This is a genomic window from Amycolatopsis sp. 3B14, from assembly GCF_050958625.1.
In the GTDB taxonomy this organism is placed as follows: domain Bacteria; phylum Actinomycetota; class Actinomycetes; order Mycobacteriales; family Pseudonocardiaceae; genus Amycolatopsis_E; species Amycolatopsis_E thermoflava.
In genome coordinates, this window is the sequence record NZ_JBHZEN010000008.1 from 1 (window position 1) to 112583 (window position 112583).

Below are 112583 nucleotides of genomic sequence, written 5' to 3' on the forward strand. Positions count from 1 at the left end.
AAGCAAGAGGGGGCAACCGGATTTTTTGAATTTGACGGGGGTTCAAGGGGTGGCCCTTCCGGTCCTCCCCCAACCCCCCCCGCCCCCCCCGGAACCCCCGCGTGACCCCCCCCCCCCCCCCGCCGCGACCGCCCGTCCCGGCGCCGCCGGCTCCGCCCGGCCCGCCGCGCTCCACGCCACCGGCACGATCCCCGCGACCCCCGCCCCGACCACGGCGAACCCGAGCACCCCCACCACCGGCGCCGGCGCCACGAGCACGACCGCGAACCCGCCCACGGCCACCACCGAAGCCAGCCGCAGGAACACCACCGCCCCGATCCGCCCCACGACGCGGTCAGTGCCCAGCCGCACGACGATCATCGTCACCGAGAACGCGAAGTACACCAGCGAAGCGACCGCGGGCCCGGCCGCCGTCACCTCGCTCAGGTACACCGCGCCCCAGCTGTTCACCGCCCCCTCGGCGACGAACCCGCAGAACGCACCGCCCCGAGCGGCACCAGCGCCCGCCCCGGCCACGCGAAAGCTGGCCCGCCCTGGCCGCGGTCCGGCCCGCGGAGGAACCCGCCCAGCACCGCCGCCGGCGCGACCACCAGCAGAACCCCGCCCGCCACCGGGAAATGCACCGCCACCGGCACGTGCCAGGCCTCCGCCAGCGCGTCCGCGCCGGAACCGGCCAGCCCGCCGATGTTCCAGAACGCGTGGAACCCGGCGAAGATCGGCCGCCCGTACCCCTCCTCCACGCGCGCCGCGTGGGCGTTCATCGCCACGTCGAGCGTGCTGTTGCCGACGCCGAGCACCACCAGCGCCGCGACGAAGGCCGCCGCTCCCGGTGCGACCGCGACGAGCGGCAGCCCGCCGCACAACACGACCGCCCCCACGACCGCCGCCGCCCGGCTGCCGATCCGGGTGATCACCGCGCCGGCCAACAGCAACGCGACGACCGATCCGGCCGCCAGCCCGAACAATCCCGCGGCGCGCTGTCCCGTCGTGAGCCCCAGCCGGTCCTGCACCGCGGGCACCCGCGCGAGCCACGTTCCGAACGCCGCCCCGCACGCCGCGAACACCACGGACACCGCGCGCCGGGCACGCACCAGCTCTCCCGTCGTGATCACGACGCTACCGCCGCGGAGATTCATTTTTGCCCCGGTCACCGAGAAGCGGAATTGTTTTCCTCGTTTACCGGGAATGGCGCCGGGTAGTCGCGCGGCACCAAGTGTGGAGGAGGAGGAATGACCCAGCAGACCAGCAGTTCGACCCCGCAGGCCGTGCGCGAGCAAGCCGCGGATTCGGGCAGCCAGGTGACCGGAACCGCCGCGGAACAAGCAAGAGAGGTGGCATCCGAGGCCCAACGGCAGGCACGGAACCTGAAGGACCAGGGCGTCGATCAATTGCGCGAACAGGCCCGCACCAGCCAGCAGAAAGCGGCCGGAAATCTGAATTCGATCGCCGATCAACTGGACCGGATGTCGGAGCAGTCGGATTCCGGAATGGCGCAGGACCTCGTCCGCGAGGTTTCCCAGCGGGCGAAGAAAGTGGCGTCGTGGCTCGATTCGCGGGAGCCGGGCGACCTCATCGACGAGCTGCGTGACTTCGCGCGGCGCAAGCCCGGTCTGTTCCTCGCCGGCGCGGCCGCCGCAGGACTCCTCGCGGGCCGGCTGACCAGAGGCGTCGCGGCGAGCATGAGCGAGCAGAGCAGCGGTGGCGCGCCGCAACCACGCACCTCGACGGAAACGACAGGCACGCCGACGGAGACCGCCGCCCACCCGCCGACCACCGCGTACCCGCCGGAAAGCGCTTACCCATCCGGAGCCACAGTGTCCGGCGGCCAGCACCGGGCGGAGCCGTCATGACGTATTCGCAACCGCCAGGGCAGCGGCCGGACGTCGCCGACGCGTCGGTGGGCCAGCTGATGAGCAACATCTCGCAGGACCTGTCGACCTTGATGCGGCAGGAACTGGAGCTGGCGAAGGCCGAGGTGAAGGCCGAAGCCAAACAGGCTGGCAAGGGCGCGGGCATGCTCGGCGGCGCCGGGTTCGGCGGCTACATGGTGGCGTTGTTCCTGTCGATCGCGCTGTGGTGGGCGCTGGCCAACGTGATGGACCAGGGCTGGGCTGCGCTCATCGTCGCCGGCGTGTGGGCCGTGATCGCGGCCGTGCTGTACGTCATGGGCCGCAGCCGGATGCGCCGCGTCGATCCGGTGCCCGAGCGGACCGTCGACAGCCTCAAGCAGATGCCCGACCAGATGAGGAGGACAACGTGACCACGGACCCCGACCGCCTTCGCCAGGAGATCGAGGGCACGCAACGGAATCTCGGCAGCGACGTGGACGCGCTCGCCGAAAAGGTCAATCCCGGCCGCATCGTGCACCGCCGGGTGCACCGCGCGCGGGGTCTCGCGCAGAACCTGAAGGAGCGGGTCATGGGAAGCGCTTCCAGCGGCGTTCAGTCGGCCACGGACCGGATGCACCAGGCGGCGGACAGCGCGTCGTCGACGGCTTCGTCCGCGGCTTCGACCGTCGCCGAGCAGGTCCAGGAAGCGCCGCAGACCCTGCGTCGTCAGACCGAAGGCAACCCGCTGGCCGCGGGGCTGATCGCGTTCGGGGCCGGGTGGCTGGTGTCGTCCCTGATCCCGGCGAGCAGGCCGGAGCGAGAGCTGGCCGGTCAGGTCAAGGAATCGGCGCAGGGCATGGCGGGCCAGGTCGGCTCGGTGGCGCAGGACATGAAGGAGAACCTGCGCGAGCCGGCGCAGGAAGCGGTCCAGTCGGTGCGGTCGACCGCGACCGACGCCGCGTCGACCGTGGCGGACGAGACCAAGTCCGCGGCGCAGGACGTCAAGCAGACGGCGCAGAACCGGTAGTACGGCGCGATCGGTGCCTGGTGGACGGAGGGCCACCAGGCACCGTGCCGTCCAGGGCTGTCCGTGCCGTTCTGGGGCTACCGCCGCTCCAGCTCCGCGAGGAACCTGTCCACCGTGCCCCGCCGCTGCGCCTCGTCCGTCAGCGGTTCGCCGACGATCCGCTCCGCCAGCTCCACCGCGAGCCGCCGCAGCTCGGGCCGCATCTCGGCGATGACACGACCGCGCTGCTCGGTGAGGTCCGCCTCGCCCTGGGCGATCAGCCTCCTGGCCTCGTCCTGCGCCTCCGCCCGGAGTTCCGCGCGCAGCCGCTCACCCTCCGCGCGGGCCTCCTCCCGGATCCGCGCCGCCTCGGCACGCGCGTCGGCGAGCTGGGCCCGGTAGCGGTCGAGCGCCTCCGCGGCCGCCTGCTGCGCCTGCTCGGCCTTCTCGATCCCGCCGTCGATCTTGTCCGCCCGCTCCGCGAACAACGCCTCGAAGCGCGGCACCGCGAACTTCGCGAGGAGGAACAGCAGCACGAGGAACGCGACCAGGCCGAGGGCCAGTTCGACGATGTCCGGCGCGACCGGCAGGTCCGCGTCGAGTACGCCCATCTCCACCCCCAGTGTCGACGACGGGCCTCCACGCTAACCGAAGAACGGGCCCGGCGGAACTCCCGCCGGGCCCGGTTCCCCGTCCTACTTGTTGGTGCCCGGGGCGAGCACGCTGTCGATGACGAACACGGTCGCGTTCTCGGTCGGGATGTTGCCGCACAGCACCTTGGCGCCGTTGACGGTCATGTTCTCGCCGGAACCCTCGATCTTCACCGGCCCGCCTGCGGTGTTCAGCGTCTGCACGCTGCCCGCTGCTTCCAGCCCGGCGGCGTCGTAGCGCTGCGGGACGACGTGGTACTGCAGGATCGGCGCCAGCTGGCTCGGGTTCTGGGCCAGCTCGGTGAACTTGGCCTCGCCCACCGCTTCGAAGGCGGAGTCGGCCGGCGCGAAAACGGTGATGCCTTCCTGGCTGTTCAGCGTGTCGACCAGGTTGGTGGCCTTGACTGCGGCGACCAGCTTGGTGAGCAACGGGTTCGTGCTCGCGGCGGTGGCGACGGGCTGCGGGCCCATCGAGTCCAGGCTGCCCGGCGCGCTGCCCTGTGGCAGCTGGCCGCACGCGGGGCCGAACACGTCGGCGTTGGTGGTCACACCGTTGCCGCCGGACATCGGGGCGGGCATGGCGCTCGACGGCGCCATGGACGTGCCTGCCGCGCTGGAAGCGCTTTCGCCGTCCGTGCCGCAGGCCGCGAGCGAGAACATTGCCGCGGCGGCGAGACCGGCCCCGGCGATGCGTACAGTCTTCACGAGAATCACTCCATTCGGGATTTCCTGCTGGTGCACGGGATTCGTGGCCGGTTCCGGGCCGGATTGGAATCAGTTGGCGGTGAAGGAAATTCCGTGCCAGCCGGTCGCACCATCGGGCACGGTGCCTGCGCGGTCCTGGCTCTGGGTGTAGCCGGAGCGGTCGGTGGCGCGGCAGGTGACCTGGTGGAAGCCCGGGGAGACCGGCAGGTCCGCGTACCACATGCGCCACGTGTCGGGGTTGACCTCTGTGGACAGTCGCGCGTCCAGCCAGGGGCCGGTGTCCAAGCGCACCTCGACCCGGTCGACGCCGGTGTGCTGGGCCCACGCGGTCCCGGCGACGCGCACCGTCCCGGCAGGCACGGTCGCGAAGCCCGTGGGGAAGTCGATGCGGGACTGCGTCTTGATCGGCGCCTGTTCGGCCCAGCCGCGCCGCAGCCAGTACGCCTGGCGGGCTCGCCAGGTGGTGACCTCGAGGTCGACGACCCATTTGGTGGCGGAGACGTAGCCGTAGAGGCCGGGGACGACGAGGCGGGCCGGGAAGCCGTGTTCCAGCGGCAGGGGCTCGCCGTTCATCCCGAGGGCGAGCATGGCGCCGCGGCCGCGGTCGGCTGCGGCGGCGACGGGCGTGCCGGAGGTCCAGCCGTCGACGCTGGTGGCGAAGAGCTGCTCGGCGCCCGGCTGGACGCCGGCCTCGTCGAGCAGGTCGGCGAGGTCGATGCCGATGAAGTTGGCGGTGGAGGTGTAGGGGCCGCCGACCTCGTTGGAGACGCAGGTCATGGTGATGGTGCGCTCGACGAGCGGGCGGTCGCGGATGTCGGCGTAGGTGTAGCGCTGTTCGGCGCGGACCAGGCCGTGGAGGCGCAACGACCAGTCCTCGGCGCGCAGTTGCGGGACGGTGAGCGCGGTGTCGACCCGGTAGAAGTCGCGGTTGGGGGTGCGGAAGGGCGGCGTGCCGAAGTGCGCGAAGTCCGCGTCGAGCGGGATGGCCGGCGCGGTCCGCGCGGGCACGAGAGGCCCAACCGCGGCCCGGGAGCTCGCCGCGTTCCGTGTCCGCCCCAGCAGTTGTCCCCCAACTCCCGCGAGGACCGCCCCGGCCGCGACGAGCAGGAACGACCGCCGCGACGCGTCGTGGCCCGCGCCGCGGTGCAGGAGCCGGAACACCCCGACGCCGACGAGAAGGCTGACGAGGGGCGCGGTGAGCGCGAGCGTGTTCAGGTCGGGACGTGCGGCCACCGCGGCGACGCCGAGGAGCCCGAACAGCACGATGACGAGGGTCCCCGGCCACAACGACCGCCGCGAGGCGACGCCTGCCCCCGCGGCGACCACCAGGAGGACGACGGCCATCCCCACGAGCAGGACGAGCTTGTCGTACGTACCGAATGTACGTACCGCGAAGTCCTTGAGAGGCAACGGAGTCAGGTCGACGGCGGTGTTGCCGACCGCGAGGTACGGCGAGGCGTTGACGTTGACGACCCCGGCGACGAGATGCCCAGCCGCGAGGGCCGCGACCAGCGCGAGCACCCCGCAAAGCCCCGCCCGGACGAGGGACAGCCGCTCGGGCCGGGTGGTCGTGGTCGTGGTCGCCATACCCCCGATTCGCAGCCGATGGGGGCGGGTATTGGTCCGTCAAGCCACTCGTTTCGGCACCGTGGGCACGCCTAGGGCGTCGCTGATCTTGTCGTCGAACGTCCGGAAGCTGTTGAGCTCGTGGCTTCCGACCGGCCCGACCGGCCCCGGCAGCACGTTGCCCGCGTCGTCGTAGTGGACCTTGCGGCTGAAGCTCCAGAAACAGTGAACCGGCAGAACCTCACCGGCTTCGAGCGGGAGGTTCCCGAGGTGTTCGAAGTAGCCGCGCGACCACGGCAGCCGGTTGATCAGCAGCGGCGGCATGAGCAGCTGCTCGGGACGAAGCAGCTCACGCGGAGGCACGTCCTTGCTCTCCGATCGTGTCTGAAACACGTAGATCAGGATGTTGCGAGTCATCGCATGAATCGGCACGTCGGTCTTGATGACCCGCCCGAACGAGTACAAGTCGTCCGGCATCTGCACGGCGAACACATCGCCCGGAGCCAGCCGCTTCCGGGACGACTTCAGGATGCGGATGTTGGTCGCGACCTCGCGCACACACGCTCCTTCACCCAGCTCCACAGAGCGACCCCCGACGTCGGCACGCGTGGCCCGCTGTCCCCGGCCGCTTCAACCACCATCGCACATACGGGGAAAGCCCCGCCGACCTGTTCTCGCAGGTCAACGGGGCTTTCCCGGTGGTGTGGCGGGTAGAGGATTCGAACCTCTGAAGGCAGTGCCGTCTGATTTACAGTCAGATCCCTTTGGCCGCTCGGGCAACCCGCCATGACCGGGCGTCCCGGTCGGGGACTAGCTTACCAACCCTCCGGCGGGCCTCCGACGGGGGTGGGGGCGGCGCTATGGTGTGGTCAGCCGACAAGCGAAACGACGAGGTAGGACACGTGGCGGATCCGTCATTCGACGTGGTGAGCAAGGTCGACCGGCAGGAGGTCGACAACGCCCTGAACCAGGCGGCCAAGGAGCTTTCCACCCGCTTCGACTTCCGCGGCGTCAACGCCAAGGTCTCCTGGGCCGGCGAGGAAGCCGTGACGATCGAGGCCGACACCGAGGAGCGCGTGAAGGCCGCGGTCGAGGTGTTCAAGGAGAAGCTGATCAAGCGGGGCATCTCGCTGAAGGCGTTCGAGGCCGACGAGCCCGCGGTGTCCGGCAAGACCTACAAGGTGAACGGCAAGATCCTCCAGGGCATCGCCTCCGACAAGGCCAAGCAGATCGCCAAGGTGATCCGCGACGAGGGCCCCAAGGGCGTCCAGGCCCAGATCCAGGGCGACCAGCTCCGCGTCTCCGGCAAGAAGAAGGACCACCTGCAGGACGTCATCGCCATGCTGAAGGACAAGGACTTCGGCATCGCGCTGCAGTTCACCAACTACCGCTGACCCCTCAGGCCAGCAGCAGCGCGACGTCCCACGGGGCCGGGTTGCCCGCGTAGCTCGCCAGCGCCAGCGCCACCCCGGCGGCGCCCTGCAACAACCCGGGCTCGTCGGCCCACCCACCGGTGTGCAGGCGGTGCCGGAAGCCGAACGGCGCCGACGGGTCGAACGCGGCCAGGACCCGGTCGGCGACCCGGTCGGCCGGGACCCCCATCCGCGTGCTGACCTGCAACAACCCGGCATCCCCGTGGCACACGGTCGGGCCCTCCGCTGGGCCCGGCCTGCGCATCGCGGCCACCGCCAGCCCCGCCGCACCCGCGTCGCCCAGCTCGGTGGCCGCCAGGTGCAGCGCGTGCGCCACCCCGGCCGTGCCGTAACACCACGCCGACCGCAACGCCGGCACCGCCGAGCCCCGCACCTGCGCGTCGAACCCCACGCGCGACGGCCAGCCCACCCCGGACTCGTCCGTCCACGACCACCGCAACAACCAGTCGACGACCACCCGCATCGCGTCGGTCATCCCGCCCACCCGCAGACCGTGCCGGTGGGCCAGTGACAACAGTGCGAGTGGACCACTGATGCCGTGCGCCAGGCCGGCGTCGAAGTCGCCCCGGGGGTAGCGCTCGCGGTCCGCGTCCACCGCGTACCGCTCCGGCGCGCACCACCACCCGGGCACCTCGTGCCCGTCCACCAGCACCGGTCGCGTCAACGCGACCAGGCGCTCCAGCACGCCCTCCAGCGCGGTCAGGCACCGGTCACCGCCCAGCGCGAGCAACAACCGCCCCTTGCCGGCGAGCCCGCTGATCACGTCGTAGTCCGCGGCGGCCGGCCGGTCGCGCTCCGGCCAGGACTCGCACACCTCCGCGAGCGCCGCGCCGGCCTTGCGCATCAGCCCGTCGTACCCGCCGCCGTGCACGGCCCGGTGCACCAGGACCGCGGGCACGACCGCCTCCGGCGCGACCTCGCCCGACGCGGCCAGGTGGGCATGAGCGACCGCGGCGCGCGCGGGGTCCCATGCGGACAGTGCCGCGTGCAGAACCGCGAGCCCCGGGTGGCCGTCGAACAGGCCAGGGCCGCGATCACCCACCGAGCGCAGGCGATCGCCCACCTCCAGCGCGATTTCCTGGGCCCGCGCCCGCCGCGTGACGACAGCTGTGCTCACCGCTCCTCCTCGGAAGTCATGCGCTGGGGACAGTTGATCCCCCGCAGCCGCACCCACCGCGCCACCTCAGCCCAGGATCGCGCCCGCCGGGTCGCAACAGCAGTGCTCACCGGTCCTCCTCCGCGGGTCGTCCGCTCGTCGCGGTGCTCATCGGCCGTGCCTCCCGCGGTCCATCCGCAGCGCCAACGCCCCGTGCACCAGCGCGTACACCTCCTGCTCCCGCGCCCGGTCGATCCCGAACACGCGGTTGCAGTGCATGTGCGCCAGGCTCAGCGCCACCCGGCCGTGCCGCTCCGGCGACAGGTGCTCCAGGTAGTCGCCAAGAGCCCGGCTCCGGCGCCTCCACGGTTGGTCCAGTGACGGACGACCGGTGGCGTCGATCGCCGTCGCGAGGGACTCCCGCCGGTCGCGGGGCACGCTTCGCCGCAGGTCGAGCGGCACCGATGCCGCCAGCCAGTCCAGGATTTCCGGCGGCTGTCCGAAATGCCGGACCAGGTCGAGCACGCTCAACGCCACCGCCGGCTCGTCCAGCTCCCGCTCCAGCATCCCGAGCGCGACCAGCGAGTCGGCGTGAAAGACCCGCTCCGCCGCGGCGATCGCATCCGGGCCGCCGTACCGCTCGACCTCGGGGTCGTAGCTGTCCAGCACCAGCCGGGAAGCCAACCCCTGCGCACACAGCCCGGCCGCCCACTCGTGCAGGCGCGGCAACAGCGTCGTCCACAGCGTGTCCGGCTTGCCCGCGAACCGGATCCGGAGGTGCGGATCAGGATCGGCATATCGGACGAAGTGCCAGTCCGCCACACCGGCCACGAGATCGGCCAGGTGCGACTGCAGGATCTGACGCTGCGCGGCGTTCCCCGCGTAGAGCTTGGCGTACAACCAGTCGCCACCTGGGAGGTCCAGCATCTCGGACCGGGTTCGCGTGGCCGGCGCCGGCCGGGCGGCGGGACGCTCTCCGAACAACTGGAACACGACCTCACACGCGTGGCCGTCCAGCCAGCCGTCGCCCTGCGACAGGACCTCCTGCACGACCAGCCGCGGCGTCTTCCGCAGCTCGGCGCGGAAGACCGCGAGGTGCCCGTCGTCCGTCAGGTCGATCGGGATCCGGTTGTCCGAACTGGTCAGCTGCACCCGCCTCGGCACGTCCCAGCGCTGTCGCCACCTCCGGACTGCGTCCGACCAGTCGGACGAGGGGTCCAGCATCTCCCGGCTGGGCAGCCACCGGGCCGGCGCGAGCACGGTCCGGCCGTACCGGACGCGTGGCAGCGCCGGAGCTGTCGACAAGTCGCCCCACCGCCACGGCAGGCACGACGGGTTCTCCTGCTCCCCCAGCTCGAGCAGGAACCGCGCCACCGGCGGGACGTGCCCGCTGCGCGGGTTCAGCATCGACCCGGAGACCGGGACCACCCGCCGCCCGGACGCCAGGTCGACGACGTACAGCTCGTCCTGCGTCGCGCCCACGGCCAGCTGGTCCAGGCGCAGGTCGGGAACGTCCGCGGTGGCCGGGCCGCAGCTCACCGGGATGCGCACCGGAAGCCGCTGCGGCACCGACGCGACGTTCGCCGACCGGATGGTCCGCGGACGGCAGGCCAGCTGCGCGGCACCGGCCGGCGCGCCGTCGCGGACCAGCTCGGTCAGCTCGTCGTCGAGTTCGGGCATCAGGTGCGCGAACCGCGCGATCGTCGACCCGGCCTGCGGCGAGCCCAGGTTCTCACCGACGACCAGCCGAAACTCGCCCGCACACAAGGCGTCCCAGCTGGGCGCGAGCACCTCCGCGCACAACTCCATCGACACCGGCCGTCGCGGAGGCAGGTCCCCGGCGAGCGAATCGACCAGCTCGTCGTCGAGTTCGATCTCGTCGCGCCCCTCGCGCACCGCGGCGAGCAGGTGCTCGATCAGACCACGAGGCCCGGGACGCGAAGGGCCCTGCGAAAACTCCGGCAGCCCGAGGCCGCGGGTGTCGTCGAGCAGTTCCAGCACCGGCACCAGACGGTCGCTGCCGTACCGCTCCAGGAAGCGCTCTCGGTAGGAGTCCGACCAGGACGGTCCCGCCGTGGATCCCAGTCGCCACAACACGTCCGCCGCCCGGGCGGCTTCCGCGCCGAGCTCGGCCGGCAACGTGGCCGACACGTCCAGGCGCAGGTCGGTCTGGATGACGTCGTCCGTGTCGTGCAGCGCCCGCATCCGGGCCACCACCGCGCGCCGACGGGCCCGCCGGTCCGGCACCGCCGCGTCCGCGGCCCGCAACTCGCGCCGGACCGCGCTCAACTCCGCGTGCACCGGGTGCCCGGCAGGCACCCGGCCGAGCACGTGGGCGAGCGGGTCGACGCAGTCCGGCGGCGGATCCAGGTCCGTGAGCAGCACCCCGACCTCGACGAGCTGCCGCAGCACGCCTTCGAAACCAGTGCGCCGGAAGCGACGGCACAACTGCGCCACCAGCTCGGGCCACGGAACCGGCGTACGCGTCATTTCCCGCACCGCGCGCACCAGCGGCGTGAACCGGATCGAGGCTTCCCGGCGATGCGCGTCTTCGTACCGCTCGGGCAGCACGAGCCGGTCACCGCGGATGACGCTGACGTTGTTGGCGACCAGGACCGTGTGCGGCAGCACGACCGGATCGGTCCGCAATCGCCGCAGCACCCCGTCCAGCCACTCGGCGTCCGTCCGGCTGGTCGGACGGTGCTGCCGCCCGATCCGCAGCTCCGGCTGGTCGCCGAGGCGCACGGGCGCGACGCCGGCGAAGAGCCCGAACGGCGTCGGCCTCCCGGTCAGGCGGAGGTGGTACTTGGCGAGGGCGAGCGCGCTGCGCCGGCGGACCTTGTCCTTGACCGGCTCGCCGCGGACCACGCGGAGGACGTCGCGGGCCAGGCTGGGACTGGCCGCTTCGACCGCCTCCATCAGGGTTTCGTCCGCCGCGAGCACCTCCAGCGGCGGGATCGGCCCCGTCGTCCGCGGTCGCACCGCCGCCCGCAGCAGGGCCGGGCCGGCACACGTGAACATCGCTTCGCCTCCCGGCTGGACGGGTGGCGGGCCCCCGCGGACCCGCCACCCGCGGATCAGGTCAGCAGGACGGCCACAGGGTGGCGCAGATGTCGCTGAAGCCCGACTTGTTCGTCAGCAGGTCCCCGTCCTGCGCCGGAGCCGAGATGCGGAGGTCCAGGTCGAAGTCCTCGGGAGCAAGGTTTTCCACGAGATTTGCCTCTCCTTCGTCGTGAACTGTGGCTTGTGCCACTGCCTTCCGAACGTAGGGGATCGTTCAACGATCCGGCAAGAGGTTGATTCTAACGTGCTATTGCGCTACAAAGTTGCCTTTTGTCCACCTTCACAGCCCAGCCGGTGATCACCCTGTGGTCTAATTCCGCTGCTGAGAGTGAAGGGGAGGCAACGGATGCGCCGAATGGCCGCGCTGATGCTCACACTGCTGGCCGCGACGGGCGTGCTGACGGTTCCGGCGTATGCGGCGCAGCGCACCGAACTGGGCGTCGGCGCGTACCCCCGGGTCATCCGCCTGGAACACGCGCCGTTCCGGCGCGGCCGGATCGTCGCGTCCGTGAACAGCTGGGACGGCGGCGGCGCGTTCGCGCGGATCTACGAGAGCACCGACGAAGGCGCGTCGTTCCGCCAGATCGGCGAGGTCCGCGATCCGGCGGGGGCACAGGGCGAATGCTGCGGCAGCATCTACGAACTGCCGCAACGAGTCGGCCGACTGCGGGCGGGCACGCTGCTGTGGGCGGCCTCCTACGGGCAGAACGGCGGCGCCGGCCGTCGCATGTCGATCCGGATCTGGTCCAGTTCGGACGGTGGACGGAACTGGAGCTTCCTGTCCGAAGCCGCCCGCTCGCACAATCACGACGGCGTGTTCGAGCCGGAGTTCACAGTGGACTCCGGCGGGACACTGTGGATGCATTACGCCGACGAAACCGAGGCGCCGCGCCACAGCCAGGTGCTCAACCGCGTCGCGTCCACCGACGGCGTCACCTGGGGCACCAAGCAGAGCACGGTCGCGATCTCGCCCGACCGCGTCCGCCCCGGCATGCCGATCGTGCGGAAACTGCCCGACGGCCGCTACTACTTCGGCTACGAGATCTGCAACTACGGCCAGCGCTACTGCGACCCGTACTTCAGGATCTCACCCGACGGCGCCAACTACGGCGACCCCGCCGACCCGGGCACCCGCGTCGTGACAGCGAACGGCAACTACTTCCAGCACGCCCACAACGTCACGGTCTTCCCCGGCGGACCGAACGGAGTTCGACTCCTGATGGTCGGCCAGATCTACACCGACCGCGCCGGAAATCCGCTGCCGTCCAACGGCCAGGTGTTGCTCGCCAACGACGACTTCGGCGCGGGCAACTGGTACGAGCTGCCCGCGCCGGTGCACGTTCCCCGCGCCTACAACAACTTCTGCCCGAACTACAGCTCGTCGCTGCTGCCCGTGGACGACGGGCGCAACGTCCTCGAACTGGCCGCCGACTACGACGGCGACGTCTGCAAGATCTACTTCGGCAAGGGCTCCGCGTCCTGATAGGCCTTGTCCAGCGCGGCCGCGAAGGTCTCGGTGGACTGGGCGCCGGACACCCCGTAACGGCGGTCGAAGACGAAGAACGGCACGCCGTTGGCGCCGAGCGCGCGGGCCTGGTCGATGTCCGCGCGGACCTCGTCGGCGTACGCGCCGTCGGCCAGCACCCGGCGGACCTCGTCGGCGTCCAACCCGGACTCCGCCGCCAGCTCGACGAGCGAATCCTCGTCGAAGACCGAACGCCGCTCGGTGAAGTAGGCGCGGAAGAACCGCTCGGCGACCGCGTCCTGCAGGCCGCGCTCACGAGCGAGGTGCAGCACGCGGTGGGCGTCGAACGTGTTGCCGATGACGCCACCGTCCAGGTGGTACTCCAGCCCCTCCGCCGCGGCGAGCTGCGTCAGGCGCTCCTCGTTCGCGGCGAACTCCGCCTCGCTGATCCCGTACTTCGCGGCGATCAGCGCCGCCTTCGGCTGCGGCTCACGCGGTGCGCGCGGGTCCAGCTCGAAGGACCGGAAGGTCACCTCGACCTGGTCACGGTGCTCGAACCCGGCCAGCGCGCGCTCGAAGCGCCGCTTGCCGAGGTAGCACCACGGGCACACGACATCGGACCAGATCTCCACCTGCACGATCCCGGCGAACGTCGGGCAGCCCGGCGTTATTCCGCGAGGAGGCCGATCAGCCAGGTGGCGAGCACCTGCTCGGCGTGCGACCTGGCCTGGGCCGGGTTGTCCGCGTGGGTGATCATCAGCGCCGCCTCGTTGACGGCGCTGAGCACGAGCTGGGCCAGCACGTCGACCGGCAGCGGCTTGATCAGGCCCTGCTCGACCGCCTCCCGCAGCACGCCGATGACCAGGCCGAGGCCGTGTTCTGCCTCGATCTCGCGCCACGTGGTCCAGCCCAGCACGGCGGGGGCGTCGATCAGCGAGATCTGCCGGATGTCGGCGCGCTCGCAGGCGTCGAGGAAGGCCTTGAGCGCGAAGAGCAACCCGGTCGCGAGGTCCGGCGCGTCCTTCGTGGCGGCTTCGACCTCGGCGGTGACCTCCAGCTCGAGCTGCTCGAACACGGCGCGGAACAGGCCCTGCTTGTCGCCGTAGTGGTGGTAGAGCGCGCCCCGCGTCACCCCGGCGGCCCGCACGATCTCGTCCGCGGGCACGGCCTGGTAACCGCGCTCGGCGAACAGCTCGCGGGCGGCCGCCACCAACGCGGCCCGGGTGCTCTGGGATCGCTCTTCCTGCGTACGGCGCACGCCCCTAATCTGCCATGACGCCCGCGAACGCCAGGATGTGCCGCACCAGCTCGGCCGGCTGGTCCTCCGGCACGAAGGCGTACGAGTCGGCGACCTCGACCAGGCGCGCGTTCGGCAGGGTCGCGGCGAGGCGCTTGCCGAGGCGCAGCGGGAAGGTCCGGTCCTCGTCCGCCCACACGAGCAGCACCGGCTTGTCGAACGCACGCAGCTTCTCCGCGGCTTCCAGCGTGTACTTCGGGCGCACGCCGCGGAGGAACTTGCGCAGGTCGCGGCGGATGGCGGCGTCCCGGTGCGCCGGCCGGACGTAGGACTCCACGAACTCCGCCGGGATCGGGTACTTGGTGACCCACCCGAACACGAACGGCATCCGGTGCAGCGCCTTGACCTGCAGCAGCGCCGCGACCGGGCGCATCGAGCCGGGGATGTGGGCGAGCGGGACGAGCGGTTGGAACAGGGGCGGGAAGAAGTGGTCGAAGCAGTCCGACGGCGTCAGCACGACGCTGCCGACCCGCTCCGGACGGCGGGACAGCATGATCTGGGTGAGGGCTCCGCCGGTGTCGTTCGCGACCAGCAGGACGTCACGCAGGTCGAGGGCGTCGAGGAAGTCCGCGATCAGGTCGGCGACCCCGGTCGGGCTGAGGTCGGCGTCCGGCCGGAGCGGGACCTCGTGCGCGCCGAGCGGCAGGTCGATGCTGAGGCACCGGAAGCCGGCTGCCGCCAGATCCGGGACGACGTGCCGCCAGAGATCGGCGTTGACCAGGGCGCCGTGGACGAACACGACCGGCCGCCCCTCGCCGCGTTCGAAGTAGCGGACGTCACCGTGGCGGAGGGTCACGCGCTTTTCTTGCCCGAGTGCTGGTGAGCGAGTCATGCCCTCGAAGATACATACAGACTGTATGTATGTGAAGGATGAAGACACGCTAGGGTGGTTCCGGATCGATCCGGAAGGAGCTGGGGACATGAAGGGCATCGTGCTGGCGGGCGGCAGCGGGACGCGTCTGCACCCGATCACCCAGGCGGTGTCGAAGCAGCTGTTGCCGGTGTACGACAAGCCGATGATCTACTACCCGATCTCGGTGCTGATGCTCGCCGGGATCCGGGAGATCCTGATCATCTCGACGCCGGCCGACCTGCCCAACTTCCAGCGCCTGCTCGGCTCCGGCGACCAGTTCGGCCTACGGCTCAGCTACGCCGAACAGCCGAGCCCGAACGGCCTCGCCGAGGCGTTCGTCATCGGCGCGGACTTCATCGGCGACGACGACGTGGCGCTGATCCTCGGCGACAACATCTTCTACGGGCAGGGCTTCTCCGGGCGGATGCAGCAGGAGGTCGCCGAGCTGGACGGGTGCGTCCTGTTCGGCTACCCGGTGAAGGACCCGCAGCGCTACGGCGTCGGCGAGCTCGACGCGGACGGCAGGCTCGTGTCGATCGAGGAGAAGCCCGAGCGGCCGAAGTCCAACCAGGCGATCACCGGGCTGTACTTCTACGACAACCAGGTCGTCGAGATCGCGCGCGGCCTCACCCCGTCGAAGCGGGGCGAGCTGGAGATCACCGACGTGAACCTGACCTACCTGCGGCAGGGGCGCGCGAAGCTGGTCGAGCTGGGCCGCGGGTTCGCGTGGCTGGACACCGGCACGCACGACTCGCTGCTGGAGGCCGGGCAGTTCGTGCAGGTGCTCGAACACCGGACCGGCGTGCGGATCGCGTGCCTGGAGGAGGTCGCGCTGCGGATGGGGTACATCGATCCGGAGGAGTGCCTCGCGCTCGGGCTGAAGCTGTCGAAGTCCGGCTACGGGGACTACGTCGTGGCGTGCGCCCGTGCCGCGGGGGCCGTGGGTTAGTGGCGGTCAGCAGGCTCGTGCGCGCCGAGCTGGCGCGGCACGACTGGGGCCGGCTGCGGTGCGGCTGCGGGCGGAGCGGGGCGCACCTGCCGGGCACGTTCGAAACGATCCTGGAGGCGGCCGAGCCACGCGAAGCCCTCGGCGCGCGGCTGGACAACCACCTGGAGATCAGCGGGAACCTGTTCGAGGTGGCGGTCCCGGCGGTCGAGGTCATCCTGGCCGCGCTGGCCGGTCCGCTGCCGGACTTCGCGCGGGTGGAGTTGCTGGACGTGCTGCCGGTGCTCGTGTCCGGTGACTCCTACGCCGGGCAGCCCGCCGATCTCGGGGAGCACTGCCGGCTCAAGGCGCGCAACGGCCTCTGGACCATCCTGCAGGTGGGCTACGAGCACGAGGCGGAGGCCGTGCGGGACATCCTGTGGGTCGTGGATCCGGACCAGCCGCGCGGCGGTTACCACGCGATGGGGTTGGCGAAGCGGATCAAGCGAAGCCGTCGCTAGCGCGGGCTGCGCCGGGCCGGTCACGGCCGCCGGTGCGGTGGCTCCGAGCGGCAGGACCGGGACGCTCGGAATGGGCCGCGGCCCGGCATGGAACGGTGCCCTCGATCCGAGGATCTCGGGTGACGCGGAAACCGGGCGACCCCAGAGCGGGGACTCGGCCGCCTACAGCGACGGACGGGCGGCGCCGGTCAAGCGGGGCTCAGAACGGGCCGCGGCGGGCCATTTCCTCCAGGCGCCTGATGCGGTCCGCGATCGGTGGGTGGGTGGAGAACATCCGGGAGAACGTCTCGCCGGGGCGGAACGGGTTCGCGATCATCAGGTGCGACTGTGAGACCAGCTGCGGCTCCGGCACCAGCGGCGCCCGCCGGGTGCCGTACTCCAGCTTGCGCAGCGCGGAGGCCAGGCCGAGCGGGTCACCGGTCAGCGCGGCGCCCGACGCGTCCGCCTGGTACTCGCGCGAGCGGCTGACCCCCATCCGGATGATGGCGGCCGCGATCGGGCCGATCAGGATGATCAGCAGCGAGCCCAGCGGGTTGTTGCCCTCGCGGTCGTTACCGCCGAACACGCCGGCGAACATCGCCAGGTTCGCCAGCACGCTGACCATGCTCGCGAGCGCACCCGCGACGCACGAGATCAGGATGTCCCGGTTGTAGACGTGCGACAGCTCGTGCCCGAGCACCGCCCGCAGCTCGCGCTCGTCCAGCAGCTCCAGGATGCCCGTGGTGCAGCACACGGCGGCGTGCCGCGGGTTGCGGCCGGTCGCGAAGGCGTTCGGCGCGACGGTCGGGCTCACGTAGAGGCGCGGCATCGGCTGGCGCGCCGACGTGGCCAGCTCCCGCACGATCCGGTACATCACCGGCTGCTCGGGCTCCGACACCGGCCGTGCCCGCATCGCGCGCAGCGCCAGCGTGTCCGACTTGAAGTAGGCGTAGGCGTTCATCCCCAGCGCGAGCGCGAGCCCGACGAACAACGCGCCACGCCCGAACAGTGAACTGATCGCGATGATGATGGCACTCAGCAACCCGAGCAACAGCGCGGTCTTCAGCCCGTTCTGGTGCCTGTGCACGTGCCCTGCGCCTCCTTACCAACACTCGCTTTCCCAACGCACGAAACGGAAGTGAAGTTCCTTCATGATCTCCGCGCGCGCCGGTGAGCACTCCGGGTTACCGTTCGACCCGCGTACCCCAAACATCGCGGGGAGGTCGGTCATGGGCGCCGCCGGGGTCAGCCGCCGCACGGTGTTCGGCCTGGTCACGACCGCGGCGCTGCTCGGGCTGCCGTCCCCGGCCCGCGCGGCGCCGCTGCTGACATCGATCCCGGTCGGGAGGCGGCCGCAGGCGGTCGCGGTGAACCCGGTCACCGGCGTCTGCCACGTCGCGAACACGGCGGACCGGACGGTTTCGGTGATCGTCCAGGGGCGCACCGTGGCGACCGTCCCCGCCGGGGGCGTCCCGGCCGACCTGGCCGTCGACGAGCGCACCGGCCTGGTCTACGTCGCCAACCGCACGCCGGGCACCACCGCGGTCCTCGACGGCGGGCGGGTCACCAACGTCGTCGCGTCCGGCCCCGGACCCGCGGCGCTCGCCCTCGACCCGGATACATACCGGCTGTATGTCGCGTCCGGCGAGACCGGCGCCGTGCGCGTGCTCGACCTCTTCGGAGGCGCGCTCGCAGCGACCATCGAAGCCCCCGGCCGGGGGTTCAGCAGCGCCGCCATCGACGGGCGGACCGGGTACTTCGCCAGCCTCCACACCGGCACCGTCGAGGTCCTCGACCTGGACACGAGCCGCTTCACCGCGAGCATCCCGGTCGGGGACGGGCCTGCCGGGCTCGCCGTCCACCACGGCACCGGCACGGTGTACGTCGCGAATTCCGGCATCCACCACCTGTCGGTCGTCGACGGCGCTCAGACCCGCACGATCCTGCTGCGCAGCGAGGCGTCCTCGGTCGCGGTGCACCAGGCCAGCCACACCGTCTACGCCAACGGCGGACCGGACGGGCTCGTCCGCATCGACGGCACCCGCGGCGAGATCACCGGCGAACTCGCGCTCGGCATCAACCCGGGGCAGGTCGCCGTCGACCAGCGCACCGGCGCCGTGCACGTCACCGATCCCCTGCACGACCGCCTGCACGTGATCACCGGATTCTGATTTTCCCCGCGCGGCACCGGGTACCAGAAACCCATGAAACTCGGACTGCAGATCCCCGACTTCACCTGGCCGAACGGACCCGCCGCGCTGGGCCGCGAACTCGCCGAGGTCGCCCGCGCCGCCGACGACGCCGGATTCGAATACCTCGCCGTGATGGACCACTTCTTCCAGATCCGCGGCGTCGGCCCCACCGAGAACGACATGCTCGAGGCCTACACGACCCTCGGCTACCTCGCCGCGCACACCCGGCGCGCCAAGCTGCTCACCGTCATCACCGGCGTCCTCTACCGGCAGCCCGGCGTGCTGGCCAAGGCCGTCACCACCCTCGACGTCCTCTCCGGCGGCCGGGCGATGCTCGGCATCGGCGCCGGCTGGAACGAGGAGGAGTCCCGCGGCCTCGGGTTCCCGTTCCCGCCCACCGCGGAACGCTTCCAGATGCTCGAAGAGACCCTGCAGTACGTGCTGCGGATGTGGTCGGACGACGACGGCCCGTTCTCCAGCGCGCACATCGAGGCCGAGCGGTTGCTCAACGTTCCGCAGGCGCTGTCCACACCGCACCCGCCGATCATGGTCGGCGGCAGCGGCGAGAAGAAGACCCTGCGGTTCGTCGCGAAGTACGCCGACGCCTGCAACATCTTCGACGGGCCGGAACTCGAACACAAACTCGACGTCCTGCGCGCGCATTGCGAATCCGAAGGACGCGATTACGACGAAATCACCAAAACCGTCTACCACCCGCTGAACATCGGCCCGGACGGCAAGAAGAGCGGGGAACTCAAGACCGAACTGAGCCGGCTGGCCGGCCTCGGGATCGACGGCGTGATCGGCTCCGTTCCGGGGATTCCGGATCTCCGCCTGATCGACGTCTTCGCCGAGGACGTCATCCCCTTCGCCGAAGCGCTGTGAACCGGCGCCGCGCCGGGCGGTTTCTTCCCCGCGGAAACCGCACCGGGTAAGCGGTTTTCCAGGCGCCGGCCGCCGTAACGATCTCCGCCCGCCCGCCGACCTCTGGGGCAAGCCGGTGGCGGCGGGAGGATTTCCATGAGGATCAGTGTCTTCGGGCTCGGCTACGTCGGATGCGTGTCGGCCGCGTGCCTCGCCGGCGAGGGGCACGAGGTGATCGGGGTCGACATCAACCCCGTGAAGATCGACCTCGTCCGCCGGGGGAAAGCGCCGGTGGTCGAGGAACGCATCGGCGAACTCACCGCCGCCGTCGTGGCCAGCGGCGCGTTGCGGGCCACGACGAACGTCGCGGAGGCGATCGCGGGCAGCGAGATCTCGCTGGTCTGCGTCGGCACCCCGTCCGCCCCCAACGGCAGCCTGTCGACCGCCTTCCTGGAGCGCGTCACCGAGGAGATCGGCGGCGCGCTCGCGGGCAAAACCGGTCGGCATACGGTCGTATTCCGCAGCACGATGCTGCCCGGCACCTGCCTCGACCTGCTGGTGCCGATCCTGGAGAAGGCCTCCGGGCTGACCGCGGGCGTGCACTTCGGCGTCGCGGTGAACCCCGAGTTCCTGCGGGAAGGCAGCAGCGTCAAGGACTTCTTCGACCCGCCGAAGACGGTGATCGGCGAGCTGGACACCGCCAGCGGCGACGCCGTCGCCAAGCTGTACGAGGGCCTGCCCGGCGACGTCTTCCGTGTGCCCATCCCGGTCGCGGAGATGACCAAGTACGCCGACAACGCCTTCCACGGTCTCAAGATCGGGTTCGCCAACGAGCTCGGCGCGATCTGCCGCGCCCTCGGCCTGGACTCGCACCGCGTGATGGACGTGTTCCTCGCCGACCGCAAGCTCAACGTCAGCCCCGCCTACCTGCGGCCCGGGTTCGCGTTCGGCGGCTCGTGCCTGCCCAAGGACCTGCGCGGCCTGGTCTACGCCGCGCACCGCGCCGACGTTTCGGTGCCGCTGCTGTCGCACGTGCTGCCCTCCAACGAGGAGCACCTGCGCCGCGCGTTCGACCTGGTCGCGCGCACCGGCAAACGGCGAATCGGCCTGTTCGGCCTGTCCTTCAAGCCGGGCACCGACGACCTGCGCGAGAGCCCGCTCGTCGAACTCGCCGAACGCCTGCTGGGCAAGGGCTACGACCTCAAGATCTACGACGCGAACGTCAGCCTGTCGCGGCTGATGGGCGCCAACCGCGAGTACATCGAGAGCCGCCTGCCGCACCTCGGCCAGCTGCTCGCCGGCAGCGTCGACGAGGTGCTCGACCACGCCGAGGTGTGCCTCATCGGCAGCACCGACCCGGCCGTGCTCGCGGCGCTGCCCAGGGCGGGCGACCGCACGCTGATCGACCTCGTCCGCCTGCCCGACGCCGCCGTGCGCCGCACCGAAGAAGGATACGTCGGCCTTGCCTGGTAAAGCCCTGATCCTCGTCGAGAACCTGTCCGTGCCCTTCGACCGGCGGGTCTGGCAGGAAAGCACCACCCTGCGCGACGCCGGGTGGGAGGTGCACGTCATCTGTCCACAGGGGACGAAGCGGGACACCGAGCCGGAAGCCGTGATCGACGGCGTGCGCATCCACCGCTACCCGCTCACGGCGGCGACCGGCGGGCCGGCCGGTTACCTGCAGGAGTACGGATCCGCGTTGTGGCACACGTTCCGGCTGGCCCGCAAGATCGGCCCGGTGGACGTCGTGCACGCGTGCAACCCGCCCGACCTGCTCTTCCTCGTCGCGCGGATGCTCAAGCGGCGGGGCGCGAAGTTCGTCTTCGACCAGCACGACCTGGTGCCGGAGCTGTACCTGTCGCGCTTCGACCGCGGGAAAGACCTGCTCTACCGCGGCGTGTGCGCGCTGGAGCGGGCCACCTACCGGGCCGCGGACGTGGTGATCGCGACGAACGAGAGCTACCGCGACGTGGCGCTCACCCGTGGCGGCAAGCGGCCCGAGGACGTGTTCGTGGTCCGCAGCGCCCCGGTCGTGGACCGGTTCCGGCAGGTGCCGCCGGAACCGGAACTCAAGCGCGGCAAGCCGAACATGCTGTGCTACCTGGGCGTGATGGGCCCGCAGGACGGGGTCGACTACGCCCTCCGCGCGCTCGCGAAGCTGCGGGACGACCTGGGCCGCACGGACTGGCACGCGGTGTTCGTCGGCAGCGGGGACGCGTTCGACGCGATGGTCGCGTTGTCGAAAGATCTCCACCTGGACGACCAGGTCGAGTTCACCGGCCGCATCCCGGACGCGGACCTGGTCCGCTGTCTGTCCACAGCGGACGTCTGCCTCGCGCCGGACCCGCTGAACCCGCTCAACGACGTGTCGACCATGAACAAGATCATGGAATACATGGCGATGAGCCGTCCGATCGTGTCGTTCGACCTGCGTGAGGCACGGGTTTCCGCCGGTGGGGCGGCGGTTTACGCGCCCGCCAACGACGAGCTCGAGTTCGCCAAGCTGACCGCCAGGCTGATGGACGACCCGGCCGAGCGGAAGCGGATGGGCGAACTGGGCGCGGCACGCGTGGCGGGACCGTTGTCGTGGGCCAATTCGGCGAAGGCGTTGCTCGCGGCGTACGCCGCGACCGGGCGGTGAATCCCTGACCGGCACCCGCCGCGGCTCGTCGGAAAAACGCCTGGTCGCGTTTTGAACAAGCCGGTAACCAATCCGGGAATCGCCGCGACGTGGTTTGTGAAAGCCCATCCGTTCGCGGACGGGCGGCATCCATGAGAGGGGGACCGGGGCGTTGAACGACGACACCGTCCGTCTGTCCATGATCGGCAGGATCGTGCGCCGCCGCTGGCGTGTCCTCGCCGCCCTCGCCGTCCTCGGCGCGCTCGTTGGGGCCGGCGCCTCATTGATCTTCTCCCCCGGCTACAAAACGACTTCGCAGGTGTTGTTGCAGGGCGCGCCCGATTCCAGCGAGCTGATGACCGAAACGCAGATCGCGACCAGCTCGGTGGTGCTGGACCGCACCGCGCAGGCGCTGGCCTGGGGCATGTCCGGGGCCGAGCTGCACGACTCGGTGAGCGCGGCCGCGGCCGACGGCAACATCGTGGGGATCACGGCCGAGGCGGAGACCCCGGAGAAGGCGCAGCTGCTGGCCGACCAGGTCGCCAAGGAGTACGTCAACTACTCCTCCCAGCTGATCGGCAGCACCGCGGACGCGGCCAGCCAGATCCGCCAGGAGCAGGAGGACGCGCTGCGCCGCCAGGTGCAGGAGACCAACGACCGCATCACCGACCTGTCCCGCCGGGTGCAGGGCGTGACGGTGGAGAGCGTCGAGGTGCGCACCCAGCTGGAGACGCTGCGGACGGCGCTGACCGAGGCGATGGCCAAGCTCGACCAGCTCGACGGCGGCGGCCGCCAGGCGCAGGTGGTCGTGATGGGCTCCGCCGAGCTGCCGGCTTCCCCCGCCCCGCCGACGATGATCCACTTCGTCGCGGGCGGCGCGCTCGTGTTCTTCCTGCTCGGCGTGCTCGGCCACCTGGTCGGCGCCCGCACCGACCGGCGGCTGCGCAACGGGGCCGAGATCGCGGCGGCGGTCGGCGGGCCGCTGCTGGGCAGCGTGGACGTGCCGGTGACGCCGGAGCACGCGCCCGCCCGCCCCGATGCGCGCTGGTGGGCCAGGCTGCTCAAGACCGACGAACCGTGGAACCTGCCGGAGCTCAACGCTTCCGCGGACGCGGCCAGCCGCGAAATCCGGTACCGCCGCGTGCTCTCCCGCCTCGGTGACGGCTCCGGCGTGTTCTCGCGGGTGCTGGTGCTGGCCGCGCAGGACGACCCGGTGGCCAGGACCGCGGTCGCGCAGCTGGCCGCCGCCGGCCACGGCGGACGCCCCGAGCTGCGCGTGGCGCTGATCGACCCCGAGCGGCCGACGGTGCCGGACGACCGCGAGGCCGCCGGTGTCCTCGTGGTGGTGTCCAGCGGGACCAGGACGGGCTGGGAGCTCGTCGCGATCACCGAGGCCGCCGCCGACGCCGGGCAGCGGGTGCTGGGCGCCGTCGTCGCCCAGCGCACGGCCGCGGTTCCCGAGCCGGGCGGCACGCACACCGCAGGTGACGAAGCATTGGCAGGTTCAGCGTGACGACACCGGACAGCAACCAGAACACGCAACCACTGCTCGACCTGCAGCGGGTGCTGATCGCGATCCGGCGACGGCGCCGCCTGTGGCTCTCCGCCGCGGTGCTGGGGCTGCTCGCGGGCGCGGCGCTGGCGGTCGTGTCGCCGACCCCGCCGACGGCGGTGACCCGGCTGCTCGTGCTGCACGCCGAGGACGCCCCCAACGACAGCGGCACGCTCATCAAGACCGACGTGGCCATCCTCGAAACCACCCGGATCGCCGGGGCGGCGCTGCAGCGGCTCGGCTCGCCGGAGCCGCCGGAGAAGTTCGTCAAGTCCTACACCGGCGCCGGGCTGACCAACAACGTGCTGGAACTCCAGGTCACGGCCCGCAGCTACGGCGAGGCCGTCGCCAAGGCGCAGGCGCTCGCGGACGCGTTCATCGCCGACCACGGCCAGCGCATGCAGGCCGCGGCGGACGCGGAGGCGCAGGCCCTGCTGGGGCAACGCGACCAGATCCAGACCGAGCTGACCGAGGTCGACCGGCAGATCGCCTCGTCGGCGAGCCGCAACAGCCAGATCGGCCCGGCCGAGCTGCAGTCGCTCTACGCCCGGCGCGCCGACCTGACCTCGCGGGTCTCCGACTTCACCAACCAGGCCAACGAGGCGAAGATCGGCACGCCGCAGCTGGCCGCGGGCACGCAGATCGTCGACGCGCCACGCGCGGTCGTCGAGTCACCGCTGACCCCGATGGTCACCAACGCCGGCATCGGGCTCGGGTTCGGGCTCGTCGCCGGGCTGGGCCTGGCCGCGGTGATGAGCGTGGTGCGGGACCGGCCGCTGCTGCGGCGGGAGATCGCCACGCACCTCGGCGCGTCCGTCATCGCGCAGCTGCCGAAGCCCCGGCGGGGGCCATGGGGAGGTGGCGCGGCGCAACGGGACCGGGTCGCGGCGACGCTGGCCCGCGCGGTCGGCGAGAGCGGCAACGTGTCCGTCCTCGAACTCGGCTGCCCGCGGGTGGCCGCCATGCTCGCGCTGGATGTGGCCCGGCACCTGGACGGTCCGGTCGTGGTCGTGGACGACCTGCCGCAACGCGACGTCACCGCGCTCTCCGGCGAGGTGGGTGAGGGTGTGCGGGTCGTCGACGGCAGCACGGCCGAGAAGGCCCGCATCGGGGTCGGGTCGGTGTCGCCGGGGACGGCGTGGACCGACCTGCGCCGGCTGGGCGCGGAAACCGTGCTGGTGGTCCGGGCGGGCAAGGCGGACGCGGCGTGGCTGCACACCGTCGCCCGCCAGCTGGCCGACCTGGGCATCCCGATCATCGGCATCGTGCTCGTGGCGCCGGATCCGCGCGACCGCACTGACGGGACGCTGTGGGACGGGCTGCACACCGCGCTGCGCGGCCGGGCGGCGTTCGCCGAGGCGCGGCCCGCCAACGGCAGCGCCAACGTCGACGACCACCCGACGAAGTGGTTCGCGCCGATCCCCTCGTCCGCGGGGCGGGGCGAGCAGACCGTGACGCTCCAGCCGGTGCACGCCGACCTGCCGACGAAGCAGTTCACGCCGGTCGACGCCCCGGAGGCACACGTGAACGGCAAGCTGCCCCTCGATCGCGAAGGCTGACCATGTGCGGTGTCGCAGGAACCTACCGCTGGCCCGACGGTGGCCCGCTGACCGACCGGCTCACCAAGCGCCTGGCCCACCGCGGGCCGGACGGCGAGGGCCGCTACGACCACGGTGACGTGCACCTCGGCCACCGCCGGTTGTCGATCATCGACCTGTCCGAGACCGGCGCGCAGCCGATGGTCTCCGGCAGTCTGGCGCTGACCTACAACGGCGAGCTGTACAACGCGCCCGAGCTACGGGCCGAACTGATGAGCAAGGGCGTGCGGTTCCGCGGCACCTCCGACACCGAGGTCCTGCTGGAGGCGTGGCGGCGCTGGGGCGTCGAGTGCCTGCCGCGGCTGCGCGGCATGTTCGCGTTCGGGATCTTCGACGAGCGCACCGGTGAGCTGTTCCTCGCCCGCGACCAGCTCGGCATCAAGCCGCTGTTCTACGTGCGCCGCGGCGACGGGATCGCGTTCTCCTCGGAGCTGAAAGCGCTCGCCGGTGAGATCGGCGGGCTGCACGTCGACGAGACCGCGCTGGTCGCGTCGCTGCTCTACTACTGGGTCCCGGACAGCCGGTGCGCGTTCCGCGAGGCGCGCAAGCTGCCGCCGGGATCGTGGCTGCGCGTGCGCCCGAACGGCCGGGTGGACACCGGCCGGTACTGGATCCTGCGGGACGTCGCGACCGAGGCCCGGCACGGCCCGCCCGCCGACCTGGCCGCGGTCGTCGAGGACTCCACCCGCAAGCACCTGCTCTCCGACGTGCCGGTGGCGACGTTCCTGTCCGGCGGCCTGGACTCCAGCTACCTGACCGCGCTGGCCGCCAAGTACTCCCCCGGGATCTCCGCCTACACCATCGGGTTCCGCGCCGAGGACGCGAAGTTCGAGGCCATGCCGGACGACCTGCGGTACGCGCGGATCGTGGCCGACCGCTTCGGGGTCGACCTGCACGAGATCGAAATCGCGCCGAACGTGCAGGAACTGCTGCCACACCTGACCTACCACCTGGACGAGCCGATCGGCGACCCGGCGGCGATCAACAGCTACCTGATCTGCCTGGCCGCGCGGGAGGCCGGCGTGAAGGTGATGCTGTCCGGGATGGGCGCGGACGAGCTGTTCGCGGGTTACCGCAAGCACCTGGCGAACCTGATCGCGTTGCGCTACCAGAAGATTCCCGGCGCGGTGCGCACGCCGCTGGAGTCCGTTGTGGACCGGCTGCCGGTGGCGACGTCGAAGCGCGGGTTCCGGTCGGTCCGCTTCGCCAAGCGGTTCCTGTCCTTCGCGACCCTGCCGGAGGAGACCGCGTTCCGGCGCAGCTACACGATGTACGACCGGGACGAGCTGGCCGGGCTGGTCGCGCCCGACCTCGCCGGCGCGGTGGACGACGTGCTCACCGAGCACGCCGACACCTACCACGACAACCTGCTCGACGACTTCGTCAACCGGATGTGCCTCGCCGACGCGCGGATGTTCCTGCCGGGGCTGAACCTGACCTACACCGACCGCTCCACCATGGCCGCCTCCACCGAGGTGCGCGTGCCGTTCGTGGACGTCGAGGTCGTCAAGGCCGCGTTCAGCCTGCCCGGCAACCGCAAGATCGCCGGGCGGCAGGGCAAGGCCGCGCTGAAGGAAGCCGCGCTGTCGATCCTGCCGAAGGAGATCGTCTACCGGCCGAAGGGCCTGTTCAGCGCCCCGCTGCGGGCGTGGATGAGCCGCGATCTGGCGCCGCTGGTGCGCGAGGTCGTGCACGACGGTGTCCTCGTCCGGTCCGGGTTCCTGCGGCGCGAGGCGTTGCAGCGGCTGGTCGACGAGGACGCCGCGGGCCGCGAGGACCGGTCCAAACACCTCTGGCACGTCTTGACCCTGGAGTACTGGTACCGCAGCGCGACCGAAGCCGGTGCGGCCGAGCGAGCAGCGTAAGGAGCCCTGGTGAAGCAGGTCGTACAGAACTACAAGAGCGGCGAGCTGGCGCTGCTGGACGTCGAGGCGCCGGCGTGCAAGCCGGGCGGCGTGCTCGTGCGGACCGCGTTCTCGTTGATCTCCACCGGCACCGAGATGATGAAGGTGTCCGAGGCGAGCATGTCGATGCTGGGCAAGGCGCGGTCGCGGCCGGACCAGGTCGCCAAGGTCGTGCAGAGCGTCGCGACCAACGGCGTCGGCGCCACCTACCGCAAGGTGATGAACCGGCTCGACTCCTACACCCCGCTGGGCTATTCGCTGTGTGGCGTGGTCGAGGAGGTCGGGCCCGGGTTGGAAGGCACCATCGATGTGGGCGACCTGGTCGCCTGCGCGGGCAACGAGCACGCGCTGCACTCCGAGCTGAACTGGGTGCCGAAGAACCTCTACACGCGGGTGCCCGCCGGGGTCGCGCCGCGGCACGCGTCGTTCGCCACCGTCGGCGCGATCGCCATGCAGGGCGTCCGGCGCGGCGAACCGCAGCTCGGCGACGTCGCGCTGGTCATCGGGCTGGGCCTGATCGGGCAGCTGGTCGTGCAGCTGCTGGCCGCGTCCGGCGTGCGGGTGGTCGGCGTGGACCCGGACCAGGAGCGGTGCAAGCTGGCCGAACGGCTCGGCGCGTCGGTGTGCGGGCACCCCGGTTCCGGGGACGTGGAGATCGCGGTCGGTGAGCTGACCGGCGGGCACGGCGTCGACCAGGTGTATCTCGCCGCGGGTGGCAGCACGAACGAGCCGGTCGAGCTGGCCGCGAAGCTCGCGCGCGACCGCGGCCGCGTGGTCGACATCGGCAAGTGCCGGCTCGACCTGCCGTGGAACGCCTACTACGAAAAGGAACTCGACGTCCGGTTCTCCCGCTCGTACGGTCCCGGCCGGTACGACCCGGAGTACGAGCTGGACGGCCGCGACTACCCGATCGGTTACGTGCGCTGGACCGAGCGGCGCAACCTGGAGTGCTTCCTCGACCTGATCGCCCGCGGGCGGGTCGATGTCGAGCCGCTGGTCTCGCACGTCGCGGACTTCTCGACCGCCGTGGAGACCTACCGCAGGCTCAACGAGGGCGAGCTGAAGGCCGTGGCCGTCCTGTTCCGCTATCCGGACGTCGAGACCGGCCAGGACGAGCCCGCCCTCGTCGCGGAAGTCCCGAAGCGCGAGCCGATCCGCACGTCGCAGCGGATGGGCAAGGTGCGCACGGCGTTCATCGGCGCGGGTAACTACGCGTCCTCGATGCTGCTGCCGCACCTGGCCGAACGGGAGGACGTCGAGCTGCGCCGAGTCGTCACCACGTCCGCGCTGTCGGGCGCGAACGCCAAGCGGAAGTTCGGGTTCGCCGAGGCCACCACCGACGTGGACGCCACACTCGCCGACCCGGAGATCGACGCGGTGTTCGTGGTGACCCGGCACAGCTCGCACGCCGAGCTGACCCGCCGCGCGCTGCTGGCGGGCAAGGCGGTGTTCGTGGAGAAGCCGCTGGCGCTCAGCGAAGCCGAGCTGGGCAAGGTGCTCGGCGCGATCGAGGAGTCCGGCAACGACCGGCTGCAGGTCGGGTTCAACCGCCGGTTCGCGCCGCTGCTGCACGAGGCCACCGGCCGGTTCGGCAGGCGCATCGGCGCGGCGTCGGTGCGGTACCTGGTGAACGCGGGCCGCCTGGAGCACGGCAGCTGGTACAACCAGGCCGGTTCGGAGGGCACCCGGTTCGCCGGCGAGGGCGGGCACTTCATCGACACCGTGAGCTGGCTGCTCGGCGCGGACCCAGTGTCGGTCTACGCGTGCGCCACGCCGGACCAGCAGGACCTGCAGGTCGTGCTGCGGTACCCGGACGGCTCGACCGCGACGATCAGCTACGCCACCAGCGGTTCGACCAGCTTCGCCAAGGAGACGCTGGACGTCGTCGCCGACGGCAAGGTGCTGAAGTTCGACGACTTCGCGCGAGCCTCGGTGTACGGGCGCAAGCGGTGGACCAGCTCGCGCCTGCCGAAGGGCCGCGACAAGGGGCAGCACGCCGAGCTGGACGCGTTCGTCACCGCGGTCACCTCGGGCGGGCCGATGCCGGTGCCGCTGGAGTCGCTGGTCGCGACCACGCTCGCCACGCTCGCGGTGCAGACCAGCCTGGCCACGGGCGTGCCGGTCAAGATCGGGACCCCGTCATGACGGACCCCGCCTGGTACCTGCGGCGGCTCTCCCGGATGGGCCCGCGTGAGGTCGCCGGGCGCGCGGCGGACGTGCTGAACCGGCGCAGGCTGCGGCGCGCGCTGCCCAAGGCGTCCGCTCCGCTGCCCGACCGACGGTTCACCGCCGTGCTGCCTGAGGCCGTGCAGGTCCCGGCGGACGCGCGGGCACGCGTGCTGGAGACCGCGGACCGGCTGCTCGACGGCCGCGCCGAGTACTTCGGCCTGCGGCGGCACGACATGGTGAGCCCGGACTGGTCGTTCGACCCGAAGACCGGGCGGCACGCGCCTACCGACACCTTCGCCTTCGACATCCCGTACCGGCACGAGGACGTCGTCGGCGACATCAAGCAGATCTGGGAGCCGTCGCGGCACCAGCACCTCACCGTGCTGGCCACCGCGTACGCGCTGACCGGCGAGGACCGCTACGCCGAGCGGGTCGCCGACCACCTGAAGTCGTGGTGGGCGGCGAACGCGCCGATGACGAGCGTGCACTGGGTCAGCGGGATCGAACTGGGCATCCGGCTGCTGTCCTGGGTGTGGGTGCGGCGGCTGCTCGACGGCTGGCCCGGCGCGCCCGGGTTGTTCGAGGACAACCCCGAGGCGCTGCACCAGATCTGGCACCACCAGCGGTGGCTCGCGACCTTCCCCAGCCGCGGGTCGTCGGCCAACAACCACGTCGTCGCCGAGGCGGCCGGGCAGCTGGCCGCCTCCTGCGCGTTCCCGTGGTTCCCCGAGTCGGCCGGCTGGCGGTCCGCCGCGCTGCGCTCGCTGGACGAGCACCTCGCGGCCAACACGTTCGGCTCGGGCCTGAACCGGGAGCTGGCCACCGAATACCACGGCCTGGTCCTCGAACTGGGCCTGGCCGCGGCGATCGAGGCCGGCCCGGCGGCGCCGGACTCGCTGCGGCGGACGCTGCTGCGGATGACCGACGCGCTCGCGGCCGTCGTCGACGTGCGGCTGCACCCGCCGCGGCAGGGCGACAGCGACGACGGGCACGGGCTCGTTCTCGACGGTGCCGGTGTCAACCGGTGGTCGTCGCTGCTGGCCACCGGGGACGTCCTGTTCGGACGGCTGGACTGGTGGCCGAGCCCGCGCGGTGGGGACGCCCGCACGCCGCTGCTCACCGCGCTCGCCCGCCGGTTCGAGGCCGCGGACCGGCCACGCACGCGGCCGGACCACTTCGCCGACGCCGGGCTGACGCTGCTGCGCACCACGCCCCAGGACGGCCACAGCGAGATCTGGTGCCGCTGCGACGGCGGCCCGCACGGGTTCCTGTCCATCGCCGCCCACGCGCACGCCGACGCGTTGTCGGTCGAGGTGCGGCACGACGGCGTCGACATCCTCGCCGACCCGGGGACCTACTGCTACCACGGCGAACCCAGGTGGCGGGCGTACTTCCGGTCCACGCTCGGCCACAACACGGTGCAACTGGACGACACCGACCAGTCCACGTCGGGCGGCCCGTTCCTGTGGACGCGGCACGCACGCACCCGGGTGCTGTCCCGCCCCGGCGGCGGCGTGCCGCGGTGGTCCGCCGAGCACGACGGCTACCGGCCCGCCGTGCACCGGCGCACGGTCGAGCTCGACCCGGCCGAACGGGAACTGCGGATCACCGACGAGATCACCGACGTCCGGCACCACCCGGCGCGGCTCGCGTTCCACCTCGGACCGCGGGTGAGCGCCGAGCTGACCGGCAACGCGGCGGTGCTGACGTGGACCGCGGGCGGCCGCGACCGGGCGGCGATCCTCGACCTGCCCGCGGGGCTCACCTGGACCGCGCACCGCGGTCAGACCGATCCGCCGCTCGGCTGGTACTCGCCCGGCTACGGCCGCCGCGAACCGGCCACGACCCTGATCGGCAGTGGGCTCACCGGGCGTGCCGGCCCGCTCACCACACTGCTGCGCTTCGCCGACTAGCCGGAGGTTGCCCGCCGTGCCCGCACCAACGACGACACGAGCCCGCTGGGTGGCGGTGTTCCTCGGCGTCCTGGCGCCACTGGCCGCGCTCGCGTGCACCCCCAGCCCGGAACCGGCGGACACCACCGCGACGCTGGCGGGTTCCGGGGCGTGCGGCAACCTGCCGCCCGGCCCCGCGGAGCCACCCGCAGGCGCGGTCGTCGTCGACGCGGCCGTGCCCGGCGACCTCCAGGCCAAGACGAAGGCCAGCCCGCCGGGCACGACGTTCTGGCTGCAGCCGGGCACGCACACGCTCGGCACCAACGAGTTCGACCAGGTCATGCCGAAGGACGGTGACACCTACACCGGCGCCCCCGGAGCGGTCGTCGACGGGCGCGACACGAACCGCTACGCCTTCACCGGCAAGGCGAGCGGGGTGACCATCGAGCACCTCACGGTGACCGGGTTCGACGCGCCGGACAACGAGGGCGTGGTCAACCACGACTCCGGCGCGGGCTGGGTCATCCGGTCGAACCTGCTCACCGACAACCGCGGCGCCGCGATGATGGCAGGCGCACGCCAGGTGATGACGGGCAACTGCCTGAAGGACAACGGGCAGTACGGGCTCAACGCCTGCTGCGGCGATGTCACCGACATCGTGCTGGAAGGCAACGAGTTCGTCGGCAACAACGCCGACGACGTGGAGAGCAAGTACGCCGACGGCTGCGGCTGCACCGGCGCGATGAAGTTCTGGGAGGTCGACGGCGCCGACATCCGCGGCAACTGGATCCACGACAACCGCGGGCCGGGCATCTGGGCGGACACCAACAACAACGACTTCCTCATCGAGAACAACCTCATCGAGAACAACGACGGCGCCGCGATCTTCTACGAGACCAGCTACAACGCGACCATCCGCGGCAACACGCTGAAGCGCAACAACCTGGTCAGCGGGCGCGAGTTCGTCGACCGCGACGACAACTTCCCGTCCGCGGCGGTCTACATCTCCGAGTCCGGCGGCGACGCGCGCGTGCCCGCCCGCACCGACCGGATCGACATCCACGACAACGAGCTCCAGGACAACTGGGGCGGGGTCACGCTGTGGGAGAACGCGGACCGGTTCTGCAACAGCCCCGCCAACACCTCCACCGGCACCTGCACGCTCGTCGTCGGCGACGTCGCGAAGTGCGCCCCGCCGGGCATCGACACCGACCCGCTGCACGGCGACTGCCGCTGGAAGACGCAGAACGTGCAGGTCCACGGCAACCGGTTCGAGGTGAACCCGCGGAACATCGGCTGCCAGGCGATGTGCGCCCGGATGGCGTTGCTGTCCAACTACGGCAGCTCGCCGGACTGGTCGCCGTACCAGGGCGACGTGGTCCCGCAGGCCATCACCTTCGACCAGAACAACCGCTGGTACGGCAACACCTACCTGGGGCCGTGGACCTTCGTCGCGCACGACGCGAGCAGGCTGGTCGAGCAGATCGAGTGGCAGGGCCCGGTCTACCGGCAGGACGCGGGCAGCACCTTCGCGGTGGGGGGCGGCAAGTGATGAGCCTCACCGGCATCCGGCCGCGGACACTCGACGAGGACGACGTCGCCCGAAGCCCGCGCACCTTCCGGATCCTGGGCGCGATCTGGGCCCTGATGATCTTCAACACCCTCGCCACCCAGGGCGTCTCGGCGCTCATCCCGATCCCGCGCCCGGTCACCCAGGCCCTCACGATGAGCGCGGTCGGCATCGCGTTCGCGCTCGCCCTGATCCTCAACCCGCGCGTGAAGATCCGGCCCAGCGCGTTCCTGGTGCTGCTCAGCCTGCTGCTGGTCGCGAGCTTCGCGAGCAGCGTGCGCATGGAGTCCGGCTTCGGCTCGCTGTTCCGGTGCGCCAGGCTCGGGTTGTTCGTCGGGACGTTGTGGCTGATCAGCCCGTGGATGAACGGCTCGATCTGGTTCGTCCGCCAGCACATCAGGGTGCTGACCGTGCTGCTGGTCTCCGTCGCCGTCGGCCTGGTGATCTCGCCCGGTCTGGCCATGCCCGAACTCAACGACGGCAGGCTCACCGGCGTGCTGTGGCCGCTGACCCCGACGCAGATCGGGCAGTACGCCGCGATCGTCGCCGGGCTGGCCGTGCTGCTGTGGATCAACAGGCTCACCGACGCGCGCAGCGTGGTCATGGTCGCCGGCCCGGCGATCGTCCTGCTCGTGCTGACCCACACCCGCACCGCGACCCTCGGCCTGGTCTCCGGGCTCGTGGTCGCGATGCTGTCGATGTGGCTCACCAGCGGCCGCGCCCGCAAGGCGTTCGCCTGGGGCATCGCCGTGGCCGGGATCGGCGCCGTCCTGCTCGGGCCCCTGCTGCAGACCTGGGTCCTGCGCGGCCAGGACGCGGAGAACTTCGGCAACCTCACCGGCCGTGCGAAGGTGTGGGAGCGGCTGCTGTCCGCCCCGCGCACCTGGTTCGAAGAGATCTTCGGCACCGGGCTGTCCAACAAGTCCTTCGACGGCCTGCCCATCGACAACAGCTGGCTGGCCGTCTACCACGAGCAGGGCTACCTGGGCGCCACGATCGTCGTGTTGTTCCTGGTGACGCTCGTCGTGGTGGCCATCGCCCGCCCACCGTCGCCGGGGCGTGCGTGCGCGTTGTTCCTGATCACGTACTGCCTCGCGGCCTCCTACACCGAAGCCGGCCTCGGGGACGCGTCGCCGTACCTGCTGCACCTGGCGGTCGCGGCCGGCCTGCTCGCCGGTACTCCACAAAGGACGGTACCGCGGTGAGCGCCGCGCCCGTAACGGACCAGCGCCCGCGCGCGACCTCAAGACATCGCAGAGAGGTGGTCGAACCGTGAGCCAGCCAGGGGTTCTGCTCGATCGCGACGGCACGATCATCGTCGACAGCGGGTATGTCGGCTCCGTCGACCGGGTCGAGTTCATCGACGGGTCCATCGCGGCGATCGCCGCGCTCAACCGGGCCGGCGTCCCGGTCGCCGTGGTGACCAACCAGGCCGGCGTCGCCCGCGGGTACTACGGCATCGCTGACGTGGAGCAGGTCCACAAGCACATGATCGCCGAGATGGCGCGGCACGGCGCGCACGTCGACCTGTGGCTGTTCTGCCCCTACCACCCGGACGGCATCGTGGAGGCGTTCGCCCGGCGCAGCGCCGACCGCAAGCCGGGGCCGGGCATGGCGCTGGCCGCGGCGGAAGCGCTCGACCTGGACCTGTCCGCGTCCTGGGTGGTCGGGGACAGCCCGGCCGACGTCGGGCTCGCGCGGGCCGTCGGCGCGAAACCGCTGCACGTCGGGCCGCCCGGCTCGGCCGTGATGGGTGTGGACACGTTCCCCGACCTCGCCGCCGCCGTGCGGTTCATCCTCGGCGGCGACACCGCACCGGCGCCGGAGCAGCAGAAGGCGCCCAAGTTCCCGGCCGCGAAGTTCCACCGGGCCGACTCCTACGGCGGCGCCTACGTCGCCGAACTGGCGCGCGCCTTCGCCACCGTGGACCTGGAGCAGGTCAGCCGCGCGGCGAAGATCCTGAACGCCGCCTACGACCGCGATGTGGCCGTGTTCGCCTGCGGCAACGGCGGATCCGCGTCGATCGCCAACCACCTGCAGTGCGACCACGTGAAGGGCGTGCGCAACGGCACCGGCGTCACGACGCGCGTGCAGAGCCTGAGCACCAACGTGGAGCTGTTCAGCGCGATCGCCAACGATCTCGGCTACGAGCACGTCTTCGAGTACCAGCTGCAGTCCCAGGCGCGGCCGGGCGACGTGCTGATCGTCATCTCGTCCTCGGGCCGCTCGCCGAACATCGTGCGGGCACTGGACTGGGCGGCGGCGCACGAAATGCCGACGATCGCGCTCACCGGTTTCGCGGGCGGGCCGGCCCGCCGCCGGGCCGAGGTCTCCATCCACGTCGACTCCGCCAACTACGGCGTCGTGGAAGACGCCCACCAGGCGTGCATGCACCTGCTGGCCCAGTACGTCCGACAGTCGAGGATGACCCCAGATGCCGTTGTCTCGCAGACATTCTGACCGCATGCGCGTCGCGATCAACCTGCTCACCGACGACCCGTTCAACCCGTCGGGCGCGCACTGGTTCTGGACCCGGGTCATCCCCGAGATGACCCGGCTGCTCCGCGACGGCGAGTCGTTCCACCTGATGGTGAGCCCGAAGTCGCGGCCGACACACGACTACGGCCGCAGCGTCGGTTACATCACCTACCCGTGGTCCAACGAGAAGCGCAACCTGCGCACGCTGTCGGAGCACCTGTACTCGCCGCTGCGGCTGCCGCTGAGCGGGATCGACGTGCTGAACACGTTGATGGCGCCGATCGTGAAGTCGGCGCCGAAACTCGTGGTGCACATCAAGACACTGCACGCGTACACGACACCGCACGCGATCTCACCGCCCGCGCGGCTGTACCGCCAGCTGAGCTACCCGCGCACCGCGCGGCTGGCCGACGCGATCATCCTCAACTCACGCAGCCTGGTGGACGAGGTGCAGCAGTACCTGAAGGTGGATCCGGCGAAGATCCGGCTCATCCCGGAGGCGGTGGACCACGAGCTGTTCAACCCCGGCGACCGGGACGAGGCGTTCGCGCACGTCGCGAAGCGGTACGGGGTGCGCGAGAACTTCGTGTTGTTCGTGTCGTCGCTGTGGCCGTACAAGAACTGCGAAGGCCTGATCCGGGCGTTCGCCGCGGCGAAGTCCGACCTCGGCGGCAGGCGGCTGGTCGTCGTCGGACCCGGCCGGGACGTCGAGTACGTCGGCGAGCTCAAGGCGCTGGCCGCACGGCTCGGCGTGGCGGACGACATCGTGTGGGTGGGCGGGGTGCCGCTGGAGGAGACCGTGCACTTCTACCGCGCCGCGGACGTGTTCGTGTACCCGTCGCACAACGAGACGTTCGGCCTGCCGATCCTGGAGGCCATGGCCTCGGCGTGCCCGGTGGTCACCTCGAACGTCACGGCGATGCCGGAGACCGCGGGCGGGGCGGCACTGCTGGCCGACCCGAAGGACGCCGACTCGATCGCCGACCAGATCGTCAAGGCCTGCGGCCCGGAGGGCGAGCGGCTGCGCGCCCGCGGACCGGAACGCGCGGGCGAGTTCACCTGGGCGGCCACCGCCGCGCGGACGCTCGACGTGTACCGGGAGGTGCACGCTCGATGAGGGTCCTGGTCACCGGCGGCGCCGGCTTCATCGGCTCGCACACCTGCGACCGGCTCGTCGAACTGGGGCACGACGTGGTCGTGCTGGACGTGCTGGCCGCGCCGGTGCACCGCGACGGCAGGCCGAACCACCTCACGCCCGGCGTGGAGTTCTACGAGGGCGACGTGCGCAACCGCGACCTGATGCGCAACCTGCTGCGCCGCGTGGACGCGGTCTACCACTTCGCCGCCTACCAGGACTACCTGCCGGACTTCGCGAAGTTCACCGACGTCAACGTCACCTCGACCGCGATGATCTACGAGATCGCGGTCGCCGAGAAGCTCGACCTGCAGCGGATCGTCGTGGCGTCCTCGCAGGCGGCGATGGGCGAAGGGCTGTACCGGTGCGCGGTGCACGGCGAGCAGACCCCGGACATGCGCCCGGAGTCCGCGCTGCGGGCCGGGCGCTGGGACATCGGCTGCGCGGTGTGCGGCGAGCCGATCGAGGTGCTGCCGACGCCGGAGCGCATCGCCAACCCGCAGAACGCCTACGGCATGTCCAAGCACGGCGAGGAGGTCGTGGCGGTCAACCTCGGGCGCCGTTACGGCATCCCGACCGTCGCCCTGCGCTACAGCATCGTGCAGGGCCCGCGGCAGTCGGTCTACAACGCCTACTCCGGCGCGTGCCGCATCTTCAACCTGCACTACCTGCTGGGCGGCGCGCCGACGCTGTACGAGGACGGGCAGAACATCCGCGACTATGTCAACATCCACGACGTCGTCGACGCGAACGTGCTGGTGCTCGCCGACGACCGCGCGGCGGGGCGGGTGTTCAGCGTCGGCGGCGGGACCGGGTACACCACCCAGGAGTTCGCCGAGGTGGTGCGCCGGCAGTACGGATCGGACCGGCCGGGCCGGATCAGCGGCGAGTACCGCTTCGGCGACACCCGGCACATCCTCTCCGACGTCGACGCGCTCAAGCAGCTGGGCTGGTCCCCGAAGCGGACCCCGGCAGACTCGGTCGCCGAGTACGCCGCGTGGTTGCGGGACATGCCGGGCCTGGAGGAAATCCTCGCCGAGGCCGACGCGAAGATGCGCTCGCTCGGCGTGGTGCGCAAGGCGGGGTCGTGAAGGCGTTCCTGCTCGCGGCCGGGCTGGGGACGCGGTTGCGGCCCCTGACCGACCACACGCCCAAGTGCCTCGTCGAGATCGGCGGGCGGCCGATGCTGGACATCTGGCTGGACGCGCTCGAAGCCGCTGGGGTGGACGAGGTGCTGGTCAACCTGCACCACCTCGCACCGCTGGTGTGGGCGCACCTGGCCGAGCGGCGGGGCGGCCCGCTCGTGTGCACCGCCGAGGAGCCGGAACTGCTCGGCAGCGCGGGCACCCTGTCGGCGAACCGGGACTTCGTCGCGGGCGAGGAGATGTTCCTGGCGCTCAACGCCGACAACCTGACCGACTTCGACCTCCGGGTGCTGATCGAGGCGCACCGCGCGGGCGGGGCGATCGCGACGTTGTCGGTGTTCCGGGCGCCCGATCCGACCCAGTGCGGGATCCTCACGGTTGCCGACGGTCTGGTGACGGGGTTCGTGGAAAAGCCAGTCGACCCGCCGGGCGACCTGGCCAACGCGGGGATGTACGCGTTCTCCCCCGCCGTGCTCGACCTGATCGGCCCGCCGCCCCGGGACATCGGCTACGACCTGCTGCCCGCGCTCGTCGGGCACGCTCGCGCGGTCTCCCTCGGCGACTCCTGGTTCCTCGACATCGGCACCCCCGCGGCCCTGGCCAGGGCGCGCGAAGTCTGGCAAGGCAGGCGAGCATCGTGATCATCACCCAGACCCCGCTGCGCATCGGGCTCGTCGGTGGCGGGACCGATCTGCCCAGCTACTACCGCGAACACGGCGGCCGGGTGCTCAACGCGGCCATCGACAAGTACGTCTACGTCGTGGTCAAGCAGCGCTTCGACGACGAGATCTACGTCAACTACTCGCGCAAGGAGATCGTCTCCCGCGTCGAGGACCTCGAGCACGAGCTGGTGCGCGAGGCCATGCACATGACCGGGGTGCGCAGCGGCGTGGAGATCACCACGCTCGCCGACATCCCGTCGGCCGGGTCCGGGCTCGGGTCGTCGTCCTCGGTGACGGTGGGCCTGCTGCACGCGTTGTTCGCCTACCAGGGCAGGCAGGTGACGGCCGAGGAGCTGGCCGACCGGGCGTGCGCGATCGAGATCGACCGGTGCCGCAAGCCGATCGGCAAGCAGGACCAGTACGCGGCCGCCTTCGGCGGGTTGTGCGACCTGCAGTTCGGGCCGGGCGACGCGGTCGGGGTCGAGCAGATCGACCTGCCGCGCGCGGACTGGCGGAAGCTGCAGGACGAGCTGATGTTGTTCTTCACCGGCATCACCCGCAGCGCCGACAAGATCCTCGGCGAGCAGAACGCGAACGTCGGGAACAAGCTCGCCCAGCTGGGGCAGCTGCGCGACCTCGCGGGAGAGGCGGCGGACGGCTTGCGCGGCGGCGAGCTGTCCGCGCTGGGCACCGCGCTGCGCAAGAGCTGGGAGGCCAAGCGCTCGCTCGCGTCCGGGGTGTCCAACCAGCAGATCGACGAGGCCGTCGACGCGGCGCTGTCGGCGGGCGCGAGCGGGGCGAAGGTGACCGGCGCGGGCGGCGGCGGGTTCCTGCTGGTCAGCTGCCCGCTGGAGCACCAGCAGGCGGTGCGCGCCCGGCTCGCCACGATGACGGAACTACCGATCAAACTGGAGCGGCTGGGGTCCCGGATCATCTTCAACGTGCACCGCGACATCTGGAGCTGACCAGCGCCGCGGCAAGACCGACAGCGACGAGCAGCAGATCGACGGCGTCCGCGAGCCGCACGTCGAAACCGGGGATCAGCTTCGTCGAAACAGTGTGCAGGTGCAGCACGACGAGGGTGAGCGCGCCCACCGCGACGCGGTCCGCCGTGCGGGTCAGCTCACCGCGCACCGCCATGCCGATCCCCAGCGCAACCGGCACGAAGAGCACCAGCAGGTCATACGGCGCGTGGTAGAAGCCGATGAGCATCGCCGTCGTGATCCCCGCGGCCACCGCCAACGGCCGCCTGGTGGCGCGCACCACGAACACGACGGCCACGACCGCCAGCAGCGGAACCGCGATCTGCAGCCACGCGGGCGGCTCGGTCAGACCCCAGCGCGCGAGCTGCCCGAGCAGGTCGAAGCGCCGCTGGACGGGGTTGCTCAACCCGGTCGGCGCCACATCGGAACTCAGCACCGCGAGGTCACGCAGAACCGACCGCACGAAGCCGGCGGGACCGCCGGCGGCGATGGTGCACGCGACCACCACCGGAACCGACGCCACAGCCAGCCACAGCACGCCGCGCCAGGCCGATCGCAGCCGCCCGCCGACGGCCGCGGCCAGGGCGAACACGCCGAACTGCACCTTGATCAGGACCAGCGCGACACCCCAGCCGGCGCCTGGCTTCGCGGTTGCCAGTGAGCGGAGGATCAGCACCGCGCCGAGCACGCCGAGGAGGCTGCCCAGTTGCACGGAAATCGCGCCGCGACCGGGATACCAGATGTTGCACCAGAGCAGGCCGAGCGGAACCGCGAAATCGGCCAAGTGCGGCATCGACCATTTCGCCAGAATCCGCAACATCACAACAGCGACACCGATCGACAGGACTTGGAAAAGGGCGACCGAAAAAAGGTAAGGGAGTGGCGCGAGTGGAACCGCGAGGGTCAGCCAGGCCGGCGTGTAGAGCGACATCGGCAGCGCCCACGGGTACGTCGCGAGGTAGGTGTCGGGATCGTACGGGTTCCCGCCGCTGAGCAGGTCACGGCCAGGAGTCCAGACCGTGTCCCGGAAGTCGAGGAAGTACCCCTCCGCGCCCCGGAAGGACTCCCCGGGCCGGATCGGCTGCGCGAACATCACCGACAACCGGACCGCGATGGCGGCGGCCACGAAAGCCCACAACACGAAGACGATCCAGCGCCGGGCCTTCGTTTTCCCAGCGGATTTACCCAGACGAACAGCGACAGCCATGATTACCCCTTCCACATTCCCCGGCGGACAAGTCGGAAGGTCGTTGAACCACGTTACGACAATGGCGTGTGATGCATTCGGCTCACCATTTCCGCCTGCCGGGTGGAAACAATCCGTCGCTTGGCGGCGACTTCCCCACGTGGAGCAGACGAACGTCCCGCGGCCCGCCGTCCCGCCCGTGCTGCGGGCCCCGCTGGCGGCTGCCGCCGTTGTCGCGGGGGTGGTGGCGGTCGCGCTCGGCGTGCTGTTCACCGGTGACGGCGCCGGCTCCGTGCTCGACCAGCGCGCGTACGAGGCGTTGCGGGACAGCGTGCGCGAGCCGTCGTTGTCGTTCGACATCTCGTGGGCCGTCGGGACCGCGGGTGATCCGGCGTGGGCCGCCGGGCTGGTCGTGGTCGTCGCCGCGATCTGCTTCGCCACGCGCCGCCGTCGCCTCGCGCTGCTCGCCGTCGCCGGGCCCGCCGCGACCGGCGTGCTCACCACCGTGGTGAAACCCGTCGTGGACCGGACCATCAACGGCGACCACCTGTCCTACCCCAGCGGGCACACCGCACTGATCACGTCGCTCGGGATGGTCGTCGGGCTGCTGCTCGTGGACCGGTTCCGGCTCGGTCGCGCGGGGCTGCCGCTGGTCTTCGGCCTCGCGGTGCTGTGCGGCGCGGCGATGTCGTGGTCGCAGACCGCCTCCCGGGTCCACTACCTCACCGACACGATCGGCGGGTTCTGCACGTCCCTGGCCGTGGTGGTCGCCGCCGCGCTGGCGATCGATCGAGTAGCCGATCGTGTGAACGCCGGCGGGTAACGGCGCTTTTCGCCCCGACGACTTCCGTAGACGAACACCTTGACGGACGGGGGCGGGGATGACCACGAGGAGCCGGGCGTTCCCGCTCGCGCTCGGGGCCGCCGGCGTCCTCGCACTCGCCGGCGTCGTCGCGGCCGTCGCGCCCGATCCCGGCCCGCCGGCCGTGGTTCCGACCGCGCAGGGCGCCCCCGCCGCTCCCCCCGCACCGCCGGCCGCCGTCTGCGGCAGCCCGGCGCTGACCGGGCCTGCTTCGCCGCCGCCCGGCGCGGTGGTCGTCCCGGCGGGCAGCAACGCGGGCTTCGACTTCAGCACGCCGGGCGCGACGTACTGGTTCGCGCCCGGGGTACACACGCTCGCGCCGGGCGAGTACTCGCAGATCAGCCCCGGCGCGGGCGCGACGCTGCTCGGCGGGCCCGGCGCGGTGCTGGACGGCAACCGCGACAACCGGTACGCCATCACCGGCCGCGCCACCGGCGTCACGATCCGGCACCTGACGATCCGCAACTTCGCCGCGCCCCGCGACGAGGGCGTGGTGAACCACGACTCCGGCGACGGCTGGACCGTCGAGCACAACATCCTGACCCGCAACCGCGGCGCGGCGCTGATGGCGGGCGCACGCAACCGCATCGCCGGGAACTGCCTGGCGGACAACGGCCAGTACGGCCTGAACGCCTACCAGTCCGGCAACCGCATCACCGGTCTCGTCGTCGAGGGCAACGAGTTCACCGGCAACAACACCGAGGACTGGGAGACGCAGCTGCCCGGCTGCGGCTGCACCGGCGCGATGAAGTTCTGGGCGGTCAACGGCGCCGACGTGCGGAACAACTGGATCCACAGCAACCGCGGCACCGCGGTGTGGGCCGACACGAACAACAACGACTTCCTCATCGAGGGCAACCTCATCGAGGACAACGACGGCACTGGCATCTTCTACGAGATCTCGTACAACGCGGTGATCCGCGGCAACACGTTGCGGGACAACGCGTGGCGCACCGGACGCGAGTTCGCCGGCGAGCGCGACCCGTTCCCGACCGGCGCGATCTACCTGTCCGAGGCCGACGGCGACGCGCGGATCCCGGCCCGCACCGCGAAGATCGAGGTCACCGGGAACCTGCTGGAGAACAACTGGGGCGGAGTGGTGGCCTGGGCCAACGCGGACCGGTTCTGCAACTCGTCCGCGTCGACCACCTCCGACTGCACGCTGATCGTCGGCCCGGAGAACACCTCGGCCTGCTCGCCGCCCGCGATCACCCGCGAACCGCTCTACACCGACTGCCGGTGGTGGACCTCGGACCTGGAGATCCACGGCAACACCTTCCGGTTCGACCCGGCCGCGGTCGACGGCGGCTGCCCGGTCGAGTTCTGCGGGCGGATGGCGCTGCTGTCCAACTACGGCAGCTCGCCGGAGTGGTCGCCGTACCAGGGCGACGTGATCCAGCGGCACATCGTGTTCGCGGCGGGCAACCGCTGGCACGACAACACCTACACCGGGCCGTGGCGGTTCACGGTCCCGGACATGAGCACGACGGTGCCGGTTCCGCAGTGGACCGGGGCGCCGTACCACCAGGACGCGGGCAGCACGTTCGACGGCCGCCCGGGACGATGAGCGGAGGGCGGATGGGACGCAGGTTGTGCGCGGAGAGCGAGTACCCGGCGGCGCTGCTCGCCGCGGCGGCGTACCGCCTGCCGGGGAGCGACCGGGCGTTCCCGGCGGAGCCGGTGGCCGCCGAGGAGTGGCCGGGGCTGCTCGCGGCGGCGCGGAAGCACCGGATGACGGGGTTGCTGACGGCGGCGATCACCGCGGGCGCGTTCCCGGCGACCGCTGAGCAGGCACGCGAGGTGAAGTCCGCGCACGCCACCAACCAGATGCGCGTGCTGGTGCTGGAGCACGAGCTGCTGCGGATCCTGGACCTGCTGGACGGGGCGGGCATCGAGGCGCGGGTGCTCAAGGGCACGGCGGTGGCACACCTGGACTACCCCGATCCGGCTCTGCGGTCCTTCAACGACCTGGATGTGATGGTGCGTGCGGCGGACATCGACCGGACCGTCGCGGTGCTGGCGACGGCCGGGTTCCAGCGCACGCTCGCCGAGCCGCGGCCCGGGTTCGACCGGCGCTTCGACAAGGGCATGACGTTGCGCCCGCCCGCCGGGTACGAGCTGGACCTGCACCGCACCTTCGTGCTCGGGCCGTGGGGGCGGCGGGTCGACCTGGACGCGGTGTGGGATGCCGGGCAGGAGTTCTTCATCGGTGGTCGCGCGGTGCGGGCGCTGTCGCCGCCGAACCGGTTCCTGCACGCCTGCTACCACGCGGCCCTCGGCGACTGGCCGCTGCGGCTCGGGTCGCTGCGGGACGTGGCGGAGATGCTGCGGGTGGTGGATCCGGGGCCGGTGCTGGCGCTGGCCGGGTCGTGGGGCGCGGAGGCCGTGGTCGCCGCCGCGGTGGCCGACACGGTGCGCCTGCTGGGGATCAAGGTCCCCGGCCCGCTCGCGCGCTGGGCGGTGGCCTACGTGCCGTCGCCGCGGGACGAATCGTGGCTGGGGTTGCACACGACGCCGGACAAGACGTTCGCGGCGCAGGCCGTGGCCACCCTGCGGGTCCTGCCGTGGCGCGACAAGCCGGCGTACCTGCGTGCTCTGGTCTTCCCGGACGCGGACTACACGGCGGACCGGCACCGGAACCCGTTGAGCCGCTTCACCTACGCGCTGCGCGAGGTTCGGAAGGGCTCGCCGACCGGGACGCGCTGATGGTCAGCGCCGCAGCCGCGCGACCAGCAGGTTCGAGTCGTCGCCCACCAGGTTGGCGCCGTTGGTCACGTAGACCCGGCTCCCCCGCACCACGACGGCCGTGGTGCCCCGCATGCCGTCCCCGGCGTCGAGCAGGGTTTCCCGGGAGCCGTCCGCGCCCACCCGCACGAGCTTGCTGTCCTGGTTGATCGCGGCGAGGATCTCGTCGCCCCGGCCGGTGAAGTCGAAGTCGTCGATGCCCGCGAGCCCGGTGGCCCGGACCTCGGCGGCGCCGCCGGTCAGCGGGATGCGGACGATGGTGCCCCGGTCGGAGTTGCTCGCCCAGACGGCGCCGTCATGGACCTTCAGGCCGTTGACGCCGAAGAAGCCGTCCGGCGCCAGTGCGCGGTCCGCCGACCACACGGTTGCCGCGCCGCCACGCAGCGGGGCCTGCCAGATGCGCCCGCCCGCCGAGTCGGTGATCAGGAAGCGGTCGCCGTCGATGACCAGCGCGTTCGGCATGGTGTCGGCGGGGAGCGGCACGACGAGCCGGGGCGTCCCGGCGCGGACCTGCCAGATCCCGGTCAGCCCGCCCTGTCCCGCGGAGTAGAGGAAGTACACGTCACCGCGGCCCGAGCGGGCCACCCCGGTGACCACGGGGGTCCCGACGACCGGCGTGGTGCCGCCGCCGTCCGGTGGGAGCGGCATCGTGACGAGCACCCGGACGGCTCCGTCCGGCGCGACCCGCACCACCTGCCGGGCGGGGATCATGCCGATGACCGCACCGCCGCCGGGTTCCGGTGCGATGCTCTCGGCGGCCTGGCCCGCGGCCCGGTCGAAGTGGGCGAGGACGCGCACGTCGGCCAGGCGGGTGCCGCCGGTGTCGGCGCTCGCCGGGACGCCTGCGGTGAGGAGGGCGGCGGTGAGCAGGGCGGCGATCCGGTGGGCGGTCATGCTTCTCCTCGGGTGGTGAAGGTCTCCTGGCCGAGCACGGCCAGCAGCTCCAGCTGGGACACCGCGGCGCTGCCCGGCGCGGGTGAGTACACGATCAGGCGCTGGTCCTGCCGGGCCGTCGCCAGCACGTCGAAGTCCAGCTCGACGAGGCCGATCGCGGGGTGCCGGATGCGCTTGCGGTCGCTGCGGCGGACGGCGACGTCGTGCCGCGCCCAGAGCCCGGCGAACTCGGCGCTCTCCGCCCGCAGCGCCTCGACCAGTTGGCGGGCCGCCGGATCGGACGGGCGGGCCGCGAGGGTGGCGCGCAGGTCGTCGACCTGCGCGTGGCTTTCGTGGTCGTGGTCCTCGGCGGGGTGGCGCTCGCGCATCGCCGGGTCGGTGAACCACCGGTAGGTGCAGCTGCGGGCCAGGCCCCGGAAGCGGGTCTGCTCCCCGAGCAGCGCGTCGGCCATCGCGTTCTGGGCGAGCACGACGTTCAGGTCGGTGGCGATCAGCGCGGGCAGGCCCGTGAGCCCGTCCAGCAGCCGGAGGAGGCCGCGGCTGACGTGCTCGTCACCGCCGGTGCGCGGCGGGGCCTGGTGGCCGGCGAGCCGGAAAAGGTGGTCGCGCTCGTCGACGGTCAGCCGCAGCGCGCGGGTCAGCGCGGTGAGCACGGCGGCCGACGGTCGGGGGCCGCGGCCCTGCTCCAGGCGGGCGTAGTAGTCCGGCGACATGCCGGCGAGCTGGGCGACCTCGAAGCGGCGGAGCCCCGGCGTCCGGCGCCGCCCGCCCGACGGCACCCCGACGTCCGCAGGCTGAAGCAGCGCCCGGCGACGCCGGAGGAAGTCCGCGAGTTCGTTCCGTTCCACGTCCCCAGCATGATCCGCGCGTGGTGCGGACAACCAGGACTTGTCGATACCACCTACCGGACGGTGGCCAGCCAGGCCCGCTGCGGAAACGCCAGAGCAGGACCCGGGGCCGGCAGCCGGTCCACCCCCGCGGGAACGCCGGCCCCCGGCACCAGCCGCGCCCTCACCGGCACCACCCGACGGACCGTCGCGAGCCAAGCCCGCTGCGGCAACGCCACAGCAGGACCCGCGGCCCGACGCGGCAACCCGCCCGCACCATCCACCGCGCCGAGGCCAGTCAAGCGTGCTGCGGCAACGTCACAGCACGCCCCGCGGCCCGGCGCACCCGCACCACCACCTACCGGGCCGTCGCCAGCCAAGCCTGCTGCAGCGACGTCCCGCCATGCCGCGCGGGCCGGCGCCGCAACCCGCCCGCACCACCTACCGGGCCGTCGCCAGCCAAGCCTGCTGCAACAACGTCATCGACGGCGCGGGCGGCCTCGCCGACAACCACCCGTCCCGCAGCGCCTGCGCATCCACCAGCTCGTGGTCCACCCCGCGGCCGGTCCACTCCCGCGCGAACGCCCGCGTCCGTTCGGTGAACACCGCGCCCGTGAAGGTCGCCTTCGTCCGGCGTTCCAGGACCTCCCGGGGCAGCAGGTCGCCGAACACGTCGCGCATCGTGGCCGTCCGCCCGCTCCATCCCCAGAACCCGGCGGCCCGCGCGATCGCCGCCACGAAGTCCGGCTCCGCGAACGTCTGCACGTACCGGCAGTCCAGTTCGGACCCCAGCGTGCGCACGCTCTGGTAACCCAGCCGCGCGCACCGCCGCGTCGTGAACTGCCACGCGTGGCGGCCGGCGTGCAGCTCGTACGCCGCCGCGTCGGCCGCGTCCAGTTCGGCGAGCAACTCCGCCGCGGCAGGCCGCAGCCACGGCCGCTGGTGCCGGTTGCGCAGCGCCGCCCGCCGCCGCACCCGCGCCGGGGCCAGCGCACGCGCCGCATCCGGGAACACGCTCGCCCGCACCCGGCCCCGCGCCTTGAGCACCTTCGTCAACGGCGTGATCCGCTTCAGCCCGAACACCTCGTCGCCGCCCTCGCCGGTCAGCAGCACCCCGCCGCGGGCCGCGTCCATCATCCGCCAGGTCGGTGCGAAGTTCGGCGGCCACACCAGCCCGTGCCGCCGCAGCACCGCCGCCGCGATGGGCCCGACCGGGTCGTGCTCGTCGTCCACGGTCAGCACGATCCGTTCGGTGACACCGAGGTGCGTGAGCACGGCGTCCTGCCACGCGGTCTCGTCCGACTCGGGCGCGGCCGGATAACGCAACGTGATCGGCACCGGCAGCGGCAGCCCTTCGCGCCGGGCCAGCGCCACCGCCGCGGCCAGCAACGCGGAGGAGTCCCGGCCACCGGAAAAGGCGACCAGGCACGGTGTGCGGTTCAGGTGGCCGAGCAGCATCCGGTCCAGCACCCGTCGCGGCTCGCCGGGATCGCCCAGCGGCAGCGGGATGAGGTCGTACCCGTTGATCCAGCCACCCGCGATCTCCAGCCGGTCCATTGTGTACAGGGTCACCGGGTGCTCACTTCCGGACAGTCGGCGGACGTGGACAGGTGGTCACGGGCCCGGCGGCCGACCGCCGGGCCCGTGACCGGGAAACGCATCACGAGTAGGCGTCGTTGTCGCCGAGAATCGGGATCGCCCACGTGAGGTTGTCCGGCGAAGAACCAAACAGGTTCGCCTGTGTCAAGTCCGTCACCGAACCCAACAGGGTGATTTCCGGGGTGGTGTAGGGCTCGCGCATGTGTTCACCTCCCCCCGCCACTGGCAGGAACGGGAAAACCGGGGTCACGAAAAGGTCAGGTCCCCGAAGATGGTGCCGGCGGCGAAATCGGCGTCGAGCCGGCTTCCCGACGACTGACCGAGCGTGAGCTCGGACAACGAGCCGATGTCCTCGATGCCCGGGGCGGCGTACTCTTTCTTCATGTCACTCCTTTCCGTTAATCGTCGACGAGCGAGAACCCAAGGACCTCGATCGGGATTCGCCTGATTGCGCCAAGCCGTTACAACCACTCGCCGAATGTACTGGTGACGTTGTCCAACCGGTACCGCCACAATTCTTGGAATACGTTTTCCCGGCGGTACGATTCGACGGTGGGGATCACAGGCATCGCGCGGGCTTCGGCGGCCACGCCACGGCTGATCGCGGCCGCGACGCGCGAGGTCGCCGCGGCCGACCGGTTCGGCACCGTGACCGCGGCGATCTACCAGATCATCGGCGCCGTCGGCGCGCTCGGCGTGGTCGCGGCGAGCAAGCTCACCTTCGACGCGTTGCTGCAACCGGAGAGCGCGCGCTTCGGGCTCACCGTTTCGTTGCTGGCGCTGGCGTTCATGACGGCGCTGACCGGCTCGGTCAGCGCCCTGCAGACCCAGCAGCACCGGCTGCTCGGCGAGCGCGTCTCGCAGCGGGTGTGGGACCGGGTGCTGGACACGACGGCACGCGCCGACCTGGTGACCTACGAGTCCGCCGGGTTCGCCACGTCTCTGGAACGCGTCCAGCAGAACGCGCTCACCCGGCCATTCGCGGTGACCACCGCGCTGCTCGGCCTGACCGGCAGCCTGCTGGGCGTGGTCACGATGTCGGCGGTGCTGATCGGCGTCGAACCGCTGCTGGTGCCGATCCTGCTCGCCGCCGGGCTGCCCGCGGTGCTGCTCGCGCGGTGGGCCAGCCGCACCGAGTTCGCGTTCGCCCACCGGCTGACCCCGCTGTTCCGCCGACGCAACTATCTGCGGCAGCTGCTCACCCAACGCCCGTACGCGGCGGAGTTGCGGGCGTTCCATTCGACGAAGCCGCTGCGCGAGCGCCACCGCGAGCTGAACGCCGGCATCAACGTCCAGCTGCGGCAACAGGTCCGGCGGCGGCAGCTGATCGCCGGTCTCACCACGATCGGCGTCGCGCTGTCGCTGACGGCCGCGCTGCTGGCGATCATCGGCCTGGTGCGCAGCGGCCGCATCGACCTGCCTGCCGCGGGCGCGGCCGCGATCGCCGTGCGGTTGCTGAGCAGCCAGCTCGGCACGCTGTTCACCTCGATCGGCGGGCTGCTCGAATCGGCGCCGTTCCTGGCCGACCTGGAGCGGTTCGTCGCCTCCGCCCCGCCGTCGCCCGCCGCCGGGGAGAAGCGGCCGCTGCGGCAGGGAATCGTGTTGCGGGACATCAGTTTCCGCTACCCCGAGCAGGAGCGGCCCGCGGTCGACGCGGTGGACATCGAGATCGGCGCGGGCGAGGTGGTCGCGCTGGTCGGCGAGAACGGTTCCGGCAAGACGACGCTGGCCAAGATCGTCGCCGGACTGTACGACCCGGACCTCGGCACGCGCCGCTGGGACGGCGCGGACGCCCCGCCCGCCGACATCCGCGCCTCGGTGACGGTGATCTTCCAGGACTTCGTGCGGTACCAGATGACGCTGCGCGACAACATCACGATCAGCGACGGCGACCGGCCGGGCGACGAGGAGTCGGTGCACGACGCCGCCCGGCGCGCGGGTGTCCTCGGCGTGACGCGCGAGCTGCCGCACGGCCTGGACACGATGCTCGGCCGGGACCTGGACGAGGGTTCCGACCTGTCCGGCGGGCAGTGGCAGCGGGTGGCGCTGGCGCGGGCGCTCTACCGGGACACGTCGCTGGTGGTGCTGGACGAGCCCGCCGCGGCGCTCGACCCGCGCGCGGAGCACGAACTGTTCGCCGACGTCCGGGCGATGCTGGGCGGGCGGGCCGCGCTGCTGATCTCGCACCGCTTTTCCAGCACCCGCATGGCCGACCGGATCTACGTGCTCGACGCGGGCCGCGTGGTGGAGTGCGGCACGCACGACGAGCTGATGGCGCGCGCCGGCCAGTACGCCGAGCTGTACCGCCTCCAGTCAGCGGCCTACCGCTGACAGCAGGTCCGCGAGCACCTGGTCGCGGAACGGTGGTCCCCACGGCACGGTCGCCTCGTACACCGGGACCTGCGCGACCAGATCGGCCAGACCCTGGAACGCGAAGTCCATCACGGCCGGATCGCGCCAGCCGAGCACGCGCGGGAACTGGCTCATCCGCAGGAACGCCCGCGTCCCGGTGAGCCGCTCGACGGAAACGTCCACAGCGGACCGGCTCGGCCGCGGGATCACGCACGCCGCCAACGGCAACGCGTCCGCGTACACCGGCGACCGCAGGGCCAGCCGCCCATCCGCGGTGGGCCGCACGTCCGCCGCGGCGGCTCCCTCGGCTAGGCCCCGCGCCGCCATCCGCAGCCGGTTCTCCGTGCTCCCCGGGTGCACGAGCCCGCCGGGGTCCACCCGCAGCACGTCGTCGGCCACCAGGTCGCACCCGTGCCCGCACAACGCCGCGGCCAGGGTGGACTTCCCCATCCCGGACGCGCCGACGAACGCCAGCGCCCGCTCGCCTGCCCGCACCGCGCTCGCGTGCAGCACGAGGTGCGAGTTCAGCGTCAGGTGCACGGCCAGCAGCGCGCCCGTCGCGAGCACGGTCAGCAACCCGTGGTCGGCCGCCGGGTCCAGGTGGTAGGTCACCTCACGCAACAACGGATCGCCGGCGAACTCGCACAGTCCCGGATAGCGCAGCACCGTCCGGTCGCCGTCCGTGGCGAGCGTGTAGAACACCCGCCCGTCCGGTTTCGCCAGCTCGGCCAGGCACCGCCCGGGCAGCGCCGCGCGCGGCACCTCCCGGTCGGCGCCCCGGCGCAGCACCAGGTCCGGCTCGCCGCCGTCCCCGGCGGGCAGCGCCAGCTCGACGTCGCTCCACACGGTCAGCCCGTGCGCCCGGTACGTGAAGTCCATTGTGGTCACCCCGCCGATCCGAGTACCGCGTACCGCCCCGCCGTGGGGTCGAGCGCCCTGCCGTCGATCTCCAGCCAGGAGTGCGCGGAGAACCGGCCGTCGGCCTCGCGCCGCACGCCGATCCGCAGCACCGGTTCCAGTGTCCGCAACCGGTGGCCGATCAGCAGGCACTGCCGCAGGCAGGTGTCGCCGGCAGGCCACCGCGACACCACGAAGTACGAGGCCCGGATCGGCGCCCGCGACCACCGCGGCAGCACGGGCGACTCGTCGGCGGGCGGCGCGGCGCTGGTCAGGTCGCACCGCACTCCGAGCCGTCGGCAGGTTTCCCGCAGGTCGGCGCGCCGCAGGCTGAGCTCGATCCGCACCATCGCCGGGAGCGCGCGCAGCACCTCCCACGCCAGCCGCCGCCTCCTCATGTCGCCAGCCACGCCTGCTGCAGCAGCATCGCCGTGGCCGCGGGCGGCTCGTCGGCGAGCCACGCGGCGCGCAGCGCGTCCGGGTCGACCAGTGCGCCGTCGACGCCGCTGCCGCCCCAGTTTCGCGCGAACTCCCGCGACCGCGGGCCGAACCGGGACGCGTTGAACCGCGCCTTGTCCCGCCGCTGCAGAACCTCCTCCGGCAGCAGCCCGTCCGCCACCAGCCGGGTCCCCGCCGCGCGGGTCATCGGTCGCCCAGCCGCGTAGGACGCCACAAAGGACGGATCGGCGAACGGCTCGACCAGCTCGCAGTCGTACTCCGCCGCGGCGTCGGCCCGCGTCCGGAAACCCACCTCGTACGCGCGCGTCGCCAACGCCGTCCGCACGCTGGTCTCCCACCGCAGCGGGCGGTCCGCGGCCTCACGCCAGACCACGCGCCGCAGGTCCGGCCGCAGCCACGGCATCGGGACGGACCGGCGGGCCACCTCGCGGCGCGCGAACCCGGGCGCCGCGCACACCCCGAACCGCGCCCAGTCCGCCGCGGTCATCCCGCGGCCGCGACGGCGCGCCACCGCACGCAGCGTCCCGAGCCGGTGCCCGCCGAGCACCTCGTCCCCGGCGTTGCCGGTCACCAGGCTGCCGCCCGGCGCGTGCGACGCAAGCAGCATCGTGTTGCCCAGCGCGGCCGGGTAGACCGGGCCGCGCGCCCGCAGCACCGGCTGCACGAGCGGCCCGATCAGGTCCAGCTCCTCACCGATGTCGCGGCGCACCCAGCTGCCGACGCCGACGTGCCGGATCACCGACTCCTGCCAGGCCGACTCGTCGGCGGCCGGGTCGCCGGGGTAGCGGAAGGTGAGCGCGATCGGCGGCGCGACCCCCTCGCGCGCGGCGAGGTCCGCGGCGACCGCCAGCAGCACCGACGAATCCCGCCCACCGGAGAAGGCGATGACGCACGGCTCGCGCAGCAACGCGGGTCGCAGCGCGTTCCGCAGCGCGAGCACCGGATCCGCCGGCTCGCCGAGCGGGAACGGCGCGGCTCCCAGCGGGCGTCCGGCCGCGATGTCCAGTGTGGACAGCCGCGGCGGCGCCTCAGTGGAGGAGCTCGGCATCGCGGAGCCTGCCGAGGAACGCCTCGATGTCGCGGCGCGCGGTGTCCGCGTCGATCTCGTACTCGCTGGTGATCGCGCCGACCAGGTCGTCGAGCGAGCGGTCCTCGGCGAGCAGCTCGAACAGCCGCGTGCCGACACCGGTGATGGTGAAGTACTTCGAGGTCGACAGGCTGAGCACGATCGTCTCGTCACCGATGGTGCGAGCCGAGATGTCGGATGCCCGTACGCGCATGGCGGCCCTCCCGGAGCTGGCGGCTTCACCTGCCAGTCGCCGATGATCATTCCCCTGTTACGGCGAAACGAACCCCGCGGCGGGACCGACTCCCAACGGTGACCACCGCCGTGCTGCCCACGCGAACCGCCCTGCCCGACGCCCTGCGGCGCCCGCTGCTGGCGCTCGCGATCCCGGCCGCGGTGATCGTCGCGGTGCTGGCCGTCCGCGTCGCGGGCGCCGGCTCGGCGAGCGCTCTCGACCGCTGGATCCTGGACGCGTCAGGCGGCGCGATCCCGTACCCGTCGGCGCAGCGGGTGACCGCCAAGGGCCTGGACTTCGCGGGCGAACCGGCGGGCGCGGGCCTACTGGTGGCCGCGCTGGTCGTGCTGTGCCTGGTGCTCGGGCACCGGCGCACCGCGCTGCTCGCCGTGCTCGGGCCCGGTCTGTCGGTGGCCGTCACGACGCTGCTGAAACCCGTGGTGGGGCGGACGATCAACGGCCCGCACCTGTCGTTCCCCAGCGGGCACACCGCGATCGTGACGGCGATGGTCCTGGTGTTCGCGTTCGTCCTGGCCGACCGGCTGCGGCTGCGCCCACCTGCGGCCACGGCGGTCGTGCTCTACGCCGCGGTCACCGCGGGCGCCGCCGAGGCCTGGGCGCAGTTCGGCATGGTCGTGCACTACCCGACGGACACGCTCGGCGGCTTCTGCGTCGCGCTCGTCGTCGTGCCCGTGACGGCCTGGCTGCTCGACCGCGTCAAGCGTAGGGCCGGAACACCGGCTTGACCGACCGGCCGCCGATCCACGGCGTCGGGTCCTCGACGTCCAGCGCCTTCCGGTACACCGCGCAGGCCTGGGCGACCACGTCCACCGTCCGGTCGATGTCGGCCTCGGTCAGCGCGCTGCTCACCACGAACGACGGCCCGAGCACGCCGCCGGCGACCAGCTGGCGCAGGAACAGCGTCCGGTACGGCTGGGACGGCCGCAGCTGCTCGTCGAGCGTGCCGAACACCAGGTTGCTCGCCCGGCCGCGCACCACGACGTGCTCGCCGACGCCCATCGCCGCCGCCACGTCCCGGACGCCGGACGCCAGCCGCTCGCCGAGGGCGTGCAGCCGGGCCGAGATGCCCTCCTCGACGTAGGTGTCCATCACGGCCATCGCGGCGGCCAGCGAGTGCGTCTCCGCGCCGTGCGTGGTGGACAGCAGGAACACCCGCTCGCGGGAGTGCCGCAACCCGCCCAGCTCCATCAGCTCCCGCTTGCCCGCCAGCGCGGACACCGCGAACCCGTTGCCGAGGGCCTTGCCGAACGTCGACAGGTCCGGCGTCACCCCGTAGTAGCCCTGCGCGCCCGCCTCCGACCACCGGAAACCGGTGATCATCTCGTCGAAGACCAGCACCACGCCGTACCGGTCGGCCAGCGCGCGCATCCCCTCCAGGTACCCCGGCGGCGGCTCGACGCCGGTCGCGGCCTCCATGATCAGGCACGCGACGTCGTGGTTCCGCAGGATCTCCTCGGTCGCGGCCAGGTCGCCGTACGGGAAGCGCACGGTCAGTCCGGTGATCTGCGGCGGGATCCCGGCCGGCATGCCGGTGGTGCCGATGAACCAGTCGTCGGTGGAGAAGAACGGGTGGTCGGCGCAGATCGCGACCACCGGGCGCCCGGTCGCCGCACGCGCGAGCCGCACCGCGGCGGTGGTGACGTCCGAACCGTTCTTGGCGAACTTGACCATCTCCGCGGTCGGCACGGTCGCCAGGAACTTCTCCGCCGCGGCCAGCTCGACGATGGACGGCCGCACGAAGTTGCTGCCGCGGTCCAACTCGCGCCGCGCGGCCTCGACCACCCGCGGGTGCGCGTGCCCGAGGCTCACCGCGCGCAGGCCGGAGCCGTACTCGATGTAGGAGTTGCCGTCGATGTCCCACACGTGCGCGCCGCGGCCGTGTGAAATCACCGGCGCCAGCCCCTCGGGGTACTGGTCCTCCCCCTTGGCGTAGGTGTGCGCGCCGCCGGGGACGATCTGGTGCAGACGCTCGTTGACCTCGGTGGACCTGGGCAGGATCTGCGCGTCCATGACTGTCACCTCAGGGTTCTCAGGACTTCGGCGAGCGAGGGCGCGCTTCGGTCGCGGTCGGAGGTCAGGGTCACCGGCAGCGGCCACGGGATGGCCAGGTCGGGGTCGTCGAAGGCGATGGTGACGTCCTCGGACGGGTCGTGCGGCCGGTCGATGCGGTAGGAGACGTCGGCGGGCTCGGTGAGCGCCTGGAAGCCGTGCGCGCAGCCCGCCGGCACGTACACGGTGACCTGAGTGTCCCCAGAGAGCCGGAAGTACTCGGTGTTGCGGAAGGTCGGCGAGCCCGGCCGCAGGTCGACCACGACGTCGAACACCTCGCCGTAGGAGCAGCGGACCAGTTTGGACTCGCCGGCGCCGGAGCGCAGGTGCATGCCGCGGACCACGCCCTTGACCGACCGGGACAGGCTGTCCTGCGCGAAGCCGTCCGGGTCGATGCCGACGGACGCGACGACCTCGCGGTCGAACGTGCGCGAGAAGAACCCGCGCGCGTCCACGTGCGGTGTCGGTTCGAACAACCAGGCCCCGGCGATGCCGGGTACCGGAACGGCCTTCACGTCCGGCTCCCTTCGACGACGGATTCGGACATGATGGCGAACTGGCGCTCCAGCCGCTCGCTCATCACACGATTGCGTTCCTTGAGGACCGCGGTCAGCTCCTCGCGCCGGTCCTCCAGCTCGCGGAACTGCGCCACGAGCCGGTCGAAGTCGGGCTCCCGCGCGGACTGGCAGAACTCGCCGAGGCCCATCGCGGACATCAGCACGTCGTTCTTGCGCGCGTAGCCCAGCGAGATCGTCGGCTTCGCGGTCTTCAACGCGCACAACACGTTGTGGTAGCGGGTGGCGACGACGACGTCGACCTCGGCCATCCGGCGCATGAGGTCCTGCAGCGAGGTCAGCGGTTCGGCGGTGATGTCCGCGCCCGGCACCGTGGCGATGATCTCCGCGGGCACCTCGTCGTCGGCGACGTCGCCGGTGAACAGCCGGATCGGACGGCCCTCGTCGGCCAGCAGGCGCACGAACCGCTTCACCGTGGACAGGTACGCGCGGTTGATGTCGTCCGCGCGGGCCCGGTCGTCGTTGCCGCCGTGGAAGGCCATCACCCCGACCCCGACGGCCCCGGTGGAGGGCCGCGGCTCCGGATCGGCCAGCCCGAACGCGAGGTCGGGGAAGACGGCGTCCGCGCTCACATCGACACCCATGCGCGCCATGGCCTGGCGCGAGTGTTCGTCCCGGTAGGAGCGGTAGTGCGCCAGCCGCGCGGCGCGTGTGATGACCCACCGGGTGGCACGTTTGCGCACCACGTCGGCGCCGACGCTGACGAGCGCGACCCTGGTGCCAGTGAGCCGCGCGGTGGCGCCGAGCCAGAACAGCGAGTACGGCAGCGCCCACGGCCGCAGCGGCAGCGTCGCCTCCAGCACGCCCATCCCGGGCACGATCACCACGTCGTAGTTGCGCACCCAGGCCCAGGTCCGGAACGGGTCCAGCAGCTTGCCCAGCACCTTCAGCCCCGCGGCCCGCAGGCCCGTCGCGTCACCCGCGTGCGGCTCGTACCACTGCAGGTGCGTCGCCGGCGCGCCGTACCGCGCGGTGAGCTGCTCGGGGCCCATCGCCAGGAAACCCAGCTCCGCGTCGGGATATCGCTCTCGCACATAAGTCATTACGGCGTCGAGCGATCCGTCGTTGCCCAGGTTGCCCGAACCGAGGATGCCGAAGAACCCGATACGCGTCACGAAAGCAGACCCACCTTCCGCAGCGGCTTGCCACCGAGCCACTCGCCGAGCACGCCGTAGCAACGCAGCCGCTCGCTCGACGACAGCGGCGCGCGCCGGATCGCGGTGACGTACCCGGCCAGGTATTCGGCGAACAACCGCGCCTTCGACTGCCCCGTCCGGCGCGGGTCCAGGTTCGCGCAGACCTTCTGCACCGAGCCCAGGTTGTCGCCGCGGCCGGGGTGCTCGCGGCGGAAGAACATGACCTCCGGGACCTGCACGAACGTGCCGTATAGGGCGAGTTCGCCGACCAGCTTCCGGCCGGCGTTGTGGTAGCTGTCGTGCGGGGCGATCCGCCGCATCACCGAGGTGCGGATCACGCCGTAGAAGTCGTCGCCGCCCTCGGTGAACATCAGGCTGCGGAACCGGACCGCCGCGTCCGGCGAATCGGTGGCCAGGCCGTAGTCGTAGTTCTCGATGACCTCGCCCCGCTCGTCCACGATCGCCATGTACGAGTGCGCGAGCGCCGCTTCCGGGTGCCGGTCGAGCGCCTGGACGCACTTCGCCAGCAGCTCCGGCGCGAACAGGTCGTCGTGCGCCGCCCACTTGAAGAACTCGCCCCGCGCCGCCTGCACCACGAAGTTGTGGTTGGGCGCGGCGCCGATGTTGCGCGGCTGCCGCAGGTAGCGGATGCGCTCGTCCTTCGCGGCATACTTCTCGCAGATCTCCTGGGTGCCGTCGGTGGAGGCGTTGTCGGAGATGATCAGCTCGAAGTCGGCGAAGGTCTGGGCGAGCAGGTTGTCGATGGCTTCGGCGACGTAGTTCTCCCCGTTGTAGACGGGCAGGCCGATGCTCAGCCTCGGTGCGGTCGTCATGGGGTCCTCGCTTCCTCGGGAACGTGCTCGCGGATTGCGACGTGCAACTGGCTCCACCACACGAACGCACCGGCGAAGGTGGCGCACGCGACGCCCCAGCCGGACCCGACGGCGCCGCCGATCGCCGCACCGGACAGGCCGCCGATCACGTAGAGCGCGGACGCGACGAGCTGGCACCGCATGCTGCGCTTGGCCGCGCCGAGCGCCCGCAGGCCGGTCGCGGCGCCGGTGATGAAGCTCGCGTTAACGACGGACAGGGTGGCCGGGATGATCATCGCCTCGGCGGTGTGCCAGACGTCGCCGAGCACGAGTTCACCGAGACGGTCGTTCAGCACGAGCAGCAGCGCGCCGCCCCACAGCAGCGCGGCGAGCGCCTGGCCCCCGCCCAGGACCAGGCAGAACGTCCTCAGCCGCCGCACGTTGCGGCGCACCACCCTGGCCGCCTCGGGCACCGCGACGAACGCCAGGCCCATCAGCACCGCGAGGAACGGGCCGAGCAGCAGCTCGCCACCGCGCACCGTGCCGACCGCCGCCACCCCGGCGATCGCACCGAGGCCGTACATCCGGATCTGCGAGCCACCGCTGTTGCTGACGTTCTCCACCAGGTAGCGCGGGCCCAGGTCACGCTGGTCGTGCAGCCACGACCGCACCCCGTCGAGGCTCGGCCGCAGACCCGTCTGCAGGTAGCCGTACCCGGCGGCGACCGCGGCCGCGCCACCCCAGGCCAGCAGGAACGCGACGACGCTGCCGTGCAGGTCGGCCAGCACCATCGCGGGGATCATCGCGACGCCCCACAGCGTGTCGTTGACGAACGCCTTCTGCCCCTCGCCGGAGGCAAAGAACGCGAACCGCCAGCTGTCCTGCAGCAGCAGCGCGGGCAGGATGACACCCAGCGCGACGAACGCGGGCCCGAGGCTCCCACCCACCACGATCCCGAACACCACGCTCAGCAGGCCCGCCAGCGCGCCCACGGCCAGCGCGGTCGCCGACGACCGGGCCACCGCCGCCCGCCACACCCCGGTGCCGACGCCGCTGAAGCGCACCATCAGCGGATCGGTCGCCAGGCCACGGGAGATGTTGATCAGAACGCCGTAGGTGACCCAGGCGAGGCTGAAGATGCCGAACGCCGTGACGCCCAGCTCGCGCGCGACGTAGATACCGACCGCGAAGTTCGTCAGGCTCGACACGGCCTGGTCGCCGAGGCCCCACGACAGCCGCCCGGCCATCGCGCGCAGCCCGGAAGGCTTCGCGCCCGATTTGCGGTGGCGGCCGGTGGTCGTCATGCGATCACCCCGCCACCAAACCGGCGTCACGGAGGGCGTCGGCCGCCGCGGCGACCGCGTCGAACTCCAGGCCGGACCGGCGGGTGATGTCGAGCAGGTCGTGGTCGCCGTCGGAGAGGTTCAGGACCCACAGCATCGCCATCTGGGCCTGCTTGGCGTCACTGCGGCCGCCGAGCGAGTCGTAGAGCCCGCGTTTGCCCAGCTGCGGCTCGCCGTACGGGCTCAGGTTCGTGTAGCGGCGGTTGCGGTCCAGCACGGCGAACGCCTCGCGCAGCACGGCGAGCGTGTCCTCCATCGCCGCGGGTGACACGAAGTCCGGGTTGTCCGCCGAGGTGTGGTACTCCGGGTAGCCGGCGTACGGGGTCCGGGTGAGCGAGCCGACGCCGAGGTTGAACCCGGGCGAGCAGAACTGCCGCTCGTCGTAGCCGTACGGCGAGAAGTCCAAGATCCGGTGTGGACGGTCGCGCAGCACGTGCGCCAGCACGCGGTCGATCTCCGCGTCGCCCCGGCGACTGCGCTTGTACGTCAGGTCGCCCCGGTCGCCCGCGCAGGCGAGCACGACCCCGTGCTTGACCCGGTCGACGTCGTTGCGCGCCAGCCAGGTGATCGCGCCGATCGTGCCCGGCATGAACAGGAACCGGTAGGTGTACCAGGGGTTCACCAGCGACTTGGCGACCGCGATCGCGACCGCGACGCCGGCCAGGTTGTCGTTGGCCAGCGACGGGTGACAGATGTGGCAGGACACGATCACCTCGTCGGCGACCTGCCCCGGCACCACGTGCTCGCCATAGCTGAGGTGCCCGTCGGCCAGCGTGGAGTCGATCCGGACCTCGTAGTCGCCCTCCGGGAGCGCGTCCAGCGTCTCCTGCGCGAGACAGAAACCCCAGGCCGGCGAGTAGTAGCTGGTGCGGTACGGGACCCAGGACGGGCGATCCGGCAGCGTGTGCAGGTGCGGCCGCAGCTCCGCCAGGCTCATCGTCGCCGAGACCGGCACGCTGTAGCCGACGACGTGCAGGTTCGACTCGGCGAAGTCGACCACGCGCTTGCCGTCGGCGTCGGCGATCCAGGCGTCCCGGATGTTCCACTCCTGCGGCACGGTCCAGTCGAAGACCTGCGTGCCGGTGGGCACCTCGTGCCGGTCCAGCGGGATGTGCTCGCCGATGATGTCCAGCGTGGCGCGGACGCCGTCGCCCGTGATGCTGCGGCAGAGCGGGTACAACCGCTCCACCAGCGCGTGCATCCAGGCCCCGTCACGCATCACACGAACCGCAGGGTGTCGTCGACCGCGCCGTCCTCGCGGTGCTGCTTGAGCCGGGCGAGCCGGATGAAGCTCTGCTCGAACGAGCGGTGGGTGAGCCCGTGCCGCTGGTAGGCCTCGACCAGCTCGACCGCGCCGTCCTTGACCGACCACTCGCAGGTGAAGCCGGGGACCGCCGCACGGAAGCGGGAGAAGTCGACCCGGTAGGAGCGCGGGTCGGCGCCGGCTTCGCCGGTGATCCGCAGCCGCGAGCCGGGCACGGCCTCGACGACCTGCTCGGCGATCTCCGCGACGGTCACGTTGTTCCGCTCGGTGCCGATGTTGAAGGCTTTGTCGTGCACGGCTTCCCGGGGCGCGACGAGCGCGGCGGTGAAGGCCCGCGCGATGTCCTTCGCGTGCACCAGGGGCCGCCACGGCGTGCCGTCGGAGAGGACCAGCACCTCGCCGGACAGGCACGCGTGCCCGACCAGGTTGTTCAGCACGATGTCCGCGCGCAGCCGCGGGGAGAAGCCGAACGCGGTGGCGTTGCGCAGGTAGACCGGGGAGAAGTCGTCGTCGGCCAGCTCGTGCAGGTCGTCCTCGACCAGCACCTTCGACTCCGCGTACGGCGTCACTGGCCGCAACGGGGCGTCCTCGTTGACCAGGTCCGCGCCGCCGGAGGCGCCGTACACCGAACAGGTCGACGCGTACAGGAAGCGGGACACCCCGGCGTCCTTCGCGAGCCGCGCCAGCCGGACGGCCGCCTTGTGGTTGATCTCGTAGGTCAGCTCGGGGGCGAGCGCGCCCAGCGGGTCGTTGGACAGCGCCGCCAGGTGGATCACGGCGTCCACACCGGACACCTGCGCGGGTGTGACGTCCCGCAGGTCCACCCGGTGCCCCGGCGGGTCCTGCGGCTTCGGGCCGAGCACGCACTCGTCGAAAAGACCGGAGTCGAGCCCGGTCACCTCGTGACCCGCGGCGGTGAGCACCGGCGCCATCACCGTGCCCAGATACCCCTTGTGCCCGGTCAGCAGCACACGCATGACTCAACCCTCCACCCGGAGACACAGCTTCCTGACGTGGAAGGCCTCCGCGTACCGCGCCTGGCATTCGATCCCCCGAATGCGGGCCAGCCCGAGGAACGCCTCCCGGTCGTACCAAGGACGATGTCGCTGCGAGGCGTAGTGCTGTTGCAGCAATTCCACTTTTTTCTCGGCGAGTTCGTCACGCAGCGGGACGTAGGCCGACGGCGTGGTCAGGTCGCCGTCCCACTTGACGATCTCGTAGCCGAGGGTGAGGTGACCGCGGAACGCGGTGGTCACGAGCTCGGCCAGGCCGCGGTGGTCCTGGTGCGCGTCGTCGGTTCGCGGCGCGAGGATCAGGTCCGGATCGGTGCGCGCCCGCAGCTCCTCCAGCGCGTTCTTGGCCTCGTCCCAGTGCGCGGGCAGCCGCCCGTCCGGCATCTTCAGCACGGTCACGTCGAGGTCCGCGCCGGGGCAGAACGCCGCGAGCGCGGCCCGTTCCTCGTCCTCGCGCTCGGTGCCGCCGCCGGAGAGCACCAGCGCGTCCACCCGCAAGCCGGGGCGGCTCAGCGTGAGCAGCGTGCCGCCCGCGCCGATCGCGATGTCGTCGCAGTGGGCGCCGAGCACCACGATCCGCTCGAGCCGTTCCGGAACCAGTCCGATCACGCCGGCACTCGGTCCTTCTCCCACAGCGCCCACGGGCGCACCCCGCGCGTGTAGGCCTCGTCCAGCGCGTAGCGCTCCTTCACGGTGTCCGTCGGCTTCCAGAAGCCGCGGTACGGATAGGCCAGCAGGCGGCCGCGCTTGGCCAGTTCGGCGCACCCGTCGGCGACCAGGTCGCCGTTCTCCGGGATGTGGTCGAACACCTCCTGGCGCAGCACGAAGTACCCGCCGTTCTCCCACAGCGGCATCTCGCTCACCGCGGTGATCGAACCGACCAGGCCGCCCTCGTCCATCTCCACGCAGTGGAACGACGACTGCGGCGGCACGACCATCATCGACGCGCCGGCCTCGGACTTCGCGAACCGCTCGATCATCGACGGCAGCGGCGCGTCGGTGAGCACGTCGGCGTAGTTGGCGAGGAACATCTCGTCACCGTCGAGGTGCTCGCGCACGCGGCGCAGCCGTTCCCCGATCGGCGACTCGATCCCGGTCTGCACGAACGAGATCGTCCAGTCGGCAATGTCGGTGGACAGCAGTTCCGCCTTACCGCCGCGCAGCACGAAGTCGTTGGACGTGGTCTCCTCGTAGTTGAGGAAGAAGTCCTTGATGTGGTGGGCGCCGTAGCCGAGGCACAGGATGAACTCGGTGTGCCCGAAGTGCGCGTAGTAGCGCATGACGTGCCAGATCAGGGGCCGGGGACCGACCATGGCCATGGGCTTGGGCACGTCGGAAGCGGTGCCGTTGCGCATCCGCATCCCGTACCCGCCGCAGAACAGGACGACCTTCACGTTGGGTTCACCTCGACGATTTCCAGGCGGGGGATGGGGAAGACGAGCTTGCCGCCCCACTCCCCGACGTAGGACAGCTGCTGGGTCAGTTCGTCCCGCAGGTTCCACGGCAGGACCAGTACGTAGTCGGGCCGGTCCGCGGCGATGCGCTCCGGCGGCAGGATCGGGATTCGCGTGCCCGGCGTGAACCGGCCGTGCTTGTACGGGTTGCGGTCGACCGTGTAGGCGAGCAGGTCCGGCCGGATGCCGCAGTGGTTGAGCAGCGTGTTGCCCTTGCCCGGCGCGCCGTAGCCGACCACGGTCAGGCCGTCGTCGGCGGCGTCGACGAGGAAGCGCAGCAGGTCGCGGCGCACCTTGGCGACCCGGGCGGCGAACTCGGTGTAGCCGGAGAGCTCGTGCAGACCGGCGGCCTTCTCCCTGGCCAGCACGTCGACCATGCGCTGGCTCGGCTCACCCGCGGCCTCCGACGGCCGGGCCCACAGCCGGATCGAGCCGCCGTGCGTCGGCAGCAGCTCGACGTCCACAAGGGACAGTCCGCCGGAGGCGAGCGCCCGCTGCGCCGAAGCCACCGTGTAGTACTGGAAGTGCTCGTGGTAGATCGTGTCGTACTGGGTCTTCTCGATGAGCGTCAGCAGGTGCTGCACCTCGATCGACACCCAGCCGTCGTCGGCGACCAGCGCCCGCAGGCCCTTGGTGAAGCCGATGACGTCCGGGATGTGCGCGTAGACGTTGTTCGCCACCACCAGGTTCGCCGGCCCGTGCTCGGCCCGCACCGCCGCGCCGGTCTCCGGTCCGAGGAACGCGGTCAGCGTCGGCACGCCCGCGTCCCTGGCGGCCTGGCCGACGTTCACCGACGGCTCCACCCCGAGGCAGCGGATGCCCTGTGCCACAACGTGTTTGAGCAGATACCCGTCGTTGCTGGCGACCTCGACGACGAACGAGCCGCCGTCCAGGCCCAGCCGGTCCACCGCGCCCGCGACGAACCGGCCCGCGTGGTCCACCCAGGATTCCGAATACGACGAGAAATACGCGTATTCGGTGAATGTTTCCTCCGGTGTGATCAACGGCGGGATCTGCGCGAGCCAGCAATCCGTGCACACCCGCAGGTGCAACGGAAAGGTATTTTCCGACTCGTCGAGTTGCGCTTCGGTCAGGAACAGCTCGCACGGCGGAGTCGCACCGAGATCGACGACACTCGCCAGCCGGGTCGAGCCACAGAGTCGGCAGGTGGTCATGCCCCCTGATTCGGGAGACGAGAAGGACCTGTTACAAACACCGCGGCCGGTTCGTCCCACCGTCTTCGAAATGAGACCCTACTTGCGGATCTCCAGCGTGCAGCACTTCGGGCCGCCGCCCGCCTTGCGCAATTCGGAGATGTCGACGAGCACCGGTTCGTAGCCGCGCACCACGAGCCGCTCGGCGAGGTCCGTCGCCTCCAGCGGCAGCACGACGTTGCGCCCGTCGGAGACGCCGTTGAGGCCGAAACACTCCGCGTCCGCCGCGGTGGCGAGCACGGCGTCCGGAAACAGGCGCGCCAGGACGCGGCGCGAGCCTGCCGAGAACGCCTCCGGGTAGTAGGCGATGTGCGCCGGCATGGTGTCGGTCGCCTCGCTGAGCACGAACAACGCGGTGTCGAGGTGGTAGTAGCGCGGGTCGGTCAGCCGCAGCGACAGCACCGGCACGCCGAGCACCTCCTGCGCTTCGGCGTGCGCGGCGGGATCGGTGCGGAACCCGGTGCCGGCGAGCAGCATCCGCCCGGTCCACGCGAAGTCGCCCTCGGCCTCGTTGACGTAGGACGGCATGACGACGTCGCGGTAACCGTGCTCGGTGAACCAGCGGCGGAAGTGCTCGGCCTCGGCGGCGCGCTGCGGGGCGCGGAAGCGGGCGCCGAGCACCCGGCCGTCGATCACGGTCCCGGAGTTGGCGGCGAAGACCATGTCCGGCAGCCCCGGCTGCGGCTCGATCTCCTCCACCGTGTGCCCCAGACGGCGATACGTGTCCCGCAGCTCGCGCCACTGCGTCATCGCCCGCTCGGCGCTGACCGGTTGCGTCGGGTCCATCCAGGGGTTGATCGCGTAGTCGACGGCGAAGAACCGGGGCGGGCACATGAGGTACCGCCGGGTGGTCGGAACCCGAGTCGTCATGACCTCACGGTATGTCTCGATTCAGGGACAATCAATCGCTGTTTCTTGCTCATCCACCTGCTAAACATTGCGTGTGAACTCGCTCGACCAGCAGATCGTTTCGTGCCTCGTGACGAACGCACGCGCCAGCTACGCCGAGATCGGGAAGGTCGTCGGGCTGTCCGCGCCCGCGGTCAAACGCCGGGTCGACCGGTTGCTGGAAACCGGGGTGTTGCGCGGCTTCACCGCGGTGGTCGACCCGGAGGCGCTGGGCCGGGGCACCGAGGCGTTCGTCGAGGTGCACTGCCGCGGCAACATCTCCCCGGCCCGCATCCGCGCGCGGCTGGAACCGCTGCCCGAGGTCGTCGCCGCGTACACGGTCACCGGCGCGGCGGACGCCATCGTGCACCTGCGCGCCGCCGACATCCACCAGCTCGAAACGGCGCTGGAGCGGCTGCGCGGGCTGGAGATCGTCGACCGCACGGTGTCCACGGTCGTGCTGTCCCGGCTCCTTGAGCGCCCGCCCAACCCCGCGACATGATGGCGGGCATGACCGAACGCATCGTGACCGAGCGGCGCGGCAGGGTCGCGGTGATCACCGTCGACGCCCCGCAGCGGCGGAACTCGCTGACCCTGGCGCTTTCCACCGACCTCGCCGCGGCCGTGGCCGAGGCCGAGCAGGACCAGGGCGTGCACGCGCTGGTCGTCACCGGCACTCCGCCGGCGTTCTGCGCCGGAGCCGACCTGACGACGCTGGGCAGCGCGCAGGAGGAGGGTCTGCGCGCGGTGTACGAGGGCTTCCTCTCGGTAGCGCGGTCGCCGCTGCCGACGATCGCGGCGGTCGGCGGCGCGGCCGTCGGTGCCGGGCTGAACCTCGCGCTGGCGGCGGACGCCCGCCTCGCCGGCCCGCGCGCGAAGTTCATCCCGCGGTTCCTCGAACTCGGCCTGCACCCCGGCGGCGGTTTCACCTGGATGTTGCAGCGCGCGGTGGGTATCCAGCGGGCACGGGCGATGACCTTGTTCGGCCAGTCCCTCGACGCCGCGGCGGCGGAGGCGGCCGGGCTGGTGTTGCGCACCGTGGACGGCGACCACGACGACCTGCTGGAGGCGGCACTGGAACTGGCGGAACCGGCGGCGAACGCACCGCGCGAGATCGTGCTGGCGACCAAGCTCTCGATGCGGCAAACCTCGACCATGGCCGAGCATTCCCGAGCAGTGGACACCGAGATCGAACCGCAGCTGAAGTCGCTGAATTCCCCCGACTTCGCAGAACGGCTCGCGTCGATGCAGGCCACGATCACCACGCGGAAGTAGACGCTACCGTAAGTTACAGGTAACCGGTATCACACCGCCGATTCTCGTCACAGAACAACAAGTAAGGTGGAGGTATCGGCGGAAGTGTGCCCACCGGCCACGTGTCGACGAGGACGCAGCCTGTCGGGAGAGAGGGATTCTCTGACCCATGAGCACGAGCACGAACGGCAACGGTGTGCTGTCGGCGAGCCGGCCCACTGAAGTCGCCAAGCTGGACCGCGTGGTCATCCGGTTCGCGGGTGACTCCGGCGACGGTATGCAGCTCACCGGCGACCGCTTCACCTCGGAGGCCGCGGCCTTCGGCAACGACCTGGCCACCCTGCCGAACTTCCCCGCCGAGATCCGGGCGCCACAGGGCACGATCCCGGGCGTCTCGTCGTTCCAGGTGCACTTCGCCGACTACGACATCCTGACCCCCGGCGACCGCCCCGACGTCCTCGTCGTGATGAACCCCGCCGCGCTCAAGGCGAACCTGCGTGACGTTCCCAACGGCGGCACGATCATTGTCAACACCGACGAGTTCACCAAGCGCAACCTGACCAAGGTCGGCTACGACGCGGATCCGCTGGAGGACGACACGCTGTCGGCGTTCCAGGTGCACCGGGTCGCCATGTCGACCCTGACCCAGGGCGCGCTGGAGGGCACCGGCCTCGGCAAGAAGGACGCCGAGCGGTGCAAGAACATGTTCGCGCTCGGGCTGCTGTCGTGGATGTACCACCGGCCGACCGAGGGCACCGAGGCGTTCCTGCGGGAGAAGTTCGCCAAGAAGCCGGACATCGCCGAGGCCAACATCCTGGCCTTCCGCGCGGGCTGGAACTACGGCGAGACCACCGAGTCGTTCGCCACCACCTACGAGGTGGCGCCGGCGAAGCTGGACAAGGGCACCTACCGGCAGATCACCGGCAACACGGCGCTGGCCTACGGCATCGTGGCCGCCGGGCAGCGCGCCGGGCTGCCGGTCCTGCTGGGCACGTACCCGATCACGCCGGCCTCGGACATCCTGCACGAGCTGTCCCGGCACAAGAACTTCGGCGTGATCACCTTCCAGGCCGAGGACGAGATCGCCGGCATCGGCGCCGCGCTGGGCGCCTCCTACGGCGGTGCGCTCGGCGTGACCTCGACGTCCGGGCCCGGTGTGGCGCTGAAGTCGGAGACCATCGGCCTCGGCGTGATGCTGGAGCTGCCGCTGGTCGTCATCGACGTGCAGCGCGGCGGCCCCTCGACGGGTCTGCCGACCAAGACCGAGCAGGCGGACCTGCTGCAGGCGATGTTCGGCCGCAACAGCGAGTCGCCGCTGCCGGTCATCGCGCCGCAGTCCCCCGGCGACTGCTTCGCGGCGGCCATCGAGGCGGTGCGGATCGCGTTGAAGTACCGGACGCCGGTGATGATCCTGTCCGACGGCGCGAACGCCAACGGCTCGGAGCCGTGGCTGATCCCGAACGTCGAGGACCTGCCTGATCTGTCGGTGGAGTTCGCGTCGGAGCCGAACGCGGCCGACGGGTCCGGCGAGTTCTGGCCGTACGTGCGCGACCCGGAGACGCTGGCCCGCGCGTGGGCCGTGCCCGGCACGCCCGGTCTGGAGCACCGCATCGGTGGTCTGGAGAAGCAGGACGGCAAGGGCAACATCTCCTACGACCCGGACAACCACGATCACATGGTCCGGCTGCGGCAGGCCAAGATCGACGGCGTGGACGTGCCGGACCTGGAGGTCGACGACCCGTCCGGCGAGGCGCGGGTGCTGGCGCTGGGCTGGGGGTCGACGTTCGGCCCGATCGGCGCCGCGGCCCGCCGCGTGCGCAAGCAGGGCATGCCGATCGCGCAGGCGCACCTGCGGCACCTCAACCCGTTCCCGAAGAACCTGGGCGAGGTACTGGCCCGCTACGACAAGGTCGTGGTGCCCGAGATGAACCTCGGTCAGCTCGCCCTGCTGCTGCGCGCCAAGTACCTCGTGGACGTGCACTCCTACACGAAGGTCGCCGGCCTGCCGTTCAAGGCCGAGGAACTCCAGCACGTCTTCACCGACATCATCGAAGGAGCGCTGACCCGATGACCGCCACCGACTTGGGCCTGCCCACCCTGGGCGGTCTGGACCTGGTGCCGACCACGGACGAGACCCAGAAGGCGAAGGACTTCAAGTCCGACCAGGAAGTGCGCTGGTGCCCGGGCTGCGGGGACTACGTCGTGCTCAACACGGTGCAGTCGTTCCTGCCCACGCTCGGGTTGAAGCGCGAGAACATCGTGTTCGTCTCCGGCATCGGCTGCTCGTCGCGGTTCCCGTACTACCTCAACACCTACGGGATGCACTCGATCCACGGCCGCGCGCCCGCGATCGCGACCGGTCTGGCGACCACGCGGCCGGACCTGTCGGTGTGGGTGGTCACCGGTGACGGCGACGCGCTGTCCATCGGCGGCAACCACCTGATCCACGCGCTGCGCCGCAACGTCAACATCAAGATCCTGCTGTTCAACAACCGGATCTACGGCCTGACGAAGGGCCAGTACTCGCCGACGTCCGACCCGGGCACGATCACCAAGTCCACCCCGATGGGCTCGGTGGACACGCCGTTCAACCCGATCTCGCTGGCCCTGGGCGCGGAGGCCACGTTCGTCGGCCGGGCGCTGGATTCCGACAAGAAGGGCCTGACCGAGGTGCTCACCGCGGCGGCCCAGCACCGCGGCTCGGCGCTGGTGGAGATCTACCAGAACTGCCCGATCTTCAACGACGGCGCGTTCGACGTCCTCAAGGACAAGGACGAAGCCGCGCACCGGATCATCCCGCTGCGCGCGGGCGAGCCGATCCGCTTCGGCCCGGAAGGCGAGTACGGCGTGGTGCCGAACCGCTGGGGCGGCTTCGAGATCGCCAAGGTGGCGGAGGTCGGCAAATCCGAGCTGATCGTCCACGACCCGGCGATCACCGACACCGCGTACGCCTTCGGGTTGTCCCGCATCGGCGACCAGCACCTCAACCACACGCCGACGGGCATCTTCCGCCAGGTCTCCCGCCCCACCTACGACGACCAGGCCCGCGCCCAGGTCGAGCAGGCCCGCTCCGCCAAGCCGGCCGACCTGCAGGCACTGCTGACGGGCAAGGACACCTGGACGGTCGACTGATCGCACGACGAAGCCCCGCACGAATCGTTCGTGCGGGGCTTCTTCGTTGGTTCAGAGCGGCCGGAACCCGACCCGCTCGGCGTCGTCGGCGGTGCGGAACCACACCTCGGCGATCATGCGGCCGTACTGCGGTGAGTCCTCGGTGCAGTAGCGCAGCGCGGTGACGCTGGCCTTGACCGTGAACTCCTCCGACGGCTTCCCGCCGCCGGGCCGCGGCATCGCCGATCCGGGGCCGAACGGGCCCGGCGGCACCGAACCGTCCGCGCGCGTGCGCGGGGTCGGTTCGAACAGCGAACCGCTGCGGCCGCCCTCCTCGGGCCGGGGCTCGCGCCGCTCCACGGTCCGCATGGAGGGCTGGACCGGCTTCGGCGGGTCGAAGGCGTGCGCGGACCGCCGCGGCTGCCGCTTGGGCAGGACCTGGGTGGTCTCGGTGGCCGTCTCCTCGGTCGGGGGCTGCGGCTGGTCGTCGAACGCGTAGGCAGGCGGCTCGGGCTCCGCCGCGGCGAACGGCGTGAAGGCCGACTCTTCCGCGCGCGCCGGTTCGGGCGCGTGGTCGGGGTCGAACAGCGACCCGCGCTCCGGCTCCGGAGCCCGTTCCCGCCCGAACAGCGAGCCGCGCTCCTCCTGGCGAGTCTGGTCCGGCTCGAACGAGCCGCGGTCCTCACCCCGGAGCGCCGGATCCGGCTGGAACAACGTGGTCCGCTCGGCAGGCGACTCGTCCCGCTGGAACAACGACCCGGCAGGCTGCTCCTGCTCGAACGCCGACGGCGCGGCCTGCTCCTGCTCGAACAACGAACCCCGGCCGGCCGGCGCCTCACTCTGCTCATGGCGCGGCGTCCGCTCGGCCCCGGCGTCGTCCTGCTCAGCCACCTGGCCGTATGCGGCGGCCTCGCCCTGCCCGTAGCGCGGCTCCTGCTCGAACTCCTGCCGGTACCCGGCGTCGTCCTGCTCAGCCACCTGGTTGTAGCCGGCAGCCTCGCCCCGCTCGGACTCCTGCCCGTACCCGGCCTCATCCTGCTCAGCTGCCTGGCCGTGGCCTGCGGTCTCGCCCGGCTCGAACAGCGCGCCGCGCTCGGACTCCTCACGCCCGTACCCGGCGACCTGCTCCCGGCCGAGCCCGGCGTCGCCCACGTACAGCGCGCCACGCTCGGCGGCGTCGTCCCGCTCGTGGCCGAACGCGTTGAAGACCGTCGTTTCGTCGGCCTGCGGTTCCTCCGGCTCGAACAGCGAGTCGTCGTCGATCTCGGAGCCCGGCTGGTACCCGGGCGACCGTCCGGCGAGGCTGTCGCGCTCCAACCAGGACGGGGTGGCGTGGTGCTCCTCCGCCTCGGGCGTCTCGGCGCCGACCCGTTCCTTCCGCGCGACCGGCGCGGACACCGGGTCCCGCTCGATCGTGCGGGTCGGCTGCGCGGCGGGCGCGCTCTGCGCGGCGAGGAGCCTGCGCTCCAGGTGCCGGCTTCTCGCCTGAGCGGGCCGGGCCAGGAACAACCAGGTCAGCAGCACCCCGACCACGAATGCCGCCGCGCTCCACAGCCAGACCTGTCCGAAAATGGACATCCGTGCTGCCCTTCCTTTCCTACCGCGCGGTTACCACTCACAGTGACGCCGCAGCGGCTCACGCATGACGCGCGATCTACCTGGTCCGCGCGACGAGGTAGTCCGCGACGGACTCGCACGCGTCCCTCGCGGGCCCGGCCGGCAGGGGGGCCAGCTCCGTCCTCGCCCGCTGAGCGTAGTCCGACAGGGTGACCATGGCGCGGTCCAGCCCGGTGGACGCCCGCAGCAGGGTCAGGGCCTCCTCGACCAGGTCGTCGTCGGTGATCGGGCCCGCCAGCAGCTCGACCAGCCGCGGGTCGGTGTCCGGGTCGGCCAGCGCGTACAGCATCGGCAGCGTGCGCACGCCCTCCCGCAGGTCGGTGCCCGGCGTCTTGCCGGACTCGTGGGACGGCGAGGCGATGTCGATGATGTCGTCGGAGATCTGGAACGCGGTGCCGATGATCTCGCCGAACCGCTGCATCGCCCGGATCACGTCCGGCTTGGCGCCGGAGACCATCGCGCCGAACCGGCCGGAGGTGGCGATCAGCGAGGCCGTCTTCTGCGCGATGACGGTGAGGTAGTGGTCGACCGGGTCCTCGCCCTCGCCCGGCCCGACGGTCTCCCGCATCTGGCCGGTGACCAGTTCGCTGAACGTCTCGGCGAGGATGCGGGCGGCGTCGGTGCCCAGGTCGGACACCAGCCGGGAGGCGTGCGCGAACAGGAAGTCGCCGGTGAGGATCGCGATGCTGTTGGTCCAGCGGGCGTTGACGCTGGGCGCGCCGCGCCGCATCGTCGCCTCGTCCATCACGTCGTCGTGGTACAGCGTGGCCAGGTGGACCAGCTCGACGGCCGCCGCGGCGATCACGACGTCCGAGTGGTTGCCGTCGCCGAACTCACCCGCCAGCAGGGTCATCATCGGTCGAAAACGTTTGCCACCCGCCTCGACCAGGTGCGACGCGGCGTCGTGGACGGCCTGCACCTCGCTGCGCGCGGTGTCGCGCAGCAGCTTTTCGACGTCGTCCAGTCCAGCGGCCAGCGTGCGCAGCAGCTGCTCGTCGGCGATCCGCAGGCCCACGCTCCCGCGCAGCTCCTCGATCGTGCTACCCCGGTGCCGCACTGACACGTTGTCCGCCCTCTCCGCACTTCACTGACCGGTCCTCACCAGCGTAATGGCTGCACCCGGGGTGTTCGTGCGCCCTCTGCGAACCACCCTGGTGATGCACGCGACAACGGGTCCCCACACCATCGGGTGAGCCGCCCCGCAAGCCCTTCTGACCAGCACTAACGTTCGCGAGGTGACCAGCAGGAGGGCGCAGAACACCATCGTCGCGGCGATCATGCTCGGGATGCTGCTGGCGGCGCTGGACCAGACGATCGTGTCCACCGCCCTGCCGACCATCGTGGCGGACCTCGGCGGCGCGAACCACCTGTCGTGGGTGGTCACCTCGTACCTGCTCGCCGAGACGATCATGACGGTGCTGATCGGCAAGTTCGGCGACCTGTACGGGCGCAAGCGGGCGTTTCTGGCCAGCGTGGTCCTGTTCCTCGCCGGGTCGTTCCTGTGCGGGTGGGCCGACTCGATGGCCATGCTCGTCGCGTTCCGCGCGCTGCAGGGTCTCGGCGCGGGCGGGCTGATGGTGACCTCGGCCGCGGTCATCGCCGACGTCGTCCCGCTGCGCGAACGCGGCAAGTACCAGGGCGCGATCGGGGCGGTGTTCGGCGTCTCGACGGTGGCCGGCCCGCTGCTCGGCGGCCTGTTCGTGGACCACCTGAGCTGGCGGTGGGCGTTCTACGTGAACGTGCCGCTCGGGGTGCTGGTGGTCCTCGTGGCGATGTTCGCGCTGCCCACGGTCAAGTCGGCGGTGCAGCCGCGTATCGACTACCTGGGCATCGTCCTCATCGCGCTCGCCTCGACCGGGCTGACGCTGGTGACCAGCTGGGGCGGCACCGAGTACGCCTGGACGTCCCCGGTGATCATCGCGATGGCGGTCGGCTCGGTCGTGCTGCTGGTGGCGTTCGTGCTGGTCGAGCTGCGGGCCGCGGAGCCGATGCTGCCGATGCGGCTGTTCCGCGGCCGGGTGTTCTCGGTGGCGGGCATCCTGAGCTTCGTCGTCGGGTTCGCGATGCTCGGCGGCATCACCTACCTGCCGACGTACCTGCAGCGAGTGCAGGGCGCGAGCGCGACCGAGTCCGGGCTGCGGATGCTGCCCCTGGTGGCCGGGATCATGATCACCTCGCTGGTCAGCGGCGTGGTGATCAGCCGCACCGGGCGGTACCGCGTCTTCCCGATCGCCGGATCGCTCGTGCTGGCGCTGGGCCTGTACCTGCTGTCGCACCTGGACGCCACCACGAGCTTCTGGGTCACCTCGGCGTACATGGTCGTGCTGGGCCTCGGGCTCGGCTGCACCATGCAGGTGCCCACGATCGTCGTGCAGAACACCGCGGACTACGCCGACCTCGGGGTGGCGACGTCCGGCGTGAGTTTCCTGCGCACGCTGGGGAGTTCCTTCGGGGTCGCGGTGTTCGGCTCCATCTACGCGAACAACCTGCCGCCGCAGCCGACCACGGAGTCCTATGTGGACGCGATCGGCACGATGTTCCTGATCGCCTCGCCGATCGGGTTGCTCGCGCTGGTGGTCGCGTTGTTCCTCAAGGAGGTTCCGCTGCGGGACACGTCGAAGGCGCTGGCGTCGGGCAACAGCGGGGTCGGCGAGGGCTTCGCGGTGCCGGGCTCCGGGGATTCGCGGCAGGAGCTGGAAAAGGTCGTGGCGACGGTCTGGTCGAAGCAGAAGACCGATCCGGGGCCGGAGATCCTGGCGCGCTCCGGCGTGCCGCTGAGCTATGCGCAGGCGTGGCTGATCGCGCAGGTCTACCGCAACAGCGTCGACGACGGCGACGCCACGCTGCAGGAAATCGCCGTGCAGACCGGCGTTCCGGCGGGCATCTTCGAACCGACGGCGCGGCAACTGGTGGCGGCCGGGCAGCTCGCCGAGGCGGACGGGCACTTCACGTTCACCGGGCACGGCAGCGACACGTTCGCCCGGCTGGTCGGCGCGTGGCGGTTGTGGGTGCTGGACAACGTGACGGGCTCGGAGGCCGCCGCGGGCCGGGACTTCACGGCGTGCGTGGACGAGATCGCGACGCAGCTGATCAGCAACAGCCGCGCGCTGACGCCGGCGGGCAGGCACGCGACGCCGGTCGGCTAGCACACCCGACCGACAAAAACGGCGCCACACCGGCGAAACGGCGCGACTTGTCCACATCGCCCTCAGCCATCCACAGAATCCCGTTCTGTTTCCCACTCCGCCGCCACACCGGGCATGCTCGAGACATCCCTCCCGAAAGGAGCCTCGAGAAATGACCGAGCAGACCCTCCCCGGCCGCCGCACCCGCAACCAGGCCCTCCGGCCCGTGATGGGCGAGGCGCGTGAGCGCGGGCTCGCCCAGCGGCACCTGCGCAAGCTGATGCGGCTGGCGCGCGAGCAGCCCTGCCGGTGCGGCGACGTGCACCGGCACGCGTGTTCCTATCCCGACGTGGTGCGCGCGCTCGATCCGACCTGACCCCGGACGCGGAAGTGCCCCCGCGCCCGGGTGGGCGGGGGGCACTTCCGGTAGCGCGGTCGTCAGAAGGCGAAGGCGCCCGCTCCCGCCCAGTCCAGGGCGAAGGCGGGGGCGACGCCGAGCAGCAGGGTGATGATCACACCGAGCGTGATCGCCGCCGTGGTGAACGCGCCCGGCACCGTCACGGTCGGGCCCTCGGGAGCCGGCTTGGAGAAGTACATGAGCACGACCACCCGCAGGTAGAAGAACGCCGCGACGGCGCTGAACACCAGCGCGATCACCACCAGGGGCGCCATGCCGTCCCGCAGCGCCGCCGAGAACACGACGAACTTGCCGACGAACCCGCTGGTGAGCGGGATCCCGGCCAGAGCGAGCAGGAGGAAGGTGAACACCCCGGCCAGCACGGGCGACCGCTTGGCCAGGCCGGCCCACGCCGACAGGTGCGTGGCCTCGCCCTTGGCGTCACGCACGAGCGAGACCACGCCGAACGCGGCGAGCGTCGTGAAGCCGTAGGCCAGCAGGTAGAACAGGGTCCCGGACAGGCCCTGGTCGGTCATCGCGAGCGTGCCGACGAGCAGGAAGCCGGCGTGCGCGACGGACGAGTAGGCGATCATGCGCTTGACGTCGGTCTGGGTCAGGCCGAGCACAGCGCCGATCGCCATGGAGATGATCGCGACGGCCCACAGCACGCCGCGCCACTCCCAGCTGGTCGACTCGAACCCGACGGTCAGCACGCGCAGGATGCCGCCGAACGCGGCGACCTTGGTGCAGGCCGCCATGAACCCGGTGACCGGGGTCGGCGCGCCCTGGTAGACGTCCGGCGTCCAGGTGTGGAACGGGCCGACCGAACCCTTGAACAGCAACCCGACCACGAGGAGGCCCATGCCCGCGAACAACAGCATGTCCGACCGGTCCGAGCCGGCCGCTGCATTGGCGATGTCGGCCAGCTTGACCGAACCCGCGTAGCCGTAGAGCAGCGCCAAGCCGTAGAGGAAGAACGCCGACGAAAAGGCCCCGAGGAGGAAGTACTTGACCGCCGCCTCTTGCGACAGCAGGCGCCGGCGCCGGGCCAGGCCGCACATCAGGTACAGCGGCAGGCTCAGCACCTCGAGCGCGATGAACATGGTGAGCAGGTCGTTGGCCGCGCAGAACGTCATCATCCCGCCCAGCGCGAACAGCGCCAGCGGGAAGACCTCGGTCTGCATGCCCGTCGAGCCGACCTGGGCCCGGTCCTGCACGGTGCCCGGCCGGATGGCGGCCTGCGCGACGAAGGCGCCGCCCGGCTCGACCGAGCGGTCCGCGATCAGCAGGATCGCGGGCAGCGCGAGGGCGAGCAGCGTGCCCCACAGGAACAGGGCGGGCTTGTCGACCGACACCGCGCCGCTCAGGGTGGTCAGGCCCTTGACCGGCGAACCGCTGACGTACACGGCCAGCGCGACACCGGCGGCGGCCAGACCGGTCAGGCTGAGCAGCACCTGCGACGGCCACCGCATGTGCCGGGGCAGGAACGCCTCGAACAACACGGCGACGCACGCCGCGCCGAGCACGATCAGCACCGGCAGGATCGCGTCGTACGCGATCTCCGGTGCGGAGATTTGCCCTTGCTGGGCCAGAATCCCGAGCATTTCACTGGCCTCCGTTGAGTGCGGAAAGCGTCGCGTCGACCGACGGGGTCACCGTGTCCAGCACGGGTTGCGGGTAGAAGCCGAGCCCGATGATCAGCACCACCATGGGCACCAGGATCGCGAGCTCCCGGCCGCCGAGATCCCGGATCGTCTTCCGGGCGCCCAGCTCGGGGGCGATCGCGGTGCCCGGGCCTCCCCCGGCGCCGACCAGCGCGGTCCCCCGCACCGGGCCGGTCATCAGGCGCTGGTACAGCCACAGCACGTATGCCGCGGCGAGCACCATGCCGACGGTGGCGAGGATCGCGTACACCGGCTGGGTCTCGAAAGCGCCCAGCAGCACCAGGAACTCACTGACGAACGAGTTGGTACCCGGGAGGGACAAAGTGGACAGACCGGCGATGAGCAGCATGCCGCCGAGCAGCGGCGTCAGCTTGAACATGCCGCCGTAGTCGGAGATCCGTGTCGAGCCGCCGCGCGCGATCACCAGGCCCAGCACCACGATCAGCATGCCGGTCGCGAGGCTGTGATTGAGCATGTAGGTCACCGCGCCGACGGTCGCCTGCTGGGTGAAGGCGAAGATGCCCAGCGCGATGAACCCGAAGTGGGCGATCGAGACGTAGGCGACGAAGCGTTTCATGTCCTGCTGCCCGGCGGCGAGGATCGAGCCGTAGAGCACGCCGATCACCGCCAGCACCAGCACCAGCGGCGCCAGGTCCTTGCTGGCTTCCGGGAACATCGGCAGGCAGTAGCGCAGGAACCCGAACGTGCCGACCTTGTCCAGCACACCGACCAGCAGGACGGCGACGCCGATGGGCGCCTCACCGGCGGCGTCGGGCAGCCAGGTGTGGAACGGCACGAGCGGCGCCTTGATGGCGAACGCCAGGAAGAACCCGAGGAACAGCCAGATCTGGGTGCTCGCCGGCGCGTCCCGGACCACCGTGACCAGCGTCGCCCAGTCGAACGTCCCGTTCCCCAGCTCGTCGGCGGCGAGCGAGTAGGCCCCGATCGCCGAGGCCAGCATGATCAGACCGCCGAGGAAGGAGTACAGGAAGAACTTGACCGCCGCGTACTGCCGGTTCGCGCCGCCGTAGCCGCCGATGAGGAAGTACATCGGGATCAGCATGATCTCGAACAGCACGTAGAACAGGAACACGTCGGTGGCGGCGAACACCGCGATGGTGATGGCCTCCTGCACCAGGATCAACGCGAGGAAACCACCCGCGCTGCGGTCCTGCGGCAGCTTGTCCGCCGTGCCCAGGGCGCCGATGACGATCGGCACCAGGAACGCGATCACGGCGATCATCACCAGCGCGATGCCGTCGATGCCGAAGGAGATGTGCACGCCGAAGCTCGGGATCCAGTCCATCGAGCTGGTGTGCTGCAGGCGGGCGCCGTTCGGCTCGTAGGTCGCCCACGTCGGGATGATCATCGCCAGCTCGACGATGGCGAACGCCACCGCGGTGAGGATGGCGAGCCGGTCGTTGCGGCGCAGCCCGGTGACGACGCACGCGCCGATCAGCGGCCAGAGGATGAGGGCCAGTACCCAGGTCATGAGAACCTCACCATCAGCAGTGCGGCGACGAGGACGAACGAGCCGGCCAGCATCGACAGGGCGTACGAGCGGACGAAGCCGGTCTGCAGTCTGCGCAATCGCCCGGATCCGCCACCGAGGGCGGCGGCCAGTCCGTTGACGGCGCCGTCGACGCCCCGGCTGTCGAGGTAGACCGAGAACCGGGTGAGCCACATGCCCGGGGTCGCGACCAATGCCTCGTTGACCGCGTTGCCGTACAGGTCCTTGCGGGCCGCCTTGACGACCGCGGAGACGTTCTCCGGCCGCTCGACCGGGGTGTCCCGGCGCCCGACGACGAGCCAGGCGAGCAGCACGCCGAGCGCGGACAGGGCGACCGTGATCCACGGGATGAGCGAATGCGGGATCGCGGTGTGCTCGGCCTCGCCGAGCTCACCCAGCGCCGGGGCGAGCCACTCGGAAAGGCGGTCGCCGAGGGCGAAGAACGCGCCGGCGCCGACCGAGCCGATGGCCAGCACGATCATCGGCGCGGTCATCACCGGCGGCGACTCGTGCGGGTGGAACTCCTTGCCCTCGGCGGTGCGCAGGTCCCGCCAGCGTTCCTTGCCGAAGAAGGTGAGCAGCATCAGGCGGGTCATGTAGAAGGCGGTCAGCGCGGCGCCGAGCATGGCGGCGAGGCCGAACACCCAGCCGCGCCAGCCCTCCTGGCCGAAGGCGGCCTCGATGATCGCGTCCTTGGAGAAGTAGCCCGACAGGAAGGGGAACCCGATGAGCGCCAGGTAGCCGAGCCCGAAGGTGACGAACGTGATCGGCATGTGCCGGTACAGGCCGCCGAACTTGCGCATGTCGACCTCGTCGTTCATGCCGTGCATGACCGAACCGGCGCCGAGGAACAGCCCGGCCTTGAAGAAGCCGTGCGTGAGGAGGTGCATGATGCCCAGCGCGTAGCCGAACGGCCCGAGCCCGACGGCGAGCATCATGTAGCCGATCTGGCTGACCGTCGAGTACGCGAGCACCTTCTTGATGTCGTCGTAGGCGCAGCCGATGATGCACCCGATCAGCAGGGTTATCGCGCCGACGAGGGTGACGATCAGCCTGCCCGTCTCGGTCTCGTTGTAGATCGGGTTGGCGCGCGCCACCAGGTACACGCCGGCGGTGACCATGGTTGCCGCGTGGATGAGGGCCGACACCGGGGTCGGGCCTTCCATCGCGTCCGGGAGCCACGCCTGGAGCGGGAACTGGCCGGACTTGCCGCACGCGCCGAGCAGCAGCAGGATCGCGATCGCGGTGATCACGGCGGGCGGGGCGTCGCCGATGCGGTCGAACACGCCCGCGTAGGTGACGGTGCCGAGGTACTTGAACATCAGGAAGATCGCGAGGGCGAGGCCGACGTCACCGACGCGGTTCATCAGGAACGCCTTCTTCGCGGCGGTCGCCGCGGAGGGGCGGTCCGAGTACCAGCCGATGAGCAGGTACGAGGCCAGGCCGACGCCCTCCCAGCCGAGGTAGAGCGTCACGAAGTTGTTGCCCAGCACCAGAACCAGCATGGAGGCCACGAAGAGGTTCAGGTACCCGAAGAAACGCCGCCGGTTGCGGTCCTCCGCCATGTAGCCGATCGAGTAGATGTGGATCAGCGCGCCCACACCGGTGATCAGCAGGACGAAGACGAGCGAGAGCGCGTCGATGCGGAGCCCGAAGTCGATCTGGAGGTCACCGACGCCGATCCAGGTGAACATCCTGGTGTCGGTCACGTGCCCGTCGCTGCCGAAGAACAGCACCAGGCCGTACACGAACGACGCGATGACCGTCGCACACCCGAGGAGGTGACCCCAGCGGTCGGTGCGCCGTCCCCCGGCCAGCAGGACGAGCGCGCCGAGGGCCGGGAACGCGACCAGCAGCCACGATGATGCGATCACGCGGATCCTTTCTGCGGCGCGAAGCGCCTCCGTTGAGGGTGGTGGTGGGCCGGTGGGCGGGCCCTAGTACTTGAGCAGGTTGGTGTCGTCGACCGAGGCCGAGCGGCGGGTGCGGAAGATGGCCATGATGATCGCCAGCCCGACGACGACCTCCGCGGCGGCGACGACCATCACGAAGAACGCCATCACCTGGCCGTCGAGCCCGCCGTTGATGCGGGAGAACGTGACCAGGGAGAGGTTCACGGCGTTGAGCATCAGCTCGATGCACATGAACACGACGATGGCGTTGCGCCGCACCAGCACGCCGACCGCGCCGATGGAGAACAGCAGGGCTGACAGCAGCAGGTAGTAGGTGGGGGTCATTCCTCGTCACCCTTCCCGACCAGCGCGTGGGCGTCGGGCTGCGGTTCGGTGCCCTCGACCTGCTTGCGCTCGGCTTCGAGCCGCGCCGTGGGCGTGGACTCGATGATGGTGGACAGCGACTCGGGCGCGACCGTGCCGTCGGGCAGGATCGCGGGGGTCGTGACCGAGTGGGACGTGGCGAACACGCCGGGCCCTGGCTTGGGCGAGATGCGTTCGTACTCGCCGCGGAACCGGGCTTCGACGAGTTCCTTCTGCGTGCGGCGGCCGCGTTTCTCGGTGAAGGCCAGCACCATCGCCCCGAGCGCGGCCGTGATCAGCAGTGCCGAGGTGAGCTCGAACGGGAACAGGTAGTCGGTGAAGATGAGGCGGCCGAGGCCGCCGGCGGTCCCGTTCGGCGCGGGCGCCGGGGTGACGTTGGCGAGCGCCCGGGTGAGCGCGGTGGCCATCAGCCCGGCGATGCCGATGCCGAGGATGCCGCCCCACAGGCGCTGCCCGCGCAGCACCTCGACGACCGAGTCGGAACTCTCCCGCCCGACGAGCATCAGCACGAACAGGAACAACATCATGATCGCGCCGGTGTAGACGATGATCTGGGTGAACCCGAGGAACGGCGCCTGCTGGACCATGTAGAGGATGCCCAGCGAGAACATCGTGAGGGCCAGGAAAAGCGCCGAGTGGACGGCGTTGCGGGCGAAGATCAGCCCGAGTGCGCCCAGCAGGGCGATCGGACCGAGGATCCAGAACGCGATGGCCTCCCCGGTGGACACCGTCTCGGCGGCCTGTGCCAGCACCATCACCGCACCTCCTCACGGACGGCTCCCGCGGCGTCGCCGCGCGCGGGGCGAAGACCCCGGACAGGGAATCGGTAGCGGCTCATCGGACAGTCTCCTCACCGGAGTGACCCGAAGCCGGGGCGTTGCCCCGGAACGAGGAGCGTCCCGCGGGCAGGTTCGCCCGGCTGCGGATCGACGGGACGCGCAGCGAGACCCGGGCCGTCATTGGATCGCCTCCTCGCGGGAGGTCTCCACCGTTTCGCCCGCCGGGATGCCACGGCCGCGGGCCAGTTCGGGGCCGTGCACGTAGTAGTCCTGCTCGTCGTCGCCCAGGCGCATCGGGTGCGGGGGTTGCTCCATGCCCGGCAGCAGCGGCGCCAGCAGGTCCTCCTTGGTCCAGATCAGCTTCTGGCGGTCGTCGTCGGCCATCTCGTAGAAGTTGATCATCGTCAGGGAGCGGGTGGGGCACGCTTCGACGCACAGGCCGCAGCCGATGCACCTCAGGTAGTTGATCTGGTAGTCCTTGCCGTAGCGCTCTCCTGGCGAGTACCGGGCGTCCTCGGTGTTGTCGCCGCCCTCGACGAAGATCGCGTCCGCCGGGCAGGCCCACGCGCACAACTCGCAGCCGACGCACTTCTCCAGCCCGTCCGGGTGCCGGTTGAGCTGGTGCCGCCCGTGGTACCGGGGCGCGGCGGGGGCGCCGATCTCCGGGTACTCCTCCGTCGCCACCTTCTTGAACATCGTGCCGAAAGTGACGCCGAAACCCTTGATGGGGTCAAACAGTCCCATCGGAACCCTCCTTCCCGGCGCCCACCTGGGCAGGCTCCGAAGTACGGCCGGCCGCCCGGCGCCTGCGCTTCCCGGCGCCCCGCTCGGGCACCTCGGGCACGCGCAGATCCAGCGGCGGCAACGGGAAACCGCCGCCGGTGACCGGCACCGAATCGCTGTCGGCCTGCTTCTTCTCCGGCACCAGCAGCGCGATCGCCACCGCGACCACCACCACGACCGCCCCGCCGATCAGGATCTGGCCCGTCGTCAGACCGCCGTTGTTCCGGATCGCGCGGATCGACGAGATGATCACGATCCACACCAGGTTGGCGGGCACCAGGACCTTCCAGCCCAGCTTCATGAACTGGTCGTACCGGAACCGCGGCAGCGTCCCGCGCAGCCAGATGAACCCGAACAGCAACGCGAACAGCTTCACCGCGAACCAGATCAGCGGCAGCCACCCCTGGTTCAGCGGCGAGTCCAGCCCGACGAACGGGAACATCCAGCCGCCGAGGAACAACGTCGTCGCGAACGCCGAGACGATCACCATGTTCACGTACTCGGCGAGGAAGAACATCGCGAACTTCATCGACGAGTACTCGGTGTGGAACCCGCCGACCAGCTCCGACTCGGCCTCCGGCAGGTCGAACGGCGCGCGGTTCGTCTCGCCGACCATCGAGATCAGGTAGATCACGAAACTCGGCAGCAGCAGGTAGAAGTACCAGCCGCGGGCCTGCGCGTCGACGATCGCGCCGGTCGCCATCGACTGCGAGTACAGCACCACGCCGACGATCGACAGGCCCATCGCGATCTCGTACGAGATCACCTGCGCCGCCGACCGCAGCCCGCCGAGCAGCGGGTACGGCGACCCGGACGACCACCCGGCCAGCACGATCCCGTACACGCCGACCGACGAGCAGGCCAGGATCACCAGCACGCCGACCGGCAGGTCGACCAGCTGCAGCACGGTCTGCTCACCGAAGATCGACACCCGCGGCCCGAACGGGATCGCGGCCAGCGCGATCAACGCGGGCACCGCGGACAGCACCGGCGCCAGGAAGTACACCTTCCGGTCCGCGCCGTCCGGGATGATCTGCTCCTTGAACGGCAGCTTGATCGCGTCCGCCAGCGACTGGAAGTAGCCGCCGGGGCCGACGCGGTTCGGGCCGGGCCGGTTCTGCATCCGGCCGATCGCCTTGCGCTCCCACACGATGAGGAAGATCGTCAGGAGCGGCCCGATCAGCAGCACCACGACAGTCTTGAGCAGGATCAGCCACCACGGGTCGTCCGCCAGCAGCTCGGCCCGCGTCATCTGGTCCGCGGCCTGCTGCGCGAAAAACGGTGTCATCGCCGCGCTCCCTCGATGTTGACGACCGCCCCGTGCCCGGCGGCGAGCGTTCTGCGCAGCCGCGAGCCGTCGGAGTTGCCGGGCAGCCACACGACGTCGTCGGGCAGGTCGGCGACCTCGACGGGCAGCGTGATCGCGCCCCGCTCGGTCGACACGGTCACCTCGTCACCGAGCTCCGCCGCGGTCTTCGCCGACACCCGGGCCACCACGCGCCGCGCGGTGCCCGCCAGGTGCGGCTCGTCCACCTGCAGCGAGCCCTCGTCGAGCAGCTGCCGCCAGCTAGCCAGCCGCGCCTGCCCCGGCCCGACCTCGGCGGCGGCCCGCGCGGGGCCCGACTCCCAGAACCTGCCGTGCGACGCGCCGGACGAGCCGAGCCGGGCGAAGTCGCCGTACGCGGCGACCGGAGTCTGGGTGAACAGGTCCGCGTCCATCTCCACGGCCAGCGTGTCCAGCACCCGGCAGTCCGGCAGCGCGCCGGTGCCTTCGAGCGTCGCGTCGAACGCGCGGCGCCTGCCCTCCCAGTTGACGAAGCTGCCGGACTTCTCGACCACCGGCGCGATCGGCAGGACCACGTCGGCGTGCTCGGTGACCGTGCTGGCCCGCATCTCCAGGCTGACCACGAACTCCGCCCGCTCCAGCGCCTGCCGCGCCAGCGCCGGGTCGGGCAGGTCGTCCAGGTCGACGCCGCCGACCACCACGCCGGACAGGTACCCGCCCGCCAGCGCGCCGATGATGTCGTTCGTGTCGCGGCCCGGCTCGGCGGGCACCGGCACGCCCCACGCGGCCTCGACCTCGGCGCGGGCGGCCTCGTCGGTCACCGGCCGTCCGCCGGGCAGCAGCGTCGGCGCCGCACCGGCCTCCAGCGCGCCGCGCTCGCCGGCCCGGCGCGGGATCCAGGCGACCTTCGCGCCGGTCCGCGCGGCCAACCGCCGCACCGCGGCGAACAAGCCCGGCACCTCGGCCGCCCGCTCGCCGACCAGCACGACCGCGCCGTCCGCGCCCAGCGCCGACTCGACGTCCGGCGCGTGCTCGGGAATCCCGTCCAGCGCCGCGGCCTCCGACCCGGGCACGCAGGCCAGCAGCTCGCCGAAGGTCTTGCGCACCGACGGCGTCGTCCACTGTCCCAAGTGGACCACCCGGGTCCGCTTCTTGCGGGCGGCCTTGCGCAGCCGGAGGAAGACGATCGGCGCCTCCTCCTCGGGCTCGAACGCCACGCACAGCACCGTCGGCGCGTTCTCGATCGCGCCGAACGTGACGCCGTACTCCGGTGTCGTGCCGGCCACCTCGGCGGCGAGGAAGTCCAGCTCCTCCGGCGAATGCGCCCGCGCGCGGAAGTCGACGTCGTTGGTGCGCAACGCGACCCGCGCGAACTTCGCGTAGGCGTAGGCGTCCTCCAGCGTCAGCCGTCCACCGGCGAGCACCGCGGCGCCGCGGCTGTCGCGGGCCTTGGCCAGCCCCTCCGCGGCGACGCGCAGCGCCTCCGTCCACGGCGCTTCCCGCAGCTCGCCGGAGGCGTCGCGAACCAGCGGCCGCCGGATCCGGTCGGCCGCCGTGGCGTACCGGAACGCGAAGCGGCCCTTGTCGCAGATCCACTCCTCGTTGACCTCGGGGTCGTTGGCGGCGAGCTTGCGCATCACCTTGCCGCGCCGGTAGTCGGTGCGCTCGGCGCAGCCGGACGAGCAGTGCTCGCACACGCTGGGCGCGGACACCAGGTCGAACGGCCGCGACCGGAACCGGTACTGCGCGCTGGTCAGCGCGCCGACCGGGCAGATCTGGATGGTGTTGCCGGAGAAGTACGACTGGAACGGCGCGCCCGACGACGTGCGGGACGCCAGGTCGAACACGTCCGCCGTCTCCGCTGTGCCGATCTGCTGGTGCGCGCCGCGCTCCAGCAGGTCGATGAACGGGTCGCCGGCGATCTGCGCGGAGAACCGCGTGCACCGCTGGCACAGCACGCACCGCTCGCGGTCGAGCAGCACCTGCGTGGAGATCGGCAGCGGCTTCGGGAACGTGCGCTTGGTGTCGCGGAACCGCGAGTCGGCGCGGCCGTGCGCCATCGCCTGGTTCTGCAGCGGGCACTCGCCGCCCTTGTCGCACACCGGGCAGTCCAGCGGGTGGTTGATGAGCAGCAGCTCCATCACACCCTGCTGCGCCTTGTCCGCGACCGGCGACGTCAGCTGCGTCTTGACGACCATCCCGTCGGCGACCGTCATCGTGCAGGACGCCTGCGGTTTCGGCATCGGCCGCCCGCCCATCTCGACCTCGACGAGGCACTGGCGGCAGGCCCCGGCCGGGTCGAGCAGCGGGTGGTCGCAGAACCGCGGGATCACCGTGCCGAGCCGCTCCGCCGTGCGGATCAGCAGCTCGCCCTTGGGCGCGATGACCTCTTCGCCGTCGATGGTCAGCTTGACGTGACCTTCGGGGACCGGCGTCTCGGTCTTGGGTTCTTCCGGCGCGATCGTCATGCCTGTGCTCCCACCAACTCGCGCTTGTTGCTCTCGCACAGGGCGAGGAATTCGTCGCGGAAGTACTTGATCCCGCTGGTGATCGGGCTGACCGCGCCGTCACCCAGCGCGCAGAACGACCGGCCGAGGATGTTGTCGCAGACGTCCAGCAACGTGTCGATGTCCTCGGCGGTGCCCCGCCCGTCGACCATCCGCTCCAGGATCTGCGCCAGCCAGTACGTGCCCTCCCGGCACGGCGTGCATTTGCCGCACGACTCGTGCTCGTAGAACTGGGTCCACTTCATCACGGCCCACGGCACCGACACGGTTTCGTTGAACACCTGGACCGCGGTGGTGCCGAGCATCGACCCGGCCTCCGCGGCGCCCTCGAAGTCGAGCGGGATGTCCAGGTGCTCGGCGGTGAACATCGGCGTGGACGACCCGCCCGGCGTCCAGAACTTGAGCGGGATGCCGTCCTTCATGCCGCCGCACAGTTCCAGCAGTTCACGCAGGGTCGTGCCGAGCGGCGCCTCGTACTGGCCGGGCTTCTCGACGTGCCCGGAGATCGAGTAGATCTTCGGGCCGGGCGACTTCTCCCGGCCCATCTTGCGGAACCAGTCCGCGCCGCCGTTGACGATGAACGGAACGCTCGCGATGGTCTCCACGTTGTTCACGGTGGTCGGCGCCGCGTAGAGGCCGGCGGCCGCGGGGAACGGCGGCTTGAGCCGCGGCTGACCGCGGCGGCCTTCGAGCGAGTCGAGCAGCGCGGTTTCCTCACCGCAGATGTAGGCGCCCGCCCCGGCGTGCACGGTGATGTCCAGGTCGAACCCGGAGCCCAGGATGTCCTTGCCGAGGTACCCGGCGCGGTAGGCCTCGCGCACCGCCGCGTTGAGCCGACGGTACGGGTGCAGCGCCTCGCCCCGCACGTAGATGAAGCAGTGGTGCGACCGCATCGCGTAGGTGGCGATGATGCAGCCCTCGATGAGCGAGTGCGGGTCGGCCATCATCAGCGGGATGTCCTTGCAGGTCCCCGGTTCGCCCTCGTCGGCGTTGATGACCAGGTAGTGCGGCTTGTCCTCGTTGGGCGGCATGAACGACCACTTCACGCCGGCCGGGAACCCCGCGCCGCCGCGGCCGCGCAGACCGGAGTCCTTGACCAGCTGCACGAGTTGCTCGGGCGTGCCGCTCAGCGCCTTGCGCAGCGCGGTGTAACCCTCCAGCTGTTCGTAGGTGGACAGCCGCCAGGAGTTGGGGGACAGCCAGCGTTTGGTGAGCACCGGGGTGATGGGATCAGCCATTACTTCTTCTCCACTTCCGGCAACGGGGCGTCCGCCATGGCCGGGGCCGTCCAGCCCCGCTCCTGGGCGATCCGCGCGCCCATCAGGGTCTCCGGGGCCTGGGACGGTCCGTCCACTTGCGACCGGTAGGTCTCCTCGTCCTCCGGGAAGAACCCGGCCAGCTGCAGCTCGGCGCTCTTGAAGTCGCCCAGCGGAGCCCCGCGCGTCGGCTGCGGCTTCTCACCGCGCCGCAGGGCGTCGACCAGTTCGACCGCGCTGTCCGGCGTCTGCTTGTCGTAGTACTCGTAGTTGACCTGCAGCACCGGCGCGAGGTCGCAGGCGGCGAGGCACTCGGCGTGCTCCAGCGTGATCGACCCGGGCTCGCCCGGGGTGCCCGCGGTTTCCTCGTGCCCCAGCGGTTTCCCGTCCTCGCCGAGGTGCTCCTGCAGGGTGCGGTAGATCGCGTCCCCGCCCAGCGCCGCGCACAGCGTGTTCGTGCACACGCTCACCAGATGCTCGCCGCACGGCTTGCGCTTGTACATGGTGTAGAACGTGACGACCGCGCTGACCTCGGCCTCGGACAGCCCGAGCTGCTGCGCGCAGAACGTCACGCCCTCCTGGCTGACGAACCCCTGCACCGACTGGACCAGATGCAGCATCGGCAGCAGCGCCGACCGGGACTGCGGGTAACGGGCCATCAGCTCCTGCGCCTTGGCCACGGTGTCCGCGTCGAACAGCTCTTTCGCTTGGGTCATCGATCCACTCCGCCCATGACCGGGTCCACGGACGCGACCGCCGCGATCACGTCCGCCACCAGGCCGCCCTCTGACATCGCCGGCAGGGACTGCAGGTTGACGAAACTCGGTTCCCGCACGTGCACGCGCACCGGGCGGGTGCCGCCGTCGGAGACCAGGTGGAAGCCCAGCTCGCCGCGCGGCGACTCGATGGGCGAGTACACCTGGCCCGCAGGCACCTTGAAGCCCTCGGTGACCAGCTTGAAGTGGTGGATCAGGGACTCCATCGACTGGCCCATGATCTTGCGGACGTGCTCGAGCGAGTTGCCCATGCCGTCGCTGGAGATCGACAGCTGCGCGGGCCACGCGATCTTGCGGTCCTCCACCATCACCGGGCCCGGCTCGATCTTCTTCAGGCACTGCCGGATGATCCGCAGCGACTGGTGCATCTCCTCGACCCGGCACAGGTACCGGCCCCAGCAGTCGGCCTCGGTCGAGGTCGGCACGTCGAACTCGAACTCGTCGTAGCGCGAGTACGGCTCGATCTTGCGCAGGTCCCACGGCAGGCCCGCGGAGCGCAGCACCGGCCCGGTGACGCCGAGCGCGAGGCACGCGTCGACCGGCAGGTACCCGACGCCCTTGAGCCGGTTGCGCCAGATCGGCTGACCGGTGAACAGCTTGTCGTACAAGGGAAGGCGCTCGTCCATCGTCTTGACGAACTCGCTCACCTTCTCCTTCCAGTCGGTCGGCAGGTCCTGCGCGACGCCGCCGGGGCGGATGAACGCGTGGTTCATGCGCAGCCCGGTCAGGTACTCCAGCAGGTGCAGGACCTCTTCCCGCTCGCGGAATCCGAAGGTCATCGCGGTGGTCGCGCCCAGCTCCATGCCGCCGGTGGCGATGTAGACCAGGTGCGAGCCGATGCGGTTGATCTCGCACAGCATGACGCGGATCAGTTCGGCCCGGCGCGGCGCCCGGATGCCGAGCAGCTTCTCCACGCCGAGGCAGTAGCCCAGCTCGTTGAACAGCGGGGACAGGTAGTCCATGCGCGTCACGAACGTGACGCCCTGGGTCCAGGTCCGGTACTCGCAGTTCTTCTCGATGCCGGTGTGCAGGTAGCCGATGACCGAGCGGAGCTGGGTGACGGTCTCGCCCTCCAGCTCCAGCACGAGCCGGAGCACGCCGTGCGTCGACGGGTGCTGCGGGCCCATGTTGATGACGATCCGCTCGTCGTGCTGGGCGTCTTCCAGCACGTCGTCCCAGTCACCGCCGGAGACGTGGTAGATGCGGCCTTCGGTGGTGTCGCGCGATTCGGCGTAGTCGACACTGTCGCGGCCGGTGTCGCTCGTGTCGGTGCCGGTGCTGACGTCCGCGAGTCGATCGGTAGTCACGAGTACGACCTCCGCTGATCGGGGGGCGGGATCTCCGCGCCCTTGTACTCCACCGGGATCCCGCCGAGCGGGTAGTCCTTGCGCTGCGGGTGGCCGTCCCAGTCGTCCGGCATGAGGATCCGCGTCAGGGCCGGGTGGCCGTCGTAGACGATGCCGAACAGGTCCCACGCCTCGCGTTCCTGCCAGTCCGCCGTCGGGTAGACCTCCACGATGGACGGGATGTGCGCGTCCTCGACGTCGACGGCGACCTCCAGCCGGATGCGCCGGCGGTAGGTCATCGACGTCAGGTGGTACACCGAGTGCAGCCGCTGCGGCACGTCCGGCCCGTAGTCCACACCGGACACCGAGCTGCACAGCTCGAACCGCAGCCCCGCGTCGTCGCGCAGGATGCGGCACATCGCGACGAGGTGCGCGCGGTCGACGTAGAGGGTGATCTCGCCGCGGTCGACGGTCACCTGGTGCACCGACTCGGCGGGCACGTCGTTCTCGGCCAGCGCGGCGAAGAACTGGTCGGCGAACTCGTCGAACCAGCCGCCGTAGGGCCGTTCCGCCGGTGGCGGCAGGTAGGCGGGCAGCCGCAGGCCGCCGTAACCGGAGGTGTCCCCGCTGTCGGAGACACCGAACATCCCGCGGCGCTCACGGCCCGCGACGATCGGCTGCGCCGGGCGCGGCCCACGCGGCTCCAGGCCGGTGTCCGGGCGCTGGGCGCTGGACTGTTCCCCGCCGGGTTCGGGCTTTTCCTCGGTCATGAGCGCATCACTTCTTCGCGTACTTGATCGACGACGGGATCAGCTCGGTCTGGTGCCCGGCCAGCGCGGCGGCGCGGCGCGGCCCGAGCGGCTCGTCCTGGATCTTGGCGTGCAGCTTGAGGATCGCGTCGAGGAGCATCTCCGGGCGCGGCGGGCAGCCCGGCAGGTACATGTCGACCGGCACGATGTGGTCCACGCCCTGCACCACGGCGTAGTTGTTGAACATGCCGCCGGAGGACGCGCAGACGCCCATCGCCAGCACCCACTTCGGCTCGGCCATCTGGTCGTAGATCTGACGCAGGACCGGGGCCATCTTCTGCGTGACCCGCCCGGCGACGATCATCAGATCGGCCTGGCGCGGGGTGGCGGAGAACCGCTCCATGCCGAAGCGCGCGATGTCGTAGCGCGAGCCGCCGACGGTCATCATCTCGATCGCACAGCAGGCGAGCCCGAAGGTGGCCGGCCACAGCGAGTTCTTGCGCGCCCAGTTGACCAGCTTCTCCAGGCTGGCCAGCAGGATGCCGTTGGGGAGCTGCTCTTCGAGTCCCATGACGTCCCTCCCCTAGTTCCAGTCGAGCCCGCCGCGACGCCAGACGTAGGCGTAGGCGAAGCCGACGGTCGCGATGAACAAGACGATCTCCACCAGGCCGAACAGGCCGAGCGCGTCCGCCGAGACGGCGAACGGGTAGAGGAAGACCATTTCGATGTCGAACAGGATGAACAGCATCGCGGTGATGTAGTAGGCGACCGGCATGCGGCCGCCGCCCACCAGCGGCTGCGGGGACGGTTCGATCCCGCACTCGTAGGCCATCTGCTTCGCCCGGTTGTACCGGCGCGGGCCCACCAGCGGGCCGAGCAGCACGGAGAACACCGCGAAGGCCGCGGCGAGGACGAACAGGAGGACCAGCGGCAGGTACATCTCGAGGCCGGGCCCCGAGGCGGCCTGCGCGAGGTGGAACTGCGACATCAGCACGGTGAATGCCGTCCTTTCCGCGCCGTTGCGAACGTGCCGCTTGTGAAACTGTTCACAATCTCCCTTGTGGGGTTGTGAAGCGGTTCACAAAGCATAGAGGCAGTGTAGGACGTGGCTCACATTGTTGTCGCGGGGTGTTTCGGGTAAGGCGAACCTAACCAAAGGATGCCCTGGTGGACGGCCATAAGCCCGAGACCAGCACGAAAAGGATCATCCTGATCACGCAACGCAGAACTGGTGTGACGTAACCCACGGTGATGGCGGCCAACCTCCGCCGGTTGCGCGCAAGATCACGCCGACGGAGGTGTGACGGAAGTCATCCGCGGAGCGGCTCGCCGGCCTCGTGGAGGTGCCGCAGTGCCCGCGCCCAGGAGTCGACCAGACCGGTCTCCGAGTACGGCACCCCGATCTCGGCGCAGTACCGCCGCACGATCGGCTGCGCCAGCCGCAGGTGCGGGGTCGGCATGCTGGGGAACAGGTGGTGCTCGATCTGGTAGTTCAGGCCGCCCATCGCGACGTCGACGAACCGGCCGCCGCGGACGTTGCGGGAGGTCAGCACCTGCCGCCGCAGGAAGTCCGGCCGATCGCCACCGGTCAGCGTCGGCATGCCCTTGTGGTTCGGCGCGAAGATCGAGCCCAGGTACACGCCCCACAGGCCCTGGTGCACGGCGATGAACACCAGCGCCTTGACCGGCGACAGCACCAGGAACACCGCGCCCAGGTAGACCGCGAAGTGGGTGAACAGCAGCGCGGCTTCCAGCCACCGCTGCTTCAGCCCCGGCCTGAGCACCGCGCGGATGCTCGACCAGTGCAGGTTCAGACCCTCCAGCGTGAGCAGCGGGAAGAACAGGACCGCCTGGTGGCGCCCGATGAACCGGGGCAGGCCGCGGCTGGCCCTGGCCTGGCCCTGCGACCACACGAGGATGTCCGGCGCGACGTCCGGATCGAGTTCCTCGTGGTTGGGGTTGGCGTGGTGGCGCGTGTGCTTGTCCATCCACCAGCCGTAGCTCAGGCCGATGCCGAGGTTGCCCGCGATCCGGCCGGCGACCTCGCTCGGGCGGCGCGTGCGGAACACCTGCCGGTGCGCGAGGTCGTGCGACAGCAGGGCGATCTGACCGAACAGGACGGCCAGCAGCACGGCGACGACCAGGGCCGCCCAGGAGTCGCCGATCCAGGCGAACAACGCCCAGGCGTAGGCGAACAGGGCGGTGACCAGGCCGGCGCGCAGGGCGTAGTAACCGGGGCGCCGGTTCAGCAGGCCGGCCTGCTTGACGCGGCCGGCCAGGCGGGCGAAGTCGCTGCCGGTTTCGGCTTCGGTGGTGGGCACGCACCGAGTCTGTTGCGCCGCGCGAAGATCCGGCAGCCGGTGCGCACCCCGGTCCGCGGTGGGGCAGACCCCACCTCAGGCGCTGGGCGTCAACCGCGCGGCGAGCGAGATCATCCGGTCCACCGCGTCGCCGCCCTTGGCGTCGTAGCAGCCGGACAGGCCCTTGTAGATCAGCGGGATCAGCGGGTTGATCCGCAGCCCGTACTTGGTCGCCGCGCGCATGACCTTCGGGTTGCCGATCGCCTTCGCGAAGACGTTGCCGAGACGGTAGTAGCCGCCCATCAGCTCCTTCAGCGCCAGCGGGTAGCCACGCAGCGCGCGCTCCCGCGACGAGCCCTCGGGCCGGGCCAGCGCCTGCACCACGAACTCCGCCGCGAGCTGCGCCGACTCCATCGCCGCCGAGATGCCCTCGCCGTTGAACGGGCTCACCATGCCGCCCGCGTCGCCGAGCAGCAGCAGGCCGTCGCGGTAGTGCGGGGTGCGATTGAAGCCCATCGGCAGACCGGCGCCGCCGATCCGGCCGATCGCGTTCTCCTCGCGGTAGCCCCACTCCTCCGGCGTCGAGTCCAGCCACTGCCGCATCAGGGCGCGGTAGTCCATGTTCCGGAACGACTTCGAGGTGGACAGCATCCCGAGCCCGACGTTCACCGTGCCGTCACCGAGCGGGAACGCCCACCCGTACCCGGGCAGCAGCTGCGGGTTGCGCGGGTCCTTGCGGTCCCACAGCTCCAGGTGGCCCTCGATGAACGGGTCGTCGTGCCGTGGGCTCTTGTAGTACCGGCGAACGGCCACGCCCATCGGGCGCTTCTCGTCGGTCTCGATGCCGATCGAGCGGGCCAGCCGTGCGGACACGCCGTCACATGCCAGGACCAGCGGCGCGTGGTAGCGCACCGGGGTCTTCTCGGGCCCCTGCTTCCCCTCGACACCGATCACGCGGCCGGTGCGCTCGTCGGTGATCGCGCCGGTCACGGTGGTCCGCTCCAGCAGCCGGGCGCCCGCCTTGACGGCGGTCTTGGCCAGCAGGTCGTCGAAGTCCTGGCGGGTACGCGAGACGCCGTAGGGCGGGTAGCTGGTCAGCTCCGGCCAGTCCAGCTCCAGCGTCAGCTCCGCGGTGAGGATCCGCAGGCCGCGGCTGTGCACCCAGCCGGCCTCCTGGCTGGTGTCGATGCCCAGGTCGATGAGCTGCTTCACGCCGCGCGGGGTGAGGCCGTCGCCGCACACCTTCTCGCGCGGGAACTCGGTCTTCTCCAGCACCAGGACGTCGATCCCGGCGCGCGCCAGGTACGTCGCGACGGTGGATCCGGCCGGGCCAGCGCCGACGACGATTACCTGTGCGTCCTGGGTCATGCCTCGGAGTTTACGGGGAGCACTGCGACGCGGAGCGTCTCCATCAGGGGTGGTGGTCGGGCTGGCGGGTGGGCTTCCAGGCGCGATGGATGGCGACGACGCCGAAGGTCAGGTTCAGCCACTCCACCTTCGACCAGCCCGCGCTGGCGATGATCTGCGCCAGGCTGCGCTGGTCGTGCCATGCGGCCATCGATTCGGCCAGGTAGGAGTAGGCCTCGGGGTTGGTCGAGGAGAACCGGCCGAGCAGCGTCATGACCCGCAGGATGAACTTCTTGTAGACGAACCGGATCGGCGGGAATGTGGGGGTCGACACCTCGCAGATCACCAGCCGGCCGCCCGGCTTGACCACGCGCGCGATCTCTTCGAGCGCGGCCTTGGTGTCGACGAAGTTGCGGATGCCGAAGCTGATCGTCGCGGCGTCGAAGCTGTCGTCGGCGAACGGCAGGTGCAGCGCGTCGGCGGCGACCATCGGGACGCGGCGGTGCTTGCCGCTGCGCAGCATGCCGAGGGAGAAGTCCGCGGCCAGGCACCACGCGCCGCCGCGGGCGTACTCGGCGGTGGACACCCCGGTGCCCGCGGCGAGGTCGAGCACCCGCTCGCCGCGGCGGGCGTCCAGGACCCGCGAGGTCGTCGTGCGCCATCGCCGGTCGAACCCGAACGTCATGACCGAGTTCGCCCGGTCGTAGCCCTCCGAGACGCCGTCGAACATGGCGGCGACCTCGTGTGGATCCTTGTCCAGACTGGCTCGCGACATGTTTGAAGACTAGCTGCGGCGCTTGCCCCTCCGTTGAGGGCGGCGGTGGGCGACGGGTGGGGGTAAGGCAGTGAGCATCCCCCGCACGCTCGCGGGCCACGCGAATTCCTCCGCCCGGGCGCGCGAAGCCTTACGTCGCAGGTCTTCCGGGCTCTCCAGCAGGCCGGTCACGGCCGACGCGAACGCCCGCGGCACGTCCGGAACCGCGGCCCCGCAGCCGGGCCGGACGATCTCCCGCAGCGCCGAGGACTGCGACACCACCACCGGCGTCCCGGACGCCAGCGCCTCCAGCGCCGCGAGCCCGAACGTCTCGTGCGGACCGGGCGCGAGCGAGACGTCGGCGCTGGCCAGCAGCCGGGCCACGGCGGTGCGGTCGGACACGAACCCGAGGAATGTCACCGGCAGCCCGCGCGCCCGCCGTTCCAGCGCCCGGCGGCGCGGCCCGTCCCCGGCGATCACCAGCCGCACCCGGTCCCCCGCCTCGGTCAGCTCGGCGACGGTGTCCACACTGCGCTCGACGTGCTTCTCCGGCGACAGCCGTCCACAGTGGACCAGCAACGCGTCCGCGCCGGAGGCCAGCTCGTGCCGCAGGCCGGGATCGTGGTGCGTGGGGCGGAAGGTCGCGAGGTCCACCCCGAGCGGGACCTGGCGGACGTTGGCGACGCCGATCCGGTCGAACTCCTCGCGGGCGAACGACGTGGTGCAGACGACCGTGTCGTAGTTGCCCGCCATGCGCCGGTTGGCGGCGTCGGCGACGCGGCGGGCCAGCGGACCGGGCACCAGGAACTGCTCCAGCAGCCGGTCCAGCCGCTCGTGCGAGATCACCACGCTGGGCACGTCGCGCCGGTGCGCCCACACCCCCATCCCCCGCAGGGTCAGCCGGTCCGACACCTCCAGCCGGTCCGGGCGCAGCGCAGACAGCAACGCGCGCACCCGGTACGGGTCGACCGCGCGGTAGCCGCCGGTGCCGGGGATCTTCGGCGCGGGCAGGCTGATCCGCCGCACCCCGGTCGGCAGCTGCTCCTCGGCGTGCCGGGGCCCCGGCACGACCAGCGTCACGCGGTGGCCGCTCGCCACGTATCCGGCGCCGAGGTGGTGCAGCGCCGTGCGCAGACCACCGGACCGGGGCCCGTAGAAGTTCGCCAGCTGGACGATGTGCATGGCATCAGGCGGCTCGCGCCACGCGGCCGGTGACCACCTCGTAGTGGTTCACCAGCTCCGCGCACACCGCGGGCCACGTCCGGCCGAGCACGACCTTGCGGGCCTTGGTCCCCAGCCGGTCCCGCAGCGCCGGGTCACGCAGGTCGCGCACGCGCCGCACCAGCTCCTCGGCGAACCCGGCCGGGTCGGGCGGCAGCAGGAAGCCGGTGCGGCCGGGCAGGACGAGGTCCCGCGGGCCGCCCGCGTCCGGCGCCAGCACCGGCAGCCCGGACGCCATCGCCTCCTGCACCGCCTGGCAGAACGTCTCATGCGGGCCGGTGTGGACGAACACGTCGAGGCTCGCGTAGGCCGCGGACAGCTCGTCGCCGTAGCGGGCGCCGAGGAAGGCGGCGCCGGGCAGGCGTTCGGCCAGCTCCTCGCGGTCCGGCCCGTCACCCACGATCACCAGCCGCACGCCGTCCACCCCGGTCAGGGCGGCGAGCCTGCCGACCTCCTTCTCCGGCGCCAGCCGCCCGACGAACCCGACCAGCAGCTCCCCGTTCGGCGCGAGCCGGGCCCGCAGGTCCGGGTCCGCGTGCGCCGGCGAGAACCGCTCGACGTCCACCCCCCGGCCCCACCGGTGCACGCGGGGCACACCGTGCGCACGCAGGTCCTCCACGGACTGGGTGGACGGTGCGAGCGTGCGGTCGGCCTTGGTGTGCAGCCGCCGCACCCACCGCCACGCGGCCCGCGCGCCGAGGCCGAGCCCGTACGCGGTGGCGAACCCGGCGATGTCGGTCTGGAACACCGCGATCGAGGGCACCCGCAGCCGCCGGGCCGCGGCCAGCCCGCGGGCGCCGACCACGAACGGCGATGCCAGGTGCACCACGTCCGGCCCGAACGCGGCCAGCGCGGTCAGCACCGTGCGGGTGGGCAGGCCGATCGGCAGCGAGTTCACCACCGGCAGGTCCAGCGCCGGGATGCGCACCACGGGCGCGCCCCGGTAGTGCGTCGGCCCGGTGAGGCCGGGCGCGACCACCATCACGTCGTGGCCGGTGCCGGTGAGGTGCTCGATGATCCGCAGCACGGAGTTGGTCACGCCGTTCACCTGCGGGAGGAAGCTTTCGGTGACGATGGCGACGCGCACGATCCCCACCGTGGCAGCCGGTCCGGTTCGCGGAGAAAAGCCCGCGTGACGACGGGACCAACGGTGCCCGAACTTCACGAAGCTTTCTCCGCTTCACCTGGGTGTCGCGTCCCGGACATCTGCTGCCGCCACACTCGGCTGGCGTGACCCTCCTCTCCGCCCGTCCACCCCACCCGGTCGAACCGGGCTTGCTGTCGCGAGCGCTCGAGGTCGCCGGGCGGCTGGCCAACGACGCCACCGACGTGATCACGGCGACCGCGGGCCGGGGCGCCCACCCGGACGTGGCGGACTCGCCGTTCGACTGGGTCACCGACACCGACCGCATCCTGGAGCGGCACACCCGCCGCGTGCTGACCGCCGAGTTCCCCGGCATCCCCGTCGTCGGCGGCGAGTTCGGCGCCGACACCGGCGCGGACTCGGCGGCCTACCGCTGGGTGGTGGACCCGGTCGACGGGACGGCCAACTACGTCGCCGGGGTGCCGTGGTGCGCCTACAGCCTCGCGCTGGTCGACGCGTCCGGACCGGTCGTCGGTGTGGTCGCCGACCCCTACCGCGCGCAGATCTACGCCGCCGCCCGCGGCCGCGGCACGCGCGCCAACGGCAAGCCGGTCAAGCTGGTCGACCGGGACCGCATCGCCGGGTCGATCGTGTGCACCGAGCTGGCCCGCAAGGGGCCGTGGCCAGGCATGGGCTCGTTCATCGAACGCGCCGCCGAGGCACACGCCGGGGTTCGCGTGCTCGGCTCGGCCGCGTTGTCGATCGCCCAGGTCGCGCTCGGGCACGCGATCGCCGCGGTGCTGCACAGCTACCACGAGTGGGACGTCGCCGGGTCGGTCGCGCTGGCCATCGAGGCGGGCGCCGTCGTGCTCGACCGGCGCGGGTCGGACAGCCCGCTGCCCACCGACGGCCTGCTTGTCGCCGCGCCCAGCGTCGCCGAGGAAGTCCTGTCCTGGTGGCAGGAAACCGAACGGGGCATCCGCGCGTCCTAGGTCCCGACAAGAACACGGACCCGGGAGAACACCACATGCTGATCTACGGCTGGCGCAAGAGCGTCCAGGAGCTGGCCACCGCGACCTACCTGTGCGGGAACTGCCAGAACCCGAGCGCGCACGCGCTGCGCCGCGCCGTCACGAAGTTCACGCTGTTCTTCATCCCGCTGTTCCCGATCAGCTCGAAGTACTTCACGGTGTGCACGTTCTGCGGCATGACGAACAAGCTGACCAAGGACGAGGCGCAGCAGGTCCAGGCCATGCAGCAGCAGGCGCCGGCGCCGCAGCCCATGCCGCAGCAGCCGCCCGTGCCGCAGGCCGGCTACCCGCAGGCCGGGTACCCGCAGGCCGGGTACCCGCAGCCGGGTCACGCGCCGCAGCAGTACCCGCAGCAGCAGATCCAGCCGCCGCGCCAGGGGTTCTAACGCACCACGCGGTAGTGGAGGAAGGCGACCTTGTCGCTGAGGGTGCGGGTCTCGACGAGTTCGAGGTCCACCCGGCGTTCCTGGTGGGCGAAGAACGGGGTGCCACCGCCGACGAGCACCGGGTGGACCCGCACGAGGTACTCGTCGATCAGCCCGGCCGCGGCGACCTCGGCGGCCAGGGTCGCGCCGCCGATCGCGATGTCGCCGTCCCCCGGCTCGGCGCGCAGCCGCTCGATCTCCTCGGCCGGGCTGCCGGAAGCCAGCCGCGTGTTGCCCTCCACCGCGGGCAGCGTGGTGGAGAACACGACCTTGGGCATCGCCTTCCAGATCGCGGCGAACTCGAGCTCCGCGTCGTTCAGGGTCTGCTCCTGTTCGGCGGTTTCCCAGAACAGCATCGTCTCGTAGAGCCGCCGCCCCATCAGGTGGAAGTCGACGCCGCGCACCTCCTCGATGGCGAGGCGGAAGACTTCCTCGGTGGGCGCCGACCAGTCGAACCGGCCGTCCGGCCCGACGATGTAGCCGTCCAGCGAGACGGACATCGAGTAGGTGACGCTGCGCATGGAAGTCCCCTCGCTGCCGGAGTCAGCCGGACTTCACCGTGGTGCCGGCCTCGACGACGGTGACCTCCGGCTCGGTCACCTCCGGCTCGCGGCGCAGTCGCTGGCGGATCAGCCAGGCCACCGCGCCTGCGACCACCCAGGTGATCAGGATGGTGGTGCCCAGCGGCAGCAGCGTCAAGGTCGCGGTGCGGCCCGCGACGCGGGCCAGGTCCGGGTCGGTCGCGTCGTACTCGATGCGCACCAGGTCGCCCGCAACCAGCCCGGCCGGGTAGAGCACGCCGTTGGACGGGCTGTGCACGATGCCGTCCGGCGTCTCGAACCGGATGATCGTCCGGTCCCAGGCCACCGCGTCCACCTCGGCCGTCGCCGTGCCCAGGTTGCCGGTGATCGCCTGGTCGTTGCGGATCGCGGCGAGCAGCAGGCCGGCGCACAGCACGGTGATCACGACGGCGACGGCGAGCACGCAGCGACGGCCGATCTTCAGCCACCACAGAGTTCTCGCCGTCACTCCTCCGAGCATAGAAGGTGCGGGTTAACGGCTGTCTCCGGCCGCCTGCAGCTGGTGGGTGCGCTGGATGGCGGGGTAGGACCGCGGCTGGGCGGCGGCACGCAGGGTCGCCGCGCCGTTCGGGCCGGTGGCCGGCTTGCCCGCGGTGAACAGCCAGGTCTGGAACAGCTGCTGCAGCGGCTTGCCGGAGACCTCCTCGGCCAGCGCGACGAAGTCGCTGATGCGGGCGTCGTCACCCCGGTGCCGGGCGACCCAGGTGCGCAGGATCGTGAAGAACGCGTCGTCGCCGACGGCGGTCCGCAGCGCCTGCACGGCCAGCGCGCCGCGGTCGTACACGGCGTCGTCGAACTGGTTGGCCGCTCCCGGGTCGCCGGGCAGGACCTGCCAGAACGGGTCGTCGGCCGGGTAGGAGTCGTAGACGTACTGGGCGAGCTCGGCCGCGGTGCCCTCGCCCTGGTGCTCCGACCACAGGTACTCGGCGTAGCTCGCGAAGCCCTCGTTGAGCCAGATGTCGCTCCAGCGGCCCAGCGAGACGGAGTCGCCGAACCACTGGTGCGCGTTCTCGTGCGCGACGACCGAGGTGTTCGTCCCGGCGACGAAGAACTTGTTGCTGTACACCGGCCGCGTCTGGGCCTCCAGCGCGAAGGTCAGGCCGGTGCTGACCACCCCGCCCTGCGCCTCGAACGGGTACTCGCCGAACTGGCTCGCGAGGAACTCGACGATCTCCGGGGTGCGCTCGACGCTGGCCTTCGCCGCGCCGAGGGAGTCGCCGGTGGCCGGGTCGTACGCGGTGACGAACGGCTGCCCGCCGGGCGTGGTGGCCTGGTTGACCTCGAACTTCCCGACTTCAAGGGTGGTGGCGTAGGTGTTCTGCGGCTGGGTGCTGCGCCAGTTCCAGCGCGTCCAGCCTGCCCGCTGCTTGGTCTTGCGGACGAGCGTGCCGTTGGACAGGGCGGCGACGTCGTCCGGCACCTCGACCGAGACGTCGTAGGTGGCCTTGTCGGTCGGGTGGTCGCTGGCCGGGTACCACCACTGCGAGTTCTGCGGCTCGTCGACGGCGAGCGCGCCGTCCGGGGTCTTCTTCCACGCGGTGTAGCCGTCGATGACGACCTTGGACGGGGTGTCCGCGTAGGTGACGACGACGGTGACCGGCTGGTTCTTCGCGAGCGGCTTGGCCGGGGTGACCTCCAGCTCGCCCTCGCGGACGGTCCGGAAGGCGGCGGGCACGTTGTCGACCCGGATCCCGCTCACGTGGAGCCCGAAGTCGAGGTCGAAGCTGGACAGCTCCTGCGTGGTCCTGGCGAGGATCGTCGTGGTGCCGGCGAGCTGGTCGGTGGCCGGCTGGTAGGTGAGGCGGATGTCGTAGTGGGCGACGTCGTAGCCGCCGTTGCCGGCGTACGGGTAGTAGGGGTCGCCGGCTCCGGCAGCGCCCGGGGCGGGCGCGGCGGAGGCGGTCGAAGCGAGGAGCACGATCGCGATTCCGGTGGTCACGGCCCCCAGGCCGGCGCGAGTTCGCAGACGCATGGCGGGGACGCTAGCGGGAAAACTTCCCACCGGACACGTCCGAAAGAAGGTTCCCGCTAACTGAGAGCGGTGGACACCGCCGAGCGAATGCGGGCGTGCAGATCGCGGTGGCGCGACCGGTCCACCTGCACCTCGACCACCCGCAGACCGGGCGCCGGGCGCAGCGCCTCGCGGAACTCCTCGATCGTTCCGGCCTGTACGTGCGGGATGCCGAACCCGGCACACAGCGCCGAGAGGTCCGCGCCGTGCGGGGTGCCGAACACGTGCTCGAACGCGTCCCGGTGCTCGGGCGCCCCCTGCTCGAGCAGCGAGAAGATCCCGCCGCCGTCGTCGTTGAGCACCACGATCGTCAGGTCCGGGCGCGTCTCCGGCGGGCCGGCCAGCAGACCGTTCACGTCGTGCAGGAACGTCAGGTCGCCGAGCAGTGCGTACGACTGCCCGCGGTGCACCGTCGCCGCGCCGATCGCCGTCGACACCGTGCCGTCGATGCCCGCCACGCCGCGGTTGCGGTGCACCAGCACGTCCGGTCGCATCCGGCCGGCGAGCGCCACGTCGCGCGCCGGGTTGGACGAGCCGACCACCAGCAGCGCGTCCGGCGGCAGTGCGTCGACCAGCTCGGACGCCAGCCGCAGCCCGCTCGGCCACTGCTCGCGCCGCAACGCCGTGCCGACCGCCTCGTTCGCCAGCGCGTCCGCCCGCTGCCACGCGGCCAGCCACTCCGGATCGGCCGGCTTGGTCGGCGAGTCGAACCACTGCCCGACCTGCCGCACGTTGTGGGCGGGCGCCGGCCAGTCCGAGTCCGGGCGCACCAGCAGCACCTCGACGTCGGCGTCCGACAGCAGCTGCTGGATCTGCCGGAACACCGTCGGCCTGCCGAGGCACAGCACCTGCTCGGGCTTGTGCCGCCGGATGAACTCCTCGGCGCCGAGCAGCCACACGCCGGACGAGATCGCCGACGACCCGAGCAGGCCGAGCCCGCCGGTCTCCGAGATCACCGGCCAGCCGTGCTGCTCACCCCACTCACCGGCGGCGCGCACCCCGCTGTCGCACGCGATGACCAGACCGCAGCGGGCCGACGGGACCACGAACGACGGCAGCGCTCCGAAGTCCGGCAGCTCGGTCCAGCGCTCCCCGCCGGGGCGGCCCTCCAGCGACTCGAACCACTCGTCGTCGCCGTCGGGCACCAGCGGCTCGCGGAACGGGACGTTCAGGTGGACCGGGCCACACCGCCATTCGCCGTACGCCGCGTTCCACGCCCGGCAGATCTGGCTGCGCCAGTACGCGTTCTGGCCACCCCGCCGCTCGGCGACGGCCAGCTCGTCGAAGTACCGCACCGCGCCGCCGTAGAGCCGCTGCTGCTCGATGACCTGGTTAGCGCCCGCGGCCCGCAGCTCGGGCGGGCGGTCGGCGGTGAGCACGATCAGCGGGACCCCGGCGCGGTCGGCCTCCAGGACGGCCGGGTGGAAGTTCGCCGCCGCGGTGCCGCTGGTGCAGACCACGGCGACCGGGCGCCCGGTGCGCGCCGCGATGCCCAGCGCGAGGAAGCCCGCGCCCCGCTCGTCGATGCGGACGTGCAGCTGGAGGCGCCCGGCGGCGGCCGCGTCGTACAGCGCCAGCGACAGCGGCGCGTTGCGGGAACCGGGGCAGAGCACCACGTGGGAGACGGTGTTGCGGACGAGTTCGTCCACGATCACCTTGGCCTGGGCGGTCGACGGATTCACCGGGGACCCCCCGGCGTGTCACCCGTCACCACAGTCACACGGCCTATTCTCCCAAACGTGCATGACGCCCAGGTTTCCGAGCTGTTCGACCCGTCCGCCTGGACCGAAATCGAGGGTTTCGGTTTCACCGACATCACCTATCACCGTTCCGTCGAGGCCCGCTCCGGCAAACGCGTCGTGCGCGTCGCGTTCGACCGCCCCGAGGTTCGCAACGCCTTCCGCCCGCACACCGTCGACGAGCTGTACCGCGCTCTCGACCACGCGCGGATGAGCTCAGATGTCGGCTGCGTCCTCCTGACGGGGAACGGTCCCTCGCCGAAGGACGGTGGGTGGGCGTTCTGTTCCGGTGGTGACCAGCGTATTCGCGGTCGGTCCGGGTATCAGTACGCGAGCGGCGAGACCTCCGACACGGTGGACCCCGCGCGTGCGGGCCGCCTGCACATCCTGGAGGTCCAGCGGCTGATCAGGTTCATGCCGAAGGTCGTGATCGCGGTGGTCCCGGGCTGGGCCGCGGGCGGCGGGCACTCGCTGCACGTGGTGTGCGATCTCACCCTCGCCTCGGCCGAGCACGCGCGGTTCAAGCAGACGGACGCCGACGTCGGCTCGTTCGACGGCGGGTTCGGGTCGGCCTACCTGGCGCGTGAGGTCGGGCAGAAGTTCGCGCGGGAGATCTTCTTCCTCGGCCGCGAGTACACCGCCGAGCAGATGCACCGGATGGGCGCGGTCAACGCGGTCGTGCCGCACGCCGACCTGGAGGCCGAGGCCCTGCAGTGGGGCTGGGAGATCCTCGGCAAGTCGCCGACGGCCCAGCGGATGCTGAAGTACTCGTTCAACCTGATCGACGACGGGCTGGTCGGGCAGCAGGTCTTCGCGGGCGAGACCACCCGGCTGGCCTACATGCAGGACGAGGCCGTCGAGGGGCGGGACGCGTTCCTGCAGAAGCGGGATCCCGACTGGTCCGCCTTCCCCTACTACTACTGAGGTGCGCGTGCGCGAGGTCTGGCTGCGGGGTCCGGAGTCGGTCGACGAGCTGGCCGGTGCCGTGGCGGCGGCGCTCGACGGGGGCGAGGCCGTGCTGCCCCTGGACGGCGGCGACCCCAAGGCCGCCGGGTTGCTGGCGGGCATGCGGCCGGACGAGCCGGTGGAGCCGGGCACCGCGGTGATCATCGCGACCTCCGGGTCCACCGGTGAGCCCAAGGGCGTCCTGCTGTCCGCCGAGGCGCTGCAGGCCTCGGCGGCGGCCACCCACGCCCGGCTCGGCGGGCCGGGCCGCTGGCTGCTCGCCACGCCCGCGAACTACATCGGCGGCCTGCAGGTGCTGGTCCGGTCCATGCTGGCCGGACAGCCGTTCGCGGTGCTGCCGCCAGGGCCGTTCCGGGCGGAGCGCTTCGCCGAGGCCGCGCGGCCGGTGCTCGCCGGGGACGGGCCGCGCTACACCGCGATGGTCCCGACCCAGCTGACCCGGCTGCTCGACGCCGGCGGCCCCGGGCTGGACGCGGCCAAGGCGTTCGACGCGATCATCCTCGGCGCCGCCGCGACCACCCCGACCCTGCGCGCCCGCGCCGCCGAGGCCGGGGTGCGGATCGTCCCGTCCTACGGGATGAGCGAGACCGCGAGCGGCTGCGTCTACGACGGCGTGCCGCTGGACGGGGTCGACGTGCGGATCGCCGACGACGGCCGGATCCTCATCGCGGGGCCGGTGCTCACCCACGGCTACCGGCTGCGGCCCGACCTCACCGCGGAGGCGTTCGACGGCGGCTGGTTCCGCACCGGGGACCGCGGGCAGCTGCGCGACGGGCGCCTGGAAGTCCTCGGCCGCCTCGACGACGTGATCAACACCGGCGGGGTGAAGGTGTCCGCGGCGGCGGTGGAACGCCTGATCACGGCCCTGCCCGGGGTGCGGGAGACGTGCGTCGTCGGGCTGCCGGACGCCGAGTGGGGTCAGGTCGTCGCGGCCGCGGTCGTGCCCGAGGGCGAGGCGCCGGACGTGGACGAGCTGCGGGCCGCGGTGCGCTCGGCGGCCGGCGCCGCGGCTGTGCCGAAGCGGGTCGAGTTCGTTACCACACTCCCGCTGCGCGGGCCCGGCAAAATCGACCGAACAGCGGTCGCGGAGCAGATTTTTCCCCCGGTTGGTTGACATCCGGCGCGGACCGTTTTTCAGTTAGCCAATGATCTCGCTGAAACGTCTCCTGGTCGCGGCCGTCGGTGCCGCGTTCGCCGTCCTCGCGGTGGCCGGCACGGCGGCGGCCGACCCGCCCCTCCCGGACTCCGGCACGCTCACCTGGTCCGTCCCGGTCGCCGGGGAGTAGGCGCGCTCGACGAGAATGCAGTCATGGCGACTGTGACGGAGTGGATCGAGGGTGCCCGGCCGCGGACGCTGCCCAACGCGGTGGCACCGGTCGTGGCGGGCGTGGGGGCGACGATCCAGCTGGGGGCGTTCACCTGGTGGCAGTCGCTGCTGGCGCTCCTCGTGGCGCTCGCGCTGATCATCGGCGTCAACTTCGCCAACGACTACTCCGACGGCGTCCGCGGCACCGACGCCGACCGGGTGGGCCCGTTGCGCCTGGTCGGCTCCGGTGCCGCGGCGCCGAAGCTAGTGCTCACCGCCGCGCTGACCTGCTTCGGCGTGGCCGGCGTACTCGGGCTGGTGCTGGTGGCGGCCACCGGGCGGTGGTGGCTGCTCGCGATGGGCGCCGCGTGCATCCTCGGCGCCTGGTTCTACACCGGCGGCCGGAAGCCCTACGGGTACGCGGGGCTCGGCGAGGTCGCGGTGTTCATCTTCTTCGGACTGGCCGCGGTGCTGGGCACCGTGTACGTGCAGGCCGGCCGGATCAGCTGGGAGGCGCTCGGGGCCGCGGTGGCGGTCGGGTGCTTCTCGATGGCCGTGCTAGTGGCCAACAACCTGCGGGATATCCCGACCGACCGGGTGGCCGGGAAGGTGACCCTCGCGGTGCGCCTGGGCGATGCCGGCACGCGGCGGTTCTACCTGGTGCTGATCGCGGTGCCGTACGTCGTGACGGTGCTGCTCGCCGTGTGGCACCCCTGGCTGTTGATCGCGCTGGTGACCGCGCCGCTGCTGCGGACCCCGGTGCGGGTGATCACCGGTGGGGGGACCGGGCCCGGGCTGATTCCGGTGCTGAAGGACACCGGGTTGGCGATGCTGGCCTGGTCGGTGCTTGCTTGTGTGGGGTTGGCGGTTTCGTAGCCGCTACGCGGGTGTTGAGGGCGCCGGGCTTCGCTTCGCTACGCCCGGATCTGCCCCTCCCGAACCCGATCTTTCAGTGTTCGGTTGCCGAGACACCGCGTCAAGGCGGGAAAGCGTGCCTTGACCCGGTGGCTCGGCAACCGATTTGGCTGGGGATCGGGTTGCGGGAGAGGGGTGGTTCGGGGGTTTGGTTGCGTTTCGTTGCCGGGTGGCTGTTAGGTCGTCCACTTGCCGGTGGCTAGGAAACGTTCCATGCGTTGGGTGTGTGGGGTTAGGTCGAAGCCTTGTTCGGCGATCCAGCTGTCGTTGTAGTAGGTGTGGGCGTAGCGTTCGCCGCCGTCGCAGATGAGGGTTACCACGCTGCCCACCTGGCCCGCTTCGAGCATGCCCGCGATGATCTCGAACGCGGCGTACAGCGCGGTGCCCGTCGAGCCGCCCGCCCAGTGGCCGGTGCGTTCCCGCAGCAACCTGATCGCCGCCATGGACGCGGCGTCCGGGACCTGGATCATGTGGTCGATGACCGTCGGCACGAACGACGGCTCCACCCGCGGCCGTCCGATGCCTTCGATCCGTGACGGCATGCCCGTGGTGTAGTCCATCGCGCCGGTCTGCCACGCGCCGTAGAACGACGAGTTCTCCGGGTCGGCCACCGCGATCTTCGTGGTGTGCCGCCGGTAGCGCACGTACCGGCCGAACGTCGCGCTCGTCCCGCCGGTGCCCGCGCCCACCACGATCCACGACGGCACCGGATGCCGTTCGGCGCGCATCTGGGCGAACACCGACTCCGCGATGTTGTTGTTGCCGCGCCAGTCCGTCGCCCGCTCGGCGTAGGTGAACTGATCGAGATAATGCCCGCCGCACTCCGCGGCCAGCCGCTCGGCCTCGCTGTACATCGCGGACGGCACGTCCACGAAGTGGCACCGGCCGCCGTAGAACTCGATCAGCTCGATCTTCTCCTGGCTGGTCTTCCGCGGCACCACCGTCACGAAGTCCAGCCCGAGCATCCGCGCGAAGTACGCCTCGCTCACCGCGGTCGAGCCGCTGGACGCCTCGATCAACGTCGTTTCCGGGCCGATCTGCCCGTTGACCAGCGCATAGAGCAACAGGGACCGGGCCAGCCGGTGCTTGAGCGAGCCGGTCGGGTGCACCGACTCGTCCTTCAGGTAGAGGTCCACGCCCCACTCGGGCGGCAGCGGGAAGCAGTGCAGGTGCGTGTCGGCGCTGCGGTTCGCGTCGGCCTCGATGAGGCGGATCGCCTCGCGCACCCACGCCCTATTCGTCGGCGGCATCCTCGCCCCGCAGCTGGGCCCGCAGCTTCGCCCGCTCCCGCGCCCGGTGCTCGTTGCGCGCCGCGAGGCCGGCGGTCACCCGCGCGTTCAGCTTGCGGAACACGAGCAACCCGACCGGCAGGCCGACCACCACACCGACGGCGACGGCCACCAGCAGCGGCACCTTCACCAGGACGAGCACGGCCGCCACGACGACGATCAGCCCGAACCGCGCGAGCAGGTAAAGCGTCAGGTCACGGCCCAGATGAGTACGGGTCTCGCTCACGTTTGACGAGCCTACGCGCCGGTCGGCGGCGGGTCTTCCAGCACCGTGTTGTTCGGCCTGCCCTCGAACCGCGTGGACAGCACCACCGTGGTCCGCGTGCGCGCCACCCCGGCGATCCGGCGCAACCGGCCCAGCGTGTGCTCCAGGTCGTCGACCGTCGGCACCCGCACCTTGACCACGAACGCCTCGTCCCCGGCGACCGCGTAGCAGCTCTCGACCTCGGGCAGCGCGCCCAGCTCCTCGGCCACGTCGTTGTCCTCGGCCGTGTCGGTCGGCTGGATGCCGACCAGCGCCGTCACCCCGAGACCCACCGTGCTCGGGTTCACGGTCGCGTGGTACCCGGTGATCACCCCGGCCGCCTCCAGCTTGCCGACGCGCTCGTGCACGGACGACGCGGACAGCCCCACGGTTCTGCCCAGCTCCGCGTACGTGGCACGGCCGTTCAGGCGCAGCGCGGCGATGATCTTGCGGTCCAGGGCATCCACGCGGACCAGCCTAGGCGGCCGTTACCCACGGCCAGCGACCGCTGCCCGCACAGTTGCTTAGCGTCCACAAGCTGGGCGTTTTGTCCATTACTTACCCTTTACTGTTCGACAACCGTTCGAGTACCTGGCGGGTGAGATGCCACGATTGCCGTGTTGATCGAACCGGGGCTTCGACCTCCGGTTTAGCAGTTTGGTCGTGAAGGAGGCGGAAAATGACCGCTAGCACGGGAGGGCGCCTGCTGACGCCCGGCGAAGTCGCCGCGTTGTTCCGGGTGGACCCGAAGACCGTGACCCGGTGGGCGACCGCGGGCCGCATCGGCTCGATCCGCACCCCGGGTGGGCACCGGCGGTTCCGGGAGTCCGAGGTCAACGCCCTGCTGGCCGAGCTCACCACGGACGCGAGCGAGCCCGCGCGTATCTGAGCAGGTGGCGAGAACCCCGCGGACCGGCCCGGCCGGACCCGCGGGGCCCGAGCGCGTCAACCGGAACTCACGCCGGAGGGGTTACCCTCGGTGGAGCAGTTCCGCGCCAACGCACTCGGAAGGGAGCGGGGATGATCTACCTGCTCGCAGCGATCGGAGCGCTCACCATCGCTGTCCTGTTGTGGCGAGCCTTCGGCCCCGAGCACGTCGGGGTGTCCTCGCGAGCGACCGTCCCACCGGACGACGACCCCGAATTCCTGCGCAAGCTCGGCGAGCAGAAGCCGCCGAAGTCCGAGGAGGACTGACCTACCGCTTACCCGGGAAGGCATCCGCCATCGTCGCCGCGAGTTCCAGGAGCGCCGTGCGGGTCTCCGGCGTCAGGCGCTCCAGCTCGATCTCCGCGCCCTCTTCGAGGTGCGGGTCGAACGGAATCCGGCATACCGCGCGGGTTCGCGCCGCGAAGTGCGCGGCCAGCTTGTCCAGGTCCACCGAACCGGCCTTCGGGCGGACCGAGTTGATCACGGTCACCGACCGCTTCACCAGGTCGCCGTACCCGTGGGCGTCCAGCCAGTCCAGCGTCGCCGAGGCGCTGCGGGAACCGTCGACCGAGCCTGACGACACCACCACCAGCGCGTCGGCCGCGTCGAGCACGCCCTTCATCGCCGAGTGCATCAGGCCGGTGCCGCAGTCGGTGAGCACGATGTTGTAGAAGTGCTCCAGCAGGTTGACCGTGCGCAGGTAGTCGCTCTCGGAGAACGCCTCCGACACCGCCGGGTCCTGCTCGCTGGCGAGGATCTCCAGCCGGCTCGACCCCTGTGACGTGTAGGCTCGGACGTCGCTGTAGCGCGTGATCTTGTCCGCGTCCCGCAGCAGGTGCCGCACCGTCGCCGTGGTCTCGATCGGGATCTTCTGCGACAGCGTGCCGCGGTCCGGGTTCGCGTCGACCGCGATCACCCGGTCACCTCGCAGCGCCGCGAACGTCGAGCCCAGCGTGGTGGTGATCGTGGTCTTGCCGACCCCACCCTTGAGGCTCAGCATCGCGATCCGGAAGCACCCGCGCAGCGGCTGGTTCACCCGCGCGACCAGCTCGCGCTGCCGCTGCTCCTGCGGGCTCTCCCCCGGGTTGATCAGCTTGCCGGAGGCGACGTAGACCGCCTTGCGCCAGCCCGACTGGGGCACGCGCTTCGGCGGCCGCACCGCCCGCTCGGGCGACGCGTGACGCGGCCGCGACGGCTGCGGCAACGGCGGGTACGGGTACTGCGGCTGCCCGTACTGCTGCTGTTGCAGCGGGGGCAGATTCGGGTCGTAGCCGGGCTGCTGGTGCCGCGGCGGCGGAGGAGCCGGGTGCGAGGTGGAGTCGGTTCGTTCGTCGGAGAAGTAGGACTCGGGTTCGCGCGGCTCGGTCATCAGCCGACCCCGGCGTAGGAATGCAGGCCCGTGGTGACGAGGTTGACGAAGAACAGGTTGAACACCGTCACCGCGAAGCCGACGGTGTTGATGACCGCCGCGCGGGTGCCGCGCCAGCCCGCCGTGGCCCGCGAGTGCAGGTAGGCGGCGTAGACGATCCACGCGATGAACGCGGTGGTCTCCTTCGGGTCCCAGCCCCAGAACCGGCCCCACGCGGCCTCGGCCCACACCGCGCCGCACAGCACGCCGAACGTGAACAGCGGGAACGCGAACACGGTGGTGCGGTAGGCGATGCGGTCGAGCACGTCGGCCGCGGGCAGCCGCGAGCCGAACCGGGCGAACCGCTTCGGGTCGCGCTCGTGCGCCGAGCGGATCAGGTACAGGATGCTCGCGACACCGGGCACCAGGAAGATGCCGGACGAGACGGCCGCCGCGGAGACGTGGATGACCAGCCAGTACGACTGCAGCGCGGGCTGGACCGGCGCGGCCACGGTGTAGAGCATCGTGCCGCCGACGAACATCAGGATGACCACCGGCAGCAGCAGGAAGCCGGACAGGTGGCGCGCCGGGAACTTGCGGATCACCACGAGCCAGGTCACCACGGCGATGAACGTCACCGCCATGATGTATTCGTACATGTTGCCCCACGGCACGCGGTGGGTCGCCAGACCACGCAGCACCAGCGCGGTCAGGTGCAGCAGCGCGCCCAGGACGGTCAGCGCGGCGCCCATGCGGCCGATGCGCTCGGCGCGGCCACGGGCGGCGCGGGCCGCGGGAGTTTCAGCCGGAGGGGTGACCGTCTCGGTGCTGTCCGGGCCGCCGGCGCCGACGAGTTCACGCGCCCGCTCCCGGGTGCGCTCGGCCGCGCGGCGCCCCTTGGCGCCGAAGGACTGTTCGATGAGGAAGAAGACCAGCGCCAGTACGTAGATCGCGGTCGCCGTCGTGTAGGACCAGTCGCTGTACTGGGACAACGTTGCGTTGACCGGCATTACCTACCTCTTCTTCTTGCCTGTGAGCAGCTCTTCCGCGATCCGGGTGAACTCCTCGCCGTAGCCCGCCTGGTCGGTGCGGGCGAGCCCGCCCACCTCGACCACGGTACCCGTCCCGCCCTCGCCGGCCGGGACGACCCGCACCCACAGCCTGCGACGTTTGATCAGCAACGACAACCCGAGGCCGAGGAACATCGCGACGGCGAACCCGAGCACGTAGGTCTGGGTCGGGTCGTGCGAGATCTGCAGCGACACGAAGCGCTGCACCCCGTCGAACCGCACCACGGTGCCGTCGTCGAGGGTGACCGACTGGCCCACGTTGAGGTTCGACCGAGCCACCCGCGCCAGCCGCCCGTCGTCCACCATGGACTGGTCGATGGAGAAGATCGACTGGCTCTGCCCGGAGTCGAGTCCGAGGTCGCCGCGCATCACGTCGACCGCGACCATCGGGTTGGTCATCTCCGGGCCGCCGCCGGTCAGCACCCCGCCGTGCAGCAGGCCGTCCGGCGCGAACAGACCGGTGATCGCGAGCTGCTTGGTGCGCCGCTCGAACGGGTCGGTGATGTTCGGCGGGTCGAACTTGGTCGCGCCCTCGTTGAGCGTCCCGGTGCCGTCGGTCGGGCGCCACTGCGTGGCCTGCGTGCGGGTGGTGCCGTCCGGCCAGGTGATGGTGAAGATCGGCGAGTAGCCGTTGCCGAGCAGGTAGACGCGGTCGCCTGCCAGGCGCAGCGGCGAGTTGACCTCGAGCAGGTAGTCCCGCCAGGTGCCGGTCTCCAGGTCCGCGCCCGCCTGGTACTGGACGTTCGACTTGTACTGGATGGGCTGGCCGGCCTCGGTGAACTCGGCGGTGAAGTCGTTCACCTTGACGCAGAACGGGTTCAGGTCGGTGCCGTCGACGCGCAGGCCGGGAGTGAACGAGTCGTAGGCGTAGATCCCGGAGTTGCAGAACTGGGACCCGTTGGCCTGGACGATCACCTGGCCCTCGTAGGTGTACATCTTGCCGAGCGCGAACGCGATGATCAGCCCGAGCATCCCGAAGTGGAAGACCAGGTTGCCGGTCTCGCGCAGGTACCCGCGCTCGGCGCTGATCGTGCGGGTGCCGTCCTCCTCCGCGCGCTCGACGCTGCGCCAGCCCTTGAGCCGGGCGCGGGCGGCGGCGACGACCTCGTCCGGGTCGCGCGGGGTGGTGGCCTTCGCGAAGTGCGGCAGCCGGGACAGGTTGCGCGGGGTCAGCACCGGCTTGGCCCGCATCGACTTCAGATACTCGACGCTGCGCGGCAGCAGGCAGCCGATGAGCGAGATCATCAGCAGCAGGTAGATCGCCGAGAACCAAACGCTGGAGTAGACGTTGAAGAACTGCAGGCGGTCCAGCAGCGTGCCCCACCAGCCGTGGTCGGCGATGTACTGCTCGGTCTTCGGGGCGTTGAGCGTGCGCTGCGGCAGCAGGGCGCCGGGCAGTGCGGCGAGCGCGAGCAGGAAGAGCAGGATCAGCGCGGTGCGCATCGCGGTGAGCCCGCGCCAGGTGTTGCGCAGGAACGCCAGGACGCGCTTGGCGGGCGAGTCGCGGTACGGCTTGGGGTCCGCGGGCGCTTCGGTGGCGGTCACAGCGGCAGCACCGTGTCCGTGACGAAGGCGTCGCGCAACCAGCTGACCAGCTCGCCCCACAGGCCGGTGACCAGCAGGACCCCGACGACGAGGAGCAGCACGCCGCCGAAGATCTGCACCCGGCGGCCGTTGCGGCGCAGCCAGTCGGTGGCGCGCACGGCCCAGCGCGCGCCGAACGCGATGAGCAGGAACGGCAGGCCGAGGCCCAGGCAGTAGACCAGGACCAGCAGGAACCCGCGGGCGCCGCTGGAGCCGGTGCCCGCGGCCAGCGCGAGCACCCCGGACAGCGTCGGGCCGATGCACGGCGTCCAGCCGAGCCCGAACACCGCGCCCAGCAGCGGCGCGCCGAGCAGACCGCCGCGCGGCACGCGGTGCGACCGGACGTCGCGCTGCAGCGCCGGGATGAGACCGAGGAACACCAGGGCCATCGCGATCGTCACCACGCCGCCGACGCGCTGCAGCAGGTCCTGGTTGACCAGCAGGGCGTCGGCGAGCCACACCAGGCTGCCGACCCCCGCGGCGAACACGACGGTGAAGCCGAGCACGAACAGGCCGGCCGCGCCGACGACGGCGTAGCGGCCCTTCTTGCGGTCCTCGTCCGCGGTCACGGCGGGCGCGTCGGCGCCGACCAGCGCGGCGAGGTAGGCGAGGTAACCCGGCACGAGCGGGACGACGCACGGCGAGGCGAACGAGATGGCGCCGGCGAGCAGGGCGACCCCGGCGGCGAGCAGCAGCGGCCCGGAGGTCGCCAGCTCGGTCACGGAGTTCACGGTTCGAGGGTAAGCAGTGAGTTCGGTGTGAGTTCACCGGGATGGTCTCGGCCGATCGGCTGAGGACGCCGAGCTCTTCGACCGAAGCCGGCGCCGTGGTCCGCACCATACCTTTTCGTCCATGACGATTCCGCTGCGTGTCCACGCGTCGCTGTCCGTGCTGGTCGGAGCCCCGCTGGTGTGGGAAATCACGCGCGCCGAACCCGCCTGGCGCTCGGTCCCGTTCCTGCTGTGCTGCGCGCTGACGGCCGCCGCGCCATGGGCCGCGCTGCACCTGCGGTGGTGGGCCGGGGCGCTGATGGCCTCCGCGGGCGTGCTCGGCTCGGCCGGTGCGCAGCTCGCGATGGACCACCTCGTCGTGCGGCCGGAGGTGGTGAACCTGCCCGCCGTGCAGGTCGCCGGCGTGCTCGCGGTGCTGGTGATCGTCCTGCGCGGCGCCGGGAAGTGGGGCGCCGCGCTGGGCGCGGCCGGCCTGACGGCCTCCGCCGCCGCGGCCACCGTCGCGATCCAGCAGTGGGCGCGGGTCTCGCCCCAGCTCGCGACGCCGCACCCGCCGACGGTCGCCGGGACCGCGTTCCTGCTGTTCGGCGCCGCGCTGGCGCTCGGCGTCTTCCTGCGGTCGGGTTATTCGGCGGCGAGCCGCTGGACCACCGGCTCGATGTCGCTGGCCAGGATCGACCGCAGGTAGACCGCGGCCACCCGCTGCTGCTTGTCCAGGATGATCGTGGACGGCACGACGTTGCGCGGGTAGCCGGACAGCTGCAGCAGGCTGCGGCCCGGCGGGTCGTAGATGGACGGGTAGGTCAGCTGCCGGTTGCGCACGAAGTCCTGCGGCGCCGAGCGGTCGTCGTCGCGGACGTCGAGGCCGAGCACCTGCACGCCGTTGGCCTGGTGCGCCAGGTAGAGCTTCTCCAGCTCCGGCGCCTCGGTGCGGCACGGCGCGCACCACTGGCCCCAGATGTTGATCACGACGACCTTGCCCGCGTAATCCGCGACCGAGATGGTCTTGCCCTCGGTCATCAGGTCCTCGCCGGACAGGTTCGGGATCGGCTGCCGGTCGGCGCCCTCGTAGAGGATGTCGGTCTTGCCGCCCGGCGCGACGAACTCGAAGTTGCTGCCCTGCGACACCGCGTCGTTCCCGGTGCTGCACCCGGCGAGCACGCACACGCTCGCCAGGACCGCCGCGAGGATCCGCTTCATGCCCCGGTGACCTTCGGGTCGGTGCCGCCGGCCGGCTCGCTGTAGACGATCTTCACCAGCTCCTCGCCGTCGAACACGAGGCTGGTCAGCGA

Annotated in this window: 110 protein-coding genes and 1 tRNA gene (1 of these 111 running past the window's edge); 43 read left to right on the plus strand and 68 right to left on the minus strand. The window is 71.3% G+C overall.

The window, feature by feature from the left end; all coding sequences use genetic code 11:
- Positions 1–446: 446 nt before the first annotated feature.
- Positions 447–1112: a hypothetical protein gene (locus ACCP09_RS05000; RefSeq protein ID WP_433743441.1), complete on the minus strand. Its 666-nt coding sequence runs from the start codon at positions 1110–1112 to the stop codon at positions 447–449.
- A 117-nt stretch (positions 1113–1229) separates the two neighbouring features.
- Here ACCP09_RS05000 and ACCP09_RS05005 point away from each other — a divergent pair, with 117 nt between their 5' ends.
- From ACCP09_RS05005 to ACCP09_RS05015, 3 genes are read left to right on the plus strand one after another with little or no spacing between them, the layout of a single operon-like run.
- Positions 1230–1850, plus strand: a complete 621-nt coding sequence (locus ACCP09_RS05005) for a hypothetical protein (protein WP_378364720.1) — start codon at positions 1230–1232, stop codon at positions 1848–1850.
- The gene (locus tag ACCP09_RS05010) at positions 1847–2260 is read left to right on the plus strand and encodes a phage holin family protein (RefSeq protein WP_027932686.1); all 414 of its coding nucleotides are present in this window, start codon (positions 1847–1849) and stop codon (positions 2258–2260) included. Before ACCP09_RS05005 ends, ACCP09_RS05010 begins: the two co-directional genes overlap by 4 nt.
- Complete coding sequence (locus tag ACCP09_RS05015; RefSeq protein ID WP_027932687.1) at positions 2257–2856, plus strand: DUF3618 domain-containing protein; 600 nt, start codon at positions 2257–2259, stop codon at positions 2854–2856. The genes ACCP09_RS05010 and ACCP09_RS05015 overlap by 4 nt, the downstream gene beginning before the upstream one ends.
- A gap of 77 nt (positions 2857–2933) precedes the next feature.
- Here ACCP09_RS05015 and ACCP09_RS05020 read toward each other — a convergent pair whose 3' ends face one another.
- The 5 genes from ACCP09_RS05020 to ACCP09_RS05040 form a co-directional block, all read right to left on the minus strand.
- Entirely contained in the window at positions 2934–3446 is a 513-nt protein-coding gene (locus ACCP09_RS05020; RefSeq protein ID WP_027932688.1) for a F0F1 ATP synthase subunit B, read from the minus strand.
- An 84-nt stretch (positions 3447–3530) separates the two neighbouring features.
- Positions 3531–4145 carry a fasciclin domain-containing protein gene (locus ACCP09_RS05025; protein ID WP_378333895.1) on the minus strand — a complete coding sequence of 205 codons (615 nt, stop codon included), beginning with the start codon at positions 4143–4145 and terminating at the stop codon, positions 3531–3533.
- A 114-nt stretch (positions 4146–4259) separates the two neighbouring features.
- Complete coding sequence (locus ACCP09_RS05030; protein WP_433743445.1) at positions 4260–5777, minus strand: molybdopterin-dependent oxidoreductase; 1518 nt, start codon at positions 5775–5777, stop codon at positions 4260–4262.
- A gap of 39 nt (positions 5778–5816) precedes the next feature.
- Positions 5817–6314, minus strand: coding sequence for an immunity 26/phosphotriesterase HocA family protein (locus ACCP09_RS05035; RefSeq protein ID WP_433743447.1), 498 nt, complete (start codon positions 6312–6314; stop codon positions 5817–5819).
- A 146-nt stretch (positions 6315–6460) separates the two neighbouring features.
- Positions 6461–6542, minus strand: a tRNA-Tyr gene (locus ACCP09_RS05040).
- A gap of 116 nt (positions 6543–6658) precedes the next feature.
- Between ACCP09_RS05040 and ACCP09_RS05045 the strand changes: the two genes are divergently transcribed.
- A complete protein-coding gene (locus tag ACCP09_RS05045; RefSeq protein WP_017986513.1) occupies positions 6659–7150 on the plus strand; it encodes a YajQ family cyclic di-GMP-binding protein in 492 nt (163 codons plus the stop codon).
- 4 nt (positions 7151–7154) lie between these two features.
- On the opposite strand, the gene ACCP09_RS05050 is transcribed toward ACCP09_RS05045, so the two are convergent.
- From ACCP09_RS05050 to ACCP09_RS05060, 3 genes are all read right to left on the minus strand, one after another.
- On the minus strand, positions 7155–8306 hold the full coding sequence (locus ACCP09_RS05050) for a lanthionine synthetase C family protein (protein ID WP_433743449.1): 1152 nt from the start codon (positions 8304–8306) through the stop codon (positions 7155–7157).
- A gap of 147 nt (positions 8307–8453) precedes the next feature.
- Positions 8454–11306, minus strand: coding sequence for a lantibiotic dehydratase (locus ACCP09_RS05055; protein WP_433743451.1), 2853 nt, complete (start codon positions 11304–11306; stop codon positions 8454–8456).
- 61 nt (positions 11307–11367) lie between these two features.
- Positions 11368–11496, minus strand: a complete 129-nt coding sequence (locus ACCP09_RS05060) for a hypothetical protein (protein WP_267283902.1) — start codon at positions 11494–11496, stop codon at positions 11368–11370.
- Between the two features lie 198 nt (positions 11497–11694).
- Between ACCP09_RS05060 and ACCP09_RS05065 the strand changes: the two genes are divergently transcribed.
- Positions 11695–12831, plus strand: a complete 1137-nt coding sequence (locus tag ACCP09_RS05065) for a sialidase family protein (RefSeq protein ID WP_433743454.1) — start codon at positions 11695–11697, stop codon at positions 12829–12831.
- On the opposite strand, the gene ACCP09_RS05070 is transcribed toward ACCP09_RS05065, so the two are convergent.
- From ACCP09_RS05070 to ACCP09_RS05080, 3 genes are read right to left on the minus strand one after another with little or no spacing between them, the layout of a single operon-like run.
- Positions 12804–13451 (minus strand): DsbA family oxidoreductase, encoded by a 648-nt coding sequence (locus ACCP09_RS05070; protein WP_378364744.1) that lies wholly within the window; start codon positions 13449–13451, stop codon positions 12804–12806. The two genes, ACCP09_RS05065 and ACCP09_RS05070, sit on opposite strands and share 28 nt — an antisense overlap.
- A gap of 29 nt (positions 13452–13480) precedes the next feature.
- Positions 13481–14071 (minus strand): TetR/AcrR family transcriptional regulator, encoded by a 591-nt coding sequence (locus ACCP09_RS05075; protein WP_433743456.1) that lies wholly within the window; start codon positions 14069–14071, stop codon positions 13481–13483.
- Positions 14072–14075: 4 nt separating this feature from the next.
- Positions 14076–14942: an alpha/beta fold hydrolase gene (locus tag ACCP09_RS05080; RefSeq protein ID WP_027932695.1), complete on the minus strand. Its 867-nt coding sequence runs from the start codon at positions 14940–14942 to the stop codon at positions 14076–14078.
- A gap of 88 nt (positions 14943–15030) precedes the next feature.
- On the opposite strand from ACCP09_RS05080, the gene rfbA reads away from it, so the two are divergent.
- Both rfbA and ACCP09_RS05090 read left to right on the plus strand, forming a co-directional pair.
- The gene (rfbA, locus tag ACCP09_RS05085) at positions 15031–15912 is read left to right on the plus strand and encodes a glucose-1-phosphate thymidylyltransferase RfbA (protein WP_027932696.1); all 882 of its coding nucleotides are present in this window, start codon (positions 15031–15033) and stop codon (positions 15910–15912) included.
- Entirely contained in the window at positions 15912–16409 is a 498-nt protein-coding gene (locus ACCP09_RS05090) for a hypothetical protein (RefSeq protein ID WP_433743459.1), read from the plus strand. Before rfbA ends, ACCP09_RS05090 begins: the two co-directional genes overlap by 1 nt.
- Before the next feature lie 199 nt (positions 16410–16608).
- On the opposite strand, the gene htpX is transcribed toward ACCP09_RS05090, so the two are convergent.
- The gene (gene htpX, locus ACCP09_RS05095; RefSeq protein ID WP_400980459.1) at positions 16609–17475 is read right to left on the minus strand and encodes a zinc metalloprotease HtpX; all 867 of its coding nucleotides are present in this window, start codon (positions 17473–17475) and stop codon (positions 16609–16611) included.
- Between the two features lie 142 nt (positions 17476–17617).
- Between htpX and ACCP09_RS05100 the strand changes: the two genes are divergently transcribed.
- The 16 genes from ACCP09_RS05100 (at position 17618) to ACCP09_RS05175 (ending at position 39134) form a co-directional block, all read left to right on the plus strand.
- Positions 17618–18559 (plus strand): YncE family protein, encoded by a 942-nt coding sequence (locus ACCP09_RS05100; protein ID WP_433743461.1) that lies wholly within the window; start codon positions 17618–17620, stop codon positions 18557–18559.
- Between the two features lie 33 nt (positions 18560–18592).
- Positions 18593–19465, plus strand: a complete 873-nt coding sequence (locus tag ACCP09_RS05105; protein WP_433743463.1) for an LLM class F420-dependent oxidoreductase — start codon at positions 18593–18595, stop codon at positions 19463–19465.
- A 135-nt stretch (positions 19466–19600) separates the two neighbouring features.
- Positions 19601–20917, plus strand: a complete 1317-nt coding sequence (locus ACCP09_RS05110) for a nucleotide sugar dehydrogenase (RefSeq protein WP_433743465.1) — start codon at positions 19601–19603, stop codon at positions 20915–20917.
- Positions 20907–22085, plus strand: a complete 1179-nt coding sequence (locus ACCP09_RS05115; RefSeq protein ID WP_123684056.1) for a glycosyltransferase family 4 protein — start codon at positions 20907–20909, stop codon at positions 22083–22085. Before ACCP09_RS05110 ends, ACCP09_RS05115 begins: the two co-directional genes overlap by 11 nt.
- 178 nt (positions 22086–22263) lie before the next feature.
- Complete coding sequence (locus tag ACCP09_RS05120; protein WP_433743468.1) at positions 22264–23577, plus strand: exopolysaccharide biosynthesis protein; 1314 nt, start codon at positions 22264–22266, stop codon at positions 23575–23577.
- Positions 23574–25175 carry a Wzz/FepE/Etk N-terminal domain-containing protein gene (locus tag ACCP09_RS05125; RefSeq protein ID WP_433743470.1) on the plus strand — a complete coding sequence of 534 codons (1602 nt, stop codon included), beginning with the start codon at positions 23574–23576 and terminating at the stop codon, positions 25173–25175. The genes ACCP09_RS05120 and ACCP09_RS05125 overlap by 4 nt, the downstream gene beginning before the upstream one ends.
- 2 nt (positions 25176–25177) lie before the next feature.
- On the plus strand, positions 25178–27079 hold the full coding sequence (gene asnB, locus ACCP09_RS05130; RefSeq protein WP_433743472.1) for an asparagine synthase (glutamine-hydrolyzing): 1902 nt from the start codon (positions 25178–25180) through the stop codon (positions 27077–27079).
- Between the two features lie 9 nt (positions 27080–27088).
- On the plus strand, positions 27089–29263 hold the full coding sequence (locus ACCP09_RS05135) for a bi-domain-containing oxidoreductase (RefSeq protein WP_433743474.1): 2175 nt from the start codon (positions 27089–27091) through the stop codon (positions 29261–29263).
- Positions 29260–31200, plus strand: a complete 1941-nt coding sequence (locus ACCP09_RS05140; protein WP_433743476.1) for an alginate lyase family protein — start codon at positions 29260–29262, stop codon at positions 31198–31200. Before ACCP09_RS05135 ends, ACCP09_RS05140 begins: the two co-directional genes overlap by 4 nt.
- A gap of 49 nt (positions 31201–31249) precedes the next feature.
- Positions 31250–32731, plus strand: a complete 1482-nt coding sequence (locus tag ACCP09_RS05145; RefSeq protein ID WP_433743753.1) for a right-handed parallel beta-helix repeat-containing protein — start codon at positions 31250–31252, stop codon at positions 32729–32731.
- Positions 32731–33954, plus strand: a complete 1224-nt coding sequence (locus ACCP09_RS05150) for a membrane protein (protein WP_027932709.1) — start codon at positions 32731–32733, stop codon at positions 33952–33954. Before ACCP09_RS05145 ends, ACCP09_RS05150 begins: the two co-directional genes overlap by 1 nt.
- A 67-nt stretch (positions 33955–34021) precedes the next feature.
- Positions 34022–35209 (plus strand): HAD-IIIA family hydrolase, encoded by a 1188-nt coding sequence (locus ACCP09_RS05155; protein WP_433743478.1) that lies wholly within the window; start codon positions 34022–34024, stop codon positions 35207–35209.
- A gap of 4 nt (positions 35210–35213) precedes the next feature.
- The gene (locus ACCP09_RS05160; protein ID WP_433743480.1) at positions 35214–36344 is read left to right on the plus strand and encodes a glycosyltransferase family 4 protein; all 1131 of its coding nucleotides are present in this window, start codon (positions 35214–35216) and stop codon (positions 36342–36344) included.
- On the plus strand, positions 36341–37453 hold the full coding sequence (locus ACCP09_RS05165) for an NAD-dependent epimerase/dehydratase family protein (protein WP_433743482.1): 1113 nt from the start codon (positions 36341–36343) through the stop codon (positions 37451–37453). The genes ACCP09_RS05160 and ACCP09_RS05165 overlap by 4 nt, the downstream gene beginning before the upstream one ends.
- Complete coding sequence (locus tag ACCP09_RS05170; RefSeq protein ID WP_378364752.1) at positions 37450–38148, plus strand: nucleotidyltransferase family protein; 699 nt, start codon at positions 37450–37452, stop codon at positions 38146–38148. Before ACCP09_RS05165 ends, ACCP09_RS05170 begins: the two co-directional genes overlap by 4 nt.
- A complete protein-coding gene (locus ACCP09_RS05175) occupies positions 38145–39134 on the plus strand; it encodes a GHMP kinase (protein ID WP_123684065.1) in 990 nt (329 codons plus the stop codon). Before ACCP09_RS05170 ends, ACCP09_RS05175 begins: the two co-directional genes overlap by 4 nt.
- Here ACCP09_RS05175 and ACCP09_RS05180 read toward each other — a convergent pair.
- Positions 39106–40083 (minus strand): glycosyltransferase 87 family protein, encoded by a 978-nt coding sequence (locus ACCP09_RS05180; RefSeq protein ID WP_433743485.1) that lies wholly within the window; start codon positions 40081–40083, stop codon positions 39106–39108. The genes ACCP09_RS05175 and ACCP09_RS05180 overlap by 29 nt on opposite strands.
- A 415-nt stretch (positions 40084–40498) precedes the next feature.
- Here ACCP09_RS05180 and ACCP09_RS05185 point away from each other — a divergent pair, with 415 nt between their 5' ends.
- The 3 genes from ACCP09_RS05185 to ACCP09_RS05195 are packed head-to-tail and all read left to right on the plus strand — an operon-like array spanning position 40499 to position 43906.
- Complete coding sequence (locus ACCP09_RS05185) at positions 40499–41161, plus strand: phosphatase PAP2 family protein (RefSeq protein WP_431900767.1); 663 nt, start codon at positions 40499–40501, stop codon at positions 41159–41161.
- Positions 41162–41219: 58 nt separating this feature from the next.
- A complete protein-coding gene (locus ACCP09_RS05190) occupies positions 41220–42767 on the plus strand; it encodes a right-handed parallel beta-helix repeat-containing protein (protein WP_433743487.1) in 1548 nt (515 codons plus the stop codon).
- An 11-nt stretch (positions 42768–42778) separates the two neighbouring features.
- Positions 42779–43906 carry a nucleotidyltransferase family protein gene (locus ACCP09_RS05195; RefSeq protein WP_433743489.1) on the plus strand — a complete coding sequence of 376 codons (1128 nt, stop codon included), beginning with the start codon at positions 42779–42781 and terminating at the stop codon, positions 43904–43906.
- Between the two features lie 3 nt (positions 43907–43909).
- Here ACCP09_RS05195 and ACCP09_RS05200 read toward each other — a convergent pair whose 3' ends face one another.
- The 5 genes from ACCP09_RS05200 to ACCP09_RS05220 form a co-directional block, all read right to left on the minus strand.
- Entirely contained in the window at positions 43910–44839 is a 930-nt protein-coding gene (locus tag ACCP09_RS05200; protein WP_433743491.1) for a hypothetical protein, read from the minus strand.
- Positions 44836–45687 carry a helix-turn-helix transcriptional regulator gene (locus ACCP09_RS05205; protein ID WP_433743493.1) on the minus strand — a complete coding sequence of 284 codons (852 nt, stop codon included), beginning with the start codon at positions 45685–45687 and terminating at the stop codon, positions 44836–44838. Before ACCP09_RS05205 ends, ACCP09_RS05200 begins: the two co-directional genes overlap by 4 nt.
- Positions 45688–46107: 420 nt before the next feature.
- The gene (locus ACCP09_RS05210; RefSeq protein WP_433743495.1) at positions 46108–47238 is read right to left on the minus strand and encodes an asparagine synthase-related protein; all 1131 of its coding nucleotides are present in this window, start codon (positions 47236–47238) and stop codon (positions 46108–46110) included.
- An 88-nt stretch (positions 47239–47326) separates the two neighbouring features.
- Complete coding sequence (locus ACCP09_RS05215; RefSeq protein ID WP_017986482.1) at positions 47327–47467, minus strand: hypothetical protein; 141 nt, start codon at positions 47465–47467, stop codon at positions 47327–47329.
- Between the two features lie 44 nt (positions 47468–47511).
- Positions 47512–47649 (minus strand): lasso RiPP family leader peptide-containing protein, encoded by a 138-nt coding sequence (locus ACCP09_RS05220; RefSeq protein WP_123684071.1) that lies wholly within the window; start codon positions 47647–47649, stop codon positions 47512–47514.
- A 168-nt stretch (positions 47650–47817) separates the two neighbouring features.
- On the opposite strand from ACCP09_RS05220, the gene ACCP09_RS05225 reads away from it, so the two are divergent.
- The gene (locus ACCP09_RS05225; protein WP_027932722.1) at positions 47818–49596 is read left to right on the plus strand and encodes an ABC transporter ATP-binding protein; all 1779 of its coding nucleotides are present in this window, start codon (positions 47818–47820) and stop codon (positions 49594–49596) included.
- On the opposite strand, the gene ACCP09_RS05230 is transcribed toward ACCP09_RS05225, so the two are convergent.
- The 4 genes from ACCP09_RS05230 to ACCP09_RS05245 are packed head-to-tail and all read right to left on the minus strand — an operon-like array spanning position 49579 to position 52253.
- Positions 49579–50496 (minus strand): hypothetical protein, encoded by a 918-nt coding sequence (locus tag ACCP09_RS05230; RefSeq protein WP_431900749.1) that lies wholly within the window; start codon positions 50494–50496, stop codon positions 49579–49581. The two genes, ACCP09_RS05225 and ACCP09_RS05230, sit on opposite strands and share 18 nt — an antisense overlap.
- A gap of 5 nt (positions 50497–50501) precedes the next feature.
- The gene (locus ACCP09_RS05235) at positions 50502–50912 is read right to left on the minus strand and encodes a lasso peptide biosynthesis B2 protein (RefSeq protein ID WP_231960670.1); all 411 of its coding nucleotides are present in this window, start codon (positions 50910–50912) and stop codon (positions 50502–50504) included.
- Positions 50909–52021, minus strand: coding sequence for an asparagine synthase-related protein (locus ACCP09_RS05240; protein ID WP_433743499.1), 1113 nt, complete (start codon positions 52019–52021; stop codon positions 50909–50911). The genes ACCP09_RS05235 and ACCP09_RS05240 overlap by 4 nt, the downstream gene beginning before the upstream one ends.
- Complete coding sequence (locus tag ACCP09_RS05245) at positions 52002–52253, minus strand: PqqD family protein (RefSeq protein ID WP_017986476.1); 252 nt, start codon at positions 52251–52253, stop codon at positions 52002–52004. The genes ACCP09_RS05240 and ACCP09_RS05245 overlap by 20 nt, the downstream gene beginning before the upstream one ends.
- Before the next feature lie 98 nt (positions 52254–52351).
- On the opposite strand from ACCP09_RS05245, the gene ACCP09_RS05250 reads away from it, so the two are divergent.
- Complete coding sequence (locus ACCP09_RS05250) at positions 52352–53020, plus strand: phosphatase PAP2 family protein (protein ID WP_433743500.1); 669 nt, start codon at positions 52352–52354, stop codon at positions 53018–53020.
- Here the strand turns inward: ACCP09_RS05250 and ACCP09_RS05255 are convergent.
- The 11 genes from ACCP09_RS05255 to ddaH form a co-directional block, all read right to left on the minus strand.
- Positions 52992–54305 carry a glutamate-1-semialdehyde 2,1-aminomutase gene (locus ACCP09_RS05255; protein ID WP_027932727.1) on the minus strand — a complete coding sequence of 438 codons (1314 nt, stop codon included), beginning with the start codon at positions 54303–54305 and terminating at the stop codon, positions 52992–52994. The genes ACCP09_RS05250 and ACCP09_RS05255 overlap by 29 nt on opposite strands.
- A gap of 5 nt (positions 54306–54310) precedes the next feature.
- A complete protein-coding gene (locus tag ACCP09_RS05260) occupies positions 54311–54859 on the minus strand; it encodes a dTDP-4-dehydrorhamnose 3,5-epimerase family protein (RefSeq protein WP_433743502.1) in 549 nt (182 codons plus the stop codon).
- The gene (locus ACCP09_RS05265; RefSeq protein WP_378333850.1) at positions 54856–56034 is read right to left on the minus strand and encodes a polysaccharide pyruvyl transferase family protein; all 1179 of its coding nucleotides are present in this window, start codon (positions 56032–56034) and stop codon (positions 54856–54858) included. The genes ACCP09_RS05260 and ACCP09_RS05265 overlap by 4 nt, the downstream gene beginning before the upstream one ends.
- Positions 56031–56888 carry a glycosyltransferase family 2 protein gene (locus tag ACCP09_RS05270; protein WP_123684079.1) on the minus strand — a complete coding sequence of 286 codons (858 nt, stop codon included), beginning with the start codon at positions 56886–56888 and terminating at the stop codon, positions 56031–56033. Before ACCP09_RS05270 ends, ACCP09_RS05265 begins: the two co-directional genes overlap by 4 nt.
- The gene (locus ACCP09_RS05275) at positions 56885–58171 is read right to left on the minus strand and encodes a hypothetical protein (protein ID WP_433743505.1); all 1287 of its coding nucleotides are present in this window, start codon (positions 58169–58171) and stop codon (positions 56885–56887) included. The genes ACCP09_RS05270 and ACCP09_RS05275 overlap by 4 nt, the downstream gene beginning before the upstream one ends.
- 4 nt (positions 58172–58175) lie before the next feature.
- Entirely contained in the window at positions 58176–59429 is a 1254-nt protein-coding gene (locus ACCP09_RS05280; protein WP_433743507.1) for a DUF4910 domain-containing protein, read from the minus strand.
- Positions 59429–60451, minus strand: a complete 1023-nt coding sequence (locus tag ACCP09_RS05285; RefSeq protein WP_433743509.1) for an NAD-dependent epimerase/dehydratase family protein — start codon at positions 60449–60451, stop codon at positions 59429–59431. Before ACCP09_RS05285 ends, ACCP09_RS05280 begins: the two co-directional genes overlap by 1 nt.
- Before the next feature lie 3 nt (positions 60452–60454).
- Complete coding sequence (locus ACCP09_RS05290) at positions 60455–61096, minus strand: PIG-L deacetylase family protein (RefSeq protein ID WP_017986467.1); 642 nt, start codon at positions 61094–61096, stop codon at positions 60455–60457.
- The gene (locus ACCP09_RS05295; RefSeq protein ID WP_017986466.1) at positions 61093–61881 is read right to left on the minus strand and encodes a sugar phosphate nucleotidyltransferase; all 789 of its coding nucleotides are present in this window, start codon (positions 61879–61881) and stop codon (positions 61093–61095) included. Before ACCP09_RS05295 ends, ACCP09_RS05290 begins: the two co-directional genes overlap by 4 nt.
- Positions 61878–63116 (minus strand): class I SAM-dependent methyltransferase, encoded by a 1239-nt coding sequence (locus ACCP09_RS05300; RefSeq protein ID WP_123684082.1) that lies wholly within the window; start codon positions 63114–63116, stop codon positions 61878–61880. The genes ACCP09_RS05295 and ACCP09_RS05300 overlap by 4 nt, the downstream gene beginning before the upstream one ends.
- 78 nt (positions 63117–63194) lie before the next feature.
- The gene (gene ddaH, locus ACCP09_RS05305; protein WP_433743512.1) at positions 63195–64025 is read right to left on the minus strand and encodes a dimethylargininase; all 831 of its coding nucleotides are present in this window, start codon (positions 64023–64025) and stop codon (positions 63195–63197) included.
- A gap of 73 nt (positions 64026–64098) precedes the next feature.
- Between ddaH and ACCP09_RS05310 the strand changes: the two genes are divergently transcribed.
- The 4 genes from ACCP09_RS05310 (at position 64099) to ACCP09_RS05325 (ending at position 68429) form a co-directional block, all read left to right on the plus strand.
- Positions 64099–64545: an Lrp/AsnC family transcriptional regulator gene (locus ACCP09_RS05310; RefSeq protein WP_020417436.1), complete on the plus strand. Its 447-nt coding sequence runs from the start codon at positions 64099–64101 to the stop codon at positions 64543–64545.
- Positions 64546–64553: 8 nt separating this feature from the next.
- Positions 64554–65318 carry an enoyl-CoA hydratase gene (locus ACCP09_RS05315; RefSeq protein WP_433743517.1) on the plus strand — a complete coding sequence of 255 codons (765 nt, stop codon included), beginning with the start codon at positions 64554–64556 and terminating at the stop codon, positions 65316–65318.
- Positions 65319–65466: 148 nt separating this feature from the next.
- Positions 65467–67368, plus strand: coding sequence for a 2-oxoacid:acceptor oxidoreductase subunit alpha (locus ACCP09_RS05320; protein WP_123684084.1), 1902 nt, complete (start codon positions 65467–65469; stop codon positions 67366–67368).
- Entirely contained in the window at positions 67365–68429 is a 1065-nt protein-coding gene (locus tag ACCP09_RS05325) for a 2-oxoacid:ferredoxin oxidoreductase subunit beta (protein ID WP_433743519.1), read from the plus strand. The genes ACCP09_RS05320 and ACCP09_RS05325 overlap by 4 nt, the downstream gene beginning before the upstream one ends.
- 51 nt (positions 68430–68480) lie before the next feature.
- Here ACCP09_RS05325 and ACCP09_RS05330 read toward each other — a convergent pair whose 3' ends face one another.
- Together ACCP09_RS05330 and ACCP09_RS05335 are read right to left on the minus strand one after the other, a co-directional pair.
- Positions 68481–69986, minus strand: a complete 1506-nt coding sequence (locus ACCP09_RS05330) for a sunset domain-containing protein (RefSeq protein WP_433743521.1) — start codon at positions 69984–69986, stop codon at positions 68481–68483.
- A 76-nt stretch (positions 69987–70062) separates the two neighbouring features.
- Entirely contained in the window at positions 70063–71082 is a 1020-nt protein-coding gene (locus ACCP09_RS05335; RefSeq protein ID WP_433743523.1) for a polyprenyl synthetase family protein, read from the minus strand.
- 178 nt (positions 71083–71260) lie between these two features.
- Between ACCP09_RS05335 and ACCP09_RS05340 the strand changes: the two genes are divergently transcribed.
- Entirely contained in the window at positions 71261–73171 is a 1911-nt protein-coding gene (locus tag ACCP09_RS05340) for an MDR family MFS transporter (protein WP_433743526.1), read from the plus strand.
- Positions 73172–73322: 151 nt separating this feature from the next.
- Complete coding sequence (locus ACCP09_RS05345) at positions 73323–73526, plus strand: hypothetical protein (protein ID WP_027932744.1); 204 nt, start codon at positions 73323–73325, stop codon at positions 73524–73526.
- Positions 73527–73588: 62 nt separating this feature from the next.
- On the opposite strand, the gene nuoN is transcribed toward ACCP09_RS05345, so the two are convergent.
- The 19 genes from nuoN to ACCP09_RS05440 form a co-directional block, all read right to left on the minus strand.
- Positions 73589–75151 carry an NADH-quinone oxidoreductase subunit NuoN gene (gene nuoN, locus ACCP09_RS05350; protein ID WP_433743530.1) on the minus strand — a complete coding sequence of 521 codons (1563 nt, stop codon included), beginning with the start codon at positions 75149–75151 and terminating at the stop codon, positions 73589–73591.
- Between the two features lies 1 nt (position 75152).
- Positions 75153–76703, minus strand: coding sequence for an NADH-quinone oxidoreductase subunit M (locus ACCP09_RS05355; protein ID WP_378333839.1), 1551 nt, complete (start codon positions 76701–76703; stop codon positions 75153–75155).
- The gene (gene nuoL / locus ACCP09_RS05360; protein WP_027932747.1) at positions 76700–78595 is read right to left on the minus strand and encodes an NADH-quinone oxidoreductase subunit L; all 1896 of its coding nucleotides are present in this window, start codon (positions 78593–78595) and stop codon (positions 76700–76702) included. Before nuoL ends, ACCP09_RS05355 begins: the two co-directional genes overlap by 4 nt.
- A 63-nt stretch (positions 78596–78658) precedes the next feature.
- Positions 78659–78958, minus strand: coding sequence for an NADH-quinone oxidoreductase subunit NuoK (gene nuoK / locus ACCP09_RS05365; RefSeq protein ID WP_017986452.1), 300 nt, complete (start codon positions 78956–78958; stop codon positions 78659–78661).
- The gene (locus tag ACCP09_RS05370) at positions 78955–79752 is read right to left on the minus strand and encodes an NADH-quinone oxidoreductase subunit J (RefSeq protein WP_027932748.1); all 798 of its coding nucleotides are present in this window, start codon (positions 79750–79752) and stop codon (positions 78955–78957) included. The genes nuoK and ACCP09_RS05370 overlap by 4 nt, the downstream gene beginning before the upstream one ends.
- Before the next feature lie 201 nt (positions 79753–79953).
- The gene (nuoI, locus tag ACCP09_RS05375; RefSeq protein WP_017986450.1) at positions 79954–80520 is read right to left on the minus strand and encodes an NADH-quinone oxidoreductase subunit NuoI; all 567 of its coding nucleotides are present in this window, start codon (positions 80518–80520) and stop codon (positions 79954–79956) included.
- Complete coding sequence (nuoH, locus tag ACCP09_RS05380; RefSeq protein WP_027932749.1) at positions 80507–81847, minus strand: NADH-quinone oxidoreductase subunit NuoH; 1341 nt, start codon at positions 81845–81847, stop codon at positions 80507–80509. Before nuoH ends, nuoI begins: the two co-directional genes overlap by 14 nt.
- Positions 81844–84312, minus strand: coding sequence for an NADH-quinone oxidoreductase subunit G (locus tag ACCP09_RS05385; RefSeq protein WP_123684087.1), 2469 nt, complete (start codon positions 84310–84312; stop codon positions 81844–81846). The genes nuoH and ACCP09_RS05385 overlap by 4 nt, the downstream gene beginning before the upstream one ends.
- Positions 84309–85589, minus strand: a complete 1281-nt coding sequence (gene nuoF / locus ACCP09_RS05390) for an NADH-quinone oxidoreductase subunit NuoF (RefSeq protein ID WP_433743537.1) — start codon at positions 85587–85589, stop codon at positions 84309–84311. The genes ACCP09_RS05385 and nuoF overlap by 4 nt, the downstream gene beginning before the upstream one ends.
- Positions 85589–86323 carry an NADH-quinone oxidoreductase subunit NuoE gene (gene nuoE / locus ACCP09_RS05395; RefSeq protein ID WP_027932751.1) on the minus strand — a complete coding sequence of 245 codons (735 nt, stop codon included), beginning with the start codon at positions 86321–86323 and terminating at the stop codon, positions 85589–85591. Before nuoE ends, nuoF begins: the two co-directional genes overlap by 1 nt.
- The gene (locus ACCP09_RS05400; RefSeq protein ID WP_027932752.1) at positions 86320–87690 is read right to left on the minus strand and encodes an NADH-quinone oxidoreductase subunit D; all 1371 of its coding nucleotides are present in this window, start codon (positions 87688–87690) and stop codon (positions 86320–86322) included. Before ACCP09_RS05400 ends, nuoE begins: the two co-directional genes overlap by 4 nt.
- Positions 87687–88439: an NADH-quinone oxidoreductase subunit C gene (locus tag ACCP09_RS05405; RefSeq protein WP_433743541.1), complete on the minus strand. Its 753-nt coding sequence runs from the start codon at positions 88437–88439 to the stop codon at positions 87687–87689. The genes ACCP09_RS05400 and ACCP09_RS05405 overlap by 4 nt, the downstream gene beginning before the upstream one ends.
- A gap of 7 nt (positions 88440–88446) precedes the next feature.
- Positions 88447–88989 carry a NuoB/complex I 20 kDa subunit family protein gene (locus ACCP09_RS05410; protein WP_020417415.1) on the minus strand — a complete coding sequence of 181 codons (543 nt, stop codon included), beginning with the start codon at positions 88987–88989 and terminating at the stop codon, positions 88447–88449.
- A 12-nt stretch (positions 88990–89001) separates the two neighbouring features.
- Positions 89002–89406: an NADH-quinone oxidoreductase subunit A gene (locus ACCP09_RS05415; protein ID WP_051079579.1), complete on the minus strand. Its 405-nt coding sequence runs from the start codon at positions 89404–89406 to the stop codon at positions 89002–89004.
- 322 nt (positions 89407–89728) lie between these two features.
- Positions 89729–90739 (minus strand): fatty acid desaturase family protein, encoded by a 1011-nt coding sequence (locus ACCP09_RS05420; RefSeq protein WP_433743546.1) that lies wholly within the window; start codon positions 90737–90739, stop codon positions 89729–89731.
- 75 nt (positions 90740–90814) lie between these two features.
- The gene (locus ACCP09_RS05425) at positions 90815–92086 is read right to left on the minus strand and encodes a geranylgeranyl reductase family protein (protein ID WP_020417413.1); all 1272 of its coding nucleotides are present in this window, start codon (positions 92084–92086) and stop codon (positions 90815–90817) included.
- 43 nt (positions 92087–92129) lie between these two features.
- The gene (locus ACCP09_RS05430; protein WP_433743549.1) at positions 92130–92840 is read right to left on the minus strand and encodes a demethylmenaquinone methyltransferase; all 711 of its coding nucleotides are present in this window, start codon (positions 92838–92840) and stop codon (positions 92130–92132) included.
- Between the two features lie 9 nt (positions 92841–92849).
- The gene (locus tag ACCP09_RS05435; RefSeq protein ID WP_433743552.1) at positions 92850–94001 is read right to left on the minus strand and encodes a glycosyltransferase family 4 protein; all 1152 of its coding nucleotides are present in this window, start codon (positions 93999–94001) and stop codon (positions 92850–92852) included.
- Between the two features lie 4 nt (positions 94002–94005).
- Entirely contained in the window at positions 94006–95127 is a 1122-nt protein-coding gene (locus ACCP09_RS05440) for a glycosyltransferase family 4 protein (RefSeq protein WP_208722369.1), read from the minus strand.
- Between the two features lie 143 nt (positions 95128–95270).
- Here ACCP09_RS05440 and ACCP09_RS05445 point away from each other — a divergent pair, with 143 nt between their 5' ends.
- Both ACCP09_RS05445 and ACCP09_RS05450 read left to right on the plus strand, forming a co-directional pair.
- A complete protein-coding gene (locus ACCP09_RS05445; protein ID WP_027932757.1) occupies positions 95271–96116 on the plus strand; it encodes an inositol monophosphatase family protein in 846 nt (281 codons plus the stop codon).
- 35 nt (positions 96117–96151) lie between these two features.
- Entirely contained in the window at positions 96152–96541 is a 390-nt protein-coding gene (locus ACCP09_RS05450; RefSeq protein WP_433743555.1) for a zinc-ribbon domain-containing protein, read from the plus strand.
- On the opposite strand, the gene ACCP09_RS05455 is transcribed toward ACCP09_RS05450, so the two are convergent.
- The 4 genes from ACCP09_RS05455 to menD are packed head-to-tail and all read right to left on the minus strand — an operon-like array spanning position 96538 to position 100854.
- A complete protein-coding gene (locus ACCP09_RS05455) occupies positions 96538–97101 on the minus strand; it encodes a dihydrofolate reductase family protein (protein ID WP_433743558.1) in 564 nt (187 codons plus the stop codon). The two genes, ACCP09_RS05450 and ACCP09_RS05455, sit on opposite strands and share 4 nt — an antisense overlap.
- 22 nt (positions 97102–97123) lie before the next feature.
- Positions 97124–97609, minus strand: coding sequence for a hypothetical protein (locus tag ACCP09_RS05460; protein ID WP_378333831.1), 486 nt, complete (start codon positions 97607–97609; stop codon positions 97124–97126).
- A gap of 24 nt (positions 97610–97633) precedes the next feature.
- On the minus strand, positions 97634–99133 hold the full coding sequence (locus ACCP09_RS05465) for a M1 family metallopeptidase (RefSeq protein WP_433743561.1): 1500 nt from the start codon (positions 99131–99133) through the stop codon (positions 97634–97636).
- Between the two features lie 56 nt (positions 99134–99189).
- The gene (menD, locus tag ACCP09_RS05470) at positions 99190–100854 is read right to left on the minus strand and encodes a 2-succinyl-5-enolpyruvyl-6-hydroxy-3-cyclohexene-1-carboxylic-acid synthase (RefSeq protein WP_378333829.1); all 1665 of its coding nucleotides are present in this window, start codon (positions 100852–100854) and stop codon (positions 99190–99192) included.
- Positions 100855–100911: 57 nt separating this feature from the next.
- On the opposite strand from menD, the gene ACCP09_RS05475 reads away from it, so the two are divergent.
- From ACCP09_RS05475 to ACCP09_RS05490, 4 genes are read left to right on the plus strand one after another with little or no spacing between them, the layout of a single operon-like run.
- Positions 100912–101835, plus strand: a complete 924-nt coding sequence (locus ACCP09_RS05475) for a 1,4-dihydroxy-2-naphthoyl-CoA synthase (protein ID WP_123684098.1) — start codon at positions 100912–100914, stop codon at positions 101833–101835.
- Positions 101836–101842: 7 nt separating this feature from the next.
- Positions 101843–102991 (plus strand): o-succinylbenzoate--CoA ligase, encoded by a 1149-nt coding sequence (menE, locus tag ACCP09_RS05480; protein WP_433743565.1) that lies wholly within the window; start codon positions 101843–101845, stop codon positions 102989–102991.
- Positions 102992–103022: 31 nt separating this feature from the next.
- Positions 103023–103163 carry a hypothetical protein gene (locus ACCP09_RS05485; protein WP_017986428.1) on the plus strand — a complete coding sequence of 47 codons (141 nt, stop codon included), beginning with the start codon at positions 103023–103025 and terminating at the stop codon, positions 103161–103163.
- Between the two features lie 23 nt (positions 103164–103186).
- Entirely contained in the window at positions 103187–104059 is an 873-nt protein-coding gene (locus ACCP09_RS05490) for a 1,4-dihydroxy-2-naphthoate polyprenyltransferase (protein ID WP_433743568.1), read from the plus strand.
- Positions 104060–104274: 215 nt separating this feature from the next.
- Here the strand turns inward: ACCP09_RS05490 and ACCP09_RS05495 are convergent, their stop codons facing one another.
- Genes ACCP09_RS05495 through ACCP09_RS05505 form a run of 3 tightly spaced genes read right to left on the minus strand, consistent with a single transcriptional unit; the run spans position 104275 to position 106098 of the window.
- Positions 104275–105348 (minus strand): PLP-dependent cysteine synthase family protein, encoded by a 1074-nt coding sequence (locus tag ACCP09_RS05495; protein WP_433743571.1) that lies wholly within the window; start codon positions 105346–105348, stop codon positions 104275–104277.
- A complete protein-coding gene (locus ACCP09_RS05500; RefSeq protein WP_027932766.1) occupies positions 105332–105613 on the minus strand; it encodes a DUF4229 domain-containing protein in 282 nt (93 codons plus the stop codon). Before ACCP09_RS05500 ends, ACCP09_RS05495 begins: the two co-directional genes overlap by 17 nt.
- Positions 105614–105624: 11 nt before the next feature.
- Positions 105625–106098, minus strand: coding sequence for an Lrp/AsnC family transcriptional regulator (locus ACCP09_RS05505; RefSeq protein WP_017986424.1), 474 nt, complete (start codon positions 106096–106098; stop codon positions 105625–105627).
- A 212-nt stretch (positions 106099–106310) separates the two neighbouring features.
- Here ACCP09_RS05505 and ACCP09_RS05510 point away from each other — a divergent pair, with 212 nt between their 5' ends.
- On the plus strand, positions 106311–106520 hold the full coding sequence (locus ACCP09_RS05510; protein ID WP_027932767.1) for a BldC family transcriptional regulator: 210 nt from the start codon (positions 106311–106313) through the stop codon (positions 106518–106520).
- A 131-nt stretch (positions 106521–106651) separates the two neighbouring features.
- A complete protein-coding gene (locus ACCP09_RS05515; protein WP_017986422.1) occupies positions 106652–106825 on the plus strand; it encodes a hypothetical protein in 174 nt (57 codons plus the stop codon).
- A 1-nt stretch (position 106826) separates the two neighbouring features.
- On the opposite strand, the gene ACCP09_RS05520 is transcribed toward ACCP09_RS05515, so the two are convergent.
- Genes ACCP09_RS05520 through ACCP09_RS05535 form a run of 4 tightly spaced genes read right to left on the minus strand, consistent with a single transcriptional unit; the run spans position 106827 to position 111291 of the window.
- On the minus strand, positions 106827–107927 hold the full coding sequence (locus ACCP09_RS05520) for a MinD/ParA family ATP-binding protein (RefSeq protein WP_378364694.1): 1101 nt from the start codon (positions 107925–107927) through the stop codon (positions 106827–106829).
- On the minus strand, positions 107927–108916 hold the full coding sequence (ccsB, locus tag ACCP09_RS05525; RefSeq protein ID WP_027932769.1) for a c-type cytochrome biogenesis protein CcsB: 990 nt from the start codon (positions 108914–108916) through the stop codon (positions 107927–107929). The genes ACCP09_RS05520 and ccsB overlap by 1 nt, the downstream gene beginning before the upstream one ends.
- 3 nt (positions 108917–108919) lie before the next feature.
- Positions 108920–110521, minus strand: a complete 1602-nt coding sequence (gene resB / locus ACCP09_RS05530; RefSeq protein ID WP_433743578.1) for a cytochrome c biogenesis protein ResB — start codon at positions 110519–110521, stop codon at positions 108920–108922.
- Entirely contained in the window at positions 110518–111291 is a 774-nt protein-coding gene (locus tag ACCP09_RS05535; RefSeq protein ID WP_027932771.1) for a cytochrome c biogenesis CcdA family protein, read from the minus strand. Before ACCP09_RS05535 ends, resB begins: the two co-directional genes overlap by 4 nt.
- 121 nt (positions 111292–111412) lie before the next feature.
- Between ACCP09_RS05535 and ACCP09_RS05540 the strand changes: the two genes are divergently transcribed.
- Positions 111413–111979, plus strand: a complete 567-nt coding sequence (locus ACCP09_RS05540) for a hypothetical protein (RefSeq protein ID WP_123684103.1) — start codon at positions 111413–111415, stop codon at positions 111977–111979.
- Here the strand turns inward: ACCP09_RS05540 and ACCP09_RS05545 are convergent.
- Together ACCP09_RS05545 and ACCP09_RS05550 are read right to left on the minus strand one after the other, a co-directional pair.
- Positions 111916–112491, minus strand: coding sequence for a TlpA family protein disulfide reductase (locus ACCP09_RS05545; protein WP_020417391.1), 576 nt, complete (start codon positions 112489–112491; stop codon positions 111916–111918). The genes ACCP09_RS05540 and ACCP09_RS05545 overlap by 64 nt on opposite strands.
- On the minus strand, positions 112488–112583 hold the end of the coding sequence (locus ACCP09_RS05550; protein ID WP_433743583.1) for a histidine phosphatase family protein. Its footprint extends 531 nt past the window's final position; 96 of the gene's 627 nt are visible here — the last part of the coding sequence; its start codon lies beyond the right edge, outside the window; its stop codon occupies positions 112488–112490. Before ACCP09_RS05550 ends, ACCP09_RS05545 begins: the two co-directional genes overlap by 4 nt.

What these genes read in the sequence shown, in the direction of transcription:
- ACCP09_RS05330 (WP_433743521.1), bottom strand. Translation starts at nt 69,986, where the DNA reads ATGTCCATTTTCGGACAGGTCTGGCTGTGGAGCGCGGCGGCATTCGTG.
- rfbA (WP_027932696.1), top strand. Translation starts at nt 15,031, where the DNA reads ATGAAGGGCATCGTGCTGGCGGGCGGCAGCGGGACGCGTCTGCACCCG.
- ACCP09_RS05465 (WP_433743561.1), bottom strand. Translation starts at nt 99,133, where the DNA reads ATGCGTCTGCGAACTCGCGCCGGCCTGGGGGCCGTGACCACCGGAATC.
- ACCP09_RS05385 (WP_123684087.1), bottom strand. Translation starts at nt 84,312, where the DNA reads ATGACGATCGCGCCGGAAGAACCCAAGACCGAGACGCCGGTCCCCGAA.
- ACCP09_RS05020 (WP_027932688.1), bottom strand. Translation starts at nt 3,446, where the DNA reads ATGGGCGTACTCGACGCGGACCTGCCGGTCGCGCCGGACATCGTCGAA.
- ACCP09_RS05415 (WP_051079579.1), bottom strand. Translation starts at nt 89,406, where the DNA reads ATGTCGCAGTTCCACCTCGCGCAGGCCGCCTCGGGGCCCGGCCTCGAG.
- ACCP09_RS05245 (WP_017986476.1), bottom strand. Translation starts at nt 52,253, where the DNA reads ATGCGCGTACGGGCATCCGACATCTCGGCTCGCACCATCGGTGACGAG.
- ACCP09_RS05150 (WP_027932709.1), top strand. Translation starts at nt 32,731, where the DNA reads ATGAGCCTCACCGGCATCCGGCCGCGGACACTCGACGAGGACGACGTC.
- ACCP09_RS05105 (WP_433743463.1), top strand. Translation starts at nt 18,593, where the DNA reads ATGAAACTCGGACTGCAGATCCCCGACTTCACCTGGCCGAACGGACCC.
- ACCP09_RS05030 (WP_433743445.1), bottom strand. Translation starts at nt 5,777, where the DNA reads ATGGCGACCACGACCACGACCACCCGGCCCGAGCGGCTGTCCCTCGTC.
- nuoK (WP_017986452.1), bottom strand. Translation starts at nt 78,958, where the DNA reads ATGACCCCCACCTACTACCTGCTGCTGTCAGCCCTGCTGTTCTCCATC.
- ACCP09_RS05190 (WP_433743487.1), top strand. Translation starts at nt 41,220, where the DNA reads ATGACCACGAGGAGCCGGGCGTTCCCGCTCGCGCTCGGGGCCGCCGGC.
- ACCP09_RS05300 (WP_123684082.1), bottom strand. Translation starts at nt 63,116, where the DNA reads ATGACCACCTGCCGACTCTGTGGCTCGACCCGGCTGGCGAGTGTCGTC.
- ACCP09_RS05065 (WP_433743454.1), top strand. Translation starts at nt 11,695, where the DNA reads ATGCGCCGAATGGCCGCGCTGATGCTCACACTGCTGGCCGCGACGGGC.
- nuoH (WP_027932749.1), bottom strand. Translation starts at nt 81,847, where the DNA reads ATGACACCGTTTTTCGCGCAGCAGGCCGCGGACCAGATGACGCGGGCC.
- ACCP09_RS05405 (WP_433743541.1), bottom strand. Translation starts at nt 88,439, where the DNA reads ATGACCGAGGAAAAGCCCGAACCCGGCGGGGAACAGTCCAGCGCCCAG.
- ACCP09_RS05100 (WP_433743461.1), top strand. Translation starts at nt 17,618, where the DNA reads ATGGGCGCCGCCGGGGTCAGCCGCCGCACGGTGTTCGGCCTGGTCACG.
- ACCP09_RS05270 (WP_123684079.1), bottom strand. Translation starts at nt 56,888, where the DNA reads ATGACGACCGCACCGAGGCTGAGCATCGGCCTGCCCGTCTACAACGGG.
- ACCP09_RS05425 (WP_020417413.1), bottom strand. Translation starts at nt 92,086, where the DNA reads ATGACCCAGGACGCACAGGTAATCGTCGTCGGCGCTGGCCCGGCCGGA.
- ACCP09_RS05240 (WP_433743499.1), bottom strand. Translation starts at nt 52,021, where the DNA reads ATGCCGAGCTCCTCCACTGAGGCGCCGCCGCGGCTGTCCACACTGGAC.
- ACCP09_RS05215 (WP_017986482.1), bottom strand. Translation starts at nt 47,467, where the DNA reads ATGCGCGAGCCCTACACCACCCCGGAAATCACCCTGTTGGGTTCGGTG.
- nuoI (WP_017986450.1), bottom strand. Translation starts at nt 80,520, where the DNA reads ATGGGACTGTTTGACCCCATCAAGGGTTTCGGCGTCACTTTCGGCACG.
- ACCP09_RS05080 (WP_027932695.1), bottom strand. Translation starts at nt 14,942, where the DNA reads ATGACTCGCTCACCAGCACTCGGGCAAGAAAAGCGCGTGACCCTCCGC.
- ACCP09_RS05235 (WP_231960670.1), bottom strand. Translation starts at nt 50,912, where the DNA reads ATGAGGAGGCGGCGGCTGGCGTGGGAGGTGCTGCGCGCGCTCCCGGCG.
- ACCP09_RS05495 (WP_433743571.1), bottom strand. Translation starts at nt 105,348, where the DNA reads ATGCCGCCGACGAATAGGGCGTGGGTGCGCGAGGCGATCCGCCTCATC.
- ACCP09_RS05055 (WP_433743451.1), bottom strand. Translation starts at nt 11,306, where the DNA reads ATGTTCACGTGTGCCGGCCCGGCCCTGCTGCGGGCGGCGGTGCGACCG.
- ACCP09_RS05200 (WP_433743491.1), bottom strand. Translation starts at nt 44,839, where the DNA reads ATGACCGCCCACCGGATCGCCGCCCTGCTCACCGCCGCCCTCCTCACC.
- ACCP09_RS05370 (WP_027932748.1), bottom strand. Translation starts at nt 79,752, where the DNA reads ATGGTGCTGGCACAGGCCGCCGAGACGGTGTCCACCGGGGAGGCCATC.
- asnB (WP_433743472.1), top strand. Translation starts at nt 25,178, where the DNA reads ATGTGCGGTGTCGCAGGAACCTACCGCTGGCCCGACGGTGGCCCGCTG.
- ACCP09_RS05355 (WP_378333839.1), bottom strand. Translation starts at nt 76,703, where the DNA reads ATGACCTGGGTACTGGCCCTCATCCTCTGGCCGCTGATCGGCGCGTGC.
- ACCP09_RS05195 (WP_433743489.1), top strand. Translation starts at nt 42,779, where the DNA reads ATGGGACGCAGGTTGTGCGCGGAGAGCGAGTACCCGGCGGCGCTGCTC.
- ACCP09_RS05110 (WP_433743465.1), top strand. Translation starts at nt 19,601, where the DNA reads ATGAGGATCAGTGTCTTCGGGCTCGGCTACGTCGGATGCGTGTCGGCC.
- ACCP09_RS05545 (WP_020417391.1), bottom strand. Translation starts at nt 112,491, where the DNA reads ATGAAGCGGATCCTCGCGGCGGTCCTGGCGAGCGTGTGCGTGCTCGCC.
- ACCP09_RS05490 (WP_433743568.1), top strand. Translation starts at nt 103,187, where the DNA reads ATGGCGACTGTGACGGAGTGGATCGAGGGTGCCCGGCCGCGGACGCTG.
- ACCP09_RS05180 (WP_433743485.1), bottom strand. Translation starts at nt 40,083, where the DNA reads ATGTCGCTCTACACGCCGGCCTGGCTGACCCTCGCGGTTCCACTCGCG.
- nuoN (WP_433743530.1), bottom strand. Translation starts at nt 75,151, where the DNA reads ATGCTCGGGATTCTGGCCCAGCAAGGGCAAATCTCCGCACCGGAGATC.
- ACCP09_RS05520 (WP_378364694.1), bottom strand. Translation starts at nt 107,927, where the DNA reads ATGACCGAGCCGCGCGAACCCGAGTCCTACTTCTCCGACGAACGAACC.
- ACCP09_RS05275 (WP_433743505.1), bottom strand. Translation starts at nt 58,171, where the DNA reads ATGACGACCACCGGCCGCCACCGCAAATCGGGCGCGAAGCCTTCCGGG.
- ACCP09_RS05005 (WP_378364720.1), top strand. Translation starts at nt 1,230, where the DNA reads ATGACCCAGCAGACCAGCAGTTCGACCCCGCAGGCCGTGCGCGAGCAA.
- ACCP09_RS05220 (WP_123684071.1), bottom strand. Translation starts at nt 47,649, where the DNA reads ATGAAGAAAGAGTACGCCGCCCCGGGCATCGAGGACATCGGCTCGTTG.
- ACCP09_RS05140 (WP_433743476.1), top strand. Translation starts at nt 29,260, where the DNA reads ATGACGGACCCCGCCTGGTACCTGCGGCGGCTCTCCCGGATGGGCCCG.
- ACCP09_RS05160 (WP_433743480.1), top strand. Translation starts at nt 35,214, where the DNA reads ATGCGCGTCGCGATCAACCTGCTCACCGACGACCCGTTCAACCCGTCG.
- ACCP09_RS05325 (WP_433743519.1), top strand. Translation starts at nt 67,365, where the DNA reads ATGACCGCCACCGACTTGGGCCTGCCCACCCTGGGCGGTCTGGACCTG.
- ACCP09_RS05345 (WP_027932744.1), top strand. Translation starts at nt 73,323, where the DNA reads ATGACCGAGCAGACCCTCCCCGGCCGCCGCACCCGCAACCAGGCCCTC.
- ACCP09_RS05455 (WP_433743558.1), bottom strand. Translation starts at nt 97,101, where the DNA reads ATGCGCAGCGTCACCTACTCGATGTCCGTCTCGCTGGACGGCTACATC.
- ACCP09_RS05280 (WP_433743507.1), bottom strand. Translation starts at nt 59,429, where the DNA reads ATGCGTGACGGGGCCTGGATGCACGCGCTGGTGGAGCGGTTGTACCCG.
- nuoE (WP_027932751.1), bottom strand. Translation starts at nt 86,323, where the DNA reads ATGACCCAAGCGAAAGAGCTGTTCGACGCGGACACCGTGGCCAAGGCG.
- ACCP09_RS05320 (WP_123684084.1), top strand. Translation starts at nt 65,467, where the DNA reads ATGAGCACGAGCACGAACGGCAACGGTGTGCTGTCGGCGAGCCGGCCC.
- ACCP09_RS05510 (WP_027932767.1), top strand. Translation starts at nt 106,311, where the DNA reads ATGACCGCTAGCACGGGAGGGCGCCTGCTGACGCCCGGCGAAGTCGCC.
- ACCP09_RS05010 (WP_027932686.1), top strand. Translation starts at nt 1,847, where the DNA reads ATGACGTATTCGCAACCGCCAGGGCAGCGGCCGGACGTCGCCGACGCG.
- ACCP09_RS05435 (WP_433743552.1), bottom strand. Translation starts at nt 94,001, where the DNA reads ATGCACATCGTCCAGCTGGCGAACTTCTACGGGCCCCGGTCCGGTGGT.
- ccsB (WP_027932769.1), bottom strand. Translation starts at nt 108,916, where the DNA reads ATGCCGGTCAACGCAACGTTGTCCCAGTACAGCGACTGGTCCTACACG.
- ACCP09_RS05430 (WP_433743549.1), bottom strand. Translation starts at nt 92,840, where the DNA reads ATGTCGCGAGCCAGTCTGGACAAGGATCCACACGAGGTCGCCGCCATG.
- nuoF (WP_433743537.1), bottom strand. Translation starts at nt 85,589, where the DNA reads ATGGCTGATCCCATCACCCCGGTGCTCACCAAACGCTGGCTGTCCCCC.
- ACCP09_RS05230 (WP_431900749.1), bottom strand. Translation starts at nt 50,496, where the DNA reads ATGGACTTCACGTACCGGGCGCACGGGCTGACCGTGTGGAGCGACGTC.
- ACCP09_RS05450 (WP_433743555.1), top strand. Translation starts at nt 96,152, where the DNA reads ATGCTGATCTACGGCTGGCGCAAGAGCGTCCAGGAGCTGGCCACCGCG.
- ACCP09_RS05315 (WP_433743517.1), top strand. Translation starts at nt 64,554, where the DNA reads ATGACCGAACGCATCGTGACCGAGCGGCGCGGCAGGGTCGCGGTGATC.
- ACCP09_RS05540 (WP_123684103.1), top strand. Translation starts at nt 111,413, where the DNA reads ATGACGATTCCGCTGCGTGTCCACGCGTCGCTGTCCGTGCTGGTCGGA.
- ACCP09_RS05025 (WP_378333895.1), bottom strand. Translation starts at nt 4,145, where the DNA reads ATGTTCTCGCTCGCGGCCTGCGGCACGGACGGCGAAAGCGCTTCCAGC.
- ACCP09_RS05285 (WP_433743509.1), bottom strand. Translation starts at nt 60,451, where the DNA reads ATGCGTGTGCTGCTGACCGGGCACAAGGGGTATCTGGGCACGGTGATG.
- ACCP09_RS05120 (WP_433743468.1), top strand. Translation starts at nt 22,264, where the DNA reads ATGATCGGCAGGATCGTGCGCCGCCGCTGGCGTGTCCTCGCCGCCCTC.
- ACCP09_RS05485 (WP_017986428.1), top strand. Translation starts at nt 103,023, where the DNA reads ATGATCTCGCTGAAACGTCTCCTGGTCGCGGCCGTCGGTGCCGCGTTC.
- ddaH (WP_433743512.1), bottom strand. Translation starts at nt 64,025, where the DNA reads ATGACGACTCGGGTTCCGACCACCCGGCGGTACCTCATGTGCCCGCCC.
- ACCP09_RS05165 (WP_433743482.1), top strand. Translation starts at nt 36,341, where the DNA reads ATGAGGGTCCTGGTCACCGGCGGCGCCGGCTTCATCGGCTCGCACACC.
- ACCP09_RS05410 (WP_020417415.1), bottom strand. Translation starts at nt 88,989, where the DNA reads ATGGGACTCGAAGAGCAGCTCCCCAACGGCATCCTGCTGGCCAGCCTG.
- ACCP09_RS05255 (WP_027932727.1), bottom strand. Translation starts at nt 54,305, where the DNA reads ATGGACGCGCAGATCCTGCCCAGGTCCACCGAGGTCAACGAGCGTCTG.
- ACCP09_RS05515 (WP_017986422.1), top strand. Translation starts at nt 106,652, where the DNA reads ATGATCTACCTGCTCGCAGCGATCGGAGCGCTCACCATCGCTGTCCTG.